The sequence below is a fragment of the Bacteroides intestinalis DSM 17393 genome (assembly GCF_000172175.1).
Taxonomy (GTDB): domain Bacteria; phylum Bacteroidota; class Bacteroidia; order Bacteroidales; family Bacteroidaceae; genus Bacteroides; species Bacteroides intestinalis.
The window spans coordinates 575,310-690,652 of sequence record NZ_ABJL02000008.1 but is presented as its reverse complement, the minus strand read 5'-3'; the positions used below and the strand labels follow the sequence as shown (position 1 = coordinate 690,652).

Genomic DNA, 115,343 nt, shown 5'->3' with positions numbered 1-115,343 from the left:
CTATTTTGGCGCTTTGGCTTATTTCTTGAGTAATGAATGGGAATATCCCTGGTTCATGTTAGCATTGACCCTAATTACCTTCATCAGTTTTGTGGATGACGTTCGTTCCACTTCTCAAGGCTTTCGGTTAGTGTTTCACTTTACCGCTATGGCTTTGATGTTTTACCAATGGGGGCTGTTTTCTCTTTCGTGGTGGTGGATAATTATCGCATTGATAGTTTGCACAGGTATTATTAATGCTTATAATTTCATGGATGGTATCAACGGCATTACCGGTGGCTATTCATTGGTTATTCTTGGTGCATTAGCTTATATAAATTCTAAGATAATCACTTTTGTTGAGCCCGCTTTGATTTATACCGTCCTTTGCTCTGTATTTGTATTTTGTTTCTTTAATTTCCGTAAAAAGGCGAAGTGTTTTGCCGGTGATGTTGGTTCTGTGAGTATCGCCTTTATTCTTCTTTTTCTGATAGGGAGACTCATTATTAAAACAGAAGATTTCGGCTGGATTATCCTATTGTCTGTTTATGGTGTCGACAGTGTGCTTACTATCATTCATCGCTTGATGCTTCATGAAAACATTGGTTTACCTCATCGCAAACATATGTATCAGTTGATGGCGAACGAATTGAGGATGCCTCATGTTGTGGTTTCGTTGATTTATATGGTGGTACAAGCAATAATAATAATTGGCTATATAGGATGTTTGAACTATGGTTATATATTCTTGCTGGGTGTAATTTTATTGCTTAGCTTTATCTATATATGGTTTATGAAGAAGTACTTTAGTTTACATCAAAAGGTTTAATATTAATTGATTGTATATTAATGTCAGAAAACAGCTCCTAGTGGGCTGTTTTCTTTGTTTATATCTGGTAATATCTTCACAGAACACTTACGGATAAAAATATCATGGCTTAAATTCTACAACTATTTTTCTATTCTTATAACTTTATTGTATATTTGCCGAAACAATTCTATATTCACTGAATGGGCTTATTTAGGAAAATAATATATAGCTTTCTGCTTTTCTTACTGATATCCCACATTGGGCTTTCATCGGCCTTTGCGGTGACTGGAGAACACCCGGTATTGATTATCAGTTCATATAATCCGGACGCACGACAAACTTCTGGAAATATTTACGATTTTATGGAAGAATTTGAGCGGCTGGGAGGGGAGGCTCCGATATCTCTGGAAAATATGAACTGCAAAAGTTTCTCCGAAGCTCCTTTATGGAAAAGTAAAATGGAGGAACTTCTTGCTAAATACCGGGGAAAACGTTCGCCTGTACTACTTGTGCTGATTGGTCAGGAGGCTTGGACAGCTTATTTATCACAAGCAGATTCCATACGTGGAAATGTGCCGGTGCTGGCTGCACTGGCAAGCCGTAATGCCATTATTCTTCCGGATGATTCAGTCGATCTGAAAACATGGATGCCTGATGCAGTGGATTTCTTTAATGACTTCCCTAATTCTTCAGTGAAAGCCGGATTCGTTTATGAATATGATGTAGAAGCCAATATTAATCTGATAAAGAAGCTGTATCCGGAAACCAGGAATATTGCTTTTGTTTCCGATAATAGTTATGGTGGTGTTTCTCTGCAGGCACATGTAGTGGAAGAGATGAAAAAACACCCGGAACTGAACCTTATTCTGCTGGACGGACGAACGAATACAATTTATACCATAAGCGATAAATTACATGAATTGCCTCCCAATACAGCATTGTTATTGGGTACTTGGCGCGTAGATATGTATGACGGATACTTTATGCGCAATGCGACTTATACGATGATGGAGGCTGCCGGTGATGTTCCTACTTTTTCTATAACTTCTGTAGGTATAGGCTATTGGGCGGTAGGTGGAGTGATCCCCTCTTACCGGGCATTGGGTAAGGATATGGCGCATCAGGCGGTTCGTTTGTTGCAGGGACCGGACAGCGACCGGGTGGAAGTAGAGGTAATTCCGAATAAGATACAGATGGATAGCAAGATTGTGAAAGATAAGCGTTTGGATCTGTCTTCCATTCATCAGCCTATAGAAATGGTCAATGAAACTCCATCGTTTTACGAACAATATAAATATCATATCTGGACTGTTGGTACGGTCTTGGTCGTATTGCTGAGTGGATTGTTTGTTTCTCTGTACTTTTACTATCATACTAAGAAACTGAAAGATGAACTTCAGGAGTCGGAGAGTGCTTTGAGAGAAGCGAAAGACCGTGCGGAAGAGTCAAGCCGTCTAAAGAGTGCTTTCCTTGCTAATATGAGCCATGAAATCCGTACGCCGTTGAATGCGATTGTAGGATTCTCCGATGTATTGGCTTCAGGAGGTACTTCGGTGGATGAACAGCAGGGATATGTCGATATTATTAAAACAAATTCGGACTTGTTGCTTCGCCTGATCAATGATATCCTGGATGTTTCTCGTCTGGAGGCAGATAGGGTTACGTTTACAATTGAGAAGTGTGATGTAGTACCACTGTGCCAGCAGGTATTAGCTTCTGTTAGTCAGGCTCGTAAATCGGAAAATGAGTTTATCTTTGAGTGTGACCGTGAAAGTGTGGATTTGCGGACGGATACCCAGCGTTTGCAGCAGGTTATTATAAACTTACTCTCCAATGCCGACAAATTTACCAGAAATGGTAAGATCACATTGAAGCTGGAAGTAGATGATGAGAAGAGAGTAGCTACTTTCTCTGTATCAGATACCGGTACAGGTATTCCGTTGGAAAAACAGAAGCAGGTATTTGAACGGTTTGAGAAACTGAATGAATATGTGCAAGGCACGGGATTGGGTTTATCTATCTGTAAACTGACTGTAGAGAAGTGGGGAGGAGAGATCTGGGTAGATTCCGGATATACAGATGGAGCAAGATTCGTATTTACACATCCATTTGAGATAGAACAACCAAATAAATAATTACTATGAAGAGATTTTACTTTTTTTTAGGGTGGATATTCTTCCTGACAGGAGCCGTGTTGGCTCAGGATAAAATAGTAAAGCTGAAAATTGTAGAAACCAGCGATATACATGGTAACTATTATCCTTATGACTTTATACTTCGACATGAGGCAGCGGGAAGTCTGGCGCGTGTGTATGAGTTTGTTCAGAAGGAACGTGAGACTTATAAGGATAACCTGTTGCTATTGGATAATGGAGATATTCTACAAGGTCAGCCTTGCGCTTACTATTATAATTATATTGATACCATTTCTCTGCATCTGGCTGCCGAAGTGTTGAATTACATGAAGTATAATGTTGGTAACATGGGAAATCATGATGTGGAAACCGGGCGTGCTGTGTTTGATCGTTGGGCAGGTGATTGTAATTTTCCCATTTTAGGCGCCAATATCATTGATACGGTTACAGGGAAAACGCACTTTAAGCCTTATGAAGTATTGGAACGGGATGGTGTTAAGATTGTAGTGCTGGGAATGATTACTCCTGCTATTCCTGTGTGGTTGTCGGAAAACTTATGGAAAGGTCTGCGCTTTGATGATATGGAAGAGACAGCCCGCAAATGGATGAAGATTATCCGTGAAAAAGAGAATCCGGATTTAGTAATCGGAATTTTCCATGCCGGACAAGATGCTCTGTTGATGGGTGGTAAATATCGTGAGAATGCTTCACTGGAAGTGGCTCGTAACGTTCCTGGTTTTGATATTGTTTTGATGGGACACGATCATACCCGTGAATTGAAGAAGATTAAAAATGTAGAGGGAGACTCTGTGTTGATTATGGACCCGGCAAGTAAGGGAGGGGTTGTGGCGAATGCAGATGTTACTTTGAAATTGCGTAAGGGAAAAGTAGTCGAGAAACATATCAGCGGAGTGCTGACTGAGATGAAGAACTATACTGCAAACAAGGATTTTATGGCTCGTTTTGCTCCCCAGTTTAGTGATGTTCGGGATTTTGTGTCCAAGAAGATAGGAAGTTTCACTGAAACGATTTCTACGCGCCCTGCTTATTTCGGTTCTTCTGCTTTTATTGATTTAATCCATATGTTACAACTTGAAATCACGAATGCAGAAATTTCTTTAGCTGCTCCTCTGTCGTATGATACCGAGATCAGCAAGGGTGATGTGTTTGTAAGCGATATGTTCAATCTGTATAAGTATGAAAATATGCTTTATACTATGAAATTGTCCGGTAAGGAGATAAAAGATGCATTGGAGATGTCGTATGATTTGTGGACAAACCAGATGAAATCTCCTGATGACCATTTGTTGCTGCTTCGTGAGAAGCGTCGTGAAGGGGCAACAGATCGTGCTTCATTCAAAAACTTCAGCTTCAATTTTGATTCGGCTGCCGGTATCATTTATACGGTGGATGTAACGAAACCCAAGGGGGAAAAGGTGACTATAACCAGTATGGCGGACGGAACTCCTTTCTCTTTGGATAAAATGTATAAAGTAGCACTGAATTCCTACCGCGGTAATGGTGGAGGAGAATTATTGACTAAGGGCTCCGGTATTTCTCAGGATGAATTGAAAGATCGTATCCTGTACTCTACGGATAAAGATTTGCGTTATTACCTGATGCAATATATAGAGAAGAAGGGTGTGATTGAGCCACATGCGTTGGGACAATGGAAGTTTATTCCGGAAGAATGGGTGGAGCCTGCTGCTAAACGGGATTATGAATACTTGTTTGGAAAAGTGGAAAAATAATCACTATCTTTGCAGTCGCAATTTTTAATAGACTGTAGGGACGTGAATAAAAAGATAAAGAGAATTATAGGGGCTGTATGTTTGTTGGTGCTGTTTGTGGCATATCAGACAAGTATTACAGCCTTTACTCATGTCCATTACGTCAATGGAGTGCTGATTACCCACTCGCATCCATTTCACGGTAAGCACACGCACTCTAAAAGTGAACTTGTCGTTATAGGTCGTTTGTCAACTTTCCAATCTCCGGAGGTTGATGTATATGAAGAACTGCACCCTATGCGGATGCTTCTGGCTATGCTGGAAGCGGAAAAATTAACATCCTTGGTAAAGGAAGAATGGGGGCAGGTCGTTTCTCTTCGCGCTCCGCCGGCATTCGCGGCATAATCTTTTATCAAGCTTTCAGCTTGGAAAGCTACCGGTTAATATACCGAAAGGTACTTGTAGGATATAGCTCGTAGCTTGTCACTCATATTTTCAATACATACATTTTTGAGCGCAAATTAATGAAAAAACATATACTTGCGTTGGTGCTTACTATGGTTTGCATCAGCCTCTATGCCGTAAATCCTATAAAGGAAGGCAACATGATTTCCGGTCACGTGATAGTGAAAGGAACAGAAGAAAATATACCCTATGCAACTATATTAATCAAAGAAAGCGGTCAGGGAACAGTCTCTAATGAAGAAGGTCAGTTCGAGTTCCGTAAACTTCCTGTCGGGAAATACACGCTTCGCGTATCAGCGGTAGGTTATAAGACGCAGGAAAAAGAGGTAACTGTCAGTAAAGACTTTACTGCAGTCATACATTTCCAGATGCAGGAAGAGAGTTTCATGACGGATGAAGTAGTGGTATCTGCCAACCGTAATGAAGTGAGCCGTAAGGACGCTCCGGTAGTTGTCAATGTGATGAGTGCCAAGCTCTTTGAGATGGTGAATTCTACAGATTTGGCAAAGACGCTGAACTACCAGTCCGGCCTGCGTGTGGAGAACAACTGTCAGAACTGCGGTTTTCCACAAGTACGTATCAATGGCTTGGAAGGCCCCTATTCTCAGATATTAATAAATAGCCGTCCTATCATCAGTGCCCTCAGCGGGGTATATGGACTGGAACAGATTCCCGTGAATATGATAGAGCGTGTGGAGGTAGTGCGTGGTGGTGGTTCTGCTCTGTTCGGAGCGAATGCAGTAGGTGGTACTATCAATATCATTACTAAAGATCCTATCAGTAATTCTTTTCAGGTATCGAGCATGTTTTCGTGCATGGATGGAAAATCGTGGGAACAATATATGGGTGGTAACGTCTCCCTGGTTGCAAAAGATAATTCTTACGGTATCGCGCTGTATGAAAGCTATCGTAACCGTAACCCTTATGATCGTGATGATGATGGTTTCTCCGAACTTGGTAAACTGAATATGAATACTTTCGGTTTCCGTGCTTACTATCGCCCTACGCACTTCAGCCGTATCAATCTGGAATACCATACTACTAATGAGTTCCGTCGTGGTGGTAATAAATTTGATCTGCAACCGCATGAGTCGGATATTACAGAGCAAACTAAGCACATTATTAATAGTGGTGGTGTCAGCTATGATTTATTCTGGCGTGAATATAAGCATAAGATTTCTCTTTATGGTTCTATTCAGCATACGGATAGAAACAGTTATTATGGAGCGCAACAGGACATGAATGCTTATGGTAAAACGGATGATCTGACCTGGGTAGCCGGTGGCATGTATGTAGGCAATATGAACAACTGCTTCTTTGCTCCTGCTACTTTTACCGGTGGCCTTGAATATCAGAATAACTCCCTGCATGATGTCATGACTGGTTATCATCGTGATATGAAGCAGGATGTACGCATAGCCAGCGCCTTTGTTCAGAATGAATGGAAGATGCGTCAGCTCACTATGCTGGTGGGTGCCCGCCTCGATAAGCACAATCTAATAGATAAGTTGATTTTCAGCCCGCGTATCAATTTCCTTTATAAACCGACTGAGGATTTCCAGGCGCGTCTGACGTATTCTACCGGTTTCCGTGCACCGCAAGCTTATGATGAAGATTTGCATGTGACAGCTGTAGGTGGTGAAGGAGTTCAGATTAAGTTGGCTGATAACCTCCGTGAAGAGCGTTCCAACAGTTATAGTGGCTCTGTGGACTGGAGTACACATCTCGGACATTGGCAAGCGAATATTTTGCTGGAAGGTTTTTATACTGACCTGCGCCATGTGTTCGTATTAGAAGATATCGGTAAGGATGATAACGGGGATAAAATCAAAGAACGTCGTAACGGTAGTGGTGCACGGGTATATGGTGTCAATCTGGATGCCAAATTGGCTCATGGCAAAGAAGCACAACTCCAGTTGGGATTCACCGCACAACGTAGCCGTTATATGGATGCCGAGGTCTGGACCAAAGTGGATGGTGAAGAATTAACTACCAAGCGCATGATGCGTACACCGGATTATTATGGCTATTTCACTTTCTCTTCCGCACCATTGAAAAACTTCGATTTCTCTTTGTCAGGCATCTATACCGGAAAGATGATCGTTCCTCACTATGCTCCGGTGGATGCCCCGGAAGGTGCGTTTTGCAATATTGAAAAAGACCGTATGGAGAATACTCCCGATTTCTTTGATCTCAATCTGAAGTTAAATTATACCTTTGTTTTGCGTGATCACATCAAGTTGCAACTCAATGCAGGTGTACAGAATATCTTCAACAGCTTCCAGAAAGACCTGGATAAAGGTGAGTTCCGTGATTCCGGTTATTTTTACGGACCAACGCAACCAAGGACATTCTTTATCGGCTTTAAATTTATGAATTAGGCTGAGGTCTAAATTTAATATTGCAAGTGTTTGCAAAATTATTGCATGGGCTTATGAATTTATTGCAAGAGCATAATTTCATAAGCCCTTTCTTGTAGAAATGTTCCCTTTTTCTTTTTTTAGGATATTTCGGACGGTTTTCAGCGAAATATTGCTTAAGTTTGCCACGCAAATAAGAAAGGGAGATGAAAAATATAAAGAACGTAGATATTGCAACTATTCGCCGTTTTCCGGCAATGGATTTTATTGGGAATGATTTTGCCATATTCGACAATATAGGAGATATCCCTTTGTTCGGTTATCCTACACGCCTGAATGCGTCCTGTCTGACACTCTGCATGAAAGGGTATTGCAAGATACGTATCAATCTGAAAGAACATGAACTTACCGAAGGTGTTCTTGTGGTTACTTTGCCCGAACAGATTTTGCAGCAGGTGGAGCGTTCGGATGATTTCACCGGTGTTTTTATAGTTGTCTCCGGTCAGTTTATAGATGATGTGCTCCCCACGGTACAGCAGTTATTCCCTCTGTTTTTTATGATTAAAGAGCAGCCCTGTGTACGCCTCAATCCGGAACAAATGGAGGCTGTGCAGGAGTATTACTCTTTCCTTCAAAAGAAGGTAAAACTGAAAGACAATCCTTTCCGTAAAGAGATTACTCAGGGATTGATACTGTCTCTTTTCTATGAGATATATAGCATCTATCAAGGCAATGAGCCTACTGTCAGAAAAGTAAAAAGCAGGAAAGAGGATCTTTTTGAGCGTTTTGTCCGTGCAATTACAGAGTCGTACAAACAGGAACGCAGTGTTGCCTATTATGCCGACAAAATGTTTCTGACAGCCAAGCATCTTTCTACAGCTGTAAAAGAAGTCAGTGGAAAGACTGCCGGAGAATGGATAGACAGTCTTGTTATTTTGGAAGCTAAAGCTTTGTTGAAATCTTCCGAAATGAGCATTCAGGAAATCTCCGATGAACTGCATTTTGCTAACCAGTCTTTCTTTGGCAAATATTTCAAGCATCACACCGGAATGTCTCCAAAAGAATATCGTAAGCAATAGTACACAGTGTCGGAATATTCTTTATTTTTGCAGGTATCAAATACCCCCAAAAATAAGAAAACATGGAAAAAAGAGAAATTGACCTTACTGTTTCCTGCTATGGAAAAGTGAAGGATGTGAAGTATGATGCCGTTATACTTCCCTGGGGCGCAACAGAGCCTCATAACTTACATCTTCCGTATCTCACCGATTGCATTTTGCCCCATGACATTGCTGTAGACGCTGCTATGCTGGCACTGAAACGTTCCGGGGTACGTTGTATGGTGATGCCTCCTGTACCATTCGGTGCCCACAACCCCGGGCAGCGTGAACTTCCCTTCTGCATACATACCCGTTATGCCACCCAGCAGGCTATTTTGGAAGATATTGTCGCTTCTCTTTATGCTCAGGGTATGCGTAAACTGATTATTGTCAGTGGACATGGCGGGAATAATTTCAAAGGTATGATACGCGACCTTGCCTTTAGTTATCCGGACTTCCTGATTATTGCTACCGACTGGTTTAGCCTCGTTCCCACGAAAGATTATTTTGAAGCTGAAATAGATGACCATGCCGGTGAGCAGGAAACTTCCGTAATGATGCACTATCATCCGGAGCTGGTAAATCTGAATGAGGCAGGTGATGGGGATTCTAAGCCTTTTGCTATTTCTTCATTGAACGAAAAGCTGGGATGGGCACCGCGCCATTGGGATAAAGCTACAGTGGATAGCGGGGTAGGGAACCCCAAGAAAGCTTCGGCTGAGAAAGGTGAACGCTATGTGAAACCTATTATTGAAAAGCTTGCCAAGCTCTTCACGGAAGTAGGGCAGGGTGAACTTTACTAAGTAAAATAAAACGGGCGGTCCGGTAAGAAATACTTTTCTTAACTGAACCGCCTTGTTGCTTATACTGAGATGAAAAGCTTACTTATCTATCGACATTAGCCATTTACCATCTCTTTTCACCATCGATTGCGTACCTTCTTGTGTTTCTCCGTTTCCGTAGGTTTGCTTTATTTTTACAGTTGCTGTGTTTCCATCTTCCGATATTTCTTCCGATAGAATCTCAATACTTTTCAGTCCACCCATTTTTTCATACTCTTTGCCCACTTTATCTCTCAATAAGGCAACGAATCCTGCTTTTTGCTCTTTCAGTTTATCAGCAGTTTCGCTGTCATCCAAAGCAATGCCATCTACAAACTTTTCATAGTCACCTTTGATAAGGTAGTTGCTATACTTCTTCATCGCATCTCCCGGACTACTGGAAGAGGAGCAAGCTGCCATCATAAACATAGCCATAACCATCAGACTAAAATAAAATACCTTTTTCATACGCTTTTTTTTAAATGATTAATGTGTATTTAAAAATAGTATATCAAACAGAGGCGCTTACTCTGTGCAATATCGTTAGGCAGGAGATAATCTCCTTTGAATCCCGGAATATTCACGTGACTGATACGTCCCTCAGGCAAGTCTATTCCTTGTTTTTTGTATACGAAATCAATCAGTTCCGTACAGTACATTCGCGTTGTATCTGCCAGATTATAATCATGGTCGAATAGTACATGGGCATGATATAACCGTTCTGCCTGTACTGCTGCTCTGTATGCGCTTGCAGAATCCTCTGCTATACGCATAATGGCCCCGTTAATAGCTTTTCTTTCTTCAAAAAACACTTCAACTGTCTCCATTTTTACACGATCCGGATCGTCTTTGAAATCCGGTTCGCCGGGCACAGCATGTATCACATACCATTGTCCGTCTTTCTTCTTCAGGATGCCGGTATGCGAATACGTTCCTTCACGGTCTGCAGCCAGCACCACTCTACTTGTAATCCCTGTTCCTCTTCTGAAAGTGATATCTCCATCCCGAAATAATTCCTGTGGCAATTGCAGCAGGCGGGTCTTTTTATCAGGACTTCCCTGGCATCCCGCCAGTATAAGTGTGAACAACAGCGTTATTTTTAGTAGTGCTACGTGTGGCTTCATTTCCATTAATACAAATATATGAATAAGTTTGCATTACTACACGTTTTTTAAATGAATTTTGTGGAGTGAACGAAAAAAGAGGTAACAACCTCTATACATTGTTACCTCTTTTTTAATCTATACCCTAAAAACTAATCTCTTTCCTTATAAAAACTAATTCTATTTCTTTTTTGATGGCGCAAAGTTAGAGAGTTCTTGGGGAATATGATTTGATATAAATCAAAAAAATGTAGATTCATATTGTCTTTTTTACAGTATGCCCGAGCGTACCCGGCTAAGGGTTTCGGGCGTCATCAGCAAATAAGATGCGATATGTGACAATGGTGCCCGTTTGATGACCTCCGGATGGGTATGCATTAGCATGTTGTAGCGTTCGCGTGCTGTTTCGAATCGCCAGGAGTCAGCTTTCACTTGAGATACGATGAGTGAGTACTCCAGTATCTTACGGTAGAACATATTGATTTCCCAGGAGATTTCTGTCAATCTCATGAATTTATCGTAGGGGAGGAGGTATACTGTGCAAGGTTCCAGAGCTTCTGCCATCAGGCGGGTAGGTTCTTGCTTCAATGTACTTTCTATGCAGATGATGACACAGCCTTCGTAGGAAAAGTGCTCGGTGACGTCTTTACCGTTTTTGTAATAGAACTGGCGCATCATGCCTTTACCCACAAATACCATGTGGTGGCAGACTTGCCCTTCCTTGAATAGGAGTTCACCCTTTTCCAGCTCTTTGCGGATCAGAATATCTTCTATCAGTTTTCTACCCTCAGGTGCCATACCCGGATAACGGGAGTTCACAGTGGCATTAACTGTTTCTTTTAATAGTGTATCCATAATTGTTCGCTGGTATTTATAACCGTTTCCGGGCACAAAGGTACGAAAGATTTGATTTAAATCAAATCTTGTGAAATGATTAGTGCTTAGCGACAAACCCCTTTGTTGTCCACTTCATGCTATACCAGCGTCGTACGAAGATAGCTCCCCGGATGTTTTCATCCAACAGGAAGGCAACCCACATACCACAGATGCCCCATTCCAAAGGAATACCGAAGATGTATCCCAGCCCGACGGCAACGCTCCACTGAACCACCAGTCCGACGTAAAACGGGTAGTTGACGTCGCCGGCTGCACGCAGAGCGTTCGTGGCAAAAATATTGATAGGTCGTCCGATTTCGAGAATAACGTCAATGATGAGGATGGTGGTACCCAGCCGGATGATCTCTTCGTTGGAGGTCAGCCAGTGGAAAATGGTGTTTCCGAAGACGGCCAGAACCGTGGAAAGTATGACGGTGATCATTACGGATTTCTTCATTACGTATTTTCCCATAAGGAAGGCAGCATGAGGTTTTCCCTCTCCGATGAGATGACCGATGCAGATGGCGCCTCCTTGTGCCATGGCAATGCTGAAGAGGTAGGCGAACATGATAATGTTGACGCAGTAGGTACGGGTGGCCAGTGCTTCGACGCCCAGCATATTGATGAAAAAGGTAATCACTACTTGCGATGAACTGTAAGAGAGTTGCTCTCCGGCAGAGGGCAGGCCTACTTTCATCAGGTTCTTCAGCTCGGGCCACGGGAATGGACGGAAATAAGCGACAGGGAAACGGTGGATATGTTTGCGGAACAGGATAATGAATAGTAGTACCATGGAAACTCCGCGGCTGAAAGCTGTGGAAATGGCAGCACCTTCTACACCAAGTTCCGGGAAGCCGAAGCGACCGAAGATAAGGGAGTAGTTACCTATGATATTAAGTATGTTGACAACGACGGTTACCAGCATTGGATAGATGGCTTTGTTTGCACTGCGTAGGGAAGCGGACAGGGTTAGGGAGATAGCTTGAAAGAAAGCGAAAGCACCCACGATGCGCATATAGTCCATACCGTCCGTCATCAGTTCGGGAGTGAGTCCCATGAGGCGTAGTATCGGTCCGGCACAGGAAAAAAGGAACAAGCTGACAGAGACGCCGATCACTATATTCACAAGGATGGATACGCCGACTACCTGGACTACTTTCTTCTGCAGGCGTGCACCGAGGTATTGGGAGCAAAGAACAGAGGTGCCAAGGTTGATAACCTCAAATATAAGGAAAGTAAGCATGATGATCTGGTTGACCACTCCTACGGCGGCAACGCTACTATCTGAGTGGCGGCTCAACATAATAGTATCTACAGCACCCAGCATCATGATGAGCAGGGTCTCTATAAAGATGGGGGCAGCGAGTTTGGCAAGTCGCTTTTTTAAGCTTTCCTGATGTATCATTTCGTAGTGTTTGAAATCCGGTGATGAAAAATCGCGCAAAGGTACGGAATGAGAGGGAGGGAAGAATTGATATGAGTCAAATAAATTATTTTTTTTCCGACCTTTGCTTTTGACTTTTAACAGATTACACCTTTTCCTGAAAAAAGTCAGAAAAAAATATGATGGAAAGATTTGCATAGTCCAAAAGTTTCCCATACATTTGCACCGCATTTGAGAAACAATGCAGGTTTAAGGAAGTGTGGGTGAGTGGCTGAAACCACCAGTTTGCTAAACTGACGTACGGGTAACTGTACCGGGGGTTCGAATCCCCCCGCTTCCGCAAACAGCCGGTGGATTCGTCTAACGGTTAGGACACATGCCTCTCACGCATGCAATACGAGTTCGATTCTCGTATCCACTACGGAAAATTTAATGCACTCTTAGCTCAGCTGGTAGAGCAATTGACTCTTAATCAATGGGTCCAGGGTTCGAGTCCCTGAGGGTGTACAAGGAATAAAGCGGTCATCAAATAGATGACCGTTTTTTTTATGCAATTATTCCTTTTCTCCGGGAAATACTTCCTATCTTTGCGGACTGAAATCAATAAAACGTAAAAACATTGGATTGGTTATACAGTTTATTCATTGAACACTCCGCCCTACAGGCGGTTGTGGTGCTCTCGCTGATCTCTGCTATTGGTTTGGGGCTGGGAAAGATACATATCTGCGGTATATCGTTGGGAGTGACGTTCGTGTTCTTTGCAGGTATCCTTGCCGGGCATTTCGGATTGTCTATAGACCCGCAGATGCTGAACTATGCGGAGAGCTTCGGCTTGGTGATATTCGTATATGCACTGGGACTGCAGGTCGGTCCTGGCTTCTTCAGTTCGTTCCGCACAGGCGGTGTACAATTGAATATGCTGGCAGTAGGCGTGGTGTTGATCGGTACGCTGATGACACTGCTGGGAAGTTATGGGTTGGGAGTCTCTCTGCCGGATATGGTAGGTATCCTTTGCGGAGCAACAACGAATACACCGGCTCTGGGGGCTGCACAGCAAACGCTGAAACAGATGGGAATCGAAGCGAATACTCCGGCTCTGGGGTGTGCGGTGGCATATCCGATAGGAGTAGTGGGAGTTATTCTCGGTATTCTGATGATACGTAAGGCGCTGGTACGTAAGGCTGATTTGGAAGTCAAGGAGAAAGACGATGTGAATAAACCCTATATTGTTGCATTCCAGGTGCACAATCCGGCAATCTTTAATATGAGTGTGAAGGATATAGCTCAGTTGAGTTATCCTAAGTTTGTGATCTCCCGTTTGTGGCGGGATGGCAATGTCAGCATCCCCACTTCTGAAAAAGTGATTAAAGAAGGCGACCGCTTGCTTGTTATCACTTCAGAAAGAAATGTTCCTGCCTTGACTGTATTGTTCGGTGAGCAAGAAAACACGGACTGGAACAAGGAAGATATTGACTGGAATGCCATTGATAGCCAGTTGATCTCCCAGCGTATCGTGGTGACACGTCCGGAACTGAATGGAAAGAAACTCGGTTCACTCCATTTACGTAATCATTATGGTATCAATATCAGTCGCGTCTATCGTAGCGGGGTGCTGCTGCTGGCTACGGCGGAACTTACCTTGCAATTGGGCGACCGGTTGACGGTAGTGGGGGAGGCCGCTGCTATACAAAATGTGGAAAGAGTTTTGGGAAATGCAGTGAAGAGCTTGAAGGAACCTAATCTGGTGGCTGTATTCGTGGGTATTGTCCTTGGCCTTGCTTTGGGAGCGATACCTATTGCCATACCCGGTGTCAGTACTCCTGTAAAGCTGGGCCTAGCGGGAGGACCGATTATCGTGGGTATCCTTATCGGTACTTTCGGACCACGCATGCATATGGTGACTTATACAACCCGTAGCGCAAACCTGATGCTACGTGCCTTGGGCTTGTCACTCTATCTGGCCTGTCTGGGACTGGATGCGGGAGCTCATTTTTTTGATACGGTATTCCGTCCGGAAGGGTTGTTGTGGATAGCTATCGGCTGTGCACTAACCGTGGTTCCTGTGTTGATAATGGGAGTCATTGCTTTCCGTTGGATGAAAGTCGATTTCGGTTCGGTAGCCGGAATGCTGTGCGGAAGTATGGCGAATCCAATGGCTTTGAATTATGTTAATGATACCATTCCCGGTGATAATCCTTCAGTTTCTTATGCTACGGTTTATCCCTTGTGCATGTTCCTGCGTGTGATTATCGCCCAAGTGCTGCTGATGTTCTTTTTAAGTTGAGAGTTGAGGTTTGGGAACGTAAAGTTGAGGATTAGGAACGTAGAGTTGAGGTTTGAAATGAAGACACAAGCCCATATATAATTTGTAATTTGTAAATTGTAATTAGATATCATGAGTAATATTACCCCTGAAAGCATCATGAGCGACTTGCGTTATTTGCAGTTGCTGTCACGCAGTTTTCCGACGATTGCGGATGCCAGTACAGAAATTATTAACCTGGAAGCCATTCTGAACCTCCCGAAAGGGACAGAGCATTTCCTGACCGATATTCATGGTGAATATGAAGCTTTTCAACATGTGTTGAAGAATGCTTCGGGAGCGGTGAAACGGAAAGTGAATGAAATCTTCGGGCATACATTGCGTGAGAGTGAGAAGAAAGAAATATGTACTCTGATTTATTATCCCGAAGAAAAGTTACAGTTGATTAAAGAGCAGGAAGCCGATCTGGATGACTGGTATCTGATTACACTGAATCAATTGGTGAAGGTATGCCAGAATGTTTCTTCCAAATATACACGCTCTAAAGTGCGTAAGGCACTTCCGGCTGAATTCTCGTACATTATTCAGGAGTTGCTGCATGAATCGAGCGTAGAGCCAAACAAGCATGCCTATATCAATGTAATTATCAGTACTATCATTTCCACCAAGCGTTCGGATGATTTCATCATTGCAATGTGTAATCTCATTCAGAGGTTAACGATTGACTCTCTGCATATTGTAGGTGATATTTACGACCGTGGCCCGGGAGCACACATCATTATGGATACACTTTGTGATTATCACAATTTTGATATTCAATGGGGAAATCATGATATTCTGTGGATGGGAGCCGCTTCCGGTAATGATGCCTGCATTGCCAATGTGATTCGTATGTCGATGCGTTATGCCAACCTGGTTACACTGGAGGACGGATATGGTATTAACCTGTTACCACTTGCCACGTTTGCCATGGATACGTATGCGGATGATCCCTGTACAATCTTCGCTCCGAAGATGAACTTTGTGGACAGCAACTACAATGAGAAGACTTTACGGCTGATTACGCAGATGCATAAGGCGATTACGGTGATACAGTTCAAGCTGGAAGCGGAGATTATAGACCGTCGTCCGGAGTTCGGTATGCAGAACCGGAAGTTACTGGATAAGATTGATTTTGAGAGAGGTGTCTTTGTATATGAAGGAAAAGAATATCCATTGCGCGATACAAACTTCCCGACCATAGATCCGGCTGATCCATACCGTCTGTCTGATGAGGAACGGGAACTGATAGATAAAATCCATGCTTCGTTCATGAATAGTGAGAAGTTGAAGAAACATATGCGTTGCTTGTTTACATATGGAGGAATGTATCTGGTTTGTAACAGTAATTTGCTGTACCATGCTTCCATGCCTCTGAATGAGGATGGTAGTTTCAAACATGTCCGTATTGGAAAGAAGGAGTATTGGGGCAGGAAACTATTGTGCAAGACAGACCAGTTGATCCGTACGGCTTACTTCGATGAAGACGGTACGGAGGAGAAGAGTTTTGCACTGGATTATGTGTGGTATATGTGGTGTGGCCCGGATGCTCCATCGTTTGACAAAGATAAAATGGCGACTTTTGAACGCTATTTCATTGGAGAAAAAGAATTGGCTAAAGAGACGAAAGGATATTACTATACTCTACGTAATCGTGCTGATATTTGTGAACGCATTCTTGCAGAGTTCGAAGTCACGGGACCTCATTCACACATCATTAATGGCCATGTACCTGTGAAGATCATCAAGGGTGAAAAACCGATAAAAGCAGATGGTAAGTTGTTGGTGATTGATGGCGGGTTCTCCAAGGCATATCAACCGGAAACAGGTATTGCCGGATATACGTTGGTCTATCATTCACATGGCTTGCAATTAGTGCAACATGAACCGTTCCAAAGCCGTCAGAAGGCGATAGAGGAAGGCCAGGACATCAAGTCTAATATCTTTGTCGTAGAGTTCAATTCACAACGTATGATGGTGAAAGATACGGATCAAGGAAAAATACTGGTGACACAGGTACAAGACTTGAAGAAGTTGCTGGTGGCGTACAGGACGGGACTTATAAAGGAAAAGTGATTTTAGTATTTAAACAACACCACTCCTCCTTCCACAATCACTCCTTTATCGTAAGTGACCCCTTTGTTGTAGTAGCGGCTGCCACCATAACCACCTGTGACGAATACACCCAAACGGTCATTTAGACGATATTCCAGATTGACACGTGCTTGGAGAGCGTAAAGGCGTGCAGGGAAGCCATAGTCTTTGTTCTTGAAGTTTTCGATGTGCTGGAAGCCCAGGTCACCGCTGATAAATAATTGCTTATATAGGGGAAGCTCAAGACCTGCACGATAGAAGAGAGAGGCTGAAAACTTATCGCTGAAATCCAGATAGTGCGTACCACCGCCTAAGATGGTATAGAACAGATTGTTCTTGAAGCGAGCACCTACATTCAGCTTTGTAGCATTGCCTCCGAAAAGCATTAACTGCACTTTAGTATCCGGATTGGCATTGACCAGACCTAACTGGAAACCGTCGAAACTATTCTTATAATAGTTGACTAATCCAATCTGTACGCCTTTTCCTTTTCCGGCAAAATTGAAAGGGGCAACTTGTGCTCCTGTGAAGTGTTCACCTACCACATTACCCAGACCGGATATCTGTAAACCTTGCATGTTTTCTCCTGTGATGTTACCCAAACCGCTGATTTGTACGCCTCGCAGATTTTCGCCTACAATGTTCAGCAAGCCGGAAGCGGTGATACCAATGAAATCTTCGCCTGAAATGTTGGCTAATCCTGCAATATGTGCTCCCGAAGAATTCTCTCCGGCAATGTTCAGCAAGCCACCAATGAGAACACCACTGGCATTGTCTCCTACAATATTGGTAAGTCCGGAGAATATAACACCTTGTGCATGATTTCCTGTGATACCGACTAAACCGGACAAGGATACACCACAGAGATTATCTCCGTTCACATTACTGATACCTGCTATCTGAACACCGCGCATGCTGCCTCCTACCAGGTTGGCAAGACCTGTAACCTGTACACCGTTCATGTCACGGTATACCACACTACCCAGTAGATTGATACCCACGCCGTTCAGACGGTTCATAGAAGAGAATAGACCGAGGTTGAAACAAGTACTTCCTACAGTATCAGTCTGTTGTGTGGACATATTCTTCCACAGGGAGAGATTGACGCCGACAGGTTCTCTGTTTTTCTTGGTTGTTTCAGTCGATTTGTTGTCTGTAGTCTGTGCAGAAAGTGTTCCTGCAACCATCAGTAATGCAATAATAGATGGAAATAATCTTCTCATTGATTTTAATCTTTAATTTCATCCGGCCAGGGCGCTAAGTTACCGGTTGCACGGAGCGTAGGACGCTGTGCATCTACCGACCGAAGGTAGTTACTTAATTTCTGTGCTAATTTCTTTACAATGCGTGGGTTTTCCATTGCCACGTCGTTTTTCTCGCTGATATCAGCGGGGATATTGAATAGTTCACGCTTACCGTCTACAAAGTAGTAGACGAGTTTCCAGTCACCGGAACGAATGGAGCAAGTTGCTCCGATACCCGGCCCCGAAGGTCCCCAGCTATGAGGATAGTGCCAATAGATATCGCGGTCTTTTACCTTCCCTTTTCCCGTTAGCAATGGCATGAAGCTGATGCCGTCCTGTTGTTGTACGGTGGTATATTCTTGAATACCTGCTATTTCGAGGATGGTCGGATAAAAGTCTTCAATCATAAGATAATCTCCGCATTTCGTATCGGGAGCCACTACACCAGGCCAGCTTACGATCATTGGTTCGCGGATACCTCCTTCATAGGCGGAACCTTTTCCACTGTTGAGTGGGTAGTTCTGAGTATGGAGTTCTCCGGCGCGGGTATGTGCGGCCAGTCCGCCATTGTCGGACATGAAAAGGATTACGGTATTGTCTGTTAGTTGGTTACGTTCCAGATAATCCATCAGGTCTCCCAAGCTCTTGTCCATGCCTTCGATGAGGGTGGCATAAGCTGCTTCTACGGGAGGAAGCCCTTTATCCAGATATTTCTGGTAAAAACGATAATCGGGTTGTATGGGAGTATGAATGGCATAATGAGCCATGTATAGGAAAAATGGTTTATCCTTTTGCTGTGCCTTATCCAAAGCTTTCATAGCCTCTAATGTAAGTGCTTCGCTGAGGAAAGTATCCGTGCCATGATATTGCTCCAATCCGGGAACGGCAGCTAACGGACTTTTGCCATCCGGCTTATTCCCAAAATTATTTTTGCCGTAATAACTGGCAGGTGATCCGGCTGCATGTCCGGCTATATTCACTTCGAATCCCATTGTCAGCGGATCGGCTCCGGGTGTATCATTTGCTCCGAAATGGGCTTTACCGCAATGTATGGTCTGGTAACCGTTATCTTTAAGTACCTGTGCCAACGTAGTCACTTGGGTAGTACGTTCAATTCCCGGTTCCTGGCAAATGCCGTTTACATTCCATTCGGGATAGGTCATTACTGAGTCGGGTTGTTCGTGAGTGGTATTTTTACGTAATGTCCAACTGGTTACGCGATGGCGGGCTGCATTCATTCCTGTGAAAAGGCTGACACGGGTAGGGGAACTGATACTGCAGGCATACGCTTGTGTGAACATCTTGCCTTGTGTTGCCAGACGTTCCATGTTCGGTGTATGGTAGGTGTCGTTGTAGTGTGTCCGTTGAGTCCAGAAGGGCAGAGAAGTATCCTGCCATCCCATGTCATCAACCAGAAACAAAACAATGTTCGGACGTTGCTTTTCTTTCGGCACACCTTTTTCCGGAGATGCTGCAATCGCTTCTCCTGCCATGCCCCACATTGGAATCATGGCAGCCGATATTAATAATTCGCTTTTCATTTGAGATAATACTTTAATAAAGGTTAGTCGGTTAATTACAATCTTATCCCTTTGCTTCCTGGTATAAGAATCGTTTAATGGAGCGTTTTGGAGTTTTCTCAAATTCTTCGGGATAGATTTTCATTTTGAATATCTGGCTGTATGCAGGCAACATGGTGTTTAGCGTGGCACGGTTTTCTTCCATGACCCGTTCTATATCTGCGGTAGTCAGGCCGTGTGCAAAGGCATCGTCGAAGTCCGGATATACCAGTCCGACAAGCTTTTCATTCTGCTGCACGATAATACTTTCGGCAACGTACGGCATGTTATTCAACTTATCTTCTATTTCTTCGGGGTATATATTTTGTCCACTGGAACCGAGCAACATATTCTTGCTGCGTCCTTTGATGGTGATATTCCCTTCGGCGTCCATTAGTGCAAGGTCGCCTGTATGCAGCCAACCGTCAGCGTCGATTGCTTCACGTGTGGCTTCTTCATTTTTATAGTATCCAAGCATAACATTCGGTCCGCGGCATACGATTTCCCCCGGTATATTTTCCGGATCGGAAGAAAGAACTTTCACTTCCATACGCGGAACCGCCTTACCGCAGGAACCCGGTTTGAAGCGTGACCAGTCTTCGTAACAGATAATCGGACCACATTCTGTCATCCCATAACCTACCGTGTAGGGGAATTCTATCATGTGCAGGAATTGTTCTACTTCCTGATTGAAAGCGGCACCGCCTACGATAACTTCTGCAAAACGTCCGCCGAAAGCATTGACTACTCCTTCGCGTACAGTTGCTTTAATCTTGTCATTGATGATGGGAACTTTCAGCAATAGCTTCATGGTAGGTGTTTCCAGTTTCGGAAGCACGTTCTTCTTAATGATCTTTTCTATAATAAGCGGTACAGCCACTACAAGGTGGGGCTTCACTTCCGAGAATGCCTGGAAAATGATTTTGGGGCTTGGCATGCGGGTTAGGAAGTAGATCTGACATCCTGCTGAGAACTCGTACAGGAATTCGAATGCCAACCCGTACATGTGTGCCATTGGCAACATGGAGATAATCTTGTCTCCGGCTTTCAATGGCAATACTTCGAATGCGAATGCCGTATTGGACCACAGGCTGCGGTAGGGCAGCATTACCCCCTTGGAGTAACTCGTTGTTCCGGAAGTATAGTTGATGACTGCCAGTTCTTCGGGCTGATCTTTGTGATATTCAATGTGTTCTTTACGGAAATTCTTGGGGTATTTCTTGCCGAACAATTCGTTCAGATGTTCACGGGCGTAATCCAGTTTCTGTGTGCGTGAGATGAGAATGGAGAAGTCCGTCATCAGAATGATGCCTTCCAGGATAGTCATTGCAGATTCGTTGAGGTTTTCCCATACCTGGTCGCCCACAAAGAGTAATTTTGCTTCGGAGTGATTGACAATGTTGTGTACATTGTCCGCTTTGAACTCATGAAGGATAGGAACTGCAACTGCTCCGTAGGTAAGTGTGGCAAGGAAGGTGACTCCCCAGTGTGAGCTATTACGTCCACAGATGGCTATCTTATCGCCTTTTTTAATACCGCTTGCTTCGAAGATTAAATGTACTTTCTCTATTTTGCGGGCTACATCTTTATATTGTAGGGTAGCGCCATTATAATCTGTCAGGGCATCAAGGTCCCAATTCTCTTTAATACTATTCTCAATGTAGGCGATAAAGCTTTGTTCCATGATATTATATATTGCACATTTATTTGAAATTTGTGCAAATATAAGGCTTTATCAAAAGAAAGCAAATTTTTAGCTAAAAAAAGCGGGATATGTATATAATTTAGCCCTGGCATATTAAAATATGGCCAGGGCTATTGAAATATTTACGATTTTAAATACCAATGATAGATGCGTTGTACGCCTTCTTCTATTTCTACTTTGTGGTGCCAACCCAGAGAATGTAGTTTTGAAGGGTCAGTCAGTTTACGCATGGTGCCGTCCGGTTTGCTACTATCGAAACTCAGTTGGCCTTTGTAGCCTACAGTAGAAACAATCAGTTCGGCAAGGTTGCGGATGGAGATTTCTTTACCTGTACCTATATTGATGTGGCAGTTACGAATGTCTTTATCGTCTGGTTTATAGGTGTCTTTGAAGTCTACATGTTCCATGACGAATACACTGGCATCTGCCATTTCTTCGCTCCAAAGGAATTCGCGAAGCGGTGTACCGGTACCCCAAAGTTTCACTTCATTGTCACTGATACCGTATTTAGCAAGAATGGTGAGAATATCCTCTTTGCTGCCGGTTCCGCCAATGCCTTCTACGGGACGGAGATCCAGGTCTTTGCGTATGGCATCCCAATCACCTTGTTTCAGACAGTGGGCAAGGTGTATCTTGCGAATCATGGCAGGAAGTACATGACTGCGTTCCAGATCGAAATTATCGTTCGGGCCATAGAGGTTGGTAGGCATTACAGCAATATAATTTGTACCGTATTGCAGGTTGAAACTTTCGCACATTTTCAGTCCGGCAATCTTAGCTATGGCATAGGGTTCATTGGTGTATTCCAAGGGAGAGGTAAGAAGTACTTCTTCTTTCATGGGTTGCTCGGCATCGCGTGGATAGATGCAAGTGCTGCCCAGGAAGAGGAGTTTCTTTACATTATGGCGGAAACTTTCGCCGATGACGTTCTGTTGTATTTGCAGGTTCTTGTAGATGAAATCAGCACGATAGATACTGTTTGCCATGATGCCGCCTACGAAAGCGGCAGCAAGGAATACATATTCCGGTTGTTCTTCATCAAAGAATCTACGAACGGCAATGGCGTCCAGTAAGTCGACTTCTTTGTGGGTTTTGCCAATAAGATTGGTATATCCTTTATCTTGCAGGTTCTTCCAGATTGCAGAACCTACCAGGCCACGATGACCTGCTACGTAGATTTTGGCGTTTTTGTCTAACATTATATTTTAAGTTTTATGTATTAATTCTCTTGTGATCTCAGATACAGCTTCTTCACGAACTTCATGTCATGCGTTGCCATAATCTTCACGAGATCTTCAAAGCTGGTTTGTCTTGGGTTCCAGCCCAAAAGTGTTTTGGCTTTGGTAGGATCACCCAGCAATTGTTCAACTTCGGCAGGACGGAAGTATTTTGAATCTACTTCTACAATGATTTTGCCTGTCTTCACATCAATGCCTTTTTCTTCGACACCTTCACCTTCCCAACGCAGTTCAATACCTACTTCTTTGAAGGCGAGTGTGGCAAACTCACGAACAGTATGCATTTCTCCTGTGGCAATCACGAAATCTTCCGGTGTATCATGCTGAAGAATGAGCCACATACACTCTACATAATCTTTCGCATATCCCCAGTCACGGCGTGCGTCCAGATTACCTAAATACAATTTATCCTGAAAACCTTGTGCTATGCGTGCAGCAGCCAGCGTAATCTTGCGGGTTACAAATGTCTCACCTCTGCGTTCACTTTCATGATTGAAAAGGATACCGTTTACGGCAAACATTCCATAACTTTCGCGGTAGTTTTTGGTAATCCAGAAACCATATTGTTTGGCTACTCCGTACGGGCTACGGGGATAGAAAGGCGTTGTTTCCGTTTGAGGAACTTCCTGTACTTTTCCGTAGAGTTCCGAAGTAGATGCCTGATAAATCTTTGTTTTTTTCTCCATGCCCAGGATGCGGACAGCTTCCAGCATACGGAGTGTACCAATGGCGTCCGCTTCAGCTGTGTATTCCGGTACATCAAAAGATACCTTTACATGACTTTGTGCGGCAAGATTATAGATTTCATCCGGTTGCACCTGCTGAATGATTCGAATGAGCGAACTGCTATCCGTCATATCGCCGTAATGCAGGTTAATAGTACGTTTCTGTTTCATGTCGCGCACCCATTCGTCGAAGTACAAGTGTTCGATACGTCCTGTATTGAATGAGGATGAACGGCGGAGAATACCGTGAACTTCATATCCTTTTTGTAATAAGAATTCGGCAAGAAACGAACCGTCCTGACCTGTTATTCCGGAGATTAGAGCTGTTTTCATATTGTAGGCTTCGTTATAAATTGATTTTAAGAGGACAAAATTCGTTGTTTTTTACGAGAAAACAAAACTTTTTTCATTTATATATCTTATCCACTACCAACGCAATCGCCCCGTCTCCCGTCACATTACAGGCAGTACCGAAGCTATCCATCGCAATGTAGAGCGCAATCATCAATGCTTGTGCCGATTCATCGAAACCAAGCATGGACTGCAATATACCCAAAGATGCCATGATAGCACCACCAGGAACTCCGGGAGCTGCTACCATGGTGATTCCCAGCATGAAAATAAAACCGGCAAATAGTGGGAAATCGAAAGGTATACCCTGCATCATCATCAAGGCAAGGGCGCATGCAACTATCTTGAGCGTACTTCCGGATAGATGTATCGTAGCACAAAGTGGAATCACAAAACCTGCTATGTCAGATGATACCCCATTCTTTTTAGTCTGTTCCAATGTGACAGGAATAGTGGCAGCAGAAGACTGTGTACCTAAGGCGGTGAAATAGGCAGGCATCATCCGTCCCAATAATTTAAAGGGATTCTTACGGACGAATAGTGCAGCTATGCAATACTGGAACACTAAAAGGAAGATATGCAGCAGGAAGATCACACCGATTATTTTTATGAAGACCATTAATACAGAGAATACCTGTCCCGAATGTGTCATATTAAGGAATATACCGAATATGTAAATAGGGAGCAATGGCAGAATGACTGCACTGATCATGCGAATAATAATTTCCTGGAAATCGCGTGCAGCATGCTTCAACGTATCGTTTTTCAGTTGAGCAAGCCCAAGTCCTAACATGAAAGCTAATACCAGAGCTGTCATAACATTCATCAGCGGAGGTATGGCAACAGAAAAGAAAGGCAAGATGCCTTGCGCTTCACTGACCTCTTCCAGCGGAACTCCCGATTCTATCAGGTATGGAAATACAGTTACACCAGTAAAGTAAGACAAAAAACCGGAAAACAAGGTTGCTCCGTAAGCAATCAGTGCTGTAATTAATAATAGTTTTCCGGCACCTTTACCAATATCGGCAATTGCTACTGTTACTAACCCTACAATAATAAGTGGTATGGAGAAGTTCAGGAACTCACTGAAAATACCGTTGAACGTAACGAAAAAGCGTACCATACCTCCGGGAAGAAAATTACCCAAAAGAATGCCCAATGCTATGGCTATTATGATACGCGGCAGTAGTCCGATATGTAGTTTTTTCATAAATCTGTATTTAAGTTTTTCAGGTGAAATGTAGTCATGTTTGCAAAAGTACGATTTTTATTCGAAATTCATACGAACAAATGCCCTTGGCATATTGTTTCCATTTCAATGAAACAATAACAAAAAAATGCAAGTTATGACCAAAAACAAACAAAAGACAGACATCGGCTTAATTGGACTTGCCGTAATGGGGGAGAATCTGGCCTTGAACATGGCAGATAAGGGATGGCACGTATCCGTGTATAATCGAACCGTTCCGGGAGTAGAAGAAGGCGTGGTAGAACGCTTTACCAATGGCCGTGCCAAGGGAAAGACTATTGAAGGATATACTGAAATACCCGACTTTGTGGAGTCCATTTCTACACCGCGCAAAATCATGATGATGGTTCGTGCGGGTAATGCGGTAGATGAGTTGATGGAACAGCTTTTTCCGTATCTTTCTCCGGGAGATATACTAATAGATGGTGGAAATTCAAATTATGAAGATACCAATCGCCGTGTGGCATTGGCCGAACAGAAAGGTTTTCGCTTTGTCGGAGCTGGTGTTTCCGGCGGAGAAGAAGGAGCGCTGAATGGTGCTTCTATTATGCCGGGTGGTTCTGTTACTGCATGGGATGAAGTGAAACCCATTCTGCAAAGTATCGCTGCACGTGCTGCCGATGGTACTCCTTGCTGTGATTGGATTGGTCCGGCTGGTTCGGGACACTTTGTCAAGATGATACATAATGGTATCGAGTATGGCGATATGCAGCTGATTGCCGAAGCCTACTGGGTGATGAAGAATCTATTGCAACTGGATAATGAAGAAATGGCTTCCGTATTCGCTCATTGGAATGAGGGTAAATTGCGCAGTTATCTGATAGAAATCACTGCCAACATTTTACGCCATAAAGATAAGGCAGGTGGATATCTGATTGATAAGATTTTGGATGCTGCCGGACAGAAAGGTACTGGTAAATGGTCTGTTATCAATGCTATGGAACTGGGAATGCCCTTGGGACTGATTGCTACGGCTGTTTTTGAGCGTAGCCTTTCGGCACAGAAAAATCTGCGTGAAGCGGCTTCCAAGCAATTCGCTTGCCAGCGTTCACAAGTGGTATATAATAAACCGGAACTGGTGAAGGATATTTATTCGGCCTTGTATGCTTCCAAATTGGTATCTTATGCACAAGGTTTTGCTGTATTGCAAAAGGCATCCGAAACTTACGGTTGGGATCTCGACTTGGCATCCATTGCCCGTATGTGGCGTGGTGGTTGTATTATTCGTAGCGTATTCTTGAATGATATAGCCGCAGCTTTTGAAGCATCACAGAAGCCGAAGCACTTGCTGCTTGCTCCTTACTTCCGGGAAGAAATTAAAGAATTGCTTTCGGGCTGGAAGCATCTTGTAGCTCATGCAATGAAAGAAGAACTGCCTGTTCCTGCTTTCTCTTCTGCACTGAACTATTTCTATTCACTGGTATCTGCGAAGTTACCTGCCAATATGATTCAGGCACAACGCGATTACTTTGGTGCACATACTTTCGAACGTACTGATGAACTTCGCGGGCAATTCTTCCATGAGAACTGGACCGGACATGGCGGAGATACAAAATCAGGTACATATAATGTGTAGTCACTAACTACTAATCACTAACCACTAATCACTAAATTAAATGAGTAAATTTGTAATGATCATATTCGGCGCCTCGGGTGACCTGACGAAGCGCAAACTTATGCCGGCACTCTACTCTCTTTATAAAGATAATCGGTTGCCGGAAGAGTTTAGCATTTTAGGAATTGGGCGCACAGACTACGCGGATGATACTTACCGTGACTATATATTGAATGAACTGGAACATTTTGTCACTCCCGCTGAAGTAGGGATGAAGGAATTCTGTACTCATTTACATTATCTCAGCATAGATCCTGCCAAAGAAGAAGGGTACGAAATGCTGGGCAAGCGTTTACAGGAAATCACAGGTGAGAAAGCTCCGGATAATTTGCTGTTCTATCTTGCTACGCCTCCTTCACTTTATGGAGTTATTCCCCTGCATCTGAAAAAAGCCGGATTGAATCGTAAGCATACCCGTATCATCGTTGAGAAACCTTTCGGCTACGACCTGAAGTCAGCACAAGAACTAAACAAAATATATGCTTCCGTCTTTGAGGAGCACCAGATTTATCGTATCGATCATTTTCTCGGTAAAGAAACAGCTCAAAATATTCTTGCTTTCCGTTTTGCCAACGGCATCTTCGAACCGCTGTGGAACCGTAATTATATCGATTATATAGAAGTTACTGCAGTAGAGAATCTGGGTATTGAACAGCGTGGCGGTTTCTATGATGGAACAGGAGCTTTGCGGGATATGGTTCAGAACCATCTTATCCAGTTGGTAGCTCTTACCGCTATGGAACCTCCTGCAGTTTTTACGGCTGACAATTTCCGTAATGAAGTGGTGAAGGTCTATGAATCCTTGAAACCTCTGACGGATGAAGATTTGAATGAACATATAGTCCGCGGGCAATATACGGCTTCCGGTTCTAAAAAGGGCTACCGTGAAGAAAAGAACGTTCCTGCCGACTCGCGCACTGAAACTTACATTGCCATGAAAATCGGTATCGATAACTGGCGCTGGAGTGGTGTACCTTTCTACATCCGCACAGGAAAGCAGATGCCTACGAAGGTGACGGAGATTGTAGTGCATTTCCGTGAGACACCGCATCAGATGTTTCATTGCCATGGCGGACATTGTCCGCGGGCTAATAAACTTATCCTTCGCTTGCAACCCAATGAGGGCATCGTACTGAAGTTTGGTATGAAAGTGCCCGGTCCGGGATTCGATGTGAAGCAGGTGATGATGGATTTCAGTTATGACCAATTGGGCGGAAAGGCTACAGGTGATGCTTATGCCCGCCTGATAGAAGACTGTATTCAGGGTGATCCGACCCTTTTCACTCGTAGTGATGCCGTCGAAGCTTCCTGGCGTTTCTTCGATCCGGTATTGCGCTATTGGAACGAATATCCGGATGCACCTCTCTATGGCTATCCCGTCGGAACCTGGGGACCTCTGGAGAGTGAAGCTATGATGCACGAACATGGTGCTGACTGGACCAATCCGTGTAAAAACTTAACGAACACTGATCAATATTGTGAGTTATGAAAACTTATATCTATAGTACAGCTGTTGAAACGGCACGAGCTCTTATCAAACACATCATAAGTCTGATGGAGGCAGAGCCGCAAAAGATTTTCCACATAGCATTCAGCGGAGGCAGTACGCCTTCGCTCATGTTCGATTTGTGGGCGGATGAGTTCAAGGATGCCACTCCCTGGTTGCGTATGCGCATCTATTGGGTGGATGAACGTTGTGTGCCTGCCGAAGATTCAGAAAGTAATTATGGCACTATGCGCCGTTTGTTGTTGGATAAGGTTCATATGCCGGAGGAATACATTTTTCCTATCGATGGTAACAATCGTCCCGACAATGAGGCGAAGCGTTACTCCAGTGTAGTACGTTGTCATGCATCTCTCTGGCATGGATTCCCGGCTCTTGACATTGTGTTGCTCGGTGCTGGCGAAGATGGACATACCTCGTCTATTTTTCCCGGACAGGAGCATTTACTTTCTTCCTTTCATCCTTATGAGGTGAGTGTGAATCCTTACAACGGTCAGAAGCGTATTGCTATGACCGGCTGTCTGTTATTCAATGCCAAGCAATTGATCTTCTTCGTTACAGGCAGAAATAAGGCTAATGTCGTGCAGGATATTCTGGATTCGGGTGATACCGGTCCGGCTGCCTATGTAGCCCATCATGCATGGAATGTAGAAGTATTTATGGATGAGCTGGCAAAACCTTAGCCCATCCATAAAAGCAATTATTGAGAGAGTGATTTATGAGTTGGATGTCCCGCTTTCGAGGATGCTGACGATGGAGAACAGTGTGAAGCAGATGCCTCCTAATCCGGCCAATACACGTGCAGGAACAAAGTAAACGTCGTCCAGTGTCGCCATTTCAAACATAAAGGCAGATAAGAAAAGGCAGGTCAGTGCAGTGAGTACTGGAATAAGCGGAATGCGATTCGCCAGTTTGAAGACATTCCGCCAGATAACTGCCAGCAGGATCACTTTACTGGAAATGCTGTAACAAACCAAACCCAGACCTATCATTATATATCCGATGGAGGACTTATCAGGATCGATGTCAGTCAGTATCCAAAGTCCCCAGAGGATACTAAGTGTACCCATTGCCAATACAAGGGCAGGCCACCATTTTCGTTCCGAACCGGTATAAGTGTTCCGTATCTGGCGTGATATGGTAGCTACAAGTGCCACTAAGCTGGTGCATATGCAAGCTAATCCTGCCATAACATGTCCGGCTACGAAATAAGCAACATGAGTGCTGCTTTGTCCTAATAGCCAGAAAGTCCATACCCATGTAATTACAGCAAAGATGACAGCAAGAATAATCAGCGCATCTCCTTGTGCAGATGAGAAAGCTTTTGCCGGTACGGTATGATCCGTTCGTTTTGAGTTTTGTGGGATTAGAGTGAAACGGGTGGATGCAGTGGCAGTGGTAGCTACGCAGGCGGTGATAAATGCTACTCCACAAATGACGTGCCCTGCTACGAAATGGGCGGCAGTAATACCGTCATTTATATAAGTCATTCCACCAATGAAACATACTATTGCAGCCAGATAGCCGAGAATAGGCAATACGTATTTTGCCGCAGTACTGTATGTGTGGATGAGTTGCCGGATGATGGTAGCTGCAGTAGCAAACAATGCAATGCATATCATTCCTAATGAAAATACTACGGGCCCGGCAACAAATCGGTTTACGTCCGTCCCCATGTCGAGCACAAAGGCTCCGTAGCCAAAACAGAAGAGGGCCATCAGCAGTGGGATAGCCCTGAAAAGGATACTAATACCGTAATTCATAACTGTTATCGTTTTTAAGTTTCCCCTTCCAACAGCATTTCTTGTGGTTTGTTTTCAATTTTAATATTTATTTATTTCCGGTAGATAGTCTCCCGGTTCTTTTAAGAACTTTGTAGTCTGTACTTTTGTTAGTATTCATACTTACTAACAACTTAATATCAGATAATTATGTGTAAGACAAATGTATTTTTAATCACCGCGCTTGTGGTTATATTTTCAGTAATACCTCAGAAACGTGTAAGGGCTTGTACACGTGTAGTTTATCAAGGAAACAAAGATATGGTGATAACAGGCCGTACCATGGACTGGAAGGAAGATACCCGTAGTAATATCTGGATCTTTCCGCGAGGCATGGAGCGTAATGGAGAGGTGGGAAAGGACCCGATGCGTTGGAAATCCAAATATGGTAGTGTCGTTACTTCGGCTTATGATATATGCAGCACTGACGGCATGAATGAGAAAGGACTCGTTGCTAATTTATTATGGTTGGCAGAATCGTCTTATCCTCAATGGAATGGTGAAAAACCGGCTTTGTCCATAGCTGCCTGGGTGCAATATATGCTTGATAATTTTGCAACGGTGAGTGAAGCGGTTTCCGAAATAGAAAAGAATACCTTCGATGTGGTATCGGATATGATGCCTGACGGTACACGTATGGCTACTCTTCATCTCTCCATTTCAGATGCTACGGGTGATAATGCTATCTTTGAATATATAGATGGAAAGCTGAATATACACCATAACAGGTCCTATCAGGTGATGACCAATTCACCCGTTTTCGACCAGCAATTGGCACTTGATGATTATTGGAAGACTATTGGAGGAACGACCTTCTTACCCGGCACTAACCGGGCTGCCGACCGTTTTGTGAGGGCTTCATTCTATATTAATGCAATTCCTAAGACCGAAGATACACGTACGGCACTGGCCAGTGTTTTTAGCGTGATACGCAATACTTCTGTTCCGTTTGGCATTAGTACTCCTGATCAGCCGAACATATCTTCAACGCGTTGGAGAACGGTTTCCGATCAAAAGGATAAAGTTTATTACTTTGAATCTACTTTATATCCCAATGTATTCTGGGTTGACTTCAAGGATGTGGATTTTTCAGAGAAAGCACCCGTCAGGAAGTTGAACCTCCTTGATGGTAAGACGTATGCGGGAAATACTGCTAAAGAGTTTGTTACTGCAAAACCTTTCCAATTTTTGGGAATAAAGTGAGTGGAATAGTTGAGATACACAAAAAAGCACTTCCTGTCGTTCGCTCACGGAGGAAGTGCTTCACACAAAAACTAAACTAGACTTAACTAAACTATTCTATTGGGGGAAGTTTCACAACTTCCTTTATCTGTTCGATGCAAAGGTAAAAAAACATTTTTTAATATGCAATAGGAAATTATGTTTTGTCGACAGATTCGGATATTTTATCGACAAATGAATGTTATATTCTAACTTCTTTTATCCAGGAATGCTTGAAATACCTGTTTATAACTATCGCTGACGGGGATATACGTTTTATCGAACACAATTCGTCCGCGGTCAATAACTCTTATTTTTTCTTTCTGGACAATATAAGATCTGTGAACCCGCATAAAACGGGAAGCTGGCAATAATTCCTCCATTGATTTCATACTCATAAGAGATAATATTGCCCGAGCACTATCCTCTGTATAAATTTTAACATAATCTTTCAAACCCTCCACATAAAGTATCTTTTTAAGCTCTATTTGCACCAGTTTATAGTCGCTTTTAACAAATATGCTTTCAATTTCTTCTTTGGGCTGCTGCAATAATTCAAACCATTGCACTGCTTTGTTTGCTGCCTGCAAAAAATCTACGTAGGAGATTGGCTTTAACAGATAATCCAGAGCATTCACTTTATAACCGTCGATGGCATATTGCTCAAAAGCAGTACTAAATATGATACGGGTATGCGGATCTACCATTTTAGAGAACTCAAGGCCATTAAGTTCTGGCATTTGTATATCGAGGAAAAGCAAGTCAACTCGCTTCTCCGGTAGCTCTTTCATAGCCTGTACGGCACTGGAATACTTTCCGTCCAATGTCAGGAACGGGGTCTTATTGACGTAGCTTTCCAATAGGTCTAAAGCTAACGGTTCATCGTCTACTATGGCACAAGTCAGGTTCATAATGTTGAATATTTAGGGGTGATAGGGTTATAAAGTGATAATGTGATATTACTTTATCACTCTATCACTCTATAAACCCTATCACCAATATTGATTTATATTCTTTCCCGTTGTCACTCACTCCCTGTTTCCATTCATACCGACCGGGATAGGTCAGTTCCAGACGTTTCCGTACCTGCTCCAGCCCTATACCACTTCCACTTTTATCAGCTTGGCTTTTGGGATGGTAGCTGTTGGTTATTTCACAGCACACCTGACCGGGACTTTCGCTGAAATGGATGCGGATAAAGCTGGGCTCAGTAGGGGAGATGCCATGTTTGAAGGCATTCTCTATGAGGGAGATGAAAATGAGTGGGGCTATTTCCGTACGGCTATCGGCACGGACATCGATTTGGGTCTCTACGGTCACGTTGGAGGCAAGACGGATACGCATCAGCTCGATATAGTTGCGGATGAAGTCCATTTCTTTGCCCAAGGCAACAAAGTTTTGTTGGTTATCGTAGAGAACATGGCGCAAAAGACGGCTCAACTCTTGGACAGCAGCTTGTGCTTTATCGCTGTCAAAAGCGATAAGGGCATAGATATTGTTCAGGGTATTGAGCAGGAAGTGCGGATTCAGTTGATTACGCAAGTTTTTCAATTCAGCTTCTGTACGGCTTTTCTCTGCCTCACGACGGGCAGCTTCCACTTTTATCCAGCGACCGCTCATACGGATAGCAGCTGCCAGACCGACAGTGAGAACCATTGAGAATACGTCGCGCAGAATAAATATCCAACTGGGAGGTCCGGGACGCTTGGGAGGAGTGGACTTCACATAGGTATGGAAGATGAAATCCTGCCAGAAGTGTACACCAATAGCGGTGCAAAGTATAAGCAGGAGGTTCAGTATGATATATTGTTTAATTCGTCCTTCAAACAGAAAGTGGGGAATAAAGAAGCAGTAGTTTATATAAAACACGATAAGGAACGATATCGGCACTGTACTGCCATGACGCAGGTAGTCTATCCAGCTAACCGTGAATCCACTGCGGTTCATCAGCAGAAATGGAAAGGCAAAAACAATGCCCCATCCGATGATATGAATGAGGACTTCTACAATCCGGCGTGTTTTGGGTTCTTGCATAATCATATTACAAAAATAGGTATTTTAATTATGAATTATGGATTATGAATTATGAATTTTACTGCATCGTCTGCTGCATAGCCATTCATAATTCATAATTTATCATTCATAATTCTCTTACTCGTATCTGATTGCCTCTATCGGATCCAGATCAGCTGCTTTCTTAGCCGGATACCAGCCGAAGAATACACCAGTGACGGTGCAGACAGCAAAGGAGAGGAACACACTCCATGCCTGGATATAGATGGGCCAGTGGGCTACGTTCTTCACAATGAATGAGGCTCCGCAGCCGATGACGACTCCAATGATGCCACCTGTAATACTAATAAGGATGGCCTCAATCAGGAATTGTGAAAGAATATCCACGCCACGTGCGCCTACGGACATACGCAGACCGATTTCACGCGTACGTTCGGTTACGCTGACATACATAATGTTCATGATACCGATACCACCTACTACCAGAGAAATGCCGGCAATACATGCCAAAAGTGTGGTCATCAAGTCAGTGGTAGAATTCAGCATCGTACTGAGTTCTTGCTGGCTACGGATGGTGAAGTCATCGTCATCATTTTCTTTCAGCTTGTGATTACGGCGCAGGATGGTGGTAATTTCGTCCGTGGCATAATCTGTCATGTCTTCGGAGAGGGCAGAGGCAAAGATACCTTGAAGATAGGTAACTGCCAGCATACGTTTCATTACGGTGGTGTAGGGAGCCAGCACGATTTCATCCTGGTCCATACCCATGGAGTTGTATCCTTTCGCTTTGAGCACACCTACTACACGTAGGGGAACCTGATTGAAACGGATAATATGTCCGATAGGGTTCTGTCCGTTAGGGAAGAGGTTGTCTACAATAGTCTTACCTATGATACAGACTTTTGCTGCATTCTGGATGTCAGCTTCGGTGAACATCTCGCCGCTTTCCACACTTAACTGGCGAATTTCGAGGTATTCAGTACCTACACCATTTACGGAGGCAGGATAATTATTGTTTCCGGCAATGAGCTGTCCACTGGACGATACGTTTGGACTGACAGCTGCCAGGAAGTTAGTCTCATCCCGTAGTGCTTCGTAATCAGTCAGTTTCAAAGTCTGCATGGAAGAAGCATCTTGACGGACACCGCCACGCGTATCACTGCCAGGGTGAATCATGATCATGTTCGACCCCATTTCCGATATCTGTGCCTGGATACTTTTCTTCGAACCCTGTCCGATGGCAAGCATGGTGATGACGGAGGCCACACCAATGATGATACCCAGCATGGTGAGGAAGGCGCGAAGCTTGTTGTTGGCAAGGGCGCGGAGGGCTATTTTGAAAAGGTTTGTTCCGTTCATAATTTATATTTCTTAATCTTCATCATTTTTCGGTAATGCTGCCAGTGCCGCTGCTGCCGATAGAATTTTCGTATTCACCGTGTCTTCCGTCACATGCCCGTCACGCAGACGAATGTTCCGGCTACTGTACTGGGCTATTTCGGGATTGTGGGTAACGAATATAATGGTGCGTCCTTCGGCATGTAGTTTTTGGAAAAGAACCAATATCTCAAAAGAAGTACGCGTGTCCAGATTACCTGTTGCCTCATCGGCAAGGATTACCGCAGGGTTGTTTACCAGGGCACGGGCAATGGCTACACGTTGCATCTGTCCACCCGACATCTGGTTCGATTTATGTTCCAGACGGTCGCCCAGCCCTACGGCTTGCAGAGCTTCTATGGCTCGGCGTCTGCGTTCGGCTGCTGAGACAGAAGCATTATACATTAAAGGCAATTCTACATTCTCCACGGCAGTTGTCTTTGCCAGCAAATTATAGCTTTGGAATACGAAACCGATTTTCCGATTTCGTAATATGGCGCGCTGAGGCTTGCTCATGGTACGTACGGATATACCGTCCAGCAAGTATTCTCCACTGGTAGGAGTATCGAGGCAACCCAGGGTATTCAACAGTGTCGATTTACCGGAACCGGACGTACCCATGATGGTGACGAACTCTCCTTCGGCAATGGAAAAGGAGATGCCACGCAGGGCATGCACCGTTTCCTCGCCCACTTGGAAATCACGCCGGATGTTTTGCAATTCTATGACTGTTTTACTCATAATATGATTACTTATTATTTTTCTTTTTATTGTTTCCCGGAGGGCCAGGCATGAAAGGACTTCTTTCTCCTCCTTCCTGTCCTTCGGCTACAGCTGCCTGTCCGCTGCCTGTGCTGATTACTGCATCAGCTACGACTTGCGTGTTTTCATTGATGCCACCTGTAATTTCCGTCATAATTCCGTTAGAGATACCGATGCTGACCGGATGTGCGGTAAACGTATCTCCTTCACGGGTCCATACCTTATGCTCTCCTTCGCAGTCCTTGATTACGGCATCCTTGCCTACCAATGGAACTGCCGGTGTAAAGCGTAAAGCCTTTGCAGGAACACTCAGTACTCCTTGCTTATCCAGTGTATAGATCGTAATGTTTGCTGTCAATCTCGGTTTCAACTTCAAATCAGGGTTGTGGGCGGAGATCACTACTTCATAAGTTACCACAGTGGTAGATGTAGTGGTACTGCTTGAACTGCTGGTTGCTCCAAGACGGATTTGTGTAACTTTACCTTCGAATACATCATTCGGATAAGCATCTACTGTAAAGCTCACACGTTGTCCTTCTTCTACATCGCCTATGTCAGCTTCATCTACATCGGCCACTACTTGCATTTGTGTCAAGTCCGCAGCAATGGTGAAGAGGGTCGGAGTTTCGAAGCCGGAAGCTACTGTCTGTCCTTCTTCTACATCACGGCTGATAACAACGCCGTCGATAGGAGAGGTGATGGTGGCGTACGACAAGTTACGTTCTGCCTTGGCAAGAGATGCCTTACTACTGTCATAGGCGCTTTTGGCTTTCTGGTAGTTGTAGAGGCTTTGCTCGTAATCCGTATCGCTGATGAGTTGCTTCTCGTGCAGACCTTTGTTGCGTTCGTAGTTCTTCTGTTGATATTCATATTCGGCTTTGGCACCATCATAGGTTGCCTTTTGTGAAGCAAGCTCACTTTGCAGGGTCACTTTATCCATTTCGGCAATGAGTTGCCCTTTGGTCACTACCGAATTATAATCTGCATACAGCTTATCAATGATACCACTGACCTGTGTACCTACTTCCACTTCAGTCACCGGTTCAATGGTGCCTGTGGCAGTCACAGAGTTGGAAATGTCGCTACGACTTACGGTAGTCGTCTCGTATACCACTTTCCGTTTTTTTGCATCTCCGCCAAATATCCAGATAGCCATGCCGGCCACAATGATGATGCCGACCGCTACGATGATAATTTTCTTCTTACTCATATCGTTTCTTTTATTTATCACTAATCACTTATAATTGTATTCCCTCTCCCTGGTAGAATCGCAATAACTGTGCATTCAGTATAGCCATATATTTGGCTTGCAATGTTTCCTGTTGGGCATTGAGCAGGTTATTCTTCTCTGTCAGCAGTTCTACTGTATTCTTCATGCCCAGGTTGAACTGCTCTTGAATGAGATCGTAACTTGTCTGTGTACTGCGTAGTTTCTCGGCAGCTGCTACATATTGTTGTTGTGCACTATTGGCATCTAACCATAAACTTTCAATAGTCTTGTATAAGGTCTTCTGCTGATCCTGCAAGTCCAGTTCGCTGGTCTGTTTTTGCAGGCGGGCTTTCTGTACCGCACTTTTGGTTTGACGGTTGTTGAAGATAGGAATGCTTACGGTCAGACCTAATGAGTTGTTCCAGTTATTCTTCACCTGTTCGGAGAAGGAGAAATCATTGCCGTTGGCGTTCGTTGTACCGATACCGGCACTGAGGCTCAGTGTAGGGATATATCCTGCTTTGGCAATGCTGATATCCAAATCGGAAGCCTGTACATTCAGCTTGCCCGATTCTATCTCAGGACGGAAAGTGAGAGCAGCTCGATACACATCTGTTTTGGTGGGCAGGGGCGTCAGCACATTTTCATCACCTAAGGCAGGCAGATAGAGATTCATTTCACTTTCACCATCCAACTCCAGAAGTTGTTTCAGTTGTAATTTGTAATCTTGCAAGGTGGCTTGTGCCGTCACTAACTGATATTTATCAGTGCTGACCTGTGATTCCAACTGTGCGAGGTCGCTCTTGGCGATACTTCCGGCCTCCAGCAACTGTTGTCCGCGATCACGTTCGGCCTGGCTGACGGCAAGAGTATTCTCATTTACTTTAACAGCTTCGGCAGCGTAGAGTATCTGCACATATATTTGTGCAATGCTCTCTTCGATAGAATTTTCACTTTCGGCTACATTGAGTTCGGCAATGCGGTTGTTCAGCTTCTGCTGCTTGATGGTGTTCAGGCGCTTGCTGCCATTGTAGAGGGTCCAACTGGCATCAATACCATAGCTACCGTTGTACGACGTCTTACTGGTGCTACTGGTGATGTTGTCACCATCGATAATCGTATTCGTCTCGCTGTTGGGGCGGTTTACGATACGTTGGCTGACACTTGCCGACAAACTGGGAAACAGGGCTGCTTTCGCAGTTTTCACATCCACTTCGGCGCTTTCCGCACTGATACGGTTACGCTTCAGGGTGATGTTGTGTTGCAGGGCATAGTCAATGCAGGTTTGCAAGTCCCACTGAGAGGGGAGCGCCGCATCGTCTTGCGATGAAGTACTTTGTACTGTGATTTCCTGCGCTGCAGTGGGAGTCGCATCCTGTGCCTGCAGTGTCGTGCTGTCGACACAGGCGCTTGCCACACTGAGTGTTATCACTGTCAATCTTCTTACGTTTCTCATATCTTCGTTATGCTATATTGTTTTACGATTGCGAAGATACAGTGTCGTAAAATGCCCTGCAAAATAGATAGACGGTTCGGAATTTTTCGACGCCGGAATGCTTTTTTGTGTCGATGACTAACTTTTTGCCCTTTTATTTGTTATTTAGAATATAAAAGTTTTATATTTGTAATGATTATAATTTCTCTATTATGAAGAATACAATCCAGAAAATCTGGCGGTTTTACGTCGATGGATTCCGGGGTATGACGCTCGGGAAAACTCTGTGGCTCATTATTCTGGTGAAACTGTTCATCATGTTTTTCATATTGCGTATATTCTTCTTCCCCAATTATCTGAACTCGTCTGCGGTAGGCGAAGATAAAGAGGAATATGTAAGTAGGGAACTTATTGACCGTGCTCTTGGTGATCCTCCTTCTTCCACTCCGGATTGACCAGCGCTTAATACTGTAAATTACTTATAACTTCATAATTAATAACTTGATTTCTTATGCTTGAACACATCAACACTTCTCTGATTGACTGGTCGAGGGCGCAATTCGCACTGACAGCCATTTATCACTGGATTTTTGTGCCGCTCACATTGGGGCTGGCAGTCATCATGGGTATCATGGAGACCATGTATTATCGTACGGGGGATGAGTTTTGGAAACGCACCGCCAAGTTTTGGATGAAATTGTTCGGTATCAACTTTGCCGTGGGAGTGGCCACGGGACTGATTCTTGAATTTGAGTTCGGAACCAACTGGAGTAACTACAGCTGGTTTGTGGGCGACATTTTTGGAGCACCACTTGCCATCGAAGGAATTTTGGCTTTCTTTATGGAAGCTACTTTTATTGCAGTCATGTTCTTTGGCTGGGATAAGGTGAGCAAGAAATTCCATCTGGCATCTACCTGGCTGACGGGATTGGGGGCCACAATATCTGCTTGGTGGATACTTGTGGCGAATGCATGGATGCAGAATCCGGTGGGGATGGAATTCAATCCTGATACGGTGAGAAATGAGATGGTAGATTTCTGGGCAGTAGCATTATCACCTACAGCAGTAAATAAGTTTTTCCATACCGTGTTGTCCGGTTGGGTGCTGGGTGCTGTATTTGTGGTAGGTGTTGCCTGCTGGTTCCTGCTGAAGAAACGGGATAAGAAATTTGCATTGTCAAGCATAAAGATTGCTGCCTGGGTAGGTTTGGTTTCGGCTGTGCTTTCTGCATGGACCGGTGATGGGTCGGGTTATCAGGTGGCGCAAACGCAGCCGATGAAGCTGGCAGCAATGGAAGGTTATTACGAGGGGCAGCAAGGGGCCGGATTGGTAGCAATCGGTATGCTGAATCCTGAAAAGAAGACATACGATGACGGACAGGCTCCTTTCCTGTTCAGGATGGAGATACCAAAGATGCTCTCTTTGCTTGCTGAAAGAAAAATGGATGCATTTGTACCCGGTATTACAGACTTGTTGGAGGGTGGATATGAATTGAAAGACGGTACCAAAGCACTTTCCGCAGAAGAGAAGATAGAGCGTGGGAAGACAGCAATTGCTGCATTGGCAGCTTATCGTGATGCCAAGTCGGCAGGTAACGAGGAAGATGCGAAGATAGCGGCCAAAACGTTGAAAGAAAATGTAGCTTATTTCGGCTATGGATATATTAAGGATGTGAATGATCTGGTACCTAATGTACCGTTGACATTCTATGCTTTCCGTGTGATGGTGATGCTGGGTGGTTACTTTATATTGTTCTTTATTGTAATACTGTTCCTGGCATATAAGCGTGATTTGTCGAAGATGAAGTGGATGCATTGGGTTGCATTACTGACCATTCCGTTGGGCTATCTGGCGGGACAAGCCGGATGGGTAGTTGCAGAGTGCGGACGTCAGCCGTGGGCTATACAGGATATGTTGCCTGTGAATGCGGCTATTTCTAAGCTGGATGTGGGTTCCGTACAGACGACATTCTTTATCTTCCTGGTGTTGTTTACTATTATGCTGATAGCAGAAATCGGTATTCTGTTGAAGGCAATAAAGAAAGGACCGGAGAATAATTAATAATTAGAAATTAATAATTAAAAATTAAAGTTCATGTCTTACGTTTTTCTACAACAATATTGGTGGTTCGTGGTATCATTGCTGGGGGCCCTTCTTGTATTCCTGCTGTTTGTGCAGGGAGGTAATTCGCTTATCTTCTGTCTGGGTAAGACGGAAGAACATCGGAAGATGATGGTTAACTCTACAGGGCGGAAATGGGAGTTCACATTTACGACGTTAGTTACGTTTGGCGGTGCATTTTTTGCATCGTTCCCATTGTTTTACAGTACGAGTTTTGGTGGTGCATACTGGTTGTGGATGATTATCCTGTTTAGCTTTGTGTTGCAGGCTGTCAGTTATGAATTCCAGAGCAAGGCGGGTAATCTGCTGGGAAAAAATACATATCGTACTTTCCTGGTGATTAACGGTGTAGTAGGTCCGGTGCTGCTGGGTGGTGCGGTGGCTACGTTCTTTACAGGTTCGGAGTTTTATATCAATAAAGCCAGTATGACGAATACGGTGATGCCTGTTATCAGCCATTGGGCAAATGGCTGGCACGGACTGGATGCATTGGCTAACCCATGGAATGTAGTGCTGGGATTGGCTGTATTCTTCCTTGCGCGTATTTTGGGTGCATTGTACTTTATTAATAATATTGATGATAAAGATTTGGTGGCACGTAGCCGTCGTTCCCTGATAGGAAATTCGGTGTTGTTCCTGGTATTCTTTTTGTCATTCGTTATCCGTACACTGTTGGCGGATGGATATGCTGTGAATCCGGAGACGGGAGAAATCTTCATGGAGCCTTATAAGTATCTGACGAACTTTATTGAAATGCCGGTGGTGTTGGTGCTTTTCCTTATTGGGGTGGTACTGGTGCTTTGGGGTATTGGGAAGAGTTTGTTGAAGCCTAAATTCGATAAGGGTATTTGGTTTACAGGTATTGGTACGGTGCTTGCAGTGTTGGCATTACTGCTTGTTGCGGGCTATAATCATACGGCTTATTATCCTTCTACAAATGATCTGCAAAGTTCACTGACGCTGGCAAACAGCTGTTCCAGTGAGTTTACATTGAGGGTGATGTTCTATGTTTCTTTCTTGGTTCCATTTGTGCTTGCGTATATCTTCTATGCTTGGAGGAGCATTGATATACATAAGATCGATGAGAAAGAGATGAAGGACGGAGGGCATTCGTACTAAAAGACTATTGATTCATTTGTTTTATATAAGGGATTGTTTTGTTCAGGACTAATGAATATAACGTTTGCTCTTAGGAATAATTGGGTGTCAACCTTGGTTAACAGATCTGTCAACGTTGGTTGACGGTTCTGTTAACCAAGGTTGACAGGCCTGTTAACCAAGGTCAACACTCTATAAGACTTACTGTTTAGATGCAAAATGAGCTGGGTAAATACCTGTTTAGCTTGCTTCTTATACCTGTTTAGGTAGCTTCTTATTTATAACTAACCTGTTGCATACCGATCAGCCGGTCATATCTTTCGCCAAAGGGCCGGTGGTAAACAAGTATCAGATATTCATTCTCCGTTTCATAGAAATTCCCCTCTGCCTGTGCGGTGCTTCCTACCGTACTTCCAGGTGTTACATACAGATACTGATAATTATATGCTCCCTGCTTCAGCAATCGGGCACACTCATAAGCGTGAGTTTCCGGATTGTATTTCAGCAGATTCTCTTCATTAAAATCATCATACGTGAAAGCTCCTTGCAGATAAAACTTTCCCTCTGTAAGCGGATTCTCCCATAACAGAGAGAAATGCACAAAGAAGTAATCTGCTTCCGTATTGTTATCCACCGCTTCATCATACCGTATTACAAAACGTCCATTTTGATCCTGGTCATAACTATAATTGAGTAGACGAGGCAGATCCGGTTGCAGCGTGACGTGATAGTAAGGGGCATGATAGCGGATACTTTCCACACCTTGTGAGGCATATCGTGTACTCACCATTTCGAAACGGCGGTATTCGTTTCCTGCTGGAAATATTAGCGCACGATTATGTTCGTAGCGTAACTGGTCAGGGCCAACGTAAGAAGGTTGAAGATTGGTAACTTCGTTGTCTGTACGATTATCCTGTAAAACGTGTACTCTGATTTCATTCTGAGGGTTACGAATGGGATACCCCTTATGCTGGATACTGAAGCTGACTTGCTGATGGTTTTTGTTACGATCTATCTCTGTATCACTGCTGACTTGTGCTGATATGTTTACCTCTTTCTCCAATATCCGGAAGCAAGTGCTGAAAGCGGGTTTATTCTTGCCCTCTGCATCATCATAAACCAACAGACGATAGTTACCGGAAAGTTTGGGACGTACCTGGTCATTGGGAAACGTTAGGCGATAGTGTGTGTAGGGCAGAGTAGTGTTGACGGAAATATCGTGATCCTCTATCGGATTATCATTGAAACCATCCAGGTATTCTGTTTCGGAAAGGTCGGACGGGGTCCAGTCTGCATTGCAATGTGTGAGGACATACTGATAACGATGGTAATCGTGCGTGAGGTGGTCGAATGAGATTTCTACAGTTTCACCTTCACCTAACCGGATGACGGCAGGAGCCATATAGTCGTTGTTGGCGATGACCTGCACCGTATGTATATGCGGGTTATAAACTTCTGTACGTTGGGCATGTGCTCCACAACAGATAAGTATACAAATTAAGAACAATGGCAAGGTTTTCTTCATTTCTTTTCTGCTTTTTCTACCGGAGGGAATTTGGGAACTAACTTCATCAACCTTAATATCTGTGACTGTCTGCGCAGGATGTAAGCTGACGGGTGTGCGGAATCAAAGCGTATGGGGTTAGGAAGGGTTGCTGCAATCAATGCACTTTGACCTGCTGTTAGTTTAGCAGCAGTGGTGTGGAACTTGTATTTGGCGGTAGCTTCTGCTCCATAAATACCTTTTCCCATTTCGATAGAGTTAAGATATACTTCCATGATCCGTTCTTTCGACCAACAGAGTTCAATAAGCCAGGTGAAGTAAACTTCAAGTCCTTTTCGCGTCCATGAAGATTGGGGCCAAAGAAATACATTTTTTGCAGTCTGTTGGCTGATGGTACTGGCTCCTCGCTTCCGCTTTCGTGTTTCATTCTCTTTCATAGCTTTTTTTATTTCTATGAAATCGAAACCATTGTGAGTAGCAAAGCGATTGTCTTCCGAAGCGATTACCGCCATCGGCAGGTGAGGAGAGATTTTATCAAAAGAAACCCAACTGTGATGCCAGACCGGTTTTTCGCCTTTAAAAATCTGTTGGGTACTACGGATAACCATAAGGGGAGTGAAATAAACGGGAATAAAACGATAGATCACCACCGTGAGAATAGTGGAGATAAAGAAAAAGAGTATCAGATTGCGTAGGATTCGCAAAACCTTCTTCATATTTATTGCCGTGGCTTTTGTTGGTTAGTAACGTACTACGAGCTACAAGTACGGACGCTTTTAGGTGTGACAGCAAAATCTTTGCTTTTTCCTAAAAAACATTGCGTAGCAACTTGTAGCTCGTAGCTTTGTATCTTGTAGCTTATTTACCTGCTTCTGCGTTCTTAATCATCTGTTCGCTGGCATACATATAGATATCCACACGACGGTTTTGACTGGCTGTCATGCTGTCATCATACTGATTGTAGCCTACGCCTTCCACTTGCTTGAATTGTGCAGGAGAAACGCCGCAATCCTGCAGATAGTTTTCTACAGTATATGCACGGTCTTTTGAAACTTTCATGTTTGCTTCATACGTACCTACTTTATCTGTATGGCCTACGATAGCAATGTCCGTTGTAGGGTCTTCCTTCAGAATCTGGGCCAGTTCGCGCAAAGAAGCTTTTGATGTATTGCTCAATGCTGATGAATTAAAACCAAACAGGATGCCTGATTCGAAAGTTACTTTTACAGCAGCAAGTCCGTTGGTATCGGTTACTTTCTCTACTTGTGCACCTTCAATTTTGGCAGCTTCGGCAGCTTTCTTATCCATCTTATGGCCAATGGCAACACCGGCACCTGTACCTACTGCCGCACCGACAGCCGCACCGATAGCTGCGCCCTTACCTTTACCGATAAGTCCGCCAATGATAGCACCGGCTGCTGCGCCTGATCCACCACCAATCACACCGCCTTTTGCGGTATTGTTCATTGTACTGCAACTTCCTAATAATATAGCACCGCTCAATAACAGTACACTAATTTTCATCTTTTTCATAATTTGTTCTTTTAAAAATGTTACTATGTTTGTAATGCAAAGTTAGATATATAACAAATATGTTGATGTTATGTTTAGGTATTTTGTTCTCCTTTTTTAGAGAATTTTTCTTTTTATAAGTATAAACCAGAATGTGAGAATAAATCCCTTAGCAATGGTTGTTGCACTTACAGCCCACCATATGGCGTCTACCCCCATTCCCATGTGTACCAGAAGCAGGGCTACGGGTATACGCATATAGTTGCACGATATACTGATGATGGCTGGTGGAATTGTTCTTCCCAATCCGTAGAATACGCCTTGCATGGTAATTTCCAGCATCATGAAGAGCTGTGAATAACCGTCTATACGCAGGAAATCACCACCTACGCGGAAAGCCTCCGGTTCGGGTACGAAAATGGAAAACACTTCACTTCCAAAGAAAATGAAGAGTAATGAGCATAGGGTACCGAATATAGATGTCATCCAGAGTGTAGTGCGCCAGGCCTTTTTTACTCTTGATTTTTCTCCGGCAGCATAATTCTGTGCAATGAAGGTACTTAATGCGGTAGAGAAACCTTGCGAGGTATTCCAGGTAATGGCTTCTATTTGTCCTCCGGTAGTGAAAGCCATAAGTCCGATATGTCCCCCTTGTTCCGAAGCCGTACGCGAAAGGAACATATTGACAAAGGCAAACAAGGTATTCAGCGTAGCTACCGGAAGCCCGAGCTTGAATATACGGTGGGTGTATTTCTTTTTAAGACGGGTAAGAAAAGGGAAGCCTCCCAGCAGATTGTCTTTATACCGTAGCTGATAAATGAAAATACCGAATACTGTAGCTTCGGATAACCATGTGGCGAGGGCTGCACCCACTGTTCCCCAGCCAAAACCGAAGATAAATAACGGGTCGAGTATGATATTCATTATCAATCCGGTACCACTGATGTAGAAAGGTGTCTTGCTTCGTCCTGCCGCATTGTATATTCCTGTGAAGGCGGCCGATAAAAATACGAAAGGTAATCCTGTTGAGACAATACGTAGGTAAGTTACGGCATTCTGTGTGATATGCTCTTTCAGTTCGAATATATGCAGGATAGGATCGGCAAATAGAAATAACAGGGCTGCCCAGCATACAGAAATGAGCAGGGCAATACTGATATTATGCGAAGCGAACTGCCGTGCATCTTGTTCGCTACGAGTCCCGATAGATTGCCCTACGCTGACTTCAGAACCTACTTTATTCAGCAAGGCTATGGAACCGGACATCCAGGTGAGTATACCTACTGCACCGACAGCAGCAACTGCTTCGCTGCCTAAACGGCCCACCCATGCCATGTCCGTCAGGCTGTACGCCATCTGGATAAAGGAAGTAGCCATAATAGGTATCGCCAGATTAAATAACTGGCGATTGATAGGCCCTTTAGTCAGATTCTTTGTTCCTTGCATGATTTACAGTCTGTAAATTTCGGACTGCAAATTTACAGATTATTTGTTAATAATCACACTGCCGGTTGCTTTTCTGTCTATTGAGTTACCGGGAACCTTTTTGTAAGCGACTGTGCCCGGTGCATCTATACTCCGGGTGAGGGTGTTTTTTCCGTCAATCAGGTCTATGGCAGCTTTAAATAAGTGTTCATTCGGATCTCCTAAAGGAAACATTTCAATGGGAGATACAGTTTGAGCATCAACGTATGTGAATGCTTCGTCAAGTTGTACATCCGGCACTATTCCATCAGCATAATCAGTAAAGTCTACTGAATTGTATATTTGACAAACAATAGGGTGCATCTCCCACTTTTTGTCGTCGCTTGTATATTCCAGTGAACCGACGTTTTTACCTACAGTTGTTTCTCCAATTACCACAACATTCATAAAAGGTTCCAATGAGTTGATCACCATTTCCGAAGCGGATGCACTGGAACTACTTACTAATACATACAGTGTTTTTAGGTTCAGGTTTTTCCCGTTTGATCCGAGCAAACTCTTGTTTGTATTAAATTGGACCTTTTTGTTTTTTTGTTTATCATTGTATTGTAGGTAACCTAATTTGTTGCCAACTTGATTTCCCGGTTGGAGAATGGTACATAATAAGATACCGGAAGATAATGCTCCACCATTGTTGTACCGTAAATCCAAGACAAATTCATCCACTCCGTTAAAGTCAGAGCCTGAAAGAGATTTTAAATGGTTGTCGTAAGACGTGTCATCATCGCTTTTCCCTGCAGTGAAATGGTTGTAAAGCAGATAACCTACTTTTTTATTTTTGACCGGACTTTCGATGACATTCCATGTATATACCGGATCATCTTCAACTTTCCGGGCTGATGCTAAATTTATTTTTTCATTCTGAAGCACAAACTTTTTTGTTGCCGGGTCCCATTTGGCTATTGTTAATGAACAGGCTTCGCCACCGGATAATGATGCAAAATTAGCATCTGTCACTGGAGCATCATTGATTTTTGTAATCCAGTCGCCTCGTTGCAATCCGGCATCATCAGCCGGCGAATCTTTCACTACATATAATACGAGCGCAAGTATGTCCTGATGTGTTTTATCAGCATAAATACCTGTAAATTCAAAACCGTATGAATACTCTTCATTTATCGTACTACGCGTATTTCCTCCTGTGAGTTCTTTGATATATGAGAAATATTGGTGTTTGCTTCCACGAACTTTCCCGTCTTTATCAGACAGTAATGAATAAAAGAAAGTTTCCGGATCATTCGCATAATTCAGCTTGCCGGCTACCGGTATTTCATTGTACCAATAGTAATGTTCGCGCATGGTATCCTCTATCCATGCCTGCGTATCAGGACGATCACTGTTACCACTTGGATCGTCATCATCCTTGCAGGCACTTAAAGAGAGACAGATAAACAGGAATAATAAAGTTTTGATTTTCATATATAAGTTCGTTTTATAGTAAACGCAAATATATGAATTTATATTCTTTATTGAGTTAATTTCCGATAGATTATCTTTTTATTGAACACAGCTTAATACTCATTAAACTTTTCTGTGGATGAACTTTCCCTCTATCCAGTAAGTGGCATGGTTAGCCTTGAACTTTAATATGACATAGTTCGGGTCAGTCGGGCCGCCGGGAAAATGGTTGATGAACCAGTCTTGCCAAAGTTCTTGTTTGATGTCTGCATCTGTGATAACTTCTACATCACCGGTCATGCAAACACTGTCTCCCTGGGCATAGAAACATAAACCACCTTTCGGATTCTTTCGAAAATCAACTGTTTTCCATGAGTCGTTTCCGGTTGACATCCAAACGGTTGAAATACCTTCGGCTTTAACCATACTCATTGGTACAGGGCGGGGATATCCCTCTTGGTTAATAGAGGTAAGAACTACTACTTCGCTCTTTTGAAGCATTTCTGCGGCTTTCTTTTCAAGTGTTTCCATCTTTTTAATCTGTTTTGTTAATTGAATGGTGCAAATATAAGTAGCCGGAGATATTCCTTCATTGTATAAAAACGACATTTACGCTTCTACGTAAGTCAGCGTGACTTCTTCTTCCGGCGAAGGAAGGGCCAGAAAAGAGTAGGGGGTATTACCTGACATTCTTTTTATTTCTCTTGAAAGATGGGGGACATCATAGTATCCTGCATGAACAGCAGTAGATAACAGGTTATCGCAGGTAGCACTCCTCAATAAATCTACCGCATTCTTGAATTGCATAATTCTGCTGTATATTTTGGGAGTATATCCTGTATTCATTTTGAATTTACGTTCGAATTGTCGTTGGCAGAGACAAATATCTTCCACTAATGATTGTACCGGGAGTTTTCCCTGATGACGGTTTATTTGTTCTATGGCAAACGCAATCTGTGGGTCCGTCTGTAGATCATATTTGTATAAAGACTTGATGAATAATTCTTCTATTATCTTTATTCTGTCTCCAAAGTTATCCTCTTCACATAGTCTTTCTGCAAACGAGGCATCGAAGAAGTTAGTTACTTCATCAGCACAGATTCTTTGATTGGTAAGTTCGTGCAGGGGTAATTGTATGAAACGTGATAATCCGGAAGGTAGAAAACGGACTCCCAGCATATGAATGGTTTCCGCATAAGCTACCAGTTCCGAGTAACTATTCATCGGTCCAATGAAGTAGGAACGGTAAGGTTTCATGGTTAGCCTGCCATCTACCGTCTGTGTAGCCTCTCCAAGGGTGAAGATAAAATCCGTGCATCCGTCGGGAAGTATGTTGATGCGCATTCCATATTCAGGATTGCCTTTAAATTCCCAATATTTGTCAATATAGGGGGAGAGCAGACTGCATGGTGGGTATTCTTTGTACATAAATTTAGGATGTCATTGCAGAAAGGTAATCATTGGCAGGTTATATACCTTATTTTTCCATTTTTTTTTCCGTCATATCTACTTCTCCCTGAAAGTTGATGGACTGGCGGTTTTGCATGTTTACGAATATGGTAGAGGAGCCGTTGCTAAAAATATCGATATCAAAATCGAATTTATCTTCCGTGCTCCGTGCCGTGAATTTAATTTTTGCTGTTCCTTTCTTATCCCAATCCAGCTTGTAGTCGGTAAGTGGAGCTTTGAAGTTGAGCCCTTCTCCGCCACCATAAGGAATTGAATAGGCCCTTCCATAATAAGGTAGATGGGATATGATGGAATCGTTTCTGATTTCTACAGAATATGGAGAAGTCAGCATCACGGACCGTCCCCTTGCAGGAAGTGCCCGGTTCACATCTATTTTATATTTCCCGGATGTGATGAGTTTTTCAACCGCTTGTTTCTTTAGCTCTTTCTTTTCTTTCTTAGTTTGTGCAGAAAGAGTCGGTATACTGATTGCCATAATCAGCAATAAGGAAAAAATAATTCGGATTGCTTTCATACATACTTATATTTTATGGATTATATATATGGGTAACAATCAAATGTACTGATAAAGATAATCAGGTACGTGCTTATTTAATGATATTTAGAATTATTTTACCAGTCGGTAAACAAAAGATGCACCTAATTTGTAGGGTAACCATTCGGCGCTGGCATTTTTGCCCACATACATTTCTCCGGTAGATTTTATATAACCTTTATATCTGGAATGTTGCCATCCATAGCTTGCGAAAAGGTCTACTGCCCAACGGTCGTTTATTTTAATTTGATAGCCTAAAGTTGCTCCGAAAGACATGCCATTGCCTTTTTGATATTTATCATGATTGATATAATTCCATTTTGTGAATTTAAACAGTCTGTGATAACTGCCATATCCTCCTACATAGAGTCCGTTGAATGCTCCTTTAGGGTAATATCTGCCTTCTACAATTAATTGGCCGAATCTCATAGGGTTGCCCTCGATGCTTTTCCAGGGTGAGTATACGGCATCTCCATTGAATGTCCACTTATCTGCAAGTTTGGTTTCTGCTGACATGTTCACTACACCCATAGCCCAATACAAAGCGTTCCATTTGAGTTTGGTTTGAGCCTGAACGGCAGATAAGGATAAGGCCAAAAGGGCCAGCAATAGTAATTTTCTCTTCATAACGAATGGTTTAGATATAGTTATTTAGTTAAAGTCTTCTTTGTGTTTTGATTTGTAAGGAGATATCAATCAGATGCTTTAGCCTTCTTTGAATAAAAAAAAGGAACTTTCAAAGTTCCTTTTGTGTGATCCGCTTGGGATTTTCACTTTATGGCTGTATGTGTTTGAAACACAAATGCTTTCTAAACTACTAAAATCGTACCGTAACGATTTAGTAACGATTTCCAAAATGTTGATTTGTCTGCTTATGACACCGTTGTGTCTGCTTAACTTTCCGGGTTCAAAACTACAACTTTCCTTTTAATCTACCAAACTATTTGAGTATTAAATAGATAAAAATATTTTTCCGGTGTAAGGTGCGAGCCTATATATATAAGTATAGGCTTGCACCTTGCACCAGATTCTGACTTGCACTGTACCTCCCTCCCGCTATGCTACATATTCAGATATTGAAAAAAAAGTTATGCCAAGTTGGTAACAAGTTGGCAAATGCTCCGGCACTATTGGATGAACTTTGCAGCAAATTAAAATGATAACTGTAATATGGAAGTAATAACAATGGATAGCAAGGTGTATAAAGACCTTGTCGGGAAAATTCAACGAATTGCCGACTTCGTGGCAAAGGCACAGGTTATGCCCAAAGAGGAAAATGAGGTGTGGCTGGATACTAATCAGGTGGCGGATGCCCTGAATATAAGTACACGCACATTACAACGATTGAGAAACGAAAACCTGATAAGTTACTCTATGCTGAGAGGGCGGTGTCTTTATAAACTTTCGGAAATAGAACGGGGACTGAATGAACGCATCATCAAATGCAAACCACAGGATAGGGAGAATTTTCGGAGGAATTATTTCTTGAATGATAACGAGAATGGATAAAGAGGATATTCTTCTGCTAACGGATAAGGGGTTGGCGGTTTTCAAGTATTATATCCCTTTCTCTTTTAAACTCGGACGTAATTTCTTAAATCCGCTGTACAAAGATAGCAAGGCTTCGTGTAATGTGTATTTTGACCGGAGAAACGGAATGTACAAAATGAAGGATTTCGGAAATGATGATTATTCGGGGGACTGTTTTGCGTTGGTCGGCAAGCTAAACGGACTGAATTGTAAAGAACCTAAAGACTTTGTGCAAATACTGGCTATCATTGATCGGGATATGCACTTGGGCTTATCTGACAAGTCCGAAATGAGAATTTCCTCTACTACATCTGTTCCGGTGATTGCGGAAGTTACACATGTACCGAAAAAAGAGCTTTACGGCTGCGGAACTTGCCTTTTGGGGAGAAAGTGGTATCACGCAAGAGGTGCTGAAATTGTTCCGGGTGGTTTCGTTGAAGAAGTTCAGCAGCGAGAATAACGAAGGGAAACCGTTCAGCATTGTGGCGACGGATAAAGAACCGGTATTCGGATATACTGCAAAGCAATATGTGAAGGTGTACCGCCCGCACTCGGAGATGCGCTTTTTATATGCCGGGGATTTTGGGGAAAATTACTGCTTTGGGCTGGAACAGTTGCCTGCTAAGGGGGATTTGCTCTTTATTACGGGTGGTGAGAAGGACGTGATGAGCCTGACGGTTCACGGGTTTCATGCTATCTGCTTCAATTCGGAAACGGTGACTATTCCCGTGGGGATTATTCATAGGCTCTCTTTCCGGTTCAAACATATTGTCCTGCTCTATGATGTGGATAAAGCGGGGCTGGACAGTTTGGCAAAACAAGAACTGGCGTTGAAGAACTATGGGGTGAAACGATTGTTGCTGCCACTGGCGGGAACGAAGGTGGAAAAGGATATTTCGGACTTTTTCCGTTTGGGAAACAGCCGGGAGGATTTGATTAAACTATTTCTGGATTATCTGGATACAATATACAGCGAAACTATGTCTGCTCTGAAATCTTGTGAGGTGGATTTTAATAATCCGCCGCCCGTGGCACAAATGGTTGTGTCGGTGAATGATGTGCCGTTAAGCACGCAAGGGAATATCCTCTGTATTACCGGTGGTGAGGGAACCGGAAAAAGTAATTATGTGACGGCATTGATAGCCGGTGCCATCGGACAATCCGATAAGAATAAGGATAAGGTGATGGATACGTTGGGGGTGTCGGTTTGTGAAAACAGCAAGCGAAAGGCGATTCTGTTTTATGATACGGAACAGTCGGAGGTGCAGACGTACAAGAACATTACAAACCTTTTAAGGCGTTGCGGACGGGAAACGATGCCGGAATACCTGAAAGCGTATTGCCTGACGGGAATGAGCCGGAAAGAGCGTTTGCAGGCGATTATCCAAAGCATGGATAAGTTTCATTATCAGTTCCGGGGGATTCACATGGTGGTGATTGACGGGATTGCGGACTTGATAAAGGGTGCGAATGATGAAACGGAAAGTATTGCCGTGGTGGAGGAATTGTACCGGCTGGCGGGGATTTACAATACTTGTATCGTTACTATCCTGCATTTTATTCCTTCGGGGCTGAAGTTGCGCGGGCATCTGGGTAGTGAGTTGCAACGAAAGGCGGCGGCTATCCTCTCGATAGAGAAAGATACTGATCCGTCGGTGTCGGTGGTGAAGGCGCTGAAGGTGCGTGACGGTAGCCCGCTGGATGTGCCTATCATGCAGTTTGCATGGGATAAGGATGCCGGGATGCACGTGTATCTGGGGGAAAAGCCGAAAGAGGAAAAGGAGAAGCGGAAAGAGGATGAACTCGTGGCGGTGGCACGGGATATTTTCGGACGGCAGGACTTTATTACTTATGTGGATTTGGCGGAACAGATTCAAGCGATACTGGACGTGAAGGAACGCACGGCGAAAAGTTATATCAAGTTCATGCGGGAAAAGGAAATCATACGGAAAGACCCGTCGAACCAGAGTTATTATATCATCGGGAACTTAAAACAGGCGGGCTTATGATACCATTGGATAAAGAAACATTCGAGGCGTATATGGAACGGTTGCTCGAACAAGTGGAAAGAGTTGTAGGTGCACTGGACAAGAAGGACAAGAAGCCGCAAAATTACCTGAACGGGGAACGGCTGTACGATAACCAGGAGGTTTGCCTGCTGCTGAACATCAGCAAACGGACACTGCAACGGTATAGGGATAATGGGTTGAAGTATCATACGATCCTGCATAAGACGTATTATAGGGAGAAGGACTTGCACGAGTTTATACGGAGGTATTTCGATGGGGAGAATGTAGGGAAAGGCAAAACGAAAGAATGTAAGGAAGATGAACGTACAGAGGATGGTATGTTGTCCGATGGTGAGAACGAAGTAACAGAAGATATTTAGGTTGTTGTAATTTCCATTTAAGCAGATTTAGCCGATAACCTGACGTTGTGTGTGTATCCCGTACTGTCGTGATGATAGGATGGGATATTTTTTCAAAGTTTTGGCAGTAACAGGTAAATACTGCCGAAAATTTGAAAATGAAAGTAGGAATACATGTTGTTAGGCATAAAATAATATAATTCATCTGACAGGTGTCCTTTTTTGAAAAATAAAAGCTATATTTGTGATAAAATCTCGAATAAAGCAATTAAAGTATGGTTATTCAATTTACAATAGGAAATTTTCTATCTTTCAAAGAACAATCTATATTGTCATTAGCGGCATCGGCTTTGAAAGAAGTACAGGTTCCGGCTGAAGATATAATCTTTAGTGTAGGGACTGCCGGATTATCGTTAATGAAGAGTGCGGTGGTTTATGGTGCCAATGCATCCGGTAAATCCAATTTCATTAAGGCTTTTGAGTTTTTTAAGTGGTATGTGATAAATTCGTCGAAAGATATTCAGGCAGGGGAACGTGTTAATATAGAAAGTTTCCGGTTAAACTCGCTTACTGCGGGTGAACCAAGTTATTTTGAAGCCATATTCTGTGATGAAGATAATCAATATCGTTATGGATTTGAAGCTGATAATTCTTTGGTACATTCGGAATGGCTCTATCAAAAAGTTAATAAAAAGAGGGCTAAGGAGGTGGAACTATTCTACCGGGAAAAAGATAGCTTCGATATTCATACCAAGTTTGTCGTTGGTAAAGAGCTTGCAGGTAAACGAATGGTGAGAGCGAATGCATTATTGCTTTCTGTTGCGGCACAATTTAATGATCCGACAGCAGTGGAGATAATGAAATGGTTGAACGATACCACTATTATTTCTGGTTCTAATGATGAGAAGATATGGAATACCGCCACTATCCAACTGGATGACATCAAAATGAAACAGAGAATTGTAGAGTTTTCACGCTATGCTGATTTAGGTATTGAGAATATTGAAAAAATTGATAATACTATTGTCAGTACGCATACGCAGTACGATGATGAAGGTAATGAAGTCAAAGCTGTTACTTTCCCATTCAGGAAAAATGAATCGGAAGGTACAATAAAGTATTTTTCTTTAGCATATCCTATTATTGATGCTTTGGATAATGGAAAGCGTCTGATTATAGATGAATTTGATTCTAAGATGCATCCACTTCTTACGTGTAGAATTATTGCCTTGTTTAATTCAAAAGAAACAAATCCGAAAAATGCTCAATTGATTTTCACTACTCACGATACTAATTTGTTGAGTGCTAATATATTCCGACGGGATCAGATTTGGTTCACACAAAAAGACCGTTATGGGGCAACCGAACTTTATTCATTAGCAGAGTATAAAGTTCGTAATGATGCTTCGTTTGAAAAAGATTACTTATCCGGAAAGTACGGAGCTATTCCAATTGTCGGAGATTTAACCCGTTTGTTTAATACGCAAGAAAAATAAACTATGGCGGCTACAAAAAGGAAAAATATAAATCCGCGTATCGAAAGAAAAATAACCCGTATCAGTGGTGTGCGTGAAGTGAAACAAACATTTCTGATTATTTGCGAAGGGGTTAATACTGAGCCGGACTATTTTAATGCTTTCCGCTTGACTTCTGCCAATGTGAAAGCTATCGGTCAAGGCATGGGAACATTAGCATTAGTACAGAAAGCTATCAATATAAAAGAGCAGGAAAGGCAAAAAGGAAGGACATACAATCAGAATTGGGTGGTCTTTGACAAAGATGATTTTCCAGAAAATGACTTTAACTCTGCTATACTATTAGCACGCCAAAATGGTTTTGAGGTGGCTTATAGTAATCAGGCCTTTGAATTTTGGTTCTTACTTCACTTTAATCTGTATCAAGGGGCTTTGCATCGTTCCAGATATGAAAAAATGTTGAGTACTTTGCTCGGATTTGCTTATACAAAGAAGTCGGGTGTAAGCTTTAAAATGTTTAATGCTTTATTCCCTAAACAAGAACAAGCTATTAATCATGCTAAAACTATCATGAAACAATTTGATGGGAATAACCCGGCACAACAAGAGTCTTCCACTACTGTTTATTTGTTGGTAGAAGAGTTAAACAGATTCATATAATTAATATCTTATTTTCATATGGAAAATATACAATTGTCAAATATATTGCATATACAAGAAGCAAGTAAACAGGGTAAGCTCGTTATGTTTGTGGGTGCAGGTGTGTCTGCGAATTCCGGTGTACCTATGTTGGAAAATCCAGTGTAAGCTGCCCCCTAAAACCAAGCGATTCTACCCCCTTAAAACATTCAACAATGCCCCCTTAAAAAGTCTTGACCGATGGGGTTATTATTATTTTAGTTTATTTCCCTCTGTATGCAGCCATTTTACGGACACTTTCTCCTGTCAGCTCAATCCGGTGCGCCGTATGTATAATACGATCCATAATGGCATCTGCTACTGTAGGGTCTCCGATTGCATCATACCAATTGTCCGTTGGCAGTTGCGAGGTGATGATGATGGACTTGCGCCCATGTCGGTCCTCTATTATATCGAGCAGGATGGGGCGTTCCTTGGCATCAAGGTTCACAAGGAAGAGGTCATCCAATATGAGCAGCGTGCTCCGTTCGATTCTCTTGAGTTCCGATTCCAGTGTGCCTTTTACTTTTGCCACCTTAAGCGTACCCATAAGTTTCGGAGCATTCGCATAATATGTCCGTATGCCCTTCTTGCAGGCTTCATACCCCATTGCTGTGGCAAGGAAGCTCTTCCCGGTACCGGATGACCCTGTGATGAAGAGGTTCTGTCCCTTGCGGATGAACTCCAGCGATGCAAGCCGCTCCATCTGATTGCGGTCAAGGCCACGCGGGATTGCATAGTCTATCTGCTCGAGGCAGGCCTTGTAGCGGAACGCCGCCCCGCGTATAAGGCGTTGGATGGCTGCATTGGCACGGTAGTCCCATTCCCTGGCAAGTAACATGTGCAGGAAAGAGTCGATTGTCATTGTTTCTGCCATAGTGGAGGTCAGGCTTTCAGTGAAGGCGGCGGCCATGCCGTGCAGCTTCATACGGTTCATCAGTTCGATTGTCAACGTGTTGCGGTCTTTTTCGACAGCTATCGGTGCGGTAAGATTATTTGTTTCCATTGTTGTCTCTATTTAAATGTTTTAATTGTGCGAAGTAGGCTGCTCCGCGGATGTTTTTGTGGATAGATGTTACGGGGACCTCATCGTCGATGTCGTCTTTTGACAGGAAGTCTGCATCATCCCCGCGTTCAAGGATCCGCCTTATCTCCTGATATCCGTATAGGCGCAGTTGCGTGGCGCATGCGCTTGCCGCCACCAACCGTTCCAGCCCGAAGGTCTTCTCCAACGCCATGATGCCTCTGCATGAACGGAACGCCGCGGGAGGATACTTCTTGAGTTCCGCCACCTTGCGCAGATACAGCCGCAGGACGTTATCTGTCTGGCCGGCCCGTTCGTAAATCTGTTCCAGATCCTTTTCATAACTTCCATGACGTCCGGGCAGTCCGTGGGCATCCTTGGTCGTATAGGAGTATGGCGTGTCATCGCGCTGGTGTGTGGTCACCAGACGCAGGCCATGATATATTTCCAGCGTGTCCGCATCATAGACAATCTCGACACGTTTGCCTATATACTCTTTCGGTACGCTGTAATGGTGAAGCCTGAAGGTGACATAGCCGTTACGCATTACTGTTGCGGAGCGTCGCTCTTTCATCTGATGGCGTATGGCGGGAAGCGGGCGGAGGCAGTCGGACTCAATCTGCTCGAACTGTTCCCGTCTGGACTGGGGACGCCCGCTCATCCTGCGTCCGTTGAAGGCCGAGAGCGATTCGGATATGGCCGCATTCAGAGACTCCAGCGAGTGGAATACAAGACCCTCGATGTCAGCGTAGACGGATCGGTAAAGCAGCTTCACGGCATTCTCCACCAAGGCCTTGTCCTTTGGATGACGTACCCGTGTGGGGTATACGGTACATCCGTAGTGTTCGGCAAATGCCGCAAACTCCTCGTTGATTACCGGCTCGTTACGGTCGCTGCGGGTTACCGCCGATTTGAGGTTGTCTGGTACGATCGCCATCGGAACCCCGCCGTAAAAATGAAGCGCGTTCTCACACGCCTTAATCAAGTCCTGCCTTGACTGGGACCAGACCGCCTCACAATAGGTATAGTGGCTGCACGGAAGTATGGCCACGAACACTTCAACGCTGCGACATTCACCGCTTTCACTGTCAACGACTTCCAGTTTGTCACCGGCGAAGTCGATATACATCTGGTCTCCGGCATAATGCTCGACATGGCCTACGACATGTGTCACCATACGGTAACGCATGAGATAGTTGCCGAAACTGGCATGTCTGTATCCGTCAGGATGGGTCTCGCGGTACTCTTCGTACAGGGTTTTCACTGTTACGCCTCGGCGGCTAAGCCGGGCAGCATACTCAGGAAGGAGTGCCTCAAGCTCAAGCTGGCGTTGTGACGGTTCCCTGTTACGGCCAACACCTTCAGAGAACATTTCCTGGATGCGAGCGGAAGGCATGGCGGCCAACTCCTTTATCGGTATACCACACTCTTGAAACAGGCGCACATATCTGCGCACCGTGTTGCGGGAAAGCTCAAAGCTCCTGCTTATCTGCTTTATCCCCATCCCCAATGCGTAACATTGGAGGATGTTTGCTATCTTTGTTGTCATAGTAGAAATGATTTTATCCCACCGGTCAAGACGGGAATCAAATCTACGAAAAATCCCCTGCCGGGCATTGCTAAGCAGGGGTATTTTTATATTGGAATCAAGGGGGTAGGATTATTTTAGCACAAGGGGGCAGAATCGCTTGGTTTTAGGGGGCAGCTTACACTGGATTTTCCAAACGGCTATTCTTTCACGATTCGGACATTTGTCCTTTGGTTGGTTTGTCTTAAAGTCCCATAATTCCGCTTTTATGGATATACCAAGACTTTGAAACTTTCTTTTGCGGTCTTTACAGACGCATAGCATCAGAGGATGTTCACCATTACTAAGAGTTTTTGATTTGTAACACAGCATTTTAATTGTTTCGCTCATTCGGTTTTCCGGTTTACACACTGGTTTACACAAACGTAGCAAAATATAGTGTATATAAAGAAAAAAACGATTATCTGTTCTAGATAACCGCTTGATTTTCAATCTCTTAAAAGTGATCCGCCTGGGGCTCGAACCCAGGACCCCAACATTAAAAGTGTTGTGCTCTACCTGCTGAGCTAGCGAATCAGACCTTTATCGCTGTTAAGCGGGCGCAAAGATAGAGACATTTTTTGAAAAAGCAAAAGGATTTCTCTTTTTTTCTTATCTTTGCCAAAGTTTTGTGGCAGATTGCAAAGAGCGCTGCATAGTATTAAAGTAAATACATTATTAATATAATACACTTAAAACTTTATGGCAACAGTTGACGATAAAAAGATTATCTTTTCTATGGTAGGGCTGAACAAGACCATTCAGCAGAACAATAAACAGGTGTTGAAGAACATCTATCTTTCGTTCTTCTATGGCGCAAAGATCGGTATCATCGGTTTGAATGGTTCCGGTAAATCTACCTTGCTGAAGATTATCGCCGGGTTGGACAAGTCTTATCAGGGCGAAGTGGTATTTTCACCGGGTTACTCAGTAGGCTATCTGGCTCAGGAGCCTTATCTGGATCCTACAAAAACTGTAAAAGAGATTGTAATGGAAGGTGTGCAGCCCATTGTAGATGCATTGACTGAGTATGAAGAGATCAATCAGAAGTTTGGTTTGCCTGAATACTACGAGGATGCTGATAAGATGGACAAGCTATTTGCACGTCAGGGAGAGTTGCAGGATATTATCGATGCAACTGATGCCTGGAATCTGGATAGTAAATTAGAGCGTGCTATGGATGCCCTTCGTTGCCCGCCCGAAGATGCAAGCGTGGAACATCTTTCTGGAGGTGAACGCCGTCGTGTGGCACTCTGTCGCCTGCTGTTGCAGAAGCCTGACGTACTGTTGCTGGATGAGCCTACCAACCACCTTGATGCTGAATCTATCGATTGGTTGGAGCAACATTTACAACAATACGAAGGTACAGTAATTGCTGTTACTCACGACCGTTATTTCCTTGATCATGTAGCAGGCTGGATTCTTGAATTAGACCGTGGTGAAGGTATTCCTTGGAAGGGTAACTACTCCAGCTGGCTGGAGCAGAAGACCAAGCGTATGGAAATGGAGGAAAAGACAGCCAGTAAGCGCCGTAAAACATTGGAACGTGAGTTGGATTGGGTACGCATGGCCCCTAAGGCACGTCAGGCAAAAGGAAAAGCACGTTTGAACTCTTACGATAAATTGATGAACGAAGACATCAAGGAGAAGGAAGAGAAACTGGAAATCTTCATTCCCAATGGTCCGCGTCTTGGTAATAAAGTTATCGAAGCGAAACATGTGGCTAAGGCCTATGGTGATAAGTTACTGTTCGATGATCTCAACTTCATGCTTCCCCCCAATGGTATCGTTGGTGTTATCGGTCCTAACGGTGCCGGTAAAACTACGCTGTTCCGTCTGATTATGGGATTGGAAACTGTAGATAAAGGTGAGTTTGAAGTAGGAGAGACCGTAAAGGTGGCTTATGTAGACCAGCAGCATAGTGATATTGATCCGAACAAGAGTGTTTATCAGATAATCTCCGGTGGTACGGAGCTGATTCGTATGGGCGGTCGCGATATTAATGCCCGTGCGTATCTTTCGCGTTTCAATTTCTCCGGTGGCGATCAGGAAAAACTCTGCGGCGTACTTTCCGGTGGTGAACGCAATCGCCTGCATCTTGCTATGGCATTGAAAGAGGAAGGCAACGTACTCTTGCTGGACGAACCTACCAATGACATAGATGTAAATACCCTTCGTGCTCTTGAAGAAGGTCTTGAAGATTTTGCCGGATGTGCTGTAATCATCAGTCACGACCGTTGGTTCCTCGATCGTATTTGTACTCACATTCTTGCGTTCGAAGGAGACTCCAATGTCTTCTATTTCGAAGGTTCTTATTCAGAATATGAGGAAAATAAACAGAAACGTTTAGGAAAAGAAGAACCTACCCGTGTTCGTTATAGAAAGCTGATGAATGACTGATAACAGTGAGAATCTGATAGTATAAATTATATTTTGATGACAAATAGAAAGCCCTGCAAAAAACTTGTAGGGCTTTATTGTTATAAAAAGTCTCAATAACTCCTATCTACTCTGAAATTTTGTAGCAGAAATGTAATACAAATCTAAATCTTATTAATTATATTTGCGTCTTAAAACAGTATTTAATAATTAATTAACACTTTTAATTAACAAAAAACAGAAGTATGAAAAAACATCTAATTCATTTCCTGTTAGTGGCTGTGCTGTCTGTATTCAGTGCTGCGGCATTTGCCCAGACTACAGTGAGGGGGCAGCTTGTTGACTCGGAAACAGGCGAGCCGTTAGTGGGCGCTGCTGTTATGGTAGAAGGCACTTCACAAGGAACTGTGACTGACATTGATGGTTATTTTAAGCAAAGTGTTGCTCAAGGTGGGACATTGGTGTTCAAGTATGTAGGTTTCAAAGACCTCAAGAAGAAAATAACACAGAAGGGTGCTTCTGTTGATTTGGGTACTATCAAGATGGAACCGGATGCTGTGATGCTGGCGGACGTTACGATTACTTCGTCTATAGCAGTTGCCCGTAAAACTCCAGTAGCCGTATCTACTATTGATCCGGTTTTTATAGAAGAAAAATTAGGTACACAGGAATTTCCTGAAATCTTGAAATCTACTCCGGGTATATATGCTACTAAAGACGGTGGTGGCTTTGGGGATAGTAAGATTAATATTCGTGGTTTCAAGAGTGAAAACTCTGCTATGATGGTTAATGGTGTGCCCATGAACGGTATGGAGAATAACAAGGTATATTGGTCAAACTGGTCAGGTTTGTCCGATGTTACCCGGAGCATTCAGGTACAACGTGGTTTGGGTGCTGCCAAGGTTGCTTCTCCGGCAGTAGGTGGTTCTATTAATATTATTACTAAAACTACCGAAGCTAAGAAGGGTGGTTCTGTTTCCTACGCTATGGGTAATGATGGTTATAACAAAATTCTGTTTAATCTTTCTTCCGGTTTGTCTAAAGACGGGTGGGCATTCTCCTTGCTGGGAGCCAAGACTTGGGGTGACGGATATATACAAGGTACAGAGTTTGAAGGATATACTTGGTTCGTTAGTATTGCTAAACGCTTTAATGACAACCACCAGTTGTCTTTGACCGCTTTTGGTGCTCCTCAGTGGCATAACCAGCGCAGCAATCAGAATGGTTTATCCATTAAAGAATGGCAGCGTGTAAAACAGTATATGGGCGAAGATAGTCCTTATAAGTATAACTCTACTTTTGGCTATCGCCACGGACAGTCTTATAACTCTTCTAGAAACTCTTATCACAAACCACAGATTTCTTTGAATCACTTGTGGCAGATTGACCAGAAATCAAGTTTAAGTACTGCTCTTTATGTATCTATCGGTCGTGGCGACGGCTATAGAGGTACGGGTGACAGCACCTATGCTAACTCATGGTATGGTTCTACAAACGGTTTGGTAAATACGCAATTCCGTCGTCCGGATGGAACTTTTGACTATGATGCTGTTGAAACAATGAATGCCGAAAGTACTAACGGTTCCAAAATGGTAATGAGTAAGATGATGAACAACCATCTCTGGTATGGCTTACTCTCTACATATACTACAAAATTCGGTGAAAATTTTGATTTCTATGGAGGTATTGATTTTCGTTATTACAAAGGCTTGCACCAGGATATTCTGACAGACCTTTTTGGCGGTACTTATTTTATTGATTCTTACAATAGAAAGAATGTTACGGCAGAAAATAATCCGGCCGTGGGTGGCAACTCTGCTTATATAAATCAGAAATTGAATGTGGGCGATGTGTTGCGTCGTGATTATGATGGCTTCGTTATGTATGAAGGTGTATTTGCACAGTTGGAATACAATCAGGATAAGTTGAGTGCCTTTATTTCCGGTGGTGCTTCAAATACCGGCTATTGGCGTTATGACCGCATGTATTATAGTAAAGATAAGGCTAAGTCTTCAACCAAGAATTATCTGGGTGGAAACATCAAGGGAGGTGCTAACTATAACTTGACCGAAAATCATAATGTTTTCGTGAATGCAGGTTACATTAACCGTGCGCCGATGTTTGATACTTCTTTCATCAATTCACAGACTTCACATGACCGTAACCCGGATGCCAAGAACGAAAAAATTATGTCGTTCGAGTTAGGATATGGTTACCGCAGCCGTTTTTTCACTGCTAATTTGAATGGTTACTATACTCGTTGGATGGATAAAGCCCTTTACGATAGTGGTACGACAGCCGACGGTTTGCGTTGGGCGATGAACATGACCGGTGCTAATGCTGACCACTGGGGTGTGGAATTTGATTTTGTAGCCAAACCTTTGAATTGGTTGGATATTACGGGTATGTTTTCTTGGGGCGACTGGCGTTGGGGCGGTGTAGCTTCCGGATACCTGTTTGACTCACAAGGTCAAATGTTGCAAAATACTCGTGGTGATGTAGTGACTGATATGGCAAATGCAGAACAGTATCAATATAAGATTGATATGGATAATGTTTCTGTGGGTGGTTCGGCACAGACTACAGCTGCTTTAGGCTTAGGTGTACGTCCGATGAAAGGTCTGCGTTTGGGAGTAGACTGGAACTTCTTCTCACGTAACTTTGCCGATTATGATATCAATGCCAACGTTGCAACGCAAAATGAGCCTTATGTAATTGGTAGTCCTTGGAAGATTCCATCCTATAGCACATTCGATTTAAGTGCAGGCTATACATTTGATTTTGGAAAAATACGTGCTACTCTGAGTGGAAATGTAAACAATGTCCTCGATCAGGAATACATTGCAGATGCTCGTGATGGTAGTACCCACGATTGGGAGAGTGCTACGCGTGTACTTTATGGTTTCGGTCGTACCTATTCTGTAAGATTGAAGTTCAATTTCTAAACCAAGACAGATTATGAAAAAAAATATAGTATTTAGCATGTGTGCATCTTTGCTGTTTTTGGCAAGTTGCGACTACAACAAAGATAACTTTCCTGGCTATGACGAACTTGCCATTCCTAAGGATGTGCAGAATGTTGAGTTGAGCCTGGCAGACGGTGACTATAAGAAAGTGGCCGGACTTGAGAGTAATATTAAACTTGCAGCGTCTAAGGAAGATCCTGAAGGAATAAACTTCCCAGCAGCCTTGGAAGCTATGGGCTCAAACAAATATTTTACGGAAACCGCACCAGCGTCATGGTATTTGCCTGCTTATCTTGAAAGTCTTTATCCCTATTTGAGTGATGAGTCGAAAGTGACGGTGACTTTCAATAACGCTGAAAAATTGCCAGAATATCTGACTGATTTCAATGGTATTTCTACTTATGAACTTACTTCCGGTGACTATAAAACGGTATGGGGTGAGACTGTTTCTGCTTCATTCCTGTCTCCGTCTACAGTTAGTAAAATTCCTGCCCTCCTAAAACAGGCTGTAGAGAATCCTGCCGATGGCGCTATGCGTATGGTCAACTATGCCTATTCTGAGACAGAGCCGAGTATTGGCGGCGGCGGTGTAATTCCGAATGTTTATCAGAAAGTATCAGGAATGGCGGCTGAGGGAGGTAATTATGTGTTTGTGGCTCCTGATAAAGAAGGAAAACTTATTCCTTTTGGAAGACTTCAGGATGAAACAAAATCCTATGGCTATATGGCTGGTACTGCTGTAACTGTTACTGATGGCTTGATCAGTAGCGATGTTTCAAATTATGTATTGACTGTTACTCCTACCGCAACTGGATATTCTCTGCAACGTCCGGATGAAAAGTTTATTTATCTGTCAGGAACATATAATAGCTTTAATCTGGGTACTCTTCCGGCAGTTGGTGGTGACTGGAAGTTCTCTCAAAATGCAGATGGTACAACTTCTATCGTGAATGTTGAAAAGAAGAAGACCGTGAAATTGAATGAATATAACGGTTCTTATTCTTATGGTTGTTATCCGCCTTCTACATTCGGCATCTATCTGAATGCGTCGATGAAGGGAAGTGATGGGGATTTCACCTTCCAAAATATCAAGTTGGAAGGCGTCACTTATGCATGGAAATACGATTCACAGAATAATTATTGGAAAGCTTCGGCTTTTGCCGGTGGGGTGAATAATCCTACTGAAAGTTGGTTGGTTTCTACCGAAATTGATTTGTCCGGTGCTACTACTCCGTCACTTTCATTCGATGCTGCCATTAATTTCCTGAATGGCAATAATCGGGCTGATTTTATTGAAGCTAAGATTTCTGCTGATTATGTAGATAACGTTACGACTGCCACTTGGGCTACTCTGAACGCTACATGGTCGGAAGGTAAGAACTGGACTTTTGTTAATTCCGGTGCAATTGATTTGAAAGACTACGTTGGAAAGAAAGTACGCCTTGCATTTGCATATAAGAGTACTTCGGCGTGTGCCCCTACTATAGAGATTAAAAATATAAGTGTTACAGAGCCTAAGAATGGTTATTATGCAGATGTTTATCTGTATAAGGAAGTGCCTGAAAATGAGGTGGAAACGGCTTCTGCTATGATGTTCGCCTCTACGCGTGCTGCTGCCAAATACAACACTTCTGCTGTATACCGGTATGACGCAGCAACCAGCACTTGGAAAGAATACACCACTCCGGATGTCACTGTTGCTGTATTGCAACCTGCTGATTATGCAAAGATGGGAGCTACCTATGTCAGCAAACCGGGAGAAACTTTGCCGATTTATCTGAAGAATGCTTATCCGTATGCTCAGGCAGACTTGACTGTAGCTGTGGTTTATTATAGCAGCAGTAGCCAGGCAATCTCCGCAACCGAGTTCGTTTATGACGGTGCTACTTGGATGGAAACTGCTAAGGTTATGCCTACCACGATGTTATTTATCAAAGCGAATGGTGTATGGAACGAAGCGAGAGTATACTATGCAAATACCTTTATTGGTGATGAAGGTGGATGTACAATTCAAGATGTTGAGTTGGGCGGAAAAGACTATGTTTGGATTCTCGATGCCAAATATGGTTGGAAAGCTACTGGATATTTGGGTGGTAATAAGACTACTGAAAGTTGGTTGCTTATTCCGGAAATCAATTTGAAGGGTGCTTTGACTCCTGTATTAAGATTTGAAGCTGGTCTAAATTATCTGTATGGAGCAAAAGCGGAAGACTATATTAGTGTTTGCGTTTCCACAGATTATACTAATGATGTGACTACTGCTACTTGGGAAAAATTGGAATTTGCAACATGGCCCAATAGCTTTACCTTCATTCCAATGGAAGCTGATTTCAGCAAGTATAATGATAAGGTTATTCGCATAGCTATTAAGTATACGAGTGATGCAACTTGTGCTTCTACGTTTGAAGTTAAGAACTTCTCTCTTCAAGAAGAATAAGAATCATTTGTTTTTATAAAATGAACCCCGAAAGTTTTTTAGCTTCCGGGGTTTATTTTATCCCACCTTTCCTCCTTTACCTCAAAGCGCGGACACTCCTTCGTCCTCCATTGACTCCACCTCCCCATTTCTGTTCACATCCGGACTCAAATCCATGTGTCCTATGATCTGTGCTTTTGAATAATCTATCTTTAATACTCTCACTAGTACCTGCAGAGAATACCGTTGCCACTTCGTACACGTATCTTTGGTAGTATATTTTGTTTAATTACTTTCGTAGTTATGGGTATGCTTTTTCGTATTATAGTTTTATATGTGCACTTGGGGGCTTTCTCTTCAAAATGGGGACTTTGAACATTTCAATTCAGGTGGATATAATAATGAAAGTATACTGAGTTTTATTGTTTGCTTTACTTTTGTTTTGAAAATGGGGAATACTTATGTACTATATTGCTATGTCCACTTCTTTTTTAATAGTATTGTAGTGAATATTTGTTTAATTTATTTTTATTTATTAAATTGCAAGCATGAACTTTAAATACGTGCAGTATGAAAAAAAAGACATTGTTTCCTTTTATGGGATTATTTATCATTTTCTTGTTATCGTCATGTAACAATGATTATGATGTTCAAAGAGATGATGCTACGAGCAGAGTTGATAGTAACTTTGTTTCTCTGAAAAATGCTAAAAGCATAGCTACTACTTATGAATTTACTAATTTAAAGACAAGGAGTAAGATTGGAAAAAAAAATATAGCAAGTATATATTCTTTGAAAAAAAAATCAGGTTTGCCAGAAATGTATGTAGTAAATTATGAAGGGGGAGGATTTCTTGTTATTTCGGCAGATAAGCGAGTCAATGAAATATTGGCATATTCTGAGGATAGTTCATTTCCTATAGATGATAATGTAGAAATGCCAGAAGGTGTGGCAAGTTGGATGGACGGATATGCTTTTTTAGTAGATTCGATTAGGAAATATAATGTCACAAACTTTTTAGAGAACGGTCTTGCTATTGATTCGAAAACAAGAACTAGGGCTTTGGGAGAATTACCTCTTGGTGAATGGGGTGCGTGTAATAAAGGACAATCTGATGTAAGGTTTTGCGCATATGATGGGGATGACTTAGAACCATATTTCTATTTTGTACCGGCAATTATTCATACTAATTGGGATCAAGGTGTGGGGTATAATGATCTGTTAGATAATATGGGGTGTAGTACTTATTCCAATGGAAGACCACCTGTGGGTTGTGTAGCGGTAGCTATGGCTCAAATTATGCGTAATTATCAATTGCCAACTTCGTTTAATTGGGCGGCGATGCCTAACACTCAGGGAGCTTATGCAACGCAAGTTCTCATGAAAGATATAGGTACAAAAGTAAAAATGCAATATGATTGTTCTGGGTCAGGCGCATATGATAGTGACGCCTTAGCAGCTTTTAAACAATATGGATATAAAAATGCTAAGTTTATTGACTGTGATAATGGAGACGATGTTATGAATATCTGGAGGCAGTTAATAAAAGGGTCTCCTGTATATGCTAGTGGATTGCGTGATGCTGATAATGCACATGCCTTTTATATTCATGGAATTGAAATTACGCAAGTGTTTAGGTGCACTATGGATTATGAAGCTGATCGAATGACTACTTATCCATATATTACTAAGGCTTATTATTTTATAAATTGGGGTTGGGGAGGTCGTTATAATGGACTTTTTCTTAGAGGTAACTTTGAACCGATATCAGGACATAATTATAATAAAAAAATGCGTTTTATTGGGGATTTTAATTAATACTGAAAGAAATCATCTCACTTTTGTGAGATGATTTCTTTTCTATGCTTTTCCCACCTTTTCCCCTTCACCTCAAAGTACGGACACGCTTTCGTCCACTCCATCGGCTTCACTTCTCCATTTCCATTCACATTCGGACTCAAATCTCGGTGTCTTACCACCCTTGTTTCCGGATAATCCATTTTCAATGCCCTCCTAACACTCGTAGAGAATGTCGTTGCCACTCCGATATTCTTTTGCCATCATGGATTACTGAACCGGATCCGGGTTTAAGCTATATAGTAGTCTATAAGATATATTCTGGCCGTGGTGATGGCAATTATGCTATGTCATTCATGTATAATGAAGAGACTGGAAAATATGAAAAAACAGCAGGTCCAGTAGCTCGATAATTTGGATGATGTGCTAACAGATTTAATAAAATATGGAGATGTGTCAAAACTAAGGCACATCTCCTTTTTTTATATTTAAATGTTTTTTTTCTCTATGCGACTCTTTTTTCACTAATTTGGTAATACGCGGCTATATTCCTCGTATATTGCGTCATAATTGTTCTGATAAGAATACATATAATGCGTGCAGTCCCTCCCTTTCCTGCTTTTAGTAGTTTAGCGCACATTTTTTTGATATTAAAAGCTATAGCAAAGAAAGCAAAGTCCATCGTAACCTTGTCTTCTCCTTTATGTCTGAACCGGCGGTATGCCATGTTGTATTTCATTTGTCCAAACACAGCTTCCGGTTCTATACACCTCCTGCCTCTATGCTTGATACCTTCCTCTGAGAGCAATTTTTCCCGTGCCTGCCGTTTGTATTGGTTTAACCGGTGATTGACTTCTATAATACGATTTCCCTGGGCTTTAAAGCAACTGCCACGCAAAGGACAACCCTCGCAATTTTGTGCTTTATAACGTGCACTTTCGGTGATGTATCCGCTTGCAGTTTTGTCACGTCTGGTCCCTATACGGTTCATGCGCTGCCCCATAGGGCAAACGTAATAATCCTCTTCTGTATTGTAATGGAGACTTTCCGCATGGAACGGATTGGGAGTATAACGGGGACGCTGTTCTTTATGGAAGAAGTTATACTTGACAAAGGCTTCTATCCCGTTCTCCTGCATGAACCGGTAATTTTCTTCTGAGCCGTAACCGGAGTCTGCCACCCCGACAGCGGGTAAGCGGTTATAGCGATGTTGGAAGGAGTGGAAGAAAGGAATGAGCGTCAGTGTATCGGTAGGGTTGGGAAACAGTCGGAAGTCTATGAGAAATTGGTTTTCAGTACCTATTTGCAAATTATATCCGGGCTTGGTCTGCCCGTTCTTCATGGCGTCTTCTTTCATACGCATGAATGTGGCATCAGGATCAGTCTTGGAATAGGAATTACGTTCTCCAAGAGTGTCAAGATGATTGTCGTATTCCATCAGCTTGTCACGATACCCTTCAAGTTCCTTGAGCTGTTTCTTCTTTTCGCGCAGGGCTTTCTTTTGTTCCTTATCCTTTGTCGCAGGCTGGTGTTCTAGGACTTCTTTAAGTTCATCCACTATGTCAGAGAGCATGGCGGGAGTGAATTGGGCGGGTGTGTCTTTTACGGAGTTCTCTTGTGCAATGGCTTCGTCCACCTGTTCCAGAAGGATACGAATCTTGTCCAGCAACTTCGTGCGGTGCTTTTCAACACTCTTGCGCCAGACAAAAGTATATTTGTTGGCTTTGGATTCAATCTTAGTGCCGTCGATATACTCCACCTCAAGACTGATGAAACCTTTGTCGGCAAGGACAAGAACTAACTGGGTGAATACATTATTTATCTCCTCCTTTACACGGTTACGAAAACGATTGATGGTGATAAAATCCGGATGCTCATTACCGGCAAGCCAGATATAATGAATGTCACGCAAGAGAAGCTTCTCTATTTTACGGCACGAATAGATATTATTCATGTAGGCGTAGATAATTACCTTAAGCATCATTTTAGGATGATAAGGACAGCGGCCGGTTTCTTTATAAAGTTTATTGAAACCTTCAAGATGGAGAGTATCAACAACTGTGTTAACTATGCGAACCGGGTCGTTCGACGCAATGTTTTCATCAATTCTTTGAGGAAAAAGAACGGTTTGATTGGGAATGTAAGGACGAAAATGTAACTTTGCCATAACGAAATACTTTATGCCTAAAGATACAAAAACTTTGGGTAATAGCAAAGCCCGGGCTTGCGAAAGTCTGGGCTTTGTGCATAAAAAAGGTTGTGCCAGAGTTTTGACACAACCTCATATTTTTCTCTTACCTCTATTACTTTTCCCCTTCACTTTAAGGTATGGGTATTCTTTTCTTCGCTTTATCGACTTGATCTCTGGATTCAAATATCGACATCCTACATCCGAGTTTTAGGGTAATCCATTTTTTATACTCATATTTGCGGTGGATATCGTTGTTGTTATAGGTATCTTTTATGTTGTGCTTTATCCTTCCATATGCCACATCTCGTTACTATAAATGGCATAGATGCGAGTACAATTGTGGCATATGGAAGGATAAAGTATGGCATAAAAGATATGGCCGCTTTCTAAGTTTGTGCTGCGGGCACTTAGTCAAGTTTTAGGGAAGTACTACCTTATATGTCGTGCATCTGTTTTGTGCATCGTAGGCACGTACTAGATAGAAGCCACTCGCAAGGTTTTTGACAGGCAGTGTGAAGTGCTTTTCCGTATTTCCGGCGTTGTTGGTATCATATGCAGCAATGATTTGTCCGCCAATATTGACAATTTCGGCACGGATGAGTACAAAGTCGGTATTACTCACCAAAGTAAGGTAACCACTGCGTGGATCACCAATCAACTCAATATCAGGGTGCGAAAGGGTAGGGGATTCAATACCTGTAGTAGTGCCCAGCTTTATGAAGGTAACGATGGGATTATGGTCGGAGCAGCGGTACATATTATCTTTCTGCGGTTTACCTCCAATAATTTTAAGTACGCCAGGCTCATCGGCATTGATATGAAAAGGATGAGCATAACATATTTGAGCATCCAATGTAGCAGTAGCAAAACTATGGTCTAAATAACCAGTTGCGTAGCTATTGTTGCTAAAAAAGGCATAGCTGTATTCATTAGGCGCATATTTTTGAAGTTCGTTTATTAACTTGCCTTCTTCTAATACCCGGATGGGGTCTTCTTTGGAGTATGAGTTTAAGTCGCCAACTACGAGGACATCTTCGTCTTCAAAATAGGCAGTAACAGTTTTGATAAATTCAAGAGTAGCTTCAGCTTCGTGTACACGGCGCAGAACGTGGCTACCTTGACCATCGCCTGTATCGGCATATTCATCTGGTTTATTATAGCTATTATCTTTTGCTTTCCAGTGATTTAAGCAAACGATGAAACGCTCATTATTAGCCTTGAGATCAAAAGCCTGTGCTATCTTTCGGTCTGGTAGATATCCGTTGTCTGCCAATCTGTTTTTTTGAAGTTCTTTGAAAGGAATTACTGTATTACTGTTATAAATGAAGCAGGCCATGCCTTGATTAGCTGTTGAATTCTCAATGTATTTATATTGGTTTGTTTGACAGGCGGTGTTCAATGCAGTGCAGAGATCGTTCAGAGAAGAGTTTCCGAAAACTTCAAGTAGGGCATAGATATCGGCATCCATAGCTTTCAGTGCAGCTACTATCTTGGTTCGTTGTACGTCATTAACTCCTTTGTAGTTCTCGACATTAAAACTAACAACTTTCAGATTATAATCTTCTTCAATGTTACAGATTGTGGGACGTTCATTACCTTGAAACTCCGGTTTTTTTGTTAGCGTAATGGTGTATTTTCCATTACTGTAACTGGCGGTTCCAGTCAGTTTTGCTACGGTCTGTCCGATGCGACAGGTACCATTTGCATCAGTGAATGAGTAAACTCCTTGCTTTACAGTGATCTGATTATCTTGATTCTCTTTATTCTTTTGATTGAACATCTCTACACCGGGTAGATTCTTTTCTGTGGGAGTCCATAGCGGACCCTCAGAAAGAGTGATTGAACCGTAGGCATAGCTGTAATTGTTTGTCAGCGTCAGTGTATTAGTAATAGCCACTTCTTTCCCATCTAAAGCGTTCGTTTTAAAATCATCAGGGAAGATAACTTCTTGCTGTGCAAACAGCAATGCAGGTAATAAATGAATAAATAGGAGTAGTTGTCTTTTCATAAGCAAATGTTTTAGATGAATGATTTAGATTTATTTCTTTATTTTCATTTCCATCAGTACCGGGTTGTGGTCACTGCATAAGTCCAGATCAGGCGAGTAGTAACGGTATCCCTGAATGGCGGGTGAATGGAAAATATAGTCGATACGCAACAAACGTTTGAAGTAGCGGAAGGTATACATGTAACCCCGTCCACTGGTGCGGAACCCGTCTTTAAGTATATCACTTAATTCCGCATAGGTGTAGGAAGACGGCAAAGAGTTGAAGTCACCGCACACCACTACGGAGTAAGGACTGGCAAGGGCCAACTGGCGGATACTGTCAGTCTGTTCGGCACGCTTCACAAAGTTGTCGTGTAAAGTGTTGATAGCACCTTGTACAACTTCCACTTCACGACGGGTGTCATTTGTATTGTTAAGACCGCGTTCCCATTTCCGACGGTTTTGATTGACACTGGTAGTCTGCAAGTGGTTGTTGAGCAGACGGACAGTGTCTCTTCCTAATATGATGTCGCACTGCATGCTGCAGTTGGCACTTTGCGGATAAGAAATAAACCGGGGATTGATGAGTGGGTAACGGCTGAATATGGCGATAGGGAGCACTCCGCTGATGGAGTCTTCAGTGGGTATCAGGGCATATCGCCAGTGGGAAAATACATTGCGGATGCTGTCCATCGGAAAGTGCTGATTGTCGCCGAATTCCTGGAAGCAGAGTACATCTACTTCTTGCTGTTTCATGTAGCGGGCAATCTCTTTGCAGGAGTAGCCAGTAATCTCAGTTCCAAAATTGCCGACATTATAAGTGGCTACTTTCAAATATCCATCGGCATAGTTACTACTGTAATGTCCTTCAGGGATTTTTTTTGTGAAATTGAATTGAAAAACGGAAAGTATATAACCGTAGTTGAAAGCCAATGCCGCAAAAGGGATGAGGATCCAGCGACTGCGGGCAAATGCCCAACAGATAGCAACCAGTAGATTGCATATCAGCAATACTGGAAGAGCTAATCCCAACACAGGCATATATTTGGAATTAGCAGGATCAAAGTTCCCGGAAAAGGCGGAGATAATAGTAACAGTAGCCAGAATGATTGTCAGGATCACCGGAATACTACGGAAGAGACTGTGAATTTCTGATTTTCCCATGTTTATTAAAAGGAATGTTATTTTATAATATTTATCGGTTTCCCTTCCGCGTATGCTTTCAGGTTACTAACTGCTATATGTATCAGTCTCTGGCGTGCTTCAAAGTTGGCCCAGGCAATGTGTGGGGTGATGAAACAATTTCGTGCAGTCAATAACGGATTGTCTGAACGAGGTGGTTCTTCGGAAAGAACATCCAGTCCGGCGGCATATATTTGTCCGGTGTTCAAGGCATTGGCGAGATCTTGTTCATTAATGAGTGGCCCACGCCCGGTATTGATAATGATGGAGGTAGGTTTCATTAAAGAGAGACGGCTGGCATTGACCATTTCGCGAGTACTGTCGTTCAGCGGACAGTGCAGGCTGACGATGTCACATTCGTGGAATAATTGGTCGAGATCTGCTTTTCTGATTTCGGGTGGGAGTTGCAGACGCGATTTAGAAGTATAGGCCCATACCTTCATTCCGAAGCCAATGGCTATACGGGCAGTGTTATATCCAGTCTGTCCCAGACCGATGATTCCTATCTTCTTGCCGAGCAATTCAATAAGTGGGGTATTGTAGAAGCAAAAGTCAGGGTTCTTGCTCCAGTCTCCTCTGCTGACCTCTTCAGAGTAATGGCGTACTTGCTGAGTGATATTCAGTATGTGGGCAAATACCATTTGTCCTACGGAGGGAGTGCTATATGCAGGAATGTTGGTGACAATGATACCTCGTTCACGTGCGGCAGCTATGTCTACTACGTTGTAGCCTGTAGCCAGCACGCCGATATATTTCAGATCGGGCAGGGCAGCCATCATTTCGCTGTTGATCACTACTTTATTGGTGAGGAGGGCTTCTGCACCGGCAGCACGTTCCAGTACTTCAGCGGGGGCGGTACGGTCATAAATTACGCATTCGCCAAACTCTTTCAATTTGTCCCAGCAAAGATCACCGGGATTTGCGGTGTAACCGTCTAATACTACAGTTCTCATTCTGTTTATGTTTAAAGTGAGTACGCAAATTTAGGGAAAAGATTTAGGATTATGCTTATAATGGTATATTTTGTTGTGGTCGGTGTGTTTGTTGGAAGAAGTAGTATGGGATATATTAAGTAAGGATTATTTCTTAAATTTATCCTCGCCCCATAATGCTTTCATGCGTTCTGCATGTTTCTGCTCGGCAGCATTGTCTTGTGCTTCCCAAAGGCGACGTTTTTTCAGTTCATCGGGCATGAATTGCTGTTTCACGAAATGACCTGGATAGTCATGAGAATACTTATAATTGTCTCCGTAACCTAATTGTTTCATTAATTTGGTAGGTGCATTACGCAGATGCAACGGAACGGGTAGATTGCCCGTTTCCCGTACAAGTTCCAAAGCATTGTTGATGGCTATGTAGGCGGAATTACTCTTCGGGCTTGTAGCAAGATAAATAGTAGCCTCTGCTAGTGGAATACGTCCTTCGGGCCAGCCCACTTTCATTACAGCATCAAAACAGGCATTGGCAATCAGCATAGCATTTGGATTTGCCAGTCCGATGTCTTCCGATGCGGAAATAACGAGTCGGCGGGCAATAAAGGCAGGATCTTCCCCAGCTTCTACCATACGGGCGAGCCAATATACGGCACCATCGGGATCACTACCACGAATAGACTTAATGAAAGCAGATATGATATCATAATGCATTTCTCCATCCTTATCGTAAGCCAGAGGATTTTGTTGCAGACGTTCGGTAACTATCTCATCAGTAATGACCACCGGATCATTGGCTTCGGAAGAAACTACAAGGTCCAGAATATTAAGCAGTTTACGCGCATCTCCACCACTATAGCGGAGCATGGCAGTCGTTTCTTTCAGTTCGATTTTACGCTCTTTCAGAATATGGTCGGTGGTGACGGCACGTTGCAGTAATTCCATGAGGTCTTCTTTCTCCAAAGACTTCAGTACATAGAGTTGGCATCGTGACAGCAGTGGGCGGATTACCTCAAAAGAGGGATTTTCTGTAGTGGCACCTATCAATGTCACTGTACCTTGTTCCACTGCACCAAGCAAAGAATCTTGTTGCGATTTACTGAAACGGTGGATTTCATCAATAAACAGTATGGGGCTGCCTTGTGAGAAGAAGCGGTTGCTCTTGGCGCGTTCTATCACTTCGCGTACATCTTTCACACCACTGGTAACGGCACTCAATGTATAGAATGGAGTTTCCAGTTTATTGGCAATGATCTGTGCCAGTGTGGTTTTTCCTACACCCGGAGGTCCCCACAAAATAAATGAAGAGATACGTCCCGCATCAATCATCTTACGTAGTATTGCACCTGGTCCTACTAAATGTTTCTGACCGATGTACTCATCTAAAGTTTTAGGACGAAGCCTTTCTGCTAAGGGAGTCATGTGATTTAATTATGAATTAAGAATTATAAATTATGAATGACCATGCGGTAACTATAGCGTAGTCTAATTCATGAATTTATAATTCATCATTATTTAGAATATCATTAATATCATAAAGCGTATGCCTCCTTTCTTTACACCTGGAATATCCGTGTAAGTGAGGCGGCGTACATATTCGATATGCAACAGTTTGAAAATGTTGTAGATACCTACGCTGGCTTCCAGATAAGGAGTACTACCCATTACATGGCTGGTAGGCATACCGTCGCGCATAGGGAAGAGGAACAATTCGTCATTGTGGCTCTTATATGGGTTATTCTTATCCGTAAGTGTTCCGTACATGCCACGGATACGGAAAGTTTCGCGCCATTTCAGCTTTTTAATGAGGGGAATACGATTGAATAGCTTCCCGTTCATATCATAAGTGATGGCAAGAGAGGCATAACGGTCATTCAGGAATTCCATATTGTTGATAATGCTGAAAGACTCATTGTGCTGGGTGATATATGAAAGGTTTGCCATGGGCAGGTTCAGTAAAGGGAACGGTACTGTATTCCATTGGGCACCGGCACGGGCGGTGATGTCTAGTTTACCCCAGGAGCCAAACCAGAAACGTTTGCGGATACTGGCTTCAGTAAGATTGAAGTTATATTCGCCACCCAGCACACCTTTCAGACCAATGGTATGGGAAAGAGAGAAGATCGGGGCATCCAGAGACACCGGAACACGACGTTGCTTCGTATTGACAAATGTTTCCCCCGGAGCATAACGTAGGGTAACGCCAAGCTCGGTTGTAGTGATATCTTTGACGAATGTATTTGTGTCATCCCATGAACCAGCTATGTTGCCGTCGTTCTTCCAATATTGCAATACACCGCCGGCAGGTTCGTCATTGCGGTGGCGTGCCATAGCTTTGATGGAGAAACCGGCATTCGTTTCCAACTCATACGTCAGGGTAGCATCACGCATATATGACATTTGGTCTACCTTTGTCCACTTCCAGCCTACAAACATATTGTCCTTATCTGTTGAGAGGTATTTGTCCATCGGAGACATGACATCGTAGCTGTAATCGAAAGCGATATAATGTTTTGGGAATTCCCATAACACATACTCACGCTTATTAAATGAGTAGGCTGCCTGACCTTTATAGAACCATTTCTTATCTTTTGTACCATAAGCACCATATCCGCTGAAACTCCAGTGTGGGTCGAAGTTACCGGTAGTCATACCACTGAGGCGGAAACGTGTACCGTTTACATAATTACTTGTGATACTGGTATTGATAGGACCGAAGTCGAACTTGCTGGGGTGCTTTTTGCTTCCTGTTTCTACAAAGTTCTCTATCAGGGCTTTTGCACCGAAGATAACATACTTGAAGCCTGGAATCTGTTCAATGCGATTCATGAATACGTCCATGTTACTCTCCTTTTTGGTGAGGGGAACCTGGCGTACTGAAGCCCAGTATTCATCGCTCTTGTTAAGCATGTTGGCTTCCTTGATGACATTACCTTTCAGGCGGAAAAGACGGGGCTCTATATCTTCAAATTTGTAGTTACTGTACTTGGTAGTACGTTGTACTTCAAGTCCTTGCAAACCTTTCACGAATTGTAATTCTACAGTCATGTCGTCATCTGTCAGTACCCAGTTGCCATCCGGCATCTGTTCAAACTGCTGCACAATATCAAGATTGTCCACGAAGTTGACTCCAGTCTTTTTAGGGAGGTTCATGGTACATTTCTTCACTGCATAGGTGGAGTCTTTCACGACATAGAGATGTCCTGTAAAACCAAAGTCCTGCGAGTTCTGTGGAACGAAAGTAAGGTGTACACACTCCTGGCGGTCCACCATAATAGTATCCATAAGATAGAACTTATAAAAACTGATAGCGCCTCGTCCGATAGGGCTGACGAAACGGCGTTGCAACAGGCGGATGTCGTCATCATAGATATTGACGTCAGAGAATACATCGGTCAGAATGGTTCCCAGCATATCTCCAGTGTTGAAGAACTCTTCAATACCGCTGGAATTCATACCTTCGATAATAGTCTTTTCGCTTTTGGGACTTTTACGATAGATGGTTTTTGAAGACGTCTCTTTGATGGAAATAGGGAGAATCATCTTGTTGGTCTTGGGCGATATTTCTACCTGGTCCTTGAAGAATGAGAATTTTTTATAGATACCTTTCTCCATCTTCTCTGGAGTGACGTCGTTCATGGACATCTTCATCTTTTCATATTTCTGGTACTGATAGAAGTCATTGGCTTCCAGTTTCAGCCCTTTTTTATTTTCGATGACTTTTCTCATGAAATCCACGGCAGGGTTGTTTTTCCGGGAATATTTCTCTTTTTGAGGTTTTACCACTACTTCAGAGAGCATGACGTCGGCAGGTGCCATCTTCACGTTCAGCACTTTGGTGTTAGGAGTTAGTGTGACTTTCTTGGTCACATATCCGATGGCGGAGAATGTAAGCTCATTCCAACCTTTGCGGGTTTCTACTGTATATTCTCCTTCGGCATTGGTGATAGCACCTACACCTTTCCCCTCGTATTGAACGGTGATGTACATTAATGGTTCGTTGGTTAGGGAGTCGGTAACGACACCTTTTATCTGTGCGGATGCACTATGTGCAACAAATAGTGACAGCAGAAAAAGGATGATAGTTGTATATTGTTGTTTCATATTTAAGTCAGTATGAGGCTGCAAAGGTAGCAAATTACCATTAAATAAGAAGTAAATATAATCTAAAGAAATAAGAGGAATGTTTATATGCGCTCTTCTTTTATATCAAGGTAAAGGAAAAGATGCTGTTTTTTAGATTTTATGTTACCTTTGCAGGGATGAATAAATCTTGTCACAGCTTAACTATAAGAGTAATATATGAAACTTCATGTTGTTAGTTTTCAAGTGCCGTTCCCTCCTGATTATGGAGGGTTGATAGATGTGTATTATAAACTGAAGGCTCTGAAAGAAGCTGGCTGCTCGGTTGTTTTGCATACATATAGGTATGAGGTGGCTGAGCAACCTGATTTGCTTAAGGTGGTTGATGCCGTCTATTATTATGAACGCTTTACAGGTTGGTGCTCTATGTTTTCTTTTCGTCCTTATATTGTTTACAGTAGGAGAAGTAAGTTATTACTGGAACGTTTGTGTGAGGATGATTCCCCAATTCTGTTTGAAGGACTGCACACCTGTTATTTCCTCTCAAATCCTTTATTGAGAGACAGACAGAAATGGGTGAGGATGCATAATGTAGAGCATGATTATTATTACTTTTTGGGGAAGTCGTGTGTTTCTTGGTACGAGAAATGTTATTATTATTTGGAAGCTTGGAAATTGAAACATTATGAACGGGTATTGCTGTATGCTGATAAAATATTGGCTATTACCAATACGGATGCTCTTTATTTCACTCAGAAATATCCTTTTGTGTCGACTTATTGTCTGCCTTGTTTCTTTGATAACATTAGTGTAGAAACTGTGACGGATGTAAGTCCGGAGAATGAGAAGTATATACTATATCATGGAAATCTGTCTGTTCTTGAGAATGTTCGAGTGATTAATTATATTCTGGACAACTTGCTGCCTAAGTTGGATATAAATATGCGGGTGGTTATTGCCGGTAAAAATCCTGATAAGCATTTACGGGAGAAAATTTCCAGAATTCCGAATGTATCTCTTGTCGCAAATCCTTTGCAGGAAGAAATGAACTCTCTGATAGTCTTTGCACATATTCATTTACTGCTGACTTTCCAGAATACAGGAATCAAACTGAAGTTGATATATTCTTTGATGAAAGGGCATGGACATTGTCTAGTGAATTCGATGATGATTCCGGATCCAGGCTTTGAGGAAGTGTGTACAATTGCTGATGGACAAGAAGCACAAGTTATAGCTCTCCGTAAATTGTATCATACTCCTTTGATGCCTGAAGCGCTCCAATGGCGACAACAGGCTTTAACGAAAATGGGATATAACAATCAGGTTACTTTAATTCTCCATTAATCAACGTTTGCACAATACGTTCCGCTGTACGTCCGTCCCAACGGTCAGGTAACGTAGTATGTTTCCATTCGCCATGCATCAACGTTTCAAGTACGGCGGCAAATGCAACGGGGTCTTCGTTCACTAATTCATTAGTACCTACACGCCAAGTTTCGGGATGTTCGGCATAAGAGTTGAGCGTGATGCAGGGAACATCAAGGAAAGTAGCTTCTTCTGCAATGTTGCCGGAATCTGTGATGATACCTTTGGCATGGTTGATAAGATATCCGAAGTGCAGGTAACTTTGAGGCGGTAGAATGTGTAGGTTGGGTGCAGGTATTTCCAGCACTTTGATGGCTTTCTGCACGTATGGGTGCAGCGGAGCAATGATGGGCATACCTCCGGATTTATCCACTAATGTTTGTATCAGAGATTTAAGCACATTCTTTTTGTTCAGCAACTCGTGACGATTGAGAGTGAGTAATAGATAGCCGTGTCCTTTCAAGCCCATGGTAGAGAACCATACGGGTTGCAACAGGCGGTGACGGTTATAGCGGACGGTATCTATTAGAATATTACCTACATAGTGGATGTATTCGGGAATCATGCCTTCCTGATTCAGGTTGCGGTTAGCCACCATACCTGCGGTAAACAGATAGTCGGAAATGGCGTCTACAATGGTACGGTTCACTTCGCGAGGCATATTCATATCGAACGAACGGGTACCGGCAATGAGGTGTGCGACTTTCAGCCCGCGCTTCTTGGCAACGATAGAACAACTCATGGTGGCCGTAAGGTCATCTACAACAAGAACTACCTGGGCGGGATGTGTGTTCAATTCCTTTTCGAAGGCAAGCATGATGGCAGCTGTCACTTCCGATTGGTCATGTCCGCTGACTCCAAGATAACCATCGGGTTTCTTCATGTCCAGATCAGAGAACAGAGAGGCATCCAGACTGGTATCGTCTTGCCGTCCAGTATAAATAAGACGGTATGAAATTTTCTTTCCAGCTTCCTGTGCGGCTTTAATAGCCCGGGTGATAGGAGCTATTTTCATGAAGTTGGGGCGTGCACCCGATACGATTGTTATTTTCATTATATATAAATTGATGAGACAAAAATACGTTTTCTTAGGGAAATTATTTGTTACTTTGCCAATAAATTTAATGAATAGCAATTATAAATCATTAAACATTTAACGTTTATCATTGATTATTATGCCAACATTTGTTCAAATACTCGACTTTATAGGTACGTTTGCTTTTGCCATCAGTGGCATTAGGCTGGCTTCGGCAAAGCGGTTCGACTGGTTCGGGGCGTACGTGGTAGGTTTTGTAACTGCCATTGGTGGCGGTACGATACGTGATGTGCTGTTGGGGGTCACTCCGGGCTGGATGACAGATCCTATCTATTTGATTTGTACAGGATTGGCATTGCTGTGGGTGATTCTTTTTGGAAAACATCTGATTCATTTGCATAACACTTTCTTTATATTCGACAGCATTGGTTTGGCACTGTTTACAGTAGTCGGTGTGGGAAAAAGCATTGCACTGGGATATCCGTTCTGGGTAGCTATCATTATGGGTAGTATTACAGGTGCTGCAGGTGGTGTGATTCGTGATGTGTTTATCAATGAAATTCCACTGATTTTCCGAAAAGAGATTTATGCTATGGCGTGTGTAGTAGGCGGTACGGTTTACTGGATGTGCGATCTTATCGGGATACATTCATATGGATGTCAGGTGGCAGGCGGTATTTCAGTATTCGTCACACGTATTCTGGCTGTGAAGTATAATATCTGTCTGCCTATTCTCTCGGGAAGTGCGGCAGAAGTAGAAGATAAAGACAAGGATTAAAGATTTTGTTCCAAGAACAAACTGAATAATTGTAAAAGCGAATGGAAAAAGAAAAGGAGATGTGTCAAAACTAAGGCACATCTCCTTTTTTTATATTTAAATGTTTTTTTCTCTATGCGACTCTTTTTTCACTAATTTGGTAATACGCGGCTATATTCCTCGTATATTGCGTCATAATTGTTCTGATAAGAATACATATAATGCGTGCAGTCCCTCCCTTTCCTGCTTTTAGTAGTTTAGCGCACATTTTTTTGATATTAAAAGCTATAGCAAAGAAAGCAAAGTCCATCGTAACCTTGTCTTCTCCTTTATGTCTGAACCGGCGGTATGCCATGTTGTATTTCATTTGTCCAAACACAGCTTCCGGTTCTATACACCTCCTGCCTCTATGCTTGATACCTTCCTCTGAGAGCAATATTTCCCGTGCCTGCCGTTTGTATTGGTTTAACCGGTGATTGACTTCTATAATACGATTTCCCTGGGCTTTAAAGCAACTGCCACGCAAAGGACAACCCTCGCAATTTTGTGCTTTATAACGTGCACTTTCGGTGATGTATCCGCTTGCAGTTTTGTCACGTCTGGTCCCTATACGGTTCATGCGCTGCCCCATCGGACAAACGTAATAATCCTCCCCCGCATTGTAATGGAGACTTTCCGCATGGAACGGGTTGGGAGTATAACGGGGACGCTGCTCTTTATGGAAGTAGTTGTACTTGACAAAGGCCTCTATCCCGTTTTCCTGCATGAACCGGTAATTTTCTTCCGAGCCGTAACCGGAGTCTGCCACACCGATACCCGGTAAGCGGTTATAGCGGTGCTGGAAGGAGTGGAAGAAAGGGATCAGGGTCAGCGTATCGGTGGGGTTGGGAAACAGCCGGAAGTCTATGATGAATTGGTTTTCAGTACCTGTTTGTAAATTATACCCGGGCTTGGTCTGCCCGTTCTTCATGGCGTCTTCTTTCATACGCATGAATGTAGCATCAGGATCGGTCTTGGAATAGGAATTACGTTCTCCAAGGACTTCAAGGTGATTGTCGTATTCCATCAGCTTGTCACGATACCCTTCAAGTTCCCTGACCTGTTTCTTCTTTTCGCGCAGGGCTTTCTTTTGTTCCTTATCCTTTGTCGCAGGCTGGTGTTCTAGGACTTCTTTAAGTTCATCCACTATGTCAGAGAGCATGGCGGGAGTGAATTGGGCGGGTGTGTCTTTTACGGAGTTCTCTTGTGCAATGGCTTCGTCCACCTGTTCCAGAAGGATACGAATCTTGTCCAGCAACTTCGTGCGGTGCTTTTCAACACTCTTGCGCCAGACAAAAGTATATTTGTTGGCTTTGGACTCAATCTTGGTACCGTCGATATACTCCACGTCAAGACTGATGAAACCCTTATCGGCAAGGACAAGAACCAACTGCGTGAAAACGTTGTTTATCTCCTCCTTTACACGGTTACGGAAACGGTTGATGGTGATGAAATCCGGATGCTCATGACCGGCAAGCCAGATATAATGAATGTCACGCAAAAGAAGCTTCTCTATTTTACGACAGGAATAGATATTATTCATGTAAGCGTAGATAATTACCTTGAGCATCATTTTAGGATGATAAGCTGAGCGCCCCGTTTCTTTATAAAGCTTCTTGAAATTATCAAGATTGAGATTATCAACAACTGCATTGACTATGCGGACAGGGTCGTCCGCAGCTATGTTTTCATCAATTCTTTGTGGAAAAAGAACGGTTTGGTTGGGAATGTAAGGACGAAAATGTAACTTTGCCATAACGAAAAAAATGATGCCTAAAGTTACATAAACTTTGGGTAATAACAAAGCCTGGGCTTGGGAAAATCCGGGCTTTGTGCATAAAAAAGGTTGTGCCAGAGTTTTGACACAACCTCTTTTTAATTAAAGGAGATTCTTGTTAGAACATTGCGTCTTTCGTGTTGAACAATTTTCTTTCATTCAGTTTCACTACTTTGCCGTATTTCTCCAGCTTCTTCACGTCGATATCTTTCGGGTTACCCATGATACCGATACAGTATGGTTTACCTTTGACATTTTCTTCGTAGAACTTTACGATATCATCGAAAGTCAGGGCATCAACCTTAGGCAGATTCTCTTTGGTAGGATCATCGTTATAGCCTACACGTTGCAATGATCTCATATACTCGGCTTTGTTACGGAAAGAAGGATGTGTAGTCAGCATCTCCTGGCGCATGTAGCTCTTGATGTTGTCTATACGGTCAGCATTCTTTGGCATGTCTGTAATCAACCCCATGAATACATCCAATGCATCGTTGGCTTTATCATTCTGTGTACCGATGTTACCGAACAGATAAGTCGGGTTGCCAGGCAATGAAGGTGTACCGATATATGCTCCGGCTGAATAAGCCATAGAACGTTTTCCACGGATTTCATCCAATACCAATCCATTGAAACCACCAGAGAAGTATTGATTGAATGCATCGCGAATCACGTCATCTTTCTTGTCGAATTTCTCCATTGGCATGAAGAAGTAGATTTGAGCCTGTTCAGCATCAGAGTTCGGCAGGAAGTAAACAGTGTTCTCCGTTACGGTAGCCATAGGTTTGTCCTGCGGTGAAGTGGTCGGTTTTTCGTTGGCAACCAGTGGCAGGTTTTTGCTGAGAACTTCATAAGCATTGTCGAAAGGCATTGTTCCGCAATAGAAGATTTCTGCTTCATAGTTGGCTGCGCGGTTGATGTCACCTGTCAACTCGGAAATCTGTAATTCATAAACTTCCTTGTCTGTCAGTTCGTCGATGTAGGATGATTTATCCTGGTAAATCATATACTGCATAAGTGCGCTGGACAAAGCGTTTACGTTTTCCTTGCGTTGCTGACGGCTACCCAACATGGAACCTTTGATACGGCTCAGCTGCTTTTCGTCCAGTTTCGGCATCAGAATCTGACGGGCGAGGAGCTGGCAAGCTTGCGGCAAAGTTTCTTCATAACCTTCCATGGTGATGTAGAGATAGTTGCTGTTAGCACTTACTTCACAAGTAGCATTCAGTTTACCAAGCTCTTCTTTCAATTGTTGTGGCTCGTAAGCACCCATGATACCTGCATTATTCATCAGGTCTGCTGCGATACCCAGTTTGCGGAATTCGCGCTCACCAACACCGTAACGCAGTGTTAAGCTGAATACATTATTTTCCGGATTCTGTGTATAGTACATCTTAGAGCGGTCGTTCAATTGTTTGCTTTGTACGTCAGCGAAGTTGATGAACTTCTCATCTACTTGTCCGATTGGCATGTTCTTGAATTGCGTAGCATACAGTGATTGTTTTCCTACAGGAGGTTCGATAGGTTTATATCCCGGTTTCTTAATTTTGGTACTCTTATCGAGTTTTCCTTTTTCGATGTAAATGGCAAGATAATCATTTGTCAGGTATTGCTTGGCAACACGTTTGATATCTTCTGTTGTGATAGCCATTACTTCATCTTTGTAGTTGAGAACTTGTCCCAGGTCTTCTTCACTGATGAAAGCATCCATCAACATATGTGCTTTGTAAGTGTTAGACTCCATTCTGCGGTCGAAATCACGACACATATTGTTCTTAATAGAATTGATTTGCCATTCTTCAAATTCACCGTTAGCTACTTTCTCAATAGCTTTCAGAGCTTTCTTTTCAGCACTCTTATTTGATTCGAAGCGACGTTGGTTTTCGTCGTACAAAGGGATGCAACGCACGATATTACGGCCTTGTTCGCGACGACTGTCTGAATAAGCAAATCCTTGTGTCAATTCACCGTCAATGGTCAGCTTGTCCAGTGTACCGGTGTTGCTGTTATTGCTCAACAGAGACATAGCGATATCCAAAGGCTTTTCATCGGGATGTCCGGAAGGTACGCCTTTATATACGAGGCATACATTGGGATAATAACCGATCTTTGCATTATATTGCTTACGGCCTTTGATTTCAAGGTCGGGATAAGTTTTACGTTCGGGAGTCGGTTTAGCTTGCAGGCGTCCGAAAGTAGCGTTGATACGTCCGCTGATTTGTTTAGCATCTACGTTACCAACGAGGATGAGCACCATGTTTTCCGGAGTGTACCAATCGTTATAATAGTCGATCAACTTACTCAAACGTGGGTTTTTCAGGTGTTCCGGCAATCCGATAATAGGGCGTGCGTAGGGATGTCCTTCGTATGCCTTGCTTGAGATGAACTCTTGCTGTACGCTGCTTGGATTGTCTTGGTACATGTTATATTCCTCATATACACTTTCCAGCTCGGTCTGGAAAGTACGGAATACTGGATTAATCATACGTTGTGAGTAGATTTCCAACCATTTATTGATTTGGTAAGGAGGGAATGAGTTGTGATAATAAGTCACATCGAAACTTGTTCCGGCATTCAATCCTTTTCCACCCATACTTTCTATCAGATTCATGAATTCGGTAGATACACTTACTTTAGCGGCTTCTACTGTCAATTCATTGATTTCTTTAGCAATGGCTTCTTTCTTTACGGGATCGGCTTCATCCGCCATTTCATCGTACTTGGCAATGATTTTATCATAAAGCGGCTTTTCGGTAGCCCAGTCCAGAGCCCCGATCTTGTCGGTACCCTTAAACATTACGTGCTCCAGGTAGTGTGCCAGTCCGGTATATTCTGCCGGATCGTTCACTGAGCCTGTTCGGCAGGCCACAATACCATATACATCCGATTTGGTGTTGTCTTCCCATATATATACGGAAAGGCCATTCTTCAGCTTGAATGCTTTCAGCCCTTGACCGTATGACGGCAGAGCGATAGCCATGATAGCCAGAAGAATAATGGAATTAATAATTCGTCTCATAAAATAAAGTGTTTTTAAATAAAGTGTTTTTGCTATATGTAGGCAAAACTATAAAAAAATCACAAACACTTTACGAAATCTTCGGAAAAAGATACGCTTTTTTTAAAAAGACCGCCAGAAAACTCTCAAAATGGGGGTGAAAACTGCCATTTGATAGTTTTTGCCCTAAATAAAAACAAAACTCGACCCCTCGGAAACTTGAAACTTCCCTATACTTGCAATCGTGAATTTAAAATAATTATTAACTATTTAAAAGAGCAAAGTATGAATACCTACAGTTTTAGGAAGGATTTGATTAGTGTGCAAGAAGAACTGCTTCGCTTTGCATATAAGTTGACAGCCGATAAAGAGGAGGCGAATGATTTATTGCAGGAAACCTCACTCAAAGCGTTGGATAACGAAGACAAGTACATGCCCGATACAAATTTCAAAGGGTGGATGTACACCATTATGCGGAATATCTTTATTAATAATTACCGCAGAATTGTTCGCGAACAAACTTTCGTGGATCAGACAGATAACCTTTATCATTTAAACCTGCCGCAAAACTCCGGTTTTGCAAGCGCTGAAGGAACTTATGATTTGAAAGAGATGCACCGCATTGTCAATTCATTACCTCGTGATTATAAAGTCCCCTTCTCCATGCACGTTTCCGGTTTCAAGTATCGTGAAATAGCCGATCGGCTCGGATTGCCTTTAGGAACTGTCAAAAGCCGCATATTCTTTACCCGCCAGCGGCTACAACAAGAATTGAAAGACTTTGTTTAAAAACTACAGGTTAGGCTGCGAGCTTGACTATGAGCCTCTTACAGTGTGATTCTGTAAATTAAGCCTATATGGCTTTAACCGAATAGCCCAGGGCAGTGCCCTGGGTATATTTATGTGTACGCATTGGTGAAGACTGCTTGAATTGTGAAGAAATGAAATTCTGCTTTCAATATGATATAAAACATAACTTTTATAATAAATATTTAGCTCTTGTTTTTGACTATATGTCAGAATAAACCCCTATATTTGTACTTATTAAGTTAACTTACTAATCCATATATGTTAAACCGCTAACTACCGACTGCGATGAAAAAAGAAATTAAATTCAGTCTTGTTTACCGTGACATGTGGCAATCTTCCGGTAAATATCAACCTCGTGTAGACCAATTGGTACGTATCGCCCCCTTGATTATCGAAATGGGGTGTTTTGCCCGTGTGGAAACTAACGGAGGGGCTTTTGAGCAAGTGAATCTGTTGTATGGCGAAAACCCCAACAAGGCCGTACGTGCTTTTACTAAACCTTTCAATGAAGCAGGTATACAGACACATATGCTGGATCGTGGTCTGAATGCTCTGCGTATGTATCCGGTACCTGCCGATGTTCGTCGTTTGATGTATCATGTGAAGCATGCACAGGGAGTGGATATCACTCGTATTTTCTGTGGATTGAATGAAACGCGCAATATCATTCCATCTATAAAATATGCATTGGAAGCAGGTATGATACCGCAAGCTACGCTGTGTATCACGCATTCGCCTGTACATACAGTGGAGTATTACGCTCATGTTGCTGATCAGCTGATCGAAGCCGGAGCACCCGAAATCTGTCTGAAAGACATGGCAGGTATCGGTCGTCCGGGTATGCTGGGGCGATTGACGAAAACAATTAAAGAGAGGCATCCGGAAGTGATCATTCAATATCATGGTCATAGTGGGCCGGGCCTGTCGATGGCATCTATTCTTGAAGTCTGTGAGAATGGAGCTGATATCATTGATGTAGCTATGGAACCGATGTCCTGGGGTAAAGTACATCCGGATGTAATTTCGGTGCAGGCTATGTTGAAAGATCTGGGTTTCCAGGTACCGGATATCAATATGAAAGCCTATATGAAAGCGCGTGCCATGACGCAGGAATTTATAGATGATTTCCTGGGTTATTTCATGGATCCTACGAATAAACATATGTCCTCTTTGTTGCTGAAATGTGGACTTCCCGGTGGTATGATGGGTTCTATGATGGCGGATCTGAAGGGGGTACATTCAGGAATAAATATGATACTGAGAGGGAAAAACGAACCTGAACTTAGTATCGATGATTTACTGGTGATGCTTTTCGACGAAGTGGAATATGTATGGCCTAAATTAGGTTATCCCCCACTGGTGACACCTTTCAGCCAGTATGTGAAGAATGTTGCGTTGATGAACGTTATGCAACTGGTGAAAGGCGAGGAGCGCTGGACGATGATAGATAATCATACCTGGGATATGATTTTGGGTAAGAGCGGACGCCTGCCAGGTGAACTGGATCCTGAGATTGTAGAACTCGCAAAGTCTAAAGGTTATGAGTTTGTAGATACAGATCCGCAGTTGAATTATCCGGATGCACTGGATGAGTTCCGGAAGGAAATGGATGATAACAACTGGGAATATGGTGACGATGATGAAGAACTCTTTGAGTTAGCCATGCACGACCGTCAGTATCGTGACTATAAGTCAGGTACTGCTAAGAAGCGTTTTGAGGATGAGTTACAACGCGCTAAGGATGCTGCCATGGTGAAAAATGGATATTCAGAAGAAGAAATAAAAAAACTGAAACGTGCTAAGGCTGACCCGATAATTGCTCCGGATAAAGGACAGGTACTGTGGGAGGTATCAGTTGAAGGTCCTTCTGTTGCTCCGTTCATCGGGCGTAAATACCAGCATGATGAAGTGTTCTGCTATCTTTCCACCCCGTGGGGAGAATACGAAAAAATACCGACCGGATTTACCGGACGTGTCGTAGAGATATGTGCCAAGCAAGGTGATACCGTGAATAAAGGCGATGTGATTGCTTATATTCAGAGGAGTGATATTTTTGCATAGTTAAATTAATGATTAACGGTTAGTGATACACTGACCGTTAATCATTAATTCTCCCTTATCCACTTTTTTATTGTCTCCTTTAGCACCTCCTGTGTGAAAGGTTTAGTCAGGAAATCGTTGCACCCCACTTCAAGTGCTGCTTTACGGTCATGATCATAGGCAAAAGCAGTCAGGGCAATGATGGGGATATCGGGTGATAGTTCACGGATGATTCTTGTTGCATCCAGTCCGCCGAGGTTCGGCATTTTCATATCCATCAGGATGATATCCGGATTTAATTCCACAAACATATTGACGGCTTCCATACCATCTTTGGCACGTTCCAGGTGATATTCTTTTCCTAAGATGGCTTTGATCAGGATATAATTACTGTCGGTATCTTCGGCTATCAGGATCGTTTTCATTCGAGAACTTTCAGGTGTAGCTTGATTCTTTTCAGTTGTTGCTTTTTGTTCATTGGTTGTCGACCCACTCTCTTCAAGTACAGTTTCAGGCATTTCTTTTTCTTCCTCGTTGGCAATCTTTGCAGGCAGGTTAAAGGTGAAAGTTGTACCTTTCTCCAGTTCGGAAGTTACAGAGATTGTTCCGCCCAGACGTTCAATGATGGTCTTGCAAATTGCTAACCCTAATCCTGTACCTTGTGCAAAATTGTTTGCTTTCACAAACCGTTCGAAAACTTTTCCTATCTTTTCGGGAGCAATGCCTGTTCCTGTATCAGTTACATGGAAAATGATATTTTCCCCTTCTTGGTGGTATCCATAACTGATACTTCCATGAGTTGTGAACTTGAATGCATTTCCTATCAGGTTTGATATAACCTGGAAAATACGATTCTTGTCCGAATCGATGCGAATATCTTCATCCGAAGGTTCAAATATTAACTCAACATCGGAAGGACAACGGAATACATGGGCATCATGAATCTCTTTACAAAGCGGATATAGGCGGACGGGAGCAATGCTGAATTCAACAATACCGGCTTCTATCTTTGATAAATCCAGTATTTCGTTGATGAGTTGCAGCAGGCGTTCGTTGTTAGCTTCCACTATGTTGTAATATTCTTTGCGTTCCTCTGTATTTTCACTTTCGGCGATGATGCGTGAGAAACCTATAATGGCATTGAGTGGCGTACGTATTTCATGGCTCATATTGGCAAGGAAAGCCGATTTGAGCTGATCGGAAGTTTCCGCTTTTTCTTTGGCAACCATTAATTCACGTTTCATCAGTTCCATGTCGGTGATGTCCCATTCTATATTCAATAAGATGGGAGAGAAGTCGTTACTTTCTATTTTCATCTTCCGTTTGTCAAGGAAAAGAGATTGTCCGTTACCATCACGTTCTTCCGTAATCCAGTGCATTTCTTGTCCTGTAGCAGCTATCTCAATGTCTTGGCGACGTTTTTCTTGTGCTATTTCCAGAGGATAGAAGTCGAAATCGTCTTTTCCCAGAGCTTCCTGCATAGTGATTTCACGGTTATATGATTCACGGTTGCGGTATAAGTACTTAAAATTGTTTTTTATATCTTTCACGACGATACCTGCGGGCAAATACTCTATGGTTTTGTCTAATATCTGGCTGAAGCGTTTGATTTGCTGTTCGTGTTTGATGCGTTGGGAAATATCCCGGCCGAATGCCCAGATAGTTCCTTCACCTTCATCACTGATGATACAATAGGCATTACTTTCGTATGCCAGTATTTCGGGGTAGAGTGGCAGAGGGTTATACATAGTGACACACAGTTTCTTTTCTCCATTCTTGATGGAAACAGCCAGTTTTTTCCATTCTTCTTCATTCCGGACATATGAGTCGATTTCATAAATTTTTAGTTGGGTGATGTCATCTGTATTGTTCAGGTTGTGGTGCAGCTTGAACTGGCGGTTGGCAAATATCAACGTACCATCTTCATGGGCTGCAAAGATGTCTTCTGTGGAATTGTTGATGGCATGTGTCAGCAGATTGATGTCATTGCGTCTCTGCTGGATGTCGGTGATATTTTGTATATATCCTTCCAGGGTAACATTGCCGTCCTTGTATCGTTCGCGGGTGAATGCTTTCAGGCGGATATAAAAGACTTTTTTGTCTAAGGAAATACGATAGTCTATGCTTTCTTCCATATTCCCTTTGAGATTTTGGACGAGCCAGTTGCTGAAACTGTCTCTATCTTCAGGAAGAATAAAATTCAGGTAGTCGGATAGGAGAATACTTTGTTCTGCTTCCGTACACATGATACCTGTCTGACCTGAATAGCTGAATTCCTTGGCGTTGGCATTATATATCCACCTGCCAATGAGCGCGGCCTTTTGTATTTCAAACAGTTCCCGATTTTTTCTTTCCAGTTCCAGTTTGCGTTGGCTGCGTTCCGTAATGTCACGATATTGACATAATATTAGGTCGCCATAGGGCTGCATGATACATTTGAAGAAATAATTTCTACCCCGCAATGTGAGTTCATAATTGCGGATTGATTTTGTTTTCTGGAGTAAGACTTTCTTGAATTCCGGATAAAACTCACGGTAGGTATTGGAGGGTAACAGGGATAGTAAATTCTTTCCAAGTAGCCTTTTTTCTTTTATGAACCATAAATCTACATTATGGATAGCTATATCTACACATACACCGTCTTTGTCCATGAGTATTAGTGTGTCTGATACCATGTTCAATAGTTTTTCGGAGTTGTTTGTGTCTTTCAGGATGCTTTTCATGTCTTCTTGTGTATTTAGATTTATAATTGGACAGGTACCTTATTTTCCCGCCCTTCGTGATTTTTCCCAAGCTCCACTGCTATTGTCTTTACGTTTACTTAGGTAGCGGAATCCCCTTATTACATTGACGTTCATAAAAAGGAAGTAATAAGGTATGAAGAGAATTTTGTTTTTAATATGTCTTCTTGAAAGGATGTATCCCCAGATACCCATCAGGTAAAATAGAACCTGTAATCCCAGAATGATAGCGTAGAATAGAGGACAGTTACCAGTAAAGAGTAATATAACATTGAGGGGCAGCAACAGGAACAGGAGGATAGGGGTGATAGACCATCGCAGAACACGATGGGATACATATTGGAAATTAAGCCAGCCATAGCGGAACGGGTTCAGTAACGGACGTAATCGCCAGATAGACTGTAGTCCTCCGGCTGCGATGCGTACTTTACGTTTTTCTTCTTCCTGCATATCGGCAGAACCACTTTCGGTGGCGTAAGCTGTAGCACAGTAAGCAATGGTATAACCGTGCATGGCTATGCGGAGGGAGAGGATGAAATCATCGAGTAGGGTATCCGTTCTCATGTCTTCGAATAATTCGCGGCGTACAGCGAACAATTCTCCGGCGGCTCCTACAGCTGAGTAAAGACGTGAATCGAGTGCTTTCAAAGTCGACTCATATTTCCAATAGATACCTTCTCCACCTGATGCTGCATTATCTTTGCTTTGTACGGCAATACGTTTTTCTCCGGCAACACACCCTACTTTAGGATTGGTAAAAGCATGAACGATTTCACGCAGAGCTTCACGGTTCAAGTGGGTATTGGCATCAGTGAATATGACGAGTGGCGTTTTTACAAACTTCATTCCCCGGTTGAGGGCAGCGGTTTTTCCCTGCCGTTGGGGCTGATGGAGTACGGTGGCTTGAGGCCAGCGTGAAAGGCGTTCATTAGTGTGGTCGTTACTGCCATCGGTTACCCAGAATATTTGTAGTTTCTCTGTAGGGTAGTCTAAGTCCAGGCAGTTTTGCATTTTTTCGTCTACAACGTCTTCTTCGTTGTAAGCTGCAATAAAGAGTGTGAGTTCAGGCAACTCTTCATCAGGAGGTATGGGGTAGTGGATCGGCTTACGGAAAGTTTCCTTTATCTTAACCAGAATATATAATACAATTCCATATCCTATATAAGTGTAGAATACGATAAAAAGGCTTATCCAGAATACTATCTCGAGGGTTCTCATTATAAAGTTGTTTAAGGTAAACAAGTAATAATGCTCAAAAGTATGGATAATCTTTTACTGATGCAAGAAAAGGGGGAAGATTTATCAAAACGCTTCTGTCATATTGAAATAAAACAGTGTTTGGTTGTTGACTGTATTTTTACCCAAATCAAGACGGACATTCATACGGGGCTGTACTTCAATACGTAGTCCGACACCGTAGTTGGGAAGTACACCTTCTATCTTGCCGGGAGTGGGCCCCATGAATCCGCAACCTGTCCAAGCTACGAAACCTACATGGTTTAGCATACGCTTCAGCCAGGTACTCTTATCAGTGTTTATCATCTGGCGATACTCCGCCATAACCACATGGGAAGATTTGTCACGATATTGTCCCATATAATAACCACGCAGGTCAAAAGGAGTTCCAGTAAGCATGTATTGTGTCAAAGGTACATCTCCAAACACGTTTTTAGTTTGTGCTGTCCAGGCAATGACCTTACGTTTCCCGACAGTCTTATATTGACGATAGTCTATCTCCAAGCGATAAAAGTTTTTATCGCTCCCGAGAAATTTGGTATACATCATTCCACGGAAATCGAGGTACATGCCCGAGTAGGCATTGGAGGGAATGTCACGGCTGTCATAAGTCAGCAGAAAACCAAGTCCGGAATTGAAATTTTTGTAACCTTTCTCTGTACCTCCGGCTGCCTTGTAGGATGGCTCGTCTACCAGATGTTTGGCGGGTTCTGTTATATCGTCATAGTTGATGTCTATCTGTGGTCCAGCAAATATGTTGCTGTTGCCTAAGCGGAAAAGGAACCAGGGATTGAACTGGATACCACTGTAGCGGTATTGGCTGGTGCTGTCGCTACGAACATAATTCTTGTTTGTACTGTAGCCCAGACCGTAGAAATTATCTTCCGTGTTTTTATAAGCAAATTTTCCGAAGATGCGGAAACGGTCACCTTTAAAAAAGAGTTGAGGCTTGGAAAAAAGGTTGATGCCACCATTGAACAAGAAAGCGATGGCTACGGGAACTACAGAACGCAACTGTGTAGTGTCACTGGGATTCATGCGGAAAGTCATCAGAGCGCTACCACCAAGTACTGCACCAAAATCGGGAGTATAACTCGGACCACCCAAAATATTATAATGCAAGTTTCGTTTTGCTACCTTTTGTTTACGCAATTCACGCTTAGTCAATGCAGGAGTCGTATCGTTGCCAGTAATCATCAAATTCATTCCTTCCTGAGCGGAAAGTGCTGTTACTGAAAGTAGTAATGTAATAATACCTGTTATATATCTTTTCATATCATACGAATGAGGGTGCAAAGAAAACTAATAAATTTGAATTAGTTTTCAATTCAAAAGACAATAAATCTAAAGATTTTACTAAAAGTTTCAAAAAAGCCATTAATTTTGCATCTAATCAAAGAACTGGCAGTGGGAATTGCCAATGGCCTTTTTTCGAAGTATCGGACATTTAGACTAATATAAGACCATCCCCGTACCCGGTCCGTGTCTGGTCCATACCAAAGCCGTACCAAGTCCAAGCTCTTAGACACGGAGCAAGTACGGACTTGATGGGGGGAAGACCTGTAGAAGACAGGAGAAATAGACCAATTACTATACAAACCATATATTTTATGAATAAACGAATTTTATCAGTTTTTGTTTTCAGTGCCGCTTTATTTTCCATGCAGGCACAAGACGGAAAAGGGGGAATCAGCGAGACTATGCTGAACCAGATTAAACAGAGCTATCAAGGCACCACTGCCGATAAGGCTCTTCGTAATGCCATCGGAAACAATGACATTCGTAAACTTGCACTGAATCAGGAGAATCTGACAGGAATGGATACTCATTTTTCTGTGAAGGTAAACTCTAAAGGAATTACAGATCAGAAGTCGTCCGGACGTTGCTGGCTCTTCACCGGACTGAACGTGATGCGTGCCAAGACTATTGCCAAATATGATTTTCAATCTTTTGAATTTTCGGAGATTTACCCTTTCTTCTGGGATCAACTGGAGAAAGCCAATCTTTTCCTGCAGGGTATTATCGACACCCGTGAAAAGCCTATGAGCGACAAAACAGTGGAATGGCTTTTTCAACATCCTTTGAGTGATGGAGGAACATTTACGGGGGTTGCTGATATTGTCAGCAAATACGGTCTGGTACCTAAGGAAGCTATGCCGGAAACCAATAGCAGTGATAATACTTCGCGTATGGCAAATCTGGTTTCTTTGAAATTGAAAGAATACGGCCTGCAATTGCGCGACCTTGCTTCTAAAGGGGCAAAACCGGCGGCATTGGAAAAAGAGAAAACAACAATGCTCGGTACTATATATCGTATGTTGGTACTGAATTTGGGTGTTCCACCTACAGAGTTCGATTATGTACGTAAGGATGCCAAGGGTAATCCTGCGGAGACCGAACATCACACTCCGATGTCTTTCCTGAAGAAATATGGTGATGAGAATCTGCTGGGCAATTATGTGATGGTAATGAACGACCCTTCCCGTGAATACTACAAATGCTATGAGATAGACTATGACCGCCACCGCTACGATGGCAAAAACTGGACCTATGTAAACCTGCCTGTAGAAGATATCAAAGAAATGGCTATTGCTTCTTTGAAAGACAGTACCATGATGTATTTCTCTTGTGATGTGGGTAAGTTCCTGAATTCCGAACGTGGTTTGCTCGATGTGAAGAACTATGATTACGAATCGCTTATGGGCACTACTTTCAATATGGATAAGAAACAACGTATCCAGACTTTTTCCAGCGGTTCTTCTCATGCCATGACGCTTATGGCAGTAGATTTGAATAAGGACGGAAAGCCTGTGAAGTGGATGGTGGAAAATAGTTGGGGACCTGCAAGCGGTTATCAGGGGCATTTGATCATGACGGATGAATGGTTCGATGAATATATGTTCCGTCTGGTTTTGGAAACTAAGTATGTGCCTGCTAAGGTAATGGATCTGTTCAAACAGAAGCCTATTCGTCTACCCGCTTGGGATCCTATGTTTGCGGAAGAAAATTAACACGATAACTCATCTTGTCGTCATCGTGCTCGTTAACGAAAGGAATTGCGGAAATTTATCCGTAATTCCTTTTGTTTTTGCTCTTTATTCACGTTCTTTTTTGCTACTTTTGCGGCAAATTAATGAAACCATTATTTTATATAAACGCATGGCAAATGTAATTAAGTTACGTAAAGGCCTTGACATCAACCTGAAAGGTAAAGCTTATCAGGAGTTTATGTCTGTGAAAGAACCGGGATTCTACGCATTGGTTCCCGATGATTTTACGGGTATCACTCCGAAAGTGGTAGTCAAAGAACAGGAATATGTGATGGCCGGAGGACCCTTGTTTATCGACAAGAATCATCCTGAATTGAAATTTGTTTCGCCCGTTAGCGGCGTAGTGACAAGCGTGGAGCGCGGCGCACGCCGTAAAGTGCTGAACATTGTCGTTGAAGCTGCAGCCGAGCAAGACTATGAAGAATTCGGTAAGAAAGACGTGAATGCCCTGAATGGCGAGTCGGTGAAAGCTGCATTGTTGGAAGCCGGTATGTTTGCGTTCATCCGTCAGCGTCCCTATGATGTGATTGCTGATCCGACGATGTATCCGAAAGCTATCTTTGTTTCGGCCTTCGACAGTAACCCGCTGGCACCTGATTTTGAATTCGCCCTGAAAGGCGAGGAAGCAAACTTCCAAACAGGATTGGACGCTCTTTCCAAAATGGCAAAGACGTATTTAAGTATTAGTGTAAAACAAAAGGCAGCAGCGTTGACGCAAGCTAAGAATGTAACGATTACTGCATTTGACGGACCGAATCCGGCCGGCAATGTAGGCGTACAGATTAACCATATTTCACCTGTTGTGAAGGGTGAGACTGTATGGACAATCGGTGCGGAAGCTGTTATATTCATCGGACGTCTGTTCAATACAGGTCGTGTGGACATGACACGCAAAGTTGCCGTAACAGGTTCCGAAGTGTTGAAACCTGCTTACTGTAAACTGAAAGTCGGTGCTCTGCTGACAAACGTATTCAGTGGAAACGTGACTACCGGTAGAGATTTACGCTACATCAGTGGTAATGTACTTACAGGTAAAAAAGTGAATCCGAACGGTTTTCTTGGCGCTTTTGACAGCCAGTTGACAGTGATTCCCGAAGGTGACGATATTCACGAAATGCTGGGTTGGATTATGCCGCGTTTCAATCAGTTCAGTGTGAACCATTCTTATTTCAGCTGGTTGCTGGGTAATAATAAGGAATATGTGCTTGATGCCCGTATCAAGGGTGGTGAACGTCACATGATCATGTCTAATGAGTATGATAAAGTATTCCCGATGGACATCTTCCCTGAATATCTGGTAAAAGCTATCATAGCAGGTGATATTGACCGTATGGAGGCTTTGGGTATTTATGAGGTAGCTCCTGAGGATTTTGCCCTTTGCGAATTCGTATGTTCTTCGAAAGTAGAAGTTCAACGCATTGTTCGTGCAGGACTTGACATGCTCCGTGCTGAAATGGCCTAATTCAATTTAAAAATCAAGAATTAAAAATTAAAGATGAAAGCGTTAAGAAATTATCTCGACAAGATAAAGCCGAACTTTGAAGAGGGCGGCAAATTCCACGCATTCCAGTCTGTGTTCGACGGATTCGAAACATTCCTGTTCGTCCCCAGCACGACTTCGAAATCGGGAACGCACATTCACGACGCTATCGACAGCAAGCGCATTATGTCGATGGTGGTCATTGCGTTGGTACCGGCGTTGTTGTTCGGTATGTATAACGTAGGTTACCAGCACTTCCATGCTACCGGTGCTACGGGTAGTTTTATTGAAATGTTTGCCTACGGTTTTCTGGCTGTATTGCCTAAAATCATTGTTTCTTATGTAGTAGGTTTGGGTATTGAGTTCGTTGTGGCTCAATGGAAGAAAGAAGAAATCCAGGAAGGTTTCCTCGTTTCAGGTATCCTGATCCCTATGATTGTTCCGGTAGACTGCCCGCTGTGGATTCTGGCAGTGGCTACTGCATTCTCCGTAATTTTTGCAAAGGAAGTATTCGGTGGTACAGGTATGAACGTATTCAACGTTGCCCTGATTACTCGTGCATTCCTTTTCTTCGCATATCCTACGAAGATGTCCGGTGATGCTGTTTGGGTATCAGGAGATACTATCTTCGGTATGGGGCAGGCTGTTGACGGATTGACCGTAGCTACTCCGCTGGGTGAAGCTGCTACTACAGGTGCCATTCCGCCTTTCTCTTGGGATATGGTAACGGGGTTGATACCGGGTTCTATTGGTGAGACCAGTGTAATTGCCATTGCTCTTGGTGCTATCTTGCTGTTGGCAACGGGTATCGCAAGCTGGAAGACGATGTTCTCCGTATTCGTGGGTGGTGCATTCATGGCTTGGGTGTTCAATACAGTCGGTCCCGACACTCCGATGGCTCAGATGCCTTGGTACGAACATCTCGTGCTGGGTGGTTTCTGTTTCGGTGCTGTGTTCATGGCTACCGATCCTGTGACTTCGGCTCGTACCGAGACGGGTAAGTATATCTTCGGTTTCCTGATTGGTGTCATGGCAATCGTAATCCGAGTACTGAACCCCGGTTATCCCGAAGGTATGATGCTTGCCATCCTGCTGATGAACATCTTCGCTCCGTTGATTGACTACTGTGTAGTACAAGGTAATATCAGCCGTCGCGAGAAACGTGCAATTAAGTCTAACAATTAAAATACCGTAAGAAAATGAATACCAATAGTAATAGTTATACTATCATTTATGCTTCGGTAATGGTTGTTATCGTTGCATTCTTGCTGGCATTCGTTAGTTCCTCATTGAGAACCATTCAGAACAAAAATGTGGAACTGGATACGAAGAAGCAAATACTCGCTGCATTGAATATCAAGAACGTGAAAGATGCCGAGGCTGAATATAATAAATATGTAAAAGGAGATATGCTGATGAACGTAGACGGTACTTTGACCGAGAATACCGGAGCATTTGCTACTGGCTACGAAAAAGAGGCTAAAGAACATCAACGTCTGCACGTATTCGTAGCAGAAGTGAATGGAGAAAAGAAATATGTGTTCCCTGTTTACGGTGCCGGTCTTTGGGGTGCTATCTGGGGATATGTTGCACTGAATAGCGATAAAGATACTGTTTATGGTGTCTATTTCTCTCATGCCAGTGAAACTCCGGGTCTGGGTGCTGAAATTGCCGGACAACACTTTCAAGATGAATTCTTGGGTAAGAAGACACTGGAAAACGGTGAAATTGCCTTGGGTGTTGTGAAGAACGGCAAGGTTGAGAAACCTGATTATCAAGTGGACGGTATCTCTGGTGGTACGATTACTTCTGTAGGTGTAGATGCCATGCTGAAAGCTTGTCTGAATAGTTACAAGAGTTTTTTAACCAATAATGATGAGGAATAAGGATATGGGACAGTTGTTTTCAAAGAAAAATAGAGAAGTATTCTCAGCTCCGCTGGGCATGAACAATCCTGTTACCGTACAGGTGCTGGGTATCTGTTCTGCACTGGCTGTAACTGCCAAACTGGAACCCGCCATCGTAATGGGTCTTTCGGTAACAGTGATTACGGCTTTTGCCAATGTGGTTATTTCATTGTTGCGTAAGACAATTCCCAACCGTATCCGTATTATCGTTCAGTTGGTTGTGGTAGCAGCTTTGGTAACCATTGTGAGTGAAATATTGAAAGCTTTTGCTTATGATGTAAGTGTACAGCTTTCTGTGTATGTAGGTTTGATTATTACAAACTGTATCCTGATGGGACGTCTGGAAGCATTTGCCATGCAGAACGGTCCGTGGGAATCTTGCCTGGATGGTATAGGTAACGGTTTGGGATATGCTAAGATTTTGATTATCGTAGCTTTCTTCCGCGAACTGTTAGGCTCGGGTACATTGCTTGGTTTCAATATCCTGAACCATGAATGGCTGACAAATCTGGGTTATGTGAACAACGGTTTGATGCTGATGCCGCCGATGGCTTTGATCATCTGCGCTTGCATCATCTGGTATCAACGTGCTCGTCACAAAGAATTGCAAGAAAAGTAATCACTAGTAAACAGAAAGAATTATGGAACATTTAATAAGTTTATTTGTCCGCTCCATATTTGTGGACAACATGATATTTGCATTCTTCCTGGGTATGTGCTCTTACTTAGCTGTATCTAAGAATGTAAAGACTGCTGTAGGACTGGGTATCGCTGTAACTTTCGTATTGGTGGTTACGCTTCCAGTCAACTATTTATTGCAGACCAAGGTGCTGGCTGCCAATGCTATTATTGATGGCGTTGACCTCAGCTTCCTCAGTTTTATCCTTTTTATTGCTGTAATTGCCGGTATCGTACAGTTGGTAGAGATGGTTGTGGAACGTTTTAGTCCTTCTCTCTACGCTTCACTGGGTATCTTCTTGCCGTTGATTGCTGTAAACTGTGCTATCATGGGTGCTTCTCTGTTCATGCAGCAGCGCATCAATGTAGGTGAGAGTGACCCGAAGTACATCGGTGATATATGGGATGCCATCTCTTACGCACTGGGTTCCGGTATTGGTTGGTTACTGGCTATTGTCGGTCTGGCAGCTATCCGTGAAAAAATGGCTTACTCTGACGTGCCTGATGCGCTGAAAGGCTTGGGTATCACGTTCATTACAGTAGGCTTGATGGCAATGGCATTCATGTGTTTCTCTGGTTTGAACATCTAATAAAGAAAGGAATAGAACAATGGATATGAATTTAATATTAGCGAGCATTGGAGTATTCCTGGTGGTTATTCTGCTGCTTGTTGTTATCCTGCTGGTTGCCAAGAATTTCTTGGTGCCTTCAGGTAATGTAAAACTGACTATAAACGGTGACAAGGTACTGGATGTGGAGTCTGGTGCTACGTTGCTGAATACATTGTCTGTGAATGGAGTATTCCTTTCTTCCGCTTGTGGTGGTAAGGGTTCTTGCGGACAGTGTAAATGCCAGGTACTGGATGGTGGCGGCGAGATTCTGCCGTCTGAGGTTCCTCATTTTAGCCGTAAACAAGTACAGGATCACTGGCGTCTGGGTTGCCAGGTGAAGGTAAAGAGCGATATGGCTATCAAGATTGATGAGTCTGTGCTTGGTGTAAAAGAGTGGGAATGCGAAGTTATCTCCAACAAGAATGTGGCTACGTTCATCAAAGAGTTCATCGTTGCGTTGCCTAAGGGTGAACACATGGACTTTATTCCGGGGTCTTATGCGCAGATCAAGATACCTAAGTTCGATATGGACTATAACAAAGACATTGATAAGAGCCTGATTGGTGATGAGTATTTGCCGGCATGGGAAAAATTCGGTCTGTTTACACTGAAGTGTCGAAATGACGAAGAAACCATTCGTGCATACTCTATGGCTAACTATCCGGCAGAGGGCGACCGTATTATGTTGACGGTACGTATCGCAACTCCGCCGTTTAAGCCCAAAGAACAAGGTCCGGGCTTTATGGATGTGATGCCGGGTATCGCTTCTTCTTATATCTTTACGCTGAAACCAGGTGACAAGGTTATCATGAGTGGTCCTTACGGAGACTTCCATCCGATATTCGACTCTAAGAAGGAAATGATGTGGATTGGTGGTGGTGCCGGTATGGCTCCGTTGCGTGCCCAGATCATGCACTTAACGAAGACATTGCATACTACTGACCGTAAGATGACTTACTTCTATGGTGCACGTGCCCTGAATGAAGTATTCTATCTGGAAGACTTCCTGCAAATAGAGAAAGATTTCCCGAACTTTACGTTCCATTTGGCATTAGACCGTCCGGATCCCGCAGCAGATGCAGCAGGCGTGAAGTATACTCCGGGATTCGTTCATCAGGTAATTTACAATACATACCTGAAAGACCATGAAGCTCCTGAAGATATTGAATATTACATGTGTGGTCCTGGCCCGATGTCGAAGGCTGTTGAGAAGATGCTCGACGATCTTGGTGTTCCGGCTCAGAACTTGATGTTCGATAACTTCGGCGGATAAAATTAGGCAAGGTTTATAAAAAACTTCGATATTTGTAGAAACTCCTGCAAGGCTACGGCTGTGCAGGAGTTTTTTTGTTATCTTTGGCCCGTTATCGAAAAAGAATGTTATGGAAATTCAGGATATACTGCGTAATCTGCAAGTAGAACAACTCACCCCGATGCAGGAGGCTACTCGGGAGGCTTATCATGAAAATAAAGATTTGGTGCTACTCTCACCTACGGGTTCGGGTAAAACACTGGCTTTTCTTCTTCCGTTGGTACAATCATTAAAGACGAATGTGCAAGGTGTGCAGGCCGTTGTGTTGGTACCTTCGCGGGAACTGGCATTGCAAATTGAAACTGTATTTAAATCCATGGGAACTCCCTTTAAGGCTATGAGTTGTTATGGTGGCCGTCCTGCTATGGAGGAACATAGGACGATGAAAGGTGTTAATCCTTCAGTCATTATCGGTACACCGGGGCGAATGAACGATCATTTGAGAAAAGAAAATTTTGATGCGGGTACTGTTACTACATTAGTAATAGATGAGTTTGATAAATGTCTTGAATTTGGTTTCCATGACGAGATGGCGGAAGTTATCGGACAGTTACCTTCATTAAAAAAGCGTATATTACTTTCAGCTACAGATACCGAAGAAATTCCCCAATTTGCCGGAGTGGGAGGAGATTCCCAATCTTCAGTCTCCGGTTCTCAACTGGTTAAGCTTAATTTTCTTGATCCCGATGCTCTTGCCCCTCGTCTGAAGTTACATAAAGTTGTTTCTCCCGAAAAAGATAAGCTGGAAATACTCTACAATTTGCTTTGTACGCTTGGTTATCATTCCACTCTTGTATTTTGTAACTATCGTGATAGTGTGGAACGCGTCACCGGATACCTGCAAGCAAAGAAGTTCCCGTGTGATATGTTTCATGGGGGTATGGAACAGCCTGACCGTGAGCGGGCACTCTATAAATTTCGCAATGGTAGTTGTTCCGTATTAATTTCTACTGATCTTGCTGCCCGCGGACTGGACATTCCGGGCATCGAAAATGTAGTGCATTATCATCCTCCCGTGAATGAGGAAGCCTACACTCATCGTAATGGGCGTACAGCGCGTTGGGAGGCATCGGGAAACGTCTATTTGATTCTGCATGAAGAAGAATTTGTACCGGAATATATTTCTGATGATATTGAAACTTACGAATTTCCAGAGGTGCTTCCTAAGCCTGCTAAACCTCGTTGGGCTACATTATATATAGGTAAAGGAAAAAAAGATAAATTGAATAAAATCGATATTGTAGGTTTCCTATATAAAAAAGGTGGAATGGCACGTGAAGACGTCGGGCAGGTAGATGTGAAAGAACATTATGCTTTTGTAGCTGTGCGCCGTAGCAAAATGAAGCAATTGCTTACGCTGATACGTGGTGAAAAAATCAAAGGAATAAAGACGATAATAGAGGAGGCTAAGTAAACTCTCTTATAAATATTCATTTTATTTGCATTTATTCTTCTGAATGTAAAGTAATAAATCCTCAATACTTTTAGTTTCTCTAAAAGTATTGTTCTTGATAAGCATGGATAACAAAATGGTGCATATATCCTGTATAAACCATAAAAAAGTAAGCTAAATGCGGTGTAAAAATGGAATTTCATCATGAAAGGTTTGTTTTAAAGAAATATTTCCGTAATTTCGCAAGGTCTAAAGACATTAATGAACGAAATTGTATAACCAAAACAAACTTCAAATGAAAAAGCATAATTTCAATGCAGGACCTTCTATTCTTCCTCGTGAGGTGATTGAGGATACGGCAAAAGCTATTCTCGATTTCAATGGTTCAGGCCTCTCACTGATGGAAATCAGCCACCGTGCTAAGGATTTTCAACCCGTTGTGGATGAAGCTGTAGCACTATTCAAAGAATTACTTAATATCCCTGAAGGGTATTCGGTACTGTTCTTGGGCGGTGGTGCCAGTTTGGAATTCTGCATGGTACCCTTCAACTTCCTTGAAAAGAAAGCTGCTTACCTGAATACAGGTGTATGGGCCAAAAAAGCCATGAAAGAAGCCAAAGCATTCGGTGAAGTAGTTGAAGTCGCTTCTTCCGCTGAATCTACTTATACTTATATTCCGAAGGACTATACAGTACCTGCTGATGCTGATTATTTCCACATCACAACCAACAATACTATTTATGGTACTGAACTTAAGGAAGATTTGAATGTAAATGTTCCGATGATTGCTGATATGTCTTCTGATATTTTCTCCCGTCCTATCGACGTGTCTAAATATATCTGTATCTATGGCGGTGCACAGAAGAATCTGGCTCCTTCCGGTGTTACATTTGTTATCGTGAAGAATGACGCTTTGGGTAAAGTTTCCCGTTATATCCCGACAATGCTGAATTATCAGACACATGTTGACAGCGGTTCCATGTTTAATACTCCTCCGGTTGTTCCTATCTATGCTGCATTGCAGACTTTACGTTGGATCAAGGCACAGGGTGGTGTGAAAGAAATGGAACGCCGTGCCATAGAAAAGGCAGATATGCTGTATGCTGAAATCGACCGCAACAAAATGTTCGTAGGTACTGCCGCACAGGAAGACCGTTCACGCATGAACATCTGTTTTGTGATGGCTCCCGAATACAAAGAATTGGAAGCTGACTTTATGAAGTTTGCTACAGAAAGGGGTATGGTAGGTATCAAAGGACACCGTTCAGTAGGTGGATTCCGTGCATCTTGCTATAATGCTATGCCAAAAGAAAGCGTACAGGCTTTGATTGACTGCATGCAGGAATTTGAGAAACTTCATTAATAATATTTATTCACCACAGAGTCACGCTGAGGTTTCACAGAGTTGTAGAACTCAGTGTTACTCAGTGAGACTCTGTGGTGAGTCTTTTTTAATATCATAGAATTATGAAAGTATTAATTGCAACAGACAAACCGTTTGCTAAAGTAGCTGTAGACGGTATTCGCAAAGAAATTGAAGCAGCAGGTTATGAACTTGCTTTGCTGGAGAAATATACAGAGAAAGCACAGTTACTGGATGCTGTGAAAGATGCCAATGCTATCATTATCCGTAGTGATATCATAGATGCCGAGGTGTTGGATGCAGCTAAAGAACTGAAGATTGTGGTACGTGCAGGTGCAGGTTATGATAATGTAGACCTGGATGCAGCTACTGCACATGGTGTATGCGTAATGAATACTCCGGGACAGAATTCAAATGCCGTGGCTGAACTTGCTTTCGGCATGATGGTGATGGCTGCCCGTAATATGTATAATGGTACTTCCGGTACGGAACTGAAAGGTAAGAAACTAGGTATCCATGCATATGGTAATGTAGGTCGTAATGTAGCCCGTATTGCTAAAGGTTTTGGAATGGAAATCTACGCTTTCGATGCTTTCTGCCCAAAAGAAGTAATTGAAAAAGATGGTGTGACAGCTGTTGACTCTGCTGATGAGCTCTATTCTACTTGCAATGTAGTTTCATTGCATATTCCGGCTACTGCCGAAACGAAGAACTCCATCAACTATGCTTTGGTGAACAAAATGCCGAAGGGTGGCGTATTGGTGAACACAGCCCGTAAAGAGGTTATCAACGAAACAGAATTGATTCAGTTGATGGAAGAACGTGCTGACCTGAAATACATGACTGACATCATGCCTGCTGCCAACGAAACATTTGCAGCTAAGTTTGTCGGACGCTACTTCTCTACACCGAAGAAGATGGGAGCACAGACTGCCGAAGCTAATATCAATGCAGGTATTGCTGCTGCTCAGCAGATTGTAGGCTTCCTGAAAGACGGTTGCGAGAAATTCCGCGTTAACAAAAAGTGAGATGAATAGCAGGACTGCCTATCAATTTGCAGTAATCTATCTGACGATAGGTGCTGGTATATTTGCATTGAGCAGTATATTCAGAAAAGAACTTTCAGATTTCGCCCTCGGCTTTTGCGAGGGCGTATCTGTTGTGCTGATAGTAGGTAGTGCCATCTATTTGATAGTGCATTTCATGAAAAAGAAATCTCAATAATCCATTAAAAACACACCTTGACTTATGGCTATAATTAAACCTTTTAAGGGCGTTCGTCCTCCGCAGGACTTGGTAGAACAGGTTGCTTCCCGTCCGTATGATGTGCTGAACTCAGCAGAAGCGCGCGAAGAAGCGAAAGGAAACGAGAAATCCCTGTATCATATCATTAAGCCCGAAATAGATTTTCCGGTAGGCACTGACGAACATGATGAATGTGTTTATCAGAAAGCTGCTGAAAACTTCCAAATGTTCCAGGATAAAGGCTGGTTGGTGCAGGACGATAAAGAAAACTATTACGTCTATGCGCAGACCATGAATGGAAAGACGCAGTATGGTCTGGTAGTTGGCGCTTATGTTCCCGACTATATGAACGGTGTCATCAAAAAACATGAATTGACCCGCCGCGATAAGGAAGAAGACCGCATGAAGCATGTTCGCGTGAACAATGCCAATATCGAACCGGTATTCTTTGCATATCCTGACAATGCTACTCTGGATGCTATTATCGCTCATTATACTGCCGGAAAGCCAGTGTACGACTTTATCGCTCCCGGCGATGGTTTCGGACATACTTTCTGGATTATTGATAAACAGGAAGATATTGATGCCATCACCCATGAATTTGCTAAGATGCCTGCCCTCTACATTGCCGACGGACATCATCGTAGTGCTGCCGCCGCTTTGGTGGGAGCTGAAAAAGCGAAGCAGAATCCTAATCATTCCGGTGACGAAGAATACAACTACTTCATGGCTGTTTGCTTCCCCGCCAACCAACTGACAATTATCGATTATAACCGTGTTGTCAAAGACTTGAACGGTTTGACACCGGAACAGTTCCTGGCTGCTGTCAGCAAGAACTTCACGGTTGAAGAAAAGGGTGCGGATATTTATAAACCTTCCGGTTTGCATAATTTCTCCCTTTATCTGGATGGCAAGTGGTATAGTCTGACAGCTAAACCGGGCACATATAATGATAATGACCCGATTGGCGTGCTGGATGTGACCATTTCTTCTAATCTTATTCTGGATGAAGTACTCGGTATAAAAGACCTTCGTTCCGACAAACGTATTGATTTCGTTGGTGGTATCCGTGGTCTGGGCGAGTTGAAGAAACGGGTGGATAGTGGCGAGATGAAGGTAGCTTTGGCACTTTATCCGGTCAGCATGAAGCAGTTGATGGACATTGCAGATACAGGCAACATCATGCCTCCCAAAACAACGTGGTTTGAACCGAAATTACGTTCGGGACTGGTTATCCACAAATTGGATTAAAACTATTATTTGAAAAAGAAAAACGAGGATGTTCCTTTCGACGGACATTCTCGTTTCTTTTTAAGAATGATGCTTGTAATATCGTTTTCTCATCCATCGGTCGAACAGGACGAACAACGGAATTGTAATAAGTATCAGCACCCAAAATGCCGGTATCTGAATATTGTCAGGTTTCAGGTTCTCCGTAGGAGTGAAGGCCTCCCTGATGACATCACCAAAGTAAGTGGCTAATCCGGCAATGCAACATCCTACTAAGAATACAGAAGCAGCTATCGTCGCAAATAAAGTTCTTCGTTCCGATTTCTTTTCCCGCAGACGCATAGCCTCTTCCACCTTCCTCATGGTGCGGTAAGCAAAGTTGGAAGGCAGGCGAAATTCATTTTCCGCTTTTACGGCTCTTTTCAGTCCTTTATCTTTTTGTTCTTCGTTCATACTTCCTCTTGTTTAATGAGTACATATATCTTTTTGCGTACGCGATGCAATTTTACTTTTGCATTGCTCTCTGTCAGGCCCAGAATCAGGGCGGTTTCATTCATCGTCTTTTCTTCATAGTAGAATAGAGTAATCAAGGCACGTTCGTCGGAGTTCAGTTTTTCTATGGCTCTGTTTAGTTTGATAATCATTTCCTCGCTTTCGTCGTTCAGCGTTTCATCAACCTGTTGTTCCGAAATGTTGGCGAGTAACGTATCATCCATGGCAAAGGTATCAAATTTCCTTTTACGGGCTGCCGAAATCGCCGTATTATAAGCGATGGAATATATCCATGTGGAGAAAGAACTTTCGGCTTTGAAAGAGGAGAGGTGCTGGAACGCTTTCAGAAAAACGTCTTGCGTCAGCTCTTCGGCATCCTCCTGATTGCAGATGATGCGGGCAATCAGGGAAAATACCTGTTGACCGTACTGATTCAGGAAGTTTTCGTACAGAGCAGTTTCTCCTTTCAATATTCGTCGGATAATATGTGTTTCGTTATTCTCCATTTTGCTCTTTAGACGCAACTCTATATATAAGGTTACAGAATCCGGAAAGAAATATTTTTTTTCGCAGAATGTGTAACCTCACAAAGAAGCCTGCGTCTAAAGTGTACAAAGGAACAAAAATACTAATTTAAAACGAAACGAATATGATGGATTTTATTATGGTGCCTACGATTATGGCAATCATTACTTTAGGAATTTACAAACTGTTTGAATTGTTTGTATGTAAGAAGGAGCGCCTGATGCTGATTGAGAAGATGGGGGATAAGTATGTCCCGGATGTAGCTTGTATGCCGAAACTTTATGGCAATTTTTCTTTCTCGGCATTGAAATTAGGATGCCTGCTGGTGGGCATGGGATTGGGATTGTTGATAGGTTTTGTAATTTGCACTTCGGCAATTCCCGGATACTTGGATAAGGATGTGGACAACTGGCGTGTTTATCGTGAGACGGTATCTTTGGTTTATGGAGCTTGCGTGCTTTCGTTTGGAGGTATCGGGCTTATCACAGCCTTTATTGCAGAGTTGAAGCTCAGTAAGAAATAATGGCCGGAATTTAGGAATTTTCTTATGATAAAAAAGAGTTGTCAGTCATTGGCAACTCTTTTTTGCGTTAAGAGAGAACCTTAAGGATTCTCCGTGTGTTACTATATTAGTAAATAACCTAACCAGAATAAGAATATGGATAAAAAAGAAGAAAAAGCTCTCGAAAGTAAGAGCAAGATGCAGAAAAGTGCTGAAGAAACATTACCAGGACGACAATTGGGGTTATATTCCAAAGTCGATAAGAAAGAAGTGCGCAATATGGTTTCTGAAATAAATCCGGATAAGAATAGCTTGGGCAGCAGAGGGTAGTTTCGTTTTAATTGACTATCTTTGCAACGCATTTAAAGTTTATAGAACAATGAAAACGAAGAAACGCAGGGATGTCCTATCGGCATTCAAGGAAGCGAACCGCTCGATAGAGCTGGAACGCAATGGCGGGCGTTGGATTGCAAAAGACCGTCCGCATAAAAACAAGAAGAAGTATTGTCGTAAAGATAGTAAGAAAGAGTTGTCACGTATCATCGATGGCAGCTCTTTTTGTTTTATATCACTCTTTTTGTTAACTTCGCCGTTTCTAAAATCAAAAAACTATGTTTCGTAAACTTGTAGCAATAGAACCTGTAAGTCTGATTCCGTCAGCAGAAAAAGAACTGCACTCATATGCAGATGAAGTTGTGATGTATCCTGATATTCCGGCAGGAGATGAGGAAATTATAGCCCGCATCGGAGATGCCGATGCTGTGCTCCTGAGTTATACTTCCCGGATAAACCGTGCGGTGTTGGAGGAGTGTACGGATATTAAATATATCGGGATGTGCTGTTCGCTGTACTCTCCCGAAAGCGCCAACGTGGATATCCGCTATGCCAATGAACGGGGAATAACCGTAACCGGTATTCGTGATTATGGCGATGAGGGTGTGGTGGAATATGTGATCAGTGAGTTAGTGCGTTGTCTGCATGGATTTGGTCAGGAACCGTGGGAAGATATGCCGCGCGAGATTACCGGGCTGAAAGTTGGTGTTGTGGGTCTGGGTAAGTCCGGTGGCATGATAGCGGATGCATTGAAGTTTTTCGGTGCGGAGATTGCCTACTTTGCCCGTAGCGAGAAGCAGGAGGCGACAGCTAAAGGATATCGTTTCCTGCCGTTGAACGAACTTCTTGCTCAGAGTGAGGTTGTTTTCTGTTGTCTCAATAAGAACACGGTTTTGTTGCATGAGGCGGAGTTCGGACAACTGGGAAACAAGAAGATTCTGTTCAATACCGGATTATCCCCGGCATGGGACGAACCGGCATTTGTCAAGTGGCTGGAAGGTGACAATCTTTGTTTTTGTGATACGGTGGGAGCTTTGGGTGGAGAGCAACTTTTGAGTCATCCCCATGTCCGTTGCATGCAAGTTTCCACTGGCCGCACCCGTCAGGCGTTTGACCGCCTGAGCGAGAAAGTGCTTGCCAATATAAAGGAATATATCCGGTAATCGAATCAGAAGAATACAATCGGTGATGTGATATTGAGCAGGGTGTTCACCACAGACCACCCTGCTATTTCAGCCGTGGCACTGTACACATCGATTACGGCATGTACCTGCTCATTCTTTATTTCTACTCTTTGCGTATCTCCCACAAATCCGGGGGTGGATTGCATGGACATTTGCATGTTTTCGGGACCGACAGAAGCCAGTGAGGCGGCAACGGCTACATTGACTTTGGTAGGGAACATGGCGATGGCTTCGGTTGCATTGCCTGAGAAGACAACCCGTTGCTCGGTTTGCAGAGCCTCATCATATACGGCAGTTCCTTTCAAAGCATTAGGACCCTTTTCATTAAAAAACTTGGCGGTTGCGTTTCCCATCAGAGAGGCTGTGCGCAGCACATCAAATCCGCCGGTAGCTCCGGAGACGATATACACACGTGTGCCATTTGCTTGGGCTGTCTCTATCACTTCCTGATAAAAAGCTGTGTCTGCCAGTGCGCCGATAGAAAGGGTGACGATAGAAGTCCCGTTCTTCAATGCAGGCAGGGCAAGTTCTTTCATGGCGGCAGGGGAGGCTGCTTCCACTAAGTAATCGGGCTTCAGTGCCAGTAATTCTTCTATGGTTGTGCAAGCCATACATGTTTTTCCATGTTGCTGCATTTTGGCAACGATACGTTCAGCTTTTTCTGCTGTACGAGAGTATACACCCACTAAATCATATTCAGGCAACAAGCCATTGACAACTGCATCCGAAACTATTCCGGCGAGTCGTCCACATCCGACGATAACTAATTTTTTCATGGGGCAAAGATACTCCTTATTCGTATAAACTCCAAAATGCAGCTATGAGCTTCGTCTATTTTTTGCGGGACGATATAAATGTTGTACTTTTGTGATTGAAAAAGCAATAAGAAGTTTGAGTATATGGGACGAAAAGACGAATATAAACTGCAAAATGAGCAATACTTGGAAGCATTGCGTGCAGAAGAAGATATCAAAGAACTACCTTGCGGAATCTTCTACCGTGTATTGGAAAGCGGCAACGGTGATAATACTCCCCGTTTAAATAGCATTGTGACTGTGCACTATAAAGGTACCTTGATAAACGGTCGTGAATTTGACAACTCCTGGAAGCGCAATTGTCCTGAAGCATTTCGTCTGAACCAAGTTATCGAAGGTTGGCAGATAGCCCTGCAACGGATGCATGTAGGTGACCATTGGATAGTCTATATCCCTTACTCAATGGGATATGGAACACGTAGCAGCGGTCCTATTCCCGCTTTCTCCACTTTGGTGTTTGAAGTTCAGCTATTAGGAATCGCATAATCATGTCATCATGAAAATTCTGATTATTAACGGAAGTCCCCGCAAGCAAGGCCATATCTCGAAGATGCTTCAACTTATGGAAACAGAAGCAAAAGACAATGGCGACGAAGTAACCGTCGTGAGAGTTGCCGATCTGGCAATCCGTCCTTGCATCGGCTGCATGAGTTGCCGTGAGAAACTGAAATGTTGCCTGCCGGAAGATGATGCACAGCGCGTACTGAAACAGATAGAAGAAGCTCATGCCTTGATTATCGGTGCTCCCTGCTATTGGGGGAATTTGCCCGGACAACTGAAAGTAATGTTCGACCGCATCGTTTACGGAATGATGGGAGAGACATCGCGAGGCATTCCTATCGGGCTGCATAAAGGAAAAAAGGCCGTTATCGTCAGTACTTGCACCACCCCGTATCCTTTCAATATTCTTTTTAATCAGTCAAGGGGAGTGGTGAAAGCACTAAAGGAAATTCTGAAATGGAGTGGATTCAAAGTCATCTCTGCCATTGAGAAAGGCGGAACGAAGCAACATTCCGGACTGACGGAACGGGAAGTGAAACGCTGTCGCAAAGTGATACGTAAGCTGTAATCAGGAGACCATTGAAAGATAAATTTTAGAAGGAACGACAAATCTCTACCACCGTTTCTGAGATATTTGCGCGTGCAACTTCCGGTTGCATGGCCTGCTCCAACGTTATGGATGGTGGATTGATAGAATATACTCCCCGAAATCCCGCCCGATGCAGGTCGTCTGCATTTTCTACGCTACCGGCTATCAGTATAACCGGAATTTTCTGTTTGCGAGCTTTGTCAAGTATGCCGGAAGGAACTTTCCCCATTAATGTTTGTTTGTCGGCCTTTCCTTCGCCGGTGATAATCAAATCAGCACCTTTTATTTTATTGCTGAAATCAAGAGTCTCCAGCATCAACTGTATACCCGGTTTCAATTTTGCATTCAGAAAAGCCAGTAAACTGCCACCCATACCACCTGCCGCACCTGTTCCGGAATGATTGGAAATGTCTTTCCCCGTTGTGTGGAAAATGACTTCTGCAAAGTTTTTCATGCCTGCATCCAGCGCCTCTACCATTTTCCGGTCCGCTCCCTTCTGAGGAGCAAAGATATATGCGGCGCCTTCCAGACCATAAAATGGATTTTGTACGTCGCAGGCAACGGTAAAATGGGAAGTTCTTAAATCAGGGTGGACGAAACTTGTATCTATGGAAACAACTTCCATTAAAATTTTTCCGTTACCAGTTTCCAATATCTTCCCTTCTTTATCCAGAAACCGGAAACCTAAGGCCTGTAACATTCCCAGTCCGGCATCATTCGTCGCACTGCCGCCAATGCCGATGATGAAGTTGCGGCAACCACGTTCCAACGCATCACGAATCAGTTCTCCCGTTCCGTAGGAGGTTGTCAGCATCGGATTCCTTTTCTCCGGCGGAACCAGAGGCAACCCGCTGATGCTTGCCATTTCTATAAAGGCCGTTTTCCCGTCTTCCGAAATGCCGTAGTAAGTATCGTGCCATTCCATGAGAGGGTTGTGGGCAGAAATCTGCACTTCACGTCCGTTGGTTGCTGCAATCAGCACATCCAGCATTCCTTCGCCGCCATCGGCTATAGGTAGAGACAGAATTTCACACTCCGGGAATACAGAACGAATACCCTCAGCAGCAGCTTTTCCTGCTTCTGCCGAGGATAAACATCCTTTGAAGGAGTCGATGGCGATGACTACTTTCTTCATGTATTTAGATTTCCTCTATATCTTCTATATCTTCCAGTTTGGCTTCGGTCTTAGCTTCCGTCTTTGTCAATTTCTTGGTATTGTTGGCAATAACTGCCAAAGCGCGATACAGTTCAGCAAGCAGGCGTGCAAATACAACAATCAGGAAACCGTATATCGGCATGAGGAAGAAAATGCCTGTAGATACCGGCATGACGTATTGTAATTCGTTTGCTGCCAAAAGTGCGATAATCAGTGAGCAAAGCGTGCCAACAACACCGATATAAAGTCCGAGCCATTCACCCACTGTCTGTGTCAGATGGGATACTACAGGGATAGCAATGAATTCGTTGTCTTCCTGGATGACTTCTTTCAGTTTGTTTTTCCGGTTCATCCAGAGCAGATAGCTGGCCCATGCACCACCGCAAAGGATAATAAATATCAGAATAAAAGCAAAGATTGCTTTCCCCTCGGCGAACTTGAAGAACCCCGTGTCGATGACTTTCACCAGGATTGCAATAGGAAATAGTAGATTTAGTACAGCAAAGATGACATAAAGCCAACGGAAAGGTTCACGGAAGAAACGTCCGTTGTCGATGTAACCTAGCAGAGGGGCGAGAAAGGTAAACAGCTTGTTGTTCATAGTGATAAATGTTACTTATGGGAGGACCTTGCATTCTAAGATTGTAAGTATGAGGCCCTGATACATACTTATAATCAGAAGTTTTTCAATTGAATGCGGTTCTGTTTTGACAAATTTACGAAAAAACTTTTAAACTCTGTCCGTTTCGTCTGAAAAAGAGAGAGGATTAGAAACTATTTTCTTATAACGATAAGAATACGTATCTTTGCACCATGAGTGAAGATACCTACAAAACCATAAACGCTCCTGCCGAAGGGATTTATACCGAGAAGCGTAGCAAATTCATTGCTATCGCTTTGCCTGTGCGTACTGTCGATGAGGTAAAATCGCATCTGGAAACTTATCAGAAGAAATATTACGATGCCCGTCACGTCTGCTACGCCTATATGTTGGGAGCCGAGCGCAAGGATTTCCGTGCCAATGATAACGGAGAACCTTCCGGTACGGCAGGAAAACCTATCCTGGGACAGATTAACTCCAATGAACTGACCGATATACTGATTATCGTGGTCCGCTACTTCGGTGGCATCAAGTTGGGGACGAGCGGACTGATTGTTGCTTATAAAGCTGCTGCCGCCGAAGCGATAGCTGCTGCCGAGATTATAGAAAAGACGGTGGATGAGACGGTGGCTTTCCTGTTTGAATACCCTTTTATGAATGACGTGATGCGCATTGTCAAGGAGGAGGAACCGGAAATACTGGAACAGTCGTACGATATGGATTGCCGCATGGCGCTTCGCATCCGTAAGTCGATGATGCCGAAGCTGAGGGCACGCCTGGAAAAAGTCGAGACATTGCGCTTTGAAGAGGATGCGTAATGTCTCAGCTCCCCGGAGAAAATTCCTCTGGTACGTCTATTTCAGAGATAAATCGTTATAGTGGATTTTCCTGTGCGTCCCGTCGCAGAAGGGTTGTTTATAAGAGCGTCCGCAGCGACACAAGGCGATTCTTCCTTTTCGTACCTCTGCTTTTCCCTCCCGGTCTATCAATTTAAAATTGCCTTCTACAATAAAAGGTCCGTTGGGTGTAGCCGTGATGGCTACTGTATTTTCTTCAGTTTCCATATCATTGTTTTTTTAATGTTATACGTTTCAAATAAAACGTTTGCGCATGGAAATAGTTTGTCCATTCACTTTTTTTGTATGGATTTCCTTATCTTTGTGCGCACTTATAAATAATATATAGATATATGGCATTCGAAGCAACAAAGCGTGAGTTGGGCGAACTCTACACATTCTTTCGCCTGTTGGCAGACGGAAAGGTTTCATTGGGCACACCGCAAGTCCGGAAGGATGAAGCAAAGTGCTGGCCCATTGCGATGGTACAAAGGGAAGAGCATGACGGCACGCGCCGTTATTATATAGAACAGGAAAATATCCGTATCGTCAGCGGGACGGTGGAGAAAACGGGGACGTTTACTGTGGCTGACAAGGAAGAACAGAACATTCCCCGCGAAGACTTTGGCGGGGCGGCAGAGCTGATACTTGAATTGCTGAAAACGACTGCCGGTTCCGATACGATTGAAGTTCCTGAAGGTCTGGAAGGTTTTCTGGATGCCATCAATGTCTACGATTTGGAGGCGAAGACGGAAGACCGCACGGATTTCTCTGTTGCCTTCTGGCACGCTGAAGCACCGTTGACGGGATTTAATGTCCGTTGCCGCCTCAGTTCGATGAACCCGTTGCTGGATGGCGGACGCACGGCAAACCTGAAACTGGAACAGTCGGGC

At 43.1% G+C, this 115,343-nt stretch carries 96 protein-coding genes, 4 tRNA genes and 3 pseudogenes (2 of these 103 cut by a window edge); 53 read left to right on the top strand and 50 right to left on the bottom strand.

The features are described 5' to 3' along the window. From BACINT_RS12395 to BACINT_RS12365, 7 genes are all read left to right on the top strand, one after another. On the top strand, positions 1 to 808 hold the 3' portion of the coding sequence (locus tag BACINT_RS12395; RefSeq protein WP_007663532.1) for an MraY family glycosyltransferase. Its footprint begins 143 nt before the window's first position; 808 of the gene's 951 nt are visible here — the last part of the coding sequence; its start codon lies beyond the left edge, outside the window; it ends in the stop codon at positions 806 to 808. A gap of 182 nt (positions 809 to 990) precedes the next feature. After that, positions 991 to 2,925, top strand: coding sequence for a sensor histidine kinase (locus tag BACINT_RS12390; RefSeq protein WP_007663529.1), 1,935 nt, complete (start codon positions 991 to 993; stop codon positions 2,923 to 2,925). Positions 2,926 to 2,930: 5 nt separating this feature from the next. Next, the gene (locus BACINT_RS12385) at positions 2,931 to 4,676 is read left to right on the top strand and encodes a bifunctional metallophosphatase/5'-nucleotidase (protein ID WP_007663528.1); all 1,746 of its coding nucleotides are present in this window, start codon (positions 2,931 to 2,933) and stop codon (positions 4,674 to 4,676) included. Positions 4,677 to 4,718: 42 nt separating this feature from the next. Continuing rightward, a complete protein-coding gene (locus BACINT_RS12380; protein WP_007663525.1) occupies positions 4,719 to 5,060 on the top strand; it encodes a hypothetical protein in 342 nt (113 codons plus the stop codon). A gap of 119 nt (positions 5,061 to 5,179) precedes the next feature. Next, a complete protein-coding gene (locus BACINT_RS12375) occupies positions 5,180 to 7,501 on the top strand; it encodes a TonB-dependent receptor (RefSeq protein WP_007663523.1) in 2,322 nt (773 codons plus the stop codon). A 185-nt stretch (positions 7,502 to 7,686) separates the two neighbouring features. Further along, entirely contained in the window at positions 7,687 to 8,559 is an 873-nt protein-coding gene (locus tag BACINT_RS12370) for an AraC family transcriptional regulator (RefSeq protein WP_007663520.1), read from the top strand. Positions 8,560 to 8,621: 62 nt separating this feature from the next. After that, positions 8,622 to 9,383, top strand: a complete 762-nt coding sequence (locus BACINT_RS12365; RefSeq protein ID WP_007663518.1) for a creatininase family protein — start codon at positions 8,622 to 8,624, stop codon at positions 9,381 to 9,383. Between the two features lie 78 nt (positions 9,384 to 9,461). Here BACINT_RS12365 and BACINT_RS12360 read toward each other — a convergent pair whose 3' ends face one another. The 4 genes from BACINT_RS12360 to BACINT_RS12345 form a co-directional block, all read right to left on the bottom strand. Beyond that, entirely contained in the window at positions 9,462 to 9,869 is a 408-nt protein-coding gene (locus tag BACINT_RS12360; RefSeq protein WP_007663515.1) for a DUF4878 domain-containing protein, read from the bottom strand. 29 nt (positions 9,870 to 9,898) lie between these two features. Beyond that, positions 9,899 to 10,531: a YiiX/YebB-like N1pC/P60 family cysteine hydrolase gene (locus BACINT_RS12355; RefSeq protein ID WP_007663513.1), complete on the bottom strand. Its 633-nt coding sequence runs from the start codon at positions 10,529 to 10,531 to the stop codon at positions 9,899 to 9,901. Positions 10,532 to 10,774: 243 nt separating this feature from the next. Next, the gene (locus BACINT_RS12350) at positions 10,775 to 11,359 is read right to left on the bottom strand and encodes a Crp/Fnr family transcriptional regulator (RefSeq protein WP_007663511.1); all 585 of its coding nucleotides are present in this window, start codon (positions 11,357 to 11,359) and stop codon (positions 10,775 to 10,777) included. Positions 11,360 to 11,438: 79 nt separating this feature from the next. Next, positions 11,439 to 12,785: an MATE family efflux transporter gene (locus tag BACINT_RS12345; protein ID WP_044155227.1), complete on the bottom strand. Its 1,347-nt coding sequence runs from the start codon at positions 12,783 to 12,785 to the stop codon at positions 11,439 to 11,441. A gap of 232 nt (positions 12,786 to 13,017) precedes the next feature. Here BACINT_RS12345 and BACINT_RS12340 point away from each other — a divergent pair. The 5 genes from BACINT_RS12340 to BACINT_RS12320 all read left to right on the top strand — a co-directional run bounded on the left by BACINT_RS12340 (position 13,018) and on the right by BACINT_RS12320 (position 17,142). Next, a tRNA-Ser gene (locus BACINT_RS12340) sits at positions 13,018 to 13,104 on the top strand. Between the two features lie 9 nt (positions 13,105 to 13,113). Beyond that, positions 13,114 to 13,185: transfer RNA gene (locus tag BACINT_RS12335), tRNA-Glu, on the top strand. Positions 13,186 to 13,198: 13 nt separating this feature from the next. Then, positions 13,199 to 13,271, top strand: a tRNA-Lys gene (locus BACINT_RS12330). Positions 13,272 to 13,383: 112 nt separating this feature from the next. Next, complete coding sequence (locus tag BACINT_RS12325) at positions 13,384 to 15,048, top strand: putative transporter (protein WP_007663505.1); 1,665 nt, start codon at positions 13,384 to 13,386, stop codon at positions 15,046 to 15,048. A gap of 111 nt (positions 15,049 to 15,159) precedes the next feature. Continuing rightward, positions 15,160 to 17,142 carry a fructose-1,6-bisphosphatase gene (locus BACINT_RS12320; protein WP_007663502.1) on the top strand — a complete coding sequence of 661 codons (1,983 nt, stop codon included), beginning with the start codon at positions 15,160 to 15,162 and terminating at the stop codon, positions 17,140 to 17,142. 2 nt (positions 17,143 to 17,144) lie between these two features. Here BACINT_RS12320 and BACINT_RS12315 read toward each other — a convergent pair whose 3' ends face one another. From BACINT_RS12315 to BACINT_RS12290, 6 genes are all read right to left on the bottom strand, one after another. Further along, on the bottom strand, positions 17,145 to 18,383 hold the full coding sequence (locus BACINT_RS12315; RefSeq protein ID WP_007663501.1) for an LA_2272 family surface repeat-containing protein: 1,239 nt from the start codon (positions 18,381 to 18,383) through the stop codon (positions 17,145 to 17,147). Between the two features lie 5 nt (positions 18,384 to 18,388). Beyond that, complete coding sequence (locus BACINT_RS12310) at positions 18,389 to 19,945, bottom strand: sulfatase (RefSeq protein WP_007663500.1); 1,557 nt, start codon at positions 19,943 to 19,945, stop codon at positions 18,389 to 18,391. Between the two features lie 43 nt (positions 19,946 to 19,988). Further along, positions 19,989 to 21,647: an AMP-binding protein gene (locus BACINT_RS12305; RefSeq protein WP_007663499.1), complete on the bottom strand. Its 1,659-nt coding sequence runs from the start codon at positions 21,645 to 21,647 to the stop codon at positions 19,989 to 19,991. 143 nt (positions 21,648 to 21,790) lie between these two features. Continuing rightward, complete coding sequence (locus BACINT_RS12300) at positions 21,791 to 22,867, bottom strand: GDP-L-fucose synthase family protein (RefSeq protein WP_007663498.1); 1,077 nt, start codon at positions 22,865 to 22,867, stop codon at positions 21,791 to 21,793. 20 nt (positions 22,868 to 22,887) lie between these two features. After that, on the bottom strand, positions 22,888 to 23,964 hold the full coding sequence (gene gmd / locus BACINT_RS12295) for a GDP-mannose 4,6-dehydratase (protein WP_007663496.1): 1,077 nt from the start codon (positions 23,962 to 23,964) through the stop codon (positions 22,888 to 22,890). 73 nt (positions 23,965 to 24,037) lie between these two features. Then, positions 24,038 to 25,192, bottom strand: a complete 1,155-nt coding sequence (locus tag BACINT_RS12290) for a dicarboxylate/amino acid:cation symporter (protein ID WP_007663494.1) — start codon at positions 25,190 to 25,192, stop codon at positions 24,038 to 24,040. Positions 25,193 to 25,319: 127 nt separating this feature from the next. Between BACINT_RS12290 and gnd the strand changes: the two genes are divergently transcribed. The 3 genes from gnd to pgl are packed head-to-tail and all read left to right on the top strand — an operon-like array spanning position 25,320 to position 29,033. Beyond that, on the top strand, positions 25,320 to 26,807 hold the full coding sequence (gene gnd / locus BACINT_RS12285; RefSeq protein WP_007663492.1) for a decarboxylating NADP(+)-dependent phosphogluconate dehydrogenase: 1,488 nt from the start codon (positions 25,320 to 25,322) through the stop codon (positions 26,805 to 26,807). A gap of 40 nt (positions 26,808 to 26,847) precedes the next feature. Further along, entirely contained in the window at positions 26,848 to 28,335 is a 1,488-nt protein-coding gene (gene zwf / locus BACINT_RS12280; RefSeq protein WP_007663490.1) for a glucose-6-phosphate dehydrogenase, read from the top strand. Continuing rightward, entirely contained in the window at positions 28,332 to 29,033 is a 702-nt protein-coding gene (pgl, locus tag BACINT_RS12275) for a 6-phosphogluconolactonase (protein WP_007663488.1), read from the top strand. The genes zwf and pgl overlap by 4 nt, the downstream gene beginning before the upstream one ends. Before the next feature lie 33 nt (positions 29,034 to 29,066). Here the strand turns inward: pgl and BACINT_RS12270 are convergent, their stop codons facing one another. Further along, a complete protein-coding gene (locus tag BACINT_RS12270; protein WP_007663485.1) occupies positions 29,067 to 30,113 on the bottom strand; it encodes a DUF2776 family protein in 1,047 nt (348 codons plus the stop codon). 168 nt (positions 30,114 to 30,281) lie between these two features. Here BACINT_RS12270 and BACINT_RS12265 point away from each other — a divergent pair, with 168 nt between their 5' ends. Further along, the gene (locus tag BACINT_RS12265) at positions 30,282 to 31,334 is read left to right on the top strand and encodes a linear amide C-N hydrolase (protein ID WP_007663482.1); all 1,053 of its coding nucleotides are present in this window, start codon (positions 30,282 to 30,284) and stop codon (positions 31,332 to 31,334) included. 227 nt (positions 31,335 to 31,561) lie between these two features. Here BACINT_RS12265 and BACINT_RS12260 read toward each other — a convergent pair whose 3' ends face one another. From BACINT_RS12260 to BACINT_RS12235, 6 genes are all read right to left on the bottom strand, one after another. After that, entirely contained in the window at positions 31,562 to 32,263 is a 702-nt protein-coding gene (locus BACINT_RS12260) for a LytR/AlgR family response regulator transcription factor (protein WP_007663478.1), read from the bottom strand. A 64-nt stretch (positions 32,264 to 32,327) separates the two neighbouring features. Next, entirely contained in the window at positions 32,328 to 33,392 is a 1,065-nt protein-coding gene (locus BACINT_RS12255; RefSeq protein ID WP_007663477.1) for a sensor histidine kinase, read from the bottom strand. 111 nt (positions 33,393 to 33,503) lie between these two features. Then, positions 33,504 to 34,724 (bottom strand): ABC transporter permease, encoded by a 1,221-nt coding sequence (locus BACINT_RS12250; protein WP_007663470.1) that lies wholly within the window; start codon positions 34,722 to 34,724, stop codon positions 33,504 to 33,506. A gap of 12 nt (positions 34,725 to 34,736) precedes the next feature. Continuing rightward, complete coding sequence (locus BACINT_RS12245; RefSeq protein ID WP_007663465.1) at positions 34,737 to 35,483, bottom strand: ABC transporter ATP-binding protein; 747 nt, start codon at positions 35,481 to 35,483, stop codon at positions 34,737 to 34,739. Positions 35,484 to 35,490: 7 nt separating this feature from the next. After that, positions 35,491 to 36,714 carry an efflux RND transporter periplasmic adaptor subunit gene (locus BACINT_RS12240; RefSeq protein WP_007663463.1) on the bottom strand — a complete coding sequence of 408 codons (1,224 nt, stop codon included), beginning with the start codon at positions 36,712 to 36,714 and terminating at the stop codon, positions 35,491 to 35,493. A gap of 28 nt (positions 36,715 to 36,742) precedes the next feature. Continuing rightward, complete coding sequence (locus BACINT_RS12235; RefSeq protein WP_007663462.1) at positions 36,743 to 38,170, bottom strand: TolC family protein; 1,428 nt, start codon at positions 38,168 to 38,170, stop codon at positions 36,743 to 36,745. A 191-nt stretch (positions 38,171 to 38,361) separates the two neighbouring features. Here BACINT_RS12235 and BACINT_RS12230 point away from each other — a divergent pair, with 191 nt between their 5' ends. The 3 genes from BACINT_RS12230 to BACINT_RS12220 are packed head-to-tail and all read left to right on the top strand — an operon-like array spanning position 38,362 to position 41,390. After that, positions 38,362 to 38,604, top strand: coding sequence for a DUF4492 domain-containing protein (locus tag BACINT_RS12230; RefSeq protein WP_007663461.1), 243 nt, complete (start codon positions 38,362 to 38,364; stop codon positions 38,602 to 38,604). 56 nt (positions 38,605 to 38,660) lie between these two features. After that, on the top strand, positions 38,661 to 40,211 hold the full coding sequence (locus BACINT_RS12225) for a cytochrome ubiquinol oxidase subunit I (protein ID WP_007663459.1): 1,551 nt from the start codon (positions 38,661 to 38,663) through the stop codon (positions 40,209 to 40,211). Between the two features lie 33 nt (positions 40,212 to 40,244). After that, complete coding sequence (locus BACINT_RS12220) at positions 40,245 to 41,390, top strand: cytochrome d ubiquinol oxidase subunit II (protein WP_007663457.1); 1,146 nt, start codon at positions 40,245 to 40,247, stop codon at positions 41,388 to 41,390. 253 nt (positions 41,391 to 41,643) lie between these two features. Here BACINT_RS12220 and BACINT_RS12215 read toward each other — a convergent pair whose 3' ends face one another. From BACINT_RS12215 to BACINT_RS12175, 9 genes are all read right to left on the bottom strand, one after another. After that, positions 41,644 to 42,894: a type IX secretion system plug protein gene (locus tag BACINT_RS12215; protein WP_007663455.1), complete on the bottom strand. Its 1,251-nt coding sequence runs from the start codon at positions 42,892 to 42,894 to the stop codon at positions 41,644 to 41,646. After that, positions 42,891 to 43,589 (bottom strand): monofunctional biosynthetic peptidoglycan transglycosylase, encoded by a 699-nt coding sequence (gene mtgA, locus BACINT_RS12210; protein ID WP_007663454.1) that lies wholly within the window; start codon positions 43,587 to 43,589, stop codon positions 42,891 to 42,893. Before mtgA ends, BACINT_RS12215 begins: the two co-directional genes overlap by 4 nt. A gap of 142 nt (positions 43,590 to 43,731) precedes the next feature. Next, entirely contained in the window at positions 43,732 to 44,406 is a 675-nt protein-coding gene (locus BACINT_RS12205) for an OmpA family protein (RefSeq protein ID WP_007663451.1), read from the bottom strand. Between the two features lie 96 nt (positions 44,407 to 44,502). Further along, on the bottom strand, positions 44,503 to 45,831 hold the full coding sequence (locus BACINT_RS12200) for an MATE family efflux transporter (protein ID WP_007663449.1): 1,329 nt from the start codon (positions 45,829 to 45,831) through the stop codon (positions 44,503 to 44,505). 39 nt (positions 45,832 to 45,870) lie between these two features. After that, a complete protein-coding gene (locus BACINT_RS12195) occupies positions 45,871 to 47,289 on the bottom strand; it encodes a S41 family peptidase (protein WP_007663447.1) in 1,419 nt (472 codons plus the stop codon). Positions 47,290 to 47,391: 102 nt separating this feature from the next. Then, positions 47,392 to 47,799 carry a pyridoxamine 5'-phosphate oxidase family protein gene (locus BACINT_RS12190; protein ID WP_021967793.1) on the bottom strand — a complete coding sequence of 136 codons (408 nt, stop codon included), beginning with the start codon at positions 47,797 to 47,799 and terminating at the stop codon, positions 47,392 to 47,394. 78 nt (positions 47,800 to 47,877) lie between these two features. Next, positions 47,878 to 48,696, bottom strand: coding sequence for an AraC family transcriptional regulator (locus tag BACINT_RS12185; RefSeq protein WP_007663441.1), 819 nt, complete (start codon positions 48,694 to 48,696; stop codon positions 47,878 to 47,880). A 49-nt stretch (positions 48,697 to 48,745) separates the two neighbouring features. Further along, positions 48,746 to 49,252 (bottom strand): DUF4251 domain-containing protein, encoded by a 507-nt coding sequence (locus BACINT_RS12180; protein WP_007663439.1) that lies wholly within the window; start codon positions 49,250 to 49,252, stop codon positions 48,746 to 48,748. Between the two features lie 93 nt (positions 49,253 to 49,345). Further along, positions 49,346 to 49,900, bottom strand: a complete 555-nt coding sequence (locus BACINT_RS12175) for a DUF3575 domain-containing protein (protein WP_007663436.1) — start codon at positions 49,898 to 49,900, stop codon at positions 49,346 to 49,348. Between the two features lie 543 nt (positions 49,901 to 50,443). Here BACINT_RS12175 and BACINT_RS12170 point away from each other — a divergent pair. The 6 genes from BACINT_RS12170 (at position 50,444) to BACINT_RS12150 (ending at position 55,306) form a co-directional block, all read left to right on the top strand. Beyond that, positions 50,444 to 50,782 carry a helix-turn-helix domain-containing protein gene (locus BACINT_RS12170; RefSeq protein WP_007663432.1) on the top strand — a complete coding sequence of 113 codons (339 nt, stop codon included), beginning with the start codon at positions 50,444 to 50,446 and terminating at the stop codon, positions 50,780 to 50,782. Further along, complete coding sequence (locus tag BACINT_RS24830; protein WP_007663429.1) at positions 50,775 to 51,263, top strand: hypothetical protein; 489 nt, start codon at positions 50,775 to 50,777, stop codon at positions 51,261 to 51,263. The genes BACINT_RS12170 and BACINT_RS24830 overlap by 8 nt, the downstream gene beginning before the upstream one ends. Next, entirely contained in the window at positions 51,199 to 52,812 is a 1,614-nt protein-coding gene (locus BACINT_RS12165; protein ID WP_374937240.1) for a toprim domain-containing protein, read from the top strand. The genes BACINT_RS24830 and BACINT_RS12165 overlap by 65 nt, the downstream gene beginning before the upstream one ends. Then, a complete protein-coding gene (locus BACINT_RS12160; protein ID WP_007663424.1) occupies positions 52,809 to 53,192 on the top strand; it encodes a helix-turn-helix domain-containing protein in 384 nt (127 codons plus the stop codon). The genes BACINT_RS12165 and BACINT_RS12160 overlap by 4 nt, the downstream gene beginning before the upstream one ends. 254 nt (positions 53,193 to 53,446) lie before the next feature. Then, entirely contained in the window at positions 53,447 to 54,667 is a 1,221-nt protein-coding gene (locus BACINT_RS12155) for an AAA family ATPase (RefSeq protein ID WP_007663422.1), read from the top strand. Positions 54,668 to 54,670: 3 nt separating this feature from the next. Next, entirely contained in the window at positions 54,671 to 55,306 is a 636-nt protein-coding gene (locus BACINT_RS12150; RefSeq protein WP_005805535.1) for an RloB family protein, read from the top strand. Between the two features lie 241 nt (positions 55,307 to 55,547). Here the strand turns inward: BACINT_RS12150 and istB are convergent, their stop codons facing one another. From istB to BACINT_RS12130, 4 genes and pseudogenes are all read right to left on the bottom strand, one after another. Further along, complete coding sequence (gene istB / locus BACINT_RS12145; RefSeq protein WP_005824105.1) at positions 55,548 to 56,330, bottom strand: IS21-like element helper ATPase IstB; 783 nt, start codon at positions 56,328 to 56,330, stop codon at positions 55,548 to 55,550. After that, the gene (istA, locus tag BACINT_RS12140) at positions 56,317 to 57,897 is read right to left on the bottom strand and encodes an IS21 family transposase (protein ID WP_007663077.1); all 1,581 of its coding nucleotides are present in this window, start codon (positions 57,895 to 57,897) and stop codon (positions 56,317 to 56,319) included. The genes istB and istA overlap by 14 nt, the downstream gene beginning before the upstream one ends. A gap of 180 nt (positions 57,898 to 58,077) precedes the next feature. After that, a pseudogene (locus tag BACINT_RS12135) lies at positions 58,078 to 58,266 on the bottom strand (Arm DNA-binding domain-containing protein); the annotation flags it as partial. A 113-nt stretch (positions 58,267 to 58,379) separates the two neighbouring features. Beyond that, positions 58,380 to 58,452, bottom strand: a tRNA-Lys gene (locus BACINT_RS12130). 165 nt (positions 58,453 to 58,617) lie between these two features. Between BACINT_RS12130 and ettA the strand changes: the two genes are divergently transcribed. From ettA to BACINT_RS12115, 3 genes are all read left to right on the top strand, one after another. Further along, positions 58,618 to 60,315 (top strand): energy-dependent translational throttle protein EttA, encoded by a 1,698-nt coding sequence (gene ettA / locus BACINT_RS12125; RefSeq protein WP_007663415.1) that lies wholly within the window; start codon positions 58,618 to 58,620, stop codon positions 60,313 to 60,315. A 224-nt stretch (positions 60,316 to 60,539) separates the two neighbouring features. Next, positions 60,540 to 63,239, top strand: a complete 2,700-nt coding sequence (locus BACINT_RS12120) for a TonB-dependent receptor (RefSeq protein ID WP_007663413.1) — start codon at positions 60,540 to 60,542, stop codon at positions 63,237 to 63,239. 13 nt (positions 63,240 to 63,252) lie between these two features. Further along, a complete protein-coding gene (locus tag BACINT_RS12115) occupies positions 63,253 to 65,697 on the top strand; it encodes a choice-of-anchor J domain-containing protein (RefSeq protein ID WP_007663412.1) in 2,445 nt (814 codons plus the stop codon). 38 nt (positions 65,698 to 65,735) lie between these two features. On the opposite strand, the pseudogene BACINT_RS24560 reads toward BACINT_RS12115, so the two are convergent. Continuing rightward, a pseudogene (locus BACINT_RS24560) lies at positions 65,736 to 65,946 on the bottom strand (N-acetylmuramoyl-L-alanine amidase); the annotation flags it as partial. Between the two features lie 300 nt (positions 65,947 to 66,246). On the opposite strand from BACINT_RS24560, the gene BACINT_RS12110 reads away from it, so the two are divergent. Continuing rightward, positions 66,247 to 67,494 (top strand): C10 family peptidase, encoded by a 1,248-nt coding sequence (locus tag BACINT_RS12110; protein ID WP_007663411.1) that lies wholly within the window; start codon positions 66,247 to 66,249, stop codon positions 67,492 to 67,494. 17 nt (positions 67,495 to 67,511) lie between these two features. On the opposite strand, the pseudogene BACINT_RS24205 reads toward BACINT_RS12110, so the two are convergent. The 7 genes and pseudogenes from BACINT_RS24205 to BACINT_RS12075 form a co-directional block, all read right to left on the bottom strand. Next, a pseudogene (locus BACINT_RS24205) lies at positions 67,512 to 67,723 on the bottom strand (hypothetical protein); the annotation flags it as partial. Positions 67,724 to 67,978: 255 nt separating this feature from the next. Continuing rightward, a complete protein-coding gene (locus tag BACINT_RS12100) occupies positions 67,979 to 69,640 on the bottom strand; it encodes an IS1182 family transposase (RefSeq protein WP_007663408.1) in 1,662 nt (553 codons plus the stop codon). 442 nt (positions 69,641 to 70,082) lie between these two features. Next, entirely contained in the window at positions 70,083 to 71,672 is a 1,590-nt protein-coding gene (locus BACINT_RS12095) for an endonuclease/exonuclease/phosphatase family protein (protein ID WP_007663407.1), read from the bottom strand. Between the two features lie 30 nt (positions 71,673 to 71,702). After that, complete coding sequence (locus BACINT_RS12090; RefSeq protein WP_007663406.1) at positions 71,703 to 72,815, bottom strand: endonuclease/exonuclease/phosphatase family protein; 1,113 nt, start codon at positions 72,813 to 72,815, stop codon at positions 71,703 to 71,705. 17 nt (positions 72,816 to 72,832) lie between these two features. After that, positions 72,833 to 73,786: a D-2-hydroxyacid dehydrogenase gene (locus BACINT_RS12085; RefSeq protein WP_007663404.1), complete on the bottom strand. Its 954-nt coding sequence runs from the start codon at positions 73,784 to 73,786 to the stop codon at positions 72,833 to 72,835. A gap of 126 nt (positions 73,787 to 73,912) precedes the next feature. Continuing rightward, entirely contained in the window at positions 73,913 to 75,187 is a 1,275-nt protein-coding gene (locus BACINT_RS12080; RefSeq protein WP_007663402.1) for a replication-associated recombination protein A, read from the bottom strand. Positions 75,188 to 75,280: 93 nt separating this feature from the next. Further along, entirely contained in the window at positions 75,281 to 77,869 is a 2,589-nt protein-coding gene (locus tag BACINT_RS12075; protein ID WP_007663400.1) for a DUF5686 and carboxypeptidase-like regulatory domain-containing protein, read from the bottom strand. Between the two features lie 198 nt (positions 77,870 to 78,067). Here BACINT_RS12075 and BACINT_RS12070 point away from each other — a divergent pair, with 198 nt between their 5' ends. Next, complete coding sequence (locus BACINT_RS12070) at positions 78,068 to 79,192, top strand: glycosyltransferase family protein (RefSeq protein ID WP_007663392.1); 1,125 nt, start codon at positions 78,068 to 78,070, stop codon at positions 79,190 to 79,192. On the opposite strand, the gene BACINT_RS12065 is transcribed toward BACINT_RS12070, so the two are convergent. Beyond that, complete coding sequence (locus BACINT_RS12065) at positions 79,173 to 80,267, bottom strand: UDP-N-acetyl glucosamine 2-epimerase (RefSeq protein ID WP_007663391.1); 1,095 nt, start codon at positions 80,265 to 80,267, stop codon at positions 79,173 to 79,175. The genes BACINT_RS12070 and BACINT_RS12065 overlap by 20 nt on opposite strands. Positions 80,268 to 80,388: 121 nt before the next feature. Between BACINT_RS12065 and BACINT_RS12060 the strand changes: the two genes are divergently transcribed. Then, complete coding sequence (locus tag BACINT_RS12060; protein ID WP_007663390.1) at positions 80,389 to 81,027, top strand: trimeric intracellular cation channel family protein; 639 nt, start codon at positions 80,389 to 80,391, stop codon at positions 81,025 to 81,027. Between the two features lie 112 nt (positions 81,028 to 81,139). On the opposite strand, the gene BACINT_RS12055 is transcribed toward BACINT_RS12060, so the two are convergent. Then, a complete protein-coding gene (locus tag BACINT_RS12055) occupies positions 81,140 to 82,801 on the bottom strand; it encodes an IS1182 family transposase (RefSeq protein ID WP_007663389.1) in 1,662 nt (553 codons plus the stop codon). Between the two features lie 139 nt (positions 82,802 to 82,940). Next, positions 82,941 to 85,841, bottom strand: coding sequence for a M16 family metallopeptidase (locus tag BACINT_RS12050; RefSeq protein WP_007663388.1), 2,901 nt, complete (start codon positions 85,839 to 85,841; stop codon positions 82,941 to 82,943). Between the two features lie 264 nt (positions 85,842 to 86,105). Between BACINT_RS12050 and BACINT_RS12045 the strand changes: the two genes are divergently transcribed. Both BACINT_RS12045 and BACINT_RS12040 read left to right on the top strand, forming a co-directional pair. Next, a complete protein-coding gene (locus BACINT_RS12045; RefSeq protein WP_021967203.1) occupies positions 86,106 to 86,609 on the top strand; it encodes an RNA polymerase sigma factor in 504 nt (167 codons plus the stop codon). 306 nt (positions 86,610 to 86,915) lie between these two features. Continuing rightward, on the top strand, positions 86,916 to 88,691 hold the full coding sequence (locus BACINT_RS12040) for a biotin/lipoyl-binding protein (RefSeq protein ID WP_007663384.1): 1,776 nt from the start codon (positions 86,916 to 86,918) through the stop codon (positions 88,689 to 88,691). A gap of 44 nt (positions 88,692 to 88,735) precedes the next feature. On the opposite strand, the gene BACINT_RS12035 is transcribed toward BACINT_RS12040, so the two are convergent. From BACINT_RS12035 to BACINT_RS12025, 3 genes are all read right to left on the bottom strand, one after another. Further along, complete coding sequence (locus BACINT_RS12035; RefSeq protein WP_007663383.1) at positions 88,736 to 91,393, bottom strand: PAS domain-containing hybrid sensor histidine kinase/response regulator; 2,658 nt, start codon at positions 91,391 to 91,393, stop codon at positions 88,736 to 88,738. A gap of 39 nt (positions 91,394 to 91,432) precedes the next feature. Next, positions 91,433 to 92,629 (bottom strand): glycosyltransferase family 2 protein, encoded by a 1,197-nt coding sequence (locus BACINT_RS12030; RefSeq protein WP_007663381.1) that lies wholly within the window; start codon positions 92,627 to 92,629, stop codon positions 91,433 to 91,435. Positions 92,630 to 92,713: 84 nt separating this feature from the next. Next, positions 92,714 to 93,922 (bottom strand): BamA/TamA family outer membrane protein, encoded by a 1,209-nt coding sequence (locus BACINT_RS12025; RefSeq protein ID WP_007663378.1) that lies wholly within the window; start codon positions 93,920 to 93,922, stop codon positions 92,714 to 92,716. A gap of 335 nt (positions 93,923 to 94,257) precedes the next feature. Here BACINT_RS12025 and BACINT_RS12020 point away from each other — a divergent pair, with 335 nt between their 5' ends. From BACINT_RS12020 to BACINT_RS11965, 12 genes are all read left to right on the top strand, one after another. Further along, positions 94,258 to 95,658, top strand: a complete 1,401-nt coding sequence (locus BACINT_RS12020; protein ID WP_044155019.1) for a C1 family peptidase — start codon at positions 94,258 to 94,260, stop codon at positions 95,656 to 95,658. A gap of 148 nt (positions 95,659 to 95,806) precedes the next feature. After that, complete coding sequence (locus BACINT_RS12015) at positions 95,807 to 97,159, top strand: Na(+)-translocating NADH-quinone reductase subunit A (protein ID WP_044155018.1); 1,353 nt, start codon at positions 95,807 to 95,809, stop codon at positions 97,157 to 97,159. 33 nt (positions 97,160 to 97,192) lie between these two features. Beyond that, the gene (locus BACINT_RS12010) at positions 97,193 to 98,362 is read left to right on the top strand and encodes an NADH:ubiquinone reductase (Na(+)-transporting) subunit B (protein WP_007663374.1); all 1,170 of its coding nucleotides are present in this window, start codon (positions 97,193 to 97,195) and stop codon (positions 98,360 to 98,362) included. 14 nt (positions 98,363 to 98,376) lie between these two features. Next, positions 98,377 to 99,063: a Na(+)-translocating NADH-quinone reductase subunit C gene (locus BACINT_RS12005; protein ID WP_007663373.1), complete on the top strand. Its 687-nt coding sequence runs from the start codon at positions 98,377 to 98,379 to the stop codon at positions 99,061 to 99,063. A gap of 4 nt (positions 99,064 to 99,067) precedes the next feature. Beyond that, a complete protein-coding gene (locus BACINT_RS12000; RefSeq protein WP_044155222.1) occupies positions 99,068 to 99,703 on the top strand; it encodes an NADH:ubiquinone reductase (Na(+)-transporting) subunit D in 636 nt (211 codons plus the stop codon). A gap of 22 nt (positions 99,704 to 99,725) precedes the next feature. Then, positions 99,726 to 100,352: an NADH:ubiquinone reductase (Na(+)-transporting) subunit E gene (gene nqrE / locus BACINT_RS11995; protein ID WP_007663369.1), complete on the top strand. Its 627-nt coding sequence runs from the start codon at positions 99,726 to 99,728 to the stop codon at positions 100,350 to 100,352. A gap of 19 nt (positions 100,353 to 100,371) precedes the next feature. Continuing rightward, the gene (gene nqrF / locus BACINT_RS11990; RefSeq protein ID WP_007663367.1) at positions 100,372 to 101,646 is read left to right on the top strand and encodes an NADH:ubiquinone reductase (Na(+)-transporting) subunit F; all 1,275 of its coding nucleotides are present in this window, start codon (positions 100,372 to 100,374) and stop codon (positions 101,644 to 101,646) included. A 109-nt stretch (positions 101,647 to 101,755) separates the two neighbouring features. Beyond that, positions 101,756 to 103,099, top strand: coding sequence for a DEAD/DEAH box helicase (locus BACINT_RS11985; protein WP_007663366.1), 1,344 nt, complete (start codon positions 101,756 to 101,758; stop codon positions 103,097 to 103,099). Between the two features lie 274 nt (positions 103,100 to 103,373). Further along, positions 103,374 to 104,441, top strand: a complete 1,068-nt coding sequence (gene serC / locus BACINT_RS11980; protein WP_007663365.1) for a 3-phosphoserine/phosphohydroxythreonine transaminase — start codon at positions 103,374 to 103,376, stop codon at positions 104,439 to 104,441. Positions 104,442 to 104,545: 104 nt separating this feature from the next. Beyond that, positions 104,546 to 105,469, top strand: a complete 924-nt coding sequence (locus BACINT_RS11975) for an NAD(P)-dependent oxidoreductase (protein WP_007663364.1) — start codon at positions 104,546 to 104,548, stop codon at positions 105,467 to 105,469. 1 nt (position 105,470) lies between these two features. Next, positions 105,471 to 105,665, top strand: coding sequence for a hypothetical protein (locus BACINT_RS11970; RefSeq protein WP_007663363.1), 195 nt, complete (start codon positions 105,471 to 105,473; stop codon positions 105,663 to 105,665). 24 nt (positions 105,666 to 105,689) lie between these two features. Further along, on the top strand, positions 105,690 to 106,937 hold the full coding sequence (locus BACINT_RS11965) for a DUF1015 domain-containing protein (RefSeq protein ID WP_007663362.1): 1,248 nt from the start codon (positions 105,690 to 105,692) through the stop codon (positions 106,935 to 106,937). A gap of 60 nt (positions 106,938 to 106,997) precedes the next feature. Here the strand turns inward: BACINT_RS11965 and BACINT_RS11960 are convergent, their stop codons facing one another. Both BACINT_RS11960 and BACINT_RS11955 read right to left on the bottom strand, forming a co-directional pair. Continuing rightward, positions 106,998 to 107,369: a hypothetical protein gene (locus tag BACINT_RS11960; protein ID WP_007663361.1), complete on the bottom strand. Its 372-nt coding sequence runs from the start codon at positions 107,367 to 107,369 to the stop codon at positions 106,998 to 107,000. Further along, entirely contained in the window at positions 107,366 to 107,914 is a 549-nt protein-coding gene (locus BACINT_RS11955) for an RNA polymerase sigma factor (RefSeq protein WP_007663359.1), read from the bottom strand. The genes BACINT_RS11960 and BACINT_RS11955 overlap by 4 nt, the downstream gene beginning before the upstream one ends. Before the next feature lie 143 nt (positions 107,915 to 108,057). Here BACINT_RS11955 and BACINT_RS11950 point away from each other — a divergent pair, with 143 nt between their 5' ends. The 4 genes from BACINT_RS11950 (at position 108,058) to BACINT_RS11940 (ending at position 109,931) form a co-directional block, all read left to right on the top strand. Continuing rightward, the gene (locus tag BACINT_RS11950; protein WP_007663356.1) at positions 108,058 to 108,456 is read left to right on the top strand and encodes a DUF6249 domain-containing protein; all 399 of its coding nucleotides are present in this window, start codon (positions 108,058 to 108,060) and stop codon (positions 108,454 to 108,456) included. Positions 108,457 to 108,591: 135 nt separating this feature from the next. Further along, positions 108,592 to 108,765 (top strand): hypothetical protein, encoded by a 174-nt coding sequence (locus BACINT_RS24370; protein WP_007663354.1) that lies wholly within the window; start codon positions 108,592 to 108,594, stop codon positions 108,763 to 108,765. Positions 108,766 to 108,814: 49 nt separating this feature from the next. Continuing rightward, on the top strand, positions 108,815 to 109,057 hold the full coding sequence (locus BACINT_RS11945) for a hypothetical protein (RefSeq protein ID WP_007663352.1): 243 nt from the start codon (positions 108,815 to 108,817) through the stop codon (positions 109,055 to 109,057). After that, positions 109,047 to 109,931, top strand: a complete 885-nt coding sequence (locus BACINT_RS11940) for a D-isomer specific 2-hydroxyacid dehydrogenase family protein (RefSeq protein WP_007663351.1) — start codon at positions 109,047 to 109,049, stop codon at positions 109,929 to 109,931. Before BACINT_RS11945 ends, BACINT_RS11940 begins: the two co-directional genes overlap by 11 nt. A gap of 5 nt (positions 109,932 to 109,936) precedes the next feature. Here BACINT_RS11940 and BACINT_RS11935 read toward each other — a convergent pair whose 3' ends face one another. Further along, a complete protein-coding gene (locus BACINT_RS11935; protein ID WP_007663350.1) occupies positions 109,937 to 110,728 on the bottom strand; it encodes an aspartate dehydrogenase domain-containing protein in 792 nt (263 codons plus the stop codon). Between the two features lie 123 nt (positions 110,729 to 110,851). Here BACINT_RS11935 and BACINT_RS11930 point away from each other — a divergent pair, with 123 nt between their 5' ends. Then, the gene (locus BACINT_RS11930; RefSeq protein WP_007663348.1) at positions 110,852 to 111,253 is read left to right on the top strand and encodes an FKBP-type peptidyl-prolyl cis-trans isomerase; all 402 of its coding nucleotides are present in this window, start codon (positions 110,852 to 110,854) and stop codon (positions 111,251 to 111,253) included. A gap of 10 nt (positions 111,254 to 111,263) precedes the next feature. Then, a complete protein-coding gene (locus BACINT_RS11925) occupies positions 111,264 to 111,836 on the top strand; it encodes a flavodoxin family protein (RefSeq protein WP_007663346.1) in 573 nt (190 codons plus the stop codon). 25 nt (positions 111,837 to 111,861) lie between these two features. Here BACINT_RS11925 and BACINT_RS11920 read toward each other — a convergent pair whose 3' ends face one another. Both BACINT_RS11920 and BACINT_RS11915 read right to left on the bottom strand, forming a co-directional pair. After that, positions 111,862 to 112,992, bottom strand: coding sequence for a glycerate kinase family protein (locus BACINT_RS11920; RefSeq protein ID WP_007663344.1), 1,131 nt, complete (start codon positions 112,990 to 112,992; stop codon positions 111,862 to 111,864). 4 nt (positions 112,993 to 112,996) lie between these two features. Then, the gene (locus BACINT_RS11915; RefSeq protein WP_007663342.1) at positions 112,997 to 113,614 is read right to left on the bottom strand and encodes a hypothetical protein; all 618 of its coding nucleotides are present in this window, start codon (positions 113,612 to 113,614) and stop codon (positions 112,997 to 112,999) included. A gap of 212 nt (positions 113,615 to 113,826) precedes the next feature. On the opposite strand from BACINT_RS11915, the gene BACINT_RS11910 reads away from it, so the two are divergent. Continuing rightward, a complete protein-coding gene (locus BACINT_RS11910; protein ID WP_007663340.1) occupies positions 113,827 to 114,432 on the top strand; it encodes an IMPACT family protein in 606 nt (201 codons plus the stop codon). A 36-nt stretch (positions 114,433 to 114,468) separates the two neighbouring features. Here the strand turns inward: BACINT_RS11910 and BACINT_RS11905 are convergent, their stop codons facing one another. Continuing rightward, positions 114,469 to 114,678, bottom strand: a complete 210-nt coding sequence (locus tag BACINT_RS11905; RefSeq protein ID WP_007663338.1) for a CDGSH iron-sulfur domain-containing protein — start codon at positions 114,676 to 114,678, stop codon at positions 114,469 to 114,471. Positions 114,679 to 114,803: 125 nt separating this feature from the next. Here BACINT_RS11905 and BACINT_RS11900 point away from each other — a divergent pair, with 125 nt between their 5' ends. Then, on the top strand, positions 114,804 to 115,343 hold the 5' portion of the coding sequence (locus BACINT_RS11900) for an HpaII family restriction endonuclease (RefSeq protein WP_007663337.1). It continues 588 nt past the right edge of the window; the window shows 540 of its 1,128 coding nt (coding positions 1-540); the start codon lies at positions 114,804 to 114,806; its stop codon lies off the right edge, out of view.

Excerpts from the sequence above, each read along its gene's own strand:
- zwf (WP_007663490.1), top strand. The coding sequence starts at position 26,848 with ATGAGTAAATTTGTAATGATCATATTCGGCGCCTCGGGTGACCTGACG.
- BACINT_RS12005 (WP_007663373.1), top strand. The coding sequence starts at position 98,377 with ATGAATACCAATAGTAATAGTTATACTATCATTTATGCTTCGGTAATG.
- BACINT_RS12215 (WP_007663455.1), bottom strand. The coding sequence starts at position 42,894 with ATGAAGAAAACCTTGCCATTGTTCTTAATTTGTATACTTATCTGTTGT.
- BACINT_RS11955 (WP_007663359.1), bottom strand. The coding sequence starts at position 107,914 with ATGGAGAATAACGAAACACATATTATCCGACGAATATTGAAAGGAGAA.
- BACINT_RS11930 (WP_007663348.1), top strand. The coding sequence starts at position 110,852 with ATGGGACGAAAAGACGAATATAAACTGCAAAATGAGCAATACTTGGAA.
- gnd (WP_007663492.1), top strand. The coding sequence starts at position 25,320 with ATGCAAGTTATGACCAAAAACAAACAAAAGACAGACATCGGCTTAATT.
- BACINT_RS12225 (WP_007663459.1), top strand. The coding sequence starts at position 38,661 with ATGCTTGAACACATCAACACTTCTCTGATTGACTGGTCGAGGGCGCAA.
- BACINT_RS12230 (WP_007663461.1), top strand. The coding sequence starts at position 38,362 with ATGAAGAATACAATCCAGAAAATCTGGCGGTTTTACGTCGATGGATTC.
- BACINT_RS11920 (WP_007663344.1), bottom strand. The coding sequence starts at position 112,992 with ATGAAGAAAGTAGTCATCGCCATCGACTCCTTCAAAGGATGTTTATCC.
- BACINT_RS12255 (WP_007663477.1), bottom strand. The coding sequence starts at position 33,392 with ATGATTATGCAAGAACCCAAAACACGCCGGATTGTAGAAGTCCTCATT.
- BACINT_RS11965 (WP_007663362.1), top strand. The coding sequence starts at position 105,690 with ATGGCTATAATTAAACCTTTTAAGGGCGTTCGTCCTCCGCAGGACTTG.
- BACINT_RS11940 (WP_007663351.1), top strand. The coding sequence starts at position 109,047 with ATGTTTCGTAAACTTGTAGCAATAGAACCTGTAAGTCTGATTCCGTCA.
- BACINT_RS11970 (WP_007663363.1), top strand. The coding sequence starts at position 105,471 with ATGAATAGCAGGACTGCCTATCAATTTGCAGTAATCTATCTGACGATA.
- BACINT_RS12260 (WP_007663478.1), bottom strand. The coding sequence starts at position 32,263 with ATGAACCTGACTTGTGCCATAGTAGACGATGAACCGTTAGCTTTAGAC.
- BACINT_RS12350 (WP_007663511.1), bottom strand. The coding sequence starts at position 11,359 with ATGGATACACTATTAAAAGAAACAGTTAATGCCACTGTGAACTCCCGT.
- BACINT_RS12160 (WP_007663424.1), top strand. The coding sequence starts at position 52,809 with ATGATACCATTGGATAAAGAAACATTCGAGGCGTATATGGAACGGTTG.
- BACINT_RS11905 (WP_007663338.1), bottom strand. The coding sequence starts at position 114,678 with ATGGAAACTGAAGAAAATACAGTAGCCATCACGGCTACACCCAACGGA.
- BACINT_RS12250 (WP_007663470.1), bottom strand. The coding sequence starts at position 34,724 with ATGAACGGAACAAACCTTTTCAAAATAGCCCTCCGCGCCCTTGCCAAC.
- BACINT_RS12115 (WP_007663412.1), top strand. The coding sequence starts at position 63,253 with ATGAAAAAAAATATAGTATTTAGCATGTGTGCATCTTTGCTGTTTTTG.
- BACINT_RS12090 (WP_007663406.1), bottom strand. The coding sequence starts at position 72,815 with ATGGGAAAATCAGAAATTCACAGTCTCTTCCGTAGTATTCCGGTGATC.
- mtgA (WP_007663454.1), bottom strand. The coding sequence starts at position 43,589 with ATGAAGAAGGTTTTGCGAATCCTACGCAATCTGATACTCTTTTTCTTT.
- BACINT_RS12305 (WP_007663499.1), bottom strand. The coding sequence starts at position 21,647 with ATGGAACAAAGCTTTATCGCCTACATTGAGAATAGTATTAAAGAGAAT.
- BACINT_RS11950 (WP_007663356.1), top strand. The coding sequence starts at position 108,058 with ATGATGGATTTTATTATGGTGCCTACGATTATGGCAATCATTACTTTA.
- BACINT_RS12095 (WP_007663407.1), bottom strand. The coding sequence starts at position 71,672 with ATGAAAAGACAACTACTCCTATTTATTCATTTATTACCTGCATTGCTG.
- nqrF (WP_007663367.1), top strand. The coding sequence starts at position 100,372 with ATGGATATGAATTTAATATTAGCGAGCATTGGAGTATTCCTGGTGGTT.
- BACINT_RS12205 (WP_007663451.1), bottom strand. The coding sequence starts at position 44,406 with ATGAAAAAGATGAAAATTAGTGTACTGTTATTGAGCGGTGCTATATTA.
- BACINT_RS12175 (WP_007663436.1), bottom strand. The coding sequence starts at position 49,900 with ATGAAGAGAAAATTACTATTGCTGGCCCTTTTGGCCTTATCCTTATCT.
- BACINT_RS12345 (WP_044155227.1), bottom strand. The coding sequence starts at position 12,785 with ATGATACATCAGGAAAGCTTAAAAAAGCGACTTGCCAAACTCGCTGCC.
- BACINT_RS12355 (WP_007663513.1), bottom strand. The coding sequence starts at position 10,531 with ATGGAAATGAAGCCACACGTAGCACTACTAAAAATAACGCTGTTGTTC.
- BACINT_RS12310 (WP_007663500.1), bottom strand. The coding sequence starts at position 19,945 with ATGAAAAGCGAATTATTAATATCGGCTGCCATGATTCCAATGTGGGGC.
- BACINT_RS12265 (WP_007663482.1), top strand. The coding sequence starts at position 30,282 with ATGTGTAAGACAAATGTATTTTTAATCACCGCGCTTGTGGTTATATTT.
- BACINT_RS12070 (WP_007663392.1), top strand. The coding sequence starts at position 78,068 with ATGAAACTTCATGTTGTTAGTTTTCAAGTGCCGTTCCCTCCTGATTAT.
- BACINT_RS12360 (WP_007663515.1), bottom strand. The coding sequence starts at position 9,869 with ATGAAAAAGGTATTTTATTTTAGTCTGATGGTTATGGCTATGTTTATG.
- BACINT_RS12025 (WP_007663378.1), bottom strand. The coding sequence starts at position 93,922 with ATGAAAAGATATATAACAGGTATTATTACATTACTACTTTCAGTAACA.
- BACINT_RS12065 (WP_007663391.1), bottom strand. The coding sequence starts at position 80,267 with ATGAAAATAACAATCGTATCGGGTGCACGCCCCAACTTCATGAAAATA.
- BACINT_RS12120 (WP_007663413.1), top strand. The coding sequence starts at position 60,540 with ATGAAAAAACATCTAATTCATTTCCTGTTAGTGGCTGTGCTGTCTGTA.
- BACINT_RS12060 (WP_007663390.1), top strand. The coding sequence starts at position 80,389 with ATGCCAACATTTGTTCAAATACTCGACTTTATAGGTACGTTTGCTTTT.
- BACINT_RS11975 (WP_007663364.1), top strand. The coding sequence starts at position 104,546 with ATGAAAGTATTAATTGCAACAGACAAACCGTTTGCTAAAGTAGCTGTA.
- BACINT_RS12220 (WP_007663457.1), top strand. The coding sequence starts at position 40,245 with ATGTCTTACGTTTTTCTACAACAATATTGGTGGTTCGTGGTATCATTG.
- BACINT_RS12110 (WP_007663411.1), top strand. The coding sequence starts at position 66,247 with ATGAAAAAAAAGACATTGTTTCCTTTTATGGGATTATTTATCATTTTC.
- BACINT_RS12055 (WP_007663389.1), bottom strand. The coding sequence starts at position 82,801 with ATGGCAAAGTTACATTTTCGTCCTTACATTCCCAACCAAACCGTTCTT.
- BACINT_RS11910 (WP_007663340.1), top strand. The coding sequence starts at position 113,827 with ATGAGTGAAGATACCTACAAAACCATAAACGCTCCTGCCGAAGGGATT.
- BACINT_RS12370 (WP_007663520.1), top strand. The coding sequence starts at position 7,687 with ATGAAAAATATAAAGAACGTAGATATTGCAACTATTCGCCGTTTTCCG.
- BACINT_RS11960 (WP_007663361.1), bottom strand. The coding sequence starts at position 107,369 with ATGAACGAAGAACAAAAAGATAAAGGACTGAAAAGAGCCGTAAAAGCG.
- BACINT_RS12235 (WP_007663462.1), bottom strand. The coding sequence starts at position 38,170 with ATGAGAAACGTAAGAAGATTGACAGTGATAACACTCAGTGTGGCAAGC.
- istA (WP_007663077.1), bottom strand. The coding sequence starts at position 57,897 with ATGACAACAAAGATAGCAAACATCCTCCAATGTTACGCATTGGGGATG.
- BACINT_RS11935 (WP_007663350.1), bottom strand. The coding sequence starts at position 110,728 with ATGAAAAAATTAGTTATCGTCGGATGTGGACGACTCGCCGGAATAGTT.
- BACINT_RS12390 (WP_007663529.1), top strand. The coding sequence starts at position 991 with ATGGGCTTATTTAGGAAAATAATATATAGCTTTCTGCTTTTCTTACTG.
- BACINT_RS12240 (WP_007663463.1), bottom strand. The coding sequence starts at position 36,714 with ATGAGTAAGAAGAAAATTATCATCGTAGCGGTCGGCATCATCATTGTG.
- BACINT_RS12100 (WP_007663408.1), bottom strand. The coding sequence starts at position 69,640 with ATGGCAAAGTTACATTTTCGTCCTTACATTCCCAATCAAACCGTTCTT.
- BACINT_RS11945 (WP_007663352.1), top strand. The coding sequence starts at position 108,815 with ATGAAAACGAAGAAACGCAGGGATGTCCTATCGGCATTCAAGGAAGCG.
- BACINT_RS12170 (WP_007663432.1), top strand. The coding sequence starts at position 50,444 with ATGGAAGTAATAACAATGGATAGCAAGGTGTATAAAGACCTTGTCGGG.
- BACINT_RS12015 (WP_044155018.1), top strand. The coding sequence starts at position 95,807 with ATGGCAAATGTAATTAAGTTACGTAAAGGCCTTGACATCAACCTGAAA.
- BACINT_RS12385 (WP_007663528.1), top strand. The coding sequence starts at position 2,931 with ATGAAGAGATTTTACTTTTTTTTAGGGTGGATATTCTTCCTGACAGGA.
- BACINT_RS12155 (WP_007663422.1), top strand. The coding sequence starts at position 53,447 with ATGGTTATTCAATTTACAATAGGAAATTTTCTATCTTTCAAAGAACAA.
- BACINT_RS12045 (WP_021967203.1), top strand. The coding sequence starts at position 86,106 with ATGAATACCTACAGTTTTAGGAAGGATTTGATTAGTGTGCAAGAAGAA.
- ettA (WP_007663415.1), top strand. The coding sequence starts at position 58,618 with ATGGCAACAGTTGACGATAAAAAGATTATCTTTTCTATGGTAGGGCTG.
- BACINT_RS12080 (WP_007663402.1), bottom strand. The coding sequence starts at position 75,187 with ATGACTCCCTTAGCAGAAAGGCTTCGTCCTAAAACTTTAGATGAGTAC.
- BACINT_RS12190 (WP_021967793.1), bottom strand. The coding sequence starts at position 47,799 with ATGGAAACACTTGAAAAGAAAGCCGCAGAAATGCTTCAAAAGAGCGAA.
- BACINT_RS12150 (WP_005805535.1), top strand. The coding sequence starts at position 54,671 with ATGGCGGCTACAAAAAGGAAAAATATAAATCCGCGTATCGAAAGAAAA.
- BACINT_RS12180 (WP_007663439.1), bottom strand. The coding sequence starts at position 49,252 with ATGAAAGCAATCCGAATTATTTTTTCCTTATTGCTGATTATGGCAATC.
- BACINT_RS11985 (WP_007663366.1), top strand. The coding sequence starts at position 101,756 with ATGGAAATTCAGGATATACTGCGTAATCTGCAAGTAGAACAACTCACC.
- BACINT_RS12245 (WP_007663465.1), bottom strand. The coding sequence starts at position 35,483 with ATGAGTAAAACAGTCATAGAATTGCAAAACATCCGGCGTGATTTCCAA.
- BACINT_RS12320 (WP_007663502.1), top strand. The coding sequence starts at position 15,160 with ATGAGTAATATTACCCCTGAAAGCATCATGAGCGACTTGCGTTATTTG.
- BACINT_RS12270 (WP_007663485.1), bottom strand. The coding sequence starts at position 30,113 with ATGAATTACGGTATTAGTATCCTTTTCAGGGCTATCCCACTGCTGATG.
- BACINT_RS12375 (WP_007663523.1), top strand. The coding sequence starts at position 5,180 with ATGAAAAAACATATACTTGCGTTGGTGCTTACTATGGTTTGCATCAGC.
- BACINT_RS12000 (WP_044155222.1), top strand. The coding sequence starts at position 99,068 with ATGGGACAGTTGTTTTCAAAGAAAAATAGAGAAGTATTCTCAGCTCCG.
- BACINT_RS12035 (WP_007663383.1), bottom strand. The coding sequence starts at position 91,393 with ATGAAAAGCATCCTGAAAGACACAAACAACTCCGAAAAACTATTGAAC.
- BACINT_RS11925 (WP_007663346.1), top strand. The coding sequence starts at position 111,264 with ATGAAAATTCTGATTATTAACGGAAGTCCCCGCAAGCAAGGCCATATC.
- BACINT_RS12300 (WP_007663498.1), bottom strand. The coding sequence starts at position 22,867 with ATGTTAGACAAAAACGCCAAAATCTACGTAGCAGGTCATCGTGGCCTG.
- nqrE (WP_007663369.1), top strand. The coding sequence starts at position 99,726 with ATGGAACATTTAATAAGTTTATTTGTCCGCTCCATATTTGTGGACAAC.
- gmd (WP_007663496.1), bottom strand. The coding sequence starts at position 23,964 with ATGAAAACAGCTCTAATCTCCGGAATAACAGGTCAGGACGGTTCGTTT.
- istB (WP_005824105.1), bottom strand. The coding sequence starts at position 56,330 with ATGGAAACAAATAATCTTACCGCACCGATAGCTGTCGAAAAAGACCGC.
- BACINT_RS12290 (WP_007663494.1), bottom strand. The coding sequence starts at position 25,192 with ATGAAAAAACTACATATCGGACTACTGCCGCGTATCATAATAGCCATA.
- BACINT_RS12195 (WP_007663447.1), bottom strand. The coding sequence starts at position 47,289 with ATGAAAATCAAAACTTTATTATTCCTGTTTATCTGTCTCTCTTTAAGT.
- pgl (WP_007663488.1), top strand. The coding sequence starts at position 28,332 with ATGAAAACTTATATCTATAGTACAGCTGTTGAAACGGCACGAGCTCTT.
- BACINT_RS12365 (WP_007663518.1), top strand. The coding sequence starts at position 8,622 with ATGGAAAAAAGAGAAATTGACCTTACTGTTTCCTGCTATGGAAAAGTG.
- BACINT_RS24830 (WP_007663429.1), top strand. The coding sequence starts at position 50,775 with ATGGATAAAGAGGATATTCTTCTGCTAACGGATAAGGGGTTGGCGGTT.
- BACINT_RS12030 (WP_007663381.1), bottom strand. The coding sequence starts at position 92,629 with ATGAGAACCCTCGAGATAGTATTCTGGATAAGCCTTTTTATCGTATTC.
- BACINT_RS12050 (WP_007663388.1), bottom strand. The coding sequence starts at position 85,841 with ATGAGACGAATTATTAATTCCATTATTCTTCTGGCTATCATGGCTATC.
- BACINT_RS24370 (WP_007663354.1), top strand. The coding sequence starts at position 108,592 with ATGGATAAAAAAGAAGAAAAAGCTCTCGAAAGTAAGAGCAAGATGCAG.
- BACINT_RS12040 (WP_007663384.1), top strand. The coding sequence starts at position 86,916 with ATGAAAAAAGAAATTAAATTCAGTCTTGTTTACCGTGACATGTGGCAA.
- BACINT_RS12185 (WP_007663441.1), bottom strand. The coding sequence starts at position 48,696 with ATGTACAAAGAATACCCACCATGCAGTCTGCTCTCCCCCTATATTGAC.
- BACINT_RS12200 (WP_007663449.1), bottom strand. The coding sequence starts at position 45,831 with ATGCAAGGAACAAAGAATCTGACTAAAGGGCCTATCAATCGCCAGTTA.
- BACINT_RS12020 (WP_044155019.1), top strand. The coding sequence starts at position 94,258 with ATGAATAAACGAATTTTATCAGTTTTTGTTTTCAGTGCCGCTTTATTT.
- serC (WP_007663365.1), top strand. The coding sequence starts at position 103,374 with ATGAAAAAGCATAATTTCAATGCAGGACCTTCTATTCTTCCTCGTGAG.
- BACINT_RS12010 (WP_007663374.1), top strand. The coding sequence starts at position 97,193 with ATGAAAGCGTTAAGAAATTATCTCGACAAGATAAAGCCGAACTTTGAA.
- BACINT_RS11915 (WP_007663342.1), bottom strand. The coding sequence starts at position 113,614 with ATGAACAACAAGCTGTTTACCTTTCTCGCCCCTCTGCTAGGTTACATC.
- BACINT_RS12315 (WP_007663501.1), bottom strand. The coding sequence starts at position 18,383 with ATGAGAAGATTATTTCCATCTATTATTGCATTACTGATGGTTGCAGGA.
- BACINT_RS12075 (WP_007663400.1), bottom strand. The coding sequence starts at position 77,869 with ATGAAACAACAATATACAACTATCATCCTTTTTCTGCTGTCACTATTT.
- BACINT_RS12085 (WP_007663404.1), bottom strand. The coding sequence starts at position 73,786 with ATGAGAACTGTAGTATTAGACGGTTACACCGCAAATCCCGGTGATCTT.